At 62.0% G+C, this 114902-nt stretch carries 101 protein-coding genes and 4 pseudogenes (2 of these 105 running past the window's edge); 53 read left to right on the top strand and 52 right to left on the bottom strand.

The features are described from left to right. Positions 1-611: the 3' portion of a class I SAM-dependent methyltransferase gene (locus tag MAFF_RS28300; protein WP_244420640.1), read on the top strand. The gene continues 265 nt to the left of window position 1, outside the view; only the last 611 of its 876 coding nucleotides appear in the window; the start codon falls outside the window, past its left edge; the stop codon is at positions 609-611. Between the two features lie 12 nt (positions 612-623). Then, complete coding sequence (locus MAFF_RS28305) at positions 624-1148, top strand: hypothetical protein (RefSeq protein WP_010914438.1); 525 nt, start codon at positions 624-626, stop codon at positions 1146-1148. 90 nt (positions 1149-1238) lie between these two features. Here MAFF_RS28305 and MAFF_RS28310 read toward each other — a convergent pair whose 3' ends face one another. Next, positions 1239-2147 carry a hydrogen peroxide-inducible genes activator gene (locus tag MAFF_RS28310; protein WP_010914439.1) on the bottom strand — a complete coding sequence of 303 codons (909 nt, stop codon included), beginning with the start codon at positions 2145-2147 and terminating at the stop codon, positions 1239-1241. Positions 2148-2300: 153 nt separating this feature from the next. Here MAFF_RS28310 and katG point away from each other — a divergent pair, with 153 nt between their 5' ends. Further along, positions 2301-4499 (top strand): catalase/peroxidase HPI, encoded by a 2199-nt coding sequence (gene katG / locus MAFF_RS28315; RefSeq protein WP_032929051.1) that lies wholly within the window; start codon positions 2301-2303, stop codon positions 4497-4499. A gap of 70 nt (positions 4500-4569) precedes the next feature. Here katG and MAFF_RS28320 read toward each other — a convergent pair whose 3' ends face one another. Further along, the gene (locus MAFF_RS28320) at positions 4570-5247 is read right to left on the bottom strand and encodes an MIP family channel protein (RefSeq protein WP_010914441.1); all 678 of its coding nucleotides are present in this window, start codon (positions 5245-5247) and stop codon (positions 4570-4572) included. Between the two features lie 302 nt (positions 5248-5549). Here MAFF_RS28320 and MAFF_RS28325 point away from each other — a divergent pair, with 302 nt between their 5' ends. The 3 genes from MAFF_RS28325 to MAFF_RS28335 all read left to right on the top strand — a co-directional run bounded on the left by MAFF_RS28325 (position 5550) and on the right by MAFF_RS28335 (position 8058). Further along, complete coding sequence (locus MAFF_RS28325; RefSeq protein ID WP_010914442.1) at positions 5550-6839, top strand: RsmB/NOP family class I SAM-dependent RNA methyltransferase; 1290 nt, start codon at positions 5550-5552, stop codon at positions 6837-6839. Positions 6840-6964: 125 nt separating this feature from the next. Continuing rightward, positions 6965-7423 carry a PaaI family thioesterase gene (locus MAFF_RS28330; RefSeq protein WP_023686843.1) on the top strand — a complete coding sequence of 153 codons (459 nt, stop codon included), beginning with the start codon at positions 6965-6967 and terminating at the stop codon, positions 7421-7423. After that, positions 7423-8058, top strand: coding sequence for a 5'-methylthioadenosine/S-adenosylhomocysteine nucleosidase (locus MAFF_RS28335; RefSeq protein ID WP_044549491.1), 636 nt, complete (start codon positions 7423-7425; stop codon positions 8056-8058). Before MAFF_RS28330 ends, MAFF_RS28335 begins: the two co-directional genes overlap by 1 nt. On the opposite strand, the gene MAFF_RS28340 is transcribed toward MAFF_RS28335, so the two are convergent. Continuing rightward, positions 8038-8388: a hypothetical protein gene (locus MAFF_RS28340; protein ID WP_010914445.1), complete on the bottom strand. Its 351-nt coding sequence runs from the start codon at positions 8386-8388 to the stop codon at positions 8038-8040. The genes MAFF_RS28335 and MAFF_RS28340 overlap by 21 nt on opposite strands. Positions 8389-8472: 84 nt before the next feature. Between MAFF_RS28340 and MAFF_RS28345 the strand changes: the two genes are divergently transcribed. The 3 genes from MAFF_RS28345 to MAFF_RS28355 all read left to right on the top strand — a co-directional run bounded on the left by MAFF_RS28345 (position 8473) and on the right by MAFF_RS28355 (position 12124). After that, positions 8473-8955, top strand: a complete 483-nt coding sequence (locus tag MAFF_RS28345; RefSeq protein WP_010914446.1) for a MarR family winged helix-turn-helix transcriptional regulator — start codon at positions 8473-8475, stop codon at positions 8953-8955. Between the two features lie 56 nt (positions 8956-9011). After that, positions 9012-10574 carry a glutamine-hydrolyzing GMP synthase gene (gene guaA, locus MAFF_RS28350; protein WP_010914447.1) on the top strand — a complete coding sequence of 521 codons (1563 nt, stop codon included), beginning with the start codon at positions 9012-9014 and terminating at the stop codon, positions 10572-10574. Between the two features lie 293 nt (positions 10575-10867). Next, the gene (locus MAFF_RS28355; protein WP_044551466.1) at positions 10868-12124 is read left to right on the top strand and encodes a tyrosine-type recombinase/integrase; all 1257 of its coding nucleotides are present in this window, start codon (positions 10868-10870) and stop codon (positions 12122-12124) included. Between the two features lie 137 nt (positions 12125-12261). Here the strand turns inward: MAFF_RS28355 and MAFF_RS28360 are convergent, their stop codons facing one another. Further along, the gene (locus MAFF_RS28360) at positions 12262-13524 is read right to left on the bottom strand and encodes a type II toxin-antitoxin system HipA family toxin (RefSeq protein WP_010914449.1); all 1263 of its coding nucleotides are present in this window, start codon (positions 13522-13524) and stop codon (positions 12262-12264) included. Beyond that, on the bottom strand, positions 13502-13771 hold the full coding sequence (locus MAFF_RS28365; RefSeq protein WP_048894816.1) for a helix-turn-helix domain-containing protein: 270 nt from the start codon (positions 13769-13771) through the stop codon (positions 13502-13504). Before MAFF_RS28365 ends, MAFF_RS28360 begins: the two co-directional genes overlap by 23 nt. Positions 13772-13847: 76 nt before the next feature. On the opposite strand from MAFF_RS28365, the pseudogene MAFF_RS28370 reads away from it, so the two are divergent. Beyond that, positions 13848-14321: pseudogene (locus MAFF_RS28370) on the top strand (TrbI/VirB10 family protein); the annotation flags it as partial. A gap of 2 nt (positions 14322-14323) precedes the next feature. After that, positions 14324-14547 (top strand): annotated as a pseudogene (locus MAFF_RS28375) (DUF2274 domain-containing protein). A 213-nt stretch (positions 14548-14760) separates the two neighbouring features. Here the strand turns inward: MAFF_RS28375 and MAFF_RS28380 are convergent. Then, on the bottom strand, positions 14761-15717 hold the full coding sequence (locus MAFF_RS28380; protein ID WP_010914453.1) for an NAD-dependent epimerase/dehydratase family protein: 957 nt from the start codon (positions 15715-15717) through the stop codon (positions 14761-14763). Positions 15718-16284: 567 nt separating this feature from the next. Between MAFF_RS28380 and MAFF_RS38395 the strand changes: the two genes are divergently transcribed. The 10 genes and pseudogenes from MAFF_RS38395 (at position 16285) to MAFF_RS28435 (ending at position 26602) form a co-directional block, all read left to right on the top strand. Then, positions 16285-16872: a substrate binding domain-containing protein gene (locus MAFF_RS38395; RefSeq protein ID WP_244420838.1), complete on the top strand. Its 588-nt coding sequence runs from the start codon at positions 16285-16287 to the stop codon at positions 16870-16872. A 452-nt stretch (positions 16873-17324) separates the two neighbouring features. After that, positions 17325-17663 carry a hypothetical protein gene (locus tag MAFF_RS28390; protein WP_010913642.1) on the top strand — a complete coding sequence of 113 codons (339 nt, stop codon included), beginning with the start codon at positions 17325-17327 and terminating at the stop codon, positions 17661-17663. Between the two features lie 62 nt (positions 17664-17725). Continuing rightward, positions 17726-18492: pseudogene (locus MAFF_RS38400) on the top strand (IS5 family transposase). Between the two features lie 22 nt (positions 18493-18514). Continuing rightward, the gene (locus MAFF_RS28405; protein WP_010914455.1) at positions 18515-19915 is read left to right on the top strand and encodes an aminotransferase; all 1401 of its coding nucleotides are present in this window, start codon (positions 18515-18517) and stop codon (positions 19913-19915) included. A 159-nt stretch (positions 19916-20074) separates the two neighbouring features. Then, positions 20075-21103 carry an extracellular solute-binding protein gene (locus MAFF_RS28410; protein WP_044549494.1) on the top strand — a complete coding sequence of 343 codons (1029 nt, stop codon included), beginning with the start codon at positions 20075-20077 and terminating at the stop codon, positions 21101-21103. A 97-nt stretch (positions 21104-21200) separates the two neighbouring features. Next, the gene (locus MAFF_RS28415; protein WP_044549495.1) at positions 21201-22313 is read left to right on the top strand and encodes an ABC transporter ATP-binding protein; all 1113 of its coding nucleotides are present in this window, start codon (positions 21201-21203) and stop codon (positions 22311-22313) included. 11 nt (positions 22314-22324) lie between these two features. Continuing rightward, positions 22325-23236, top strand: a complete 912-nt coding sequence (locus tag MAFF_RS28420) for an ABC transporter permease (protein WP_044549496.1) — start codon at positions 22325-22327, stop codon at positions 23234-23236. Continuing rightward, complete coding sequence (locus tag MAFF_RS28425) at positions 23229-24035, top strand: ABC transporter permease (RefSeq protein ID WP_162034364.1); 807 nt, start codon at positions 23229-23231, stop codon at positions 24033-24035. The genes MAFF_RS28420 and MAFF_RS28425 overlap by 8 nt, the downstream gene beginning before the upstream one ends. Positions 24036-24087: 52 nt before the next feature. Next, the gene (locus MAFF_RS28430) at positions 24088-25128 is read left to right on the top strand and encodes a histone deacetylase family protein (RefSeq protein ID WP_010914460.1); all 1041 of its coding nucleotides are present in this window, start codon (positions 24088-24090) and stop codon (positions 25126-25128) included. Between the two features lie 40 nt (positions 25129-25168). Beyond that, a complete protein-coding gene (locus MAFF_RS28435) occupies positions 25169-26602 on the top strand; it encodes an aldehyde dehydrogenase family protein (protein ID WP_044549497.1) in 1434 nt (477 codons plus the stop codon). 108 nt (positions 26603-26710) lie between these two features. Here the strand turns inward: MAFF_RS28435 and MAFF_RS28440 are convergent, their stop codons facing one another. Both MAFF_RS28440 and MAFF_RS28445 read right to left on the bottom strand, forming a co-directional pair. Continuing rightward, the gene (locus tag MAFF_RS28440; RefSeq protein ID WP_010914462.1) at positions 26711-27610 is read right to left on the bottom strand and encodes a helix-turn-helix domain-containing protein; all 900 of its coding nucleotides are present in this window, start codon (positions 27608-27610) and stop codon (positions 26711-26713) included. Positions 27611-27952: 342 nt separating this feature from the next. Continuing rightward, the gene (locus MAFF_RS28445) at positions 27953-28864 is read right to left on the bottom strand and encodes a LysR substrate-binding domain-containing protein (protein ID WP_010914463.1); all 912 of its coding nucleotides are present in this window, start codon (positions 28862-28864) and stop codon (positions 27953-27955) included. Positions 28865-28978: 114 nt separating this feature from the next. Between MAFF_RS28445 and MAFF_RS28450 the strand changes: the two genes are divergently transcribed. The 5 genes from MAFF_RS28450 to MAFF_RS28465 are packed head-to-tail and all read left to right on the top strand — an operon-like array spanning position 28979 to position 34333. Continuing rightward, a complete protein-coding gene (locus MAFF_RS28450; RefSeq protein ID WP_010914464.1) occupies positions 28979-29719 on the top strand; it encodes a glycine cleavage system protein T in 741 nt (246 codons plus the stop codon). Then, entirely contained in the window at positions 29703-30080 is a 378-nt protein-coding gene (locus MAFF_RS40400) for a glycine cleavage T C-terminal barrel domain-containing protein (protein WP_010914465.1), read from the top strand. Before MAFF_RS28450 ends, MAFF_RS40400 begins: the two co-directional genes overlap by 17 nt. Before the next feature lie 29 nt (positions 30081-30109). Next, complete coding sequence (locus tag MAFF_RS28455; RefSeq protein ID WP_010914466.1) at positions 30110-31735, top strand: acyl-CoA synthetase; 1626 nt, start codon at positions 30110-30112, stop codon at positions 31733-31735. Continuing rightward, a complete protein-coding gene (locus MAFF_RS28460; protein WP_010914467.1) occupies positions 31732-33483 on the top strand; it encodes an acyl-CoA dehydrogenase in 1752 nt (583 codons plus the stop codon). Before MAFF_RS28455 ends, MAFF_RS28460 begins: the two co-directional genes overlap by 4 nt. A gap of 43 nt (positions 33484-33526) precedes the next feature. Beyond that, complete coding sequence (locus tag MAFF_RS28465; RefSeq protein ID WP_010914468.1) at positions 33527-34333, top strand: crotonase/enoyl-CoA hydratase family protein; 807 nt, start codon at positions 33527-33529, stop codon at positions 34331-34333. A 290-nt stretch (positions 34334-34623) separates the two neighbouring features. Here the strand turns inward: MAFF_RS28465 and MAFF_RS28470 are convergent, their stop codons facing one another. The 4 genes from MAFF_RS28470 to MAFF_RS28485 are packed head-to-tail and all read right to left on the bottom strand — an operon-like array spanning position 34624 to position 38354. Continuing rightward, on the bottom strand, positions 34624-35397 hold the full coding sequence (locus tag MAFF_RS28470; protein ID WP_010914470.1) for an ABC transporter permease: 774 nt from the start codon (positions 35395-35397) through the stop codon (positions 34624-34626). Then, the gene (locus MAFF_RS28475) at positions 35381-36211 is read right to left on the bottom strand and encodes an ABC transporter ATP-binding protein (protein WP_010914471.1); all 831 of its coding nucleotides are present in this window, start codon (positions 36209-36211) and stop codon (positions 35381-35383) included. Before MAFF_RS28475 ends, MAFF_RS28470 begins: the two co-directional genes overlap by 17 nt. 12 nt (positions 36212-36223) lie before the next feature. Beyond that, entirely contained in the window at positions 36224-37225 is a 1002-nt protein-coding gene (locus tag MAFF_RS28480) for an ABC transporter substrate-binding protein (protein WP_044549500.1), read from the bottom strand. Positions 37226-37271: 46 nt separating this feature from the next. Further along, on the bottom strand, positions 37272-38354 hold the full coding sequence (locus MAFF_RS28485) for a 4-oxalomesaconate tautomerase (protein ID WP_044549502.1): 1083 nt from the start codon (positions 38352-38354) through the stop codon (positions 37272-37274). Between the two features lie 114 nt (positions 38355-38468). Between MAFF_RS28485 and MAFF_RS28490 the strand changes: the two genes are divergently transcribed. Continuing rightward, on the top strand, positions 38469-39368 hold the full coding sequence (locus MAFF_RS28490; protein WP_010914474.1) for a LysR family transcriptional regulator: 900 nt from the start codon (positions 38469-38471) through the stop codon (positions 39366-39368). Between the two features lie 134 nt (positions 39369-39502). On the opposite strand, the gene MAFF_RS28495 is transcribed toward MAFF_RS28490, so the two are convergent. From MAFF_RS28495 to MAFF_RS28525, 7 genes are all read right to left on the bottom strand, one after another. Further along, complete coding sequence (locus MAFF_RS28495; RefSeq protein WP_010914475.1) at positions 39503-40483, bottom strand: 2-dehydropantoate 2-reductase; 981 nt, start codon at positions 40481-40483, stop codon at positions 39503-39505. Between the two features lie 2 nt (positions 40484-40485). After that, positions 40486-42006: an acyl--CoA ligase gene (locus MAFF_RS28500; RefSeq protein WP_044549505.1), complete on the bottom strand. Its 1521-nt coding sequence runs from the start codon at positions 42004-42006 to the stop codon at positions 40486-40488. Positions 42007-42114: 108 nt separating this feature from the next. Beyond that, positions 42115-43701 carry a gamma-glutamyltransferase gene (ggt, locus tag MAFF_RS28505; RefSeq protein WP_010914477.1) on the bottom strand — a complete coding sequence of 529 codons (1587 nt, stop codon included), beginning with the start codon at positions 43699-43701 and terminating at the stop codon, positions 42115-42117. Positions 43702-43833: 132 nt separating this feature from the next. After that, a complete protein-coding gene (locus tag MAFF_RS28510; RefSeq protein WP_010914479.1) occupies positions 43834-44526 on the bottom strand; it encodes an ABC transporter permease in 693 nt (230 codons plus the stop codon). Beyond that, complete coding sequence (locus MAFF_RS28515) at positions 44523-45236, bottom strand: ABC transporter permease (protein ID WP_080511963.1); 714 nt, start codon at positions 45234-45236, stop codon at positions 44523-44525. Before MAFF_RS28515 ends, MAFF_RS28510 begins: the two co-directional genes overlap by 4 nt. Before the next feature lie 74 nt (positions 45237-45310). Beyond that, positions 45311-46162 (bottom strand): transporter substrate-binding domain-containing protein, encoded by an 852-nt coding sequence (locus MAFF_RS28520; RefSeq protein ID WP_010914481.1) that lies wholly within the window; start codon positions 46160-46162, stop codon positions 45311-45313. 91 nt (positions 46163-46253) lie between these two features. Further along, entirely contained in the window at positions 46254-46916 is a 663-nt protein-coding gene (locus MAFF_RS28525; RefSeq protein ID WP_010914482.1) for a GntR family transcriptional regulator, read from the bottom strand. Between the two features lie 253 nt (positions 46917-47169). Between MAFF_RS28525 and MAFF_RS28530 the strand changes: the two genes are divergently transcribed. The 4 genes from MAFF_RS28530 (at position 47170) to MAFF_RS28545 (ending at position 53046) form a co-directional block, all read left to right on the top strand. Then, positions 47170-48069, top strand: coding sequence for a LysR family transcriptional regulator (locus MAFF_RS28530; protein WP_010914483.1), 900 nt, complete (start codon positions 47170-47172; stop codon positions 48067-48069). Between the two features lie 174 nt (positions 48070-48243). Then, on the top strand, positions 48244-50619 hold the full coding sequence (locus MAFF_RS36720; protein ID WP_048894817.1) for an aminotransferase class III-fold pyridoxal phosphate-dependent enzyme: 2376 nt from the start codon (positions 48244-48246) through the stop codon (positions 50617-50619). Positions 50620-50759: 140 nt separating this feature from the next. Next, the gene (locus tag MAFF_RS28540) at positions 50760-51857 is read left to right on the top strand and encodes a polyamine ABC transporter substrate-binding protein (protein WP_010914485.1); all 1098 of its coding nucleotides are present in this window, start codon (positions 50760-50762) and stop codon (positions 51855-51857) included. 217 nt (positions 51858-52074) lie between these two features. Next, positions 52075-53046 (top strand): acetylxylan esterase, encoded by a 972-nt coding sequence (locus MAFF_RS28545; protein WP_010914486.1) that lies wholly within the window; start codon positions 52075-52077, stop codon positions 53044-53046. Positions 53047-53185: 139 nt separating this feature from the next. Here the strand turns inward: MAFF_RS28545 and MAFF_RS28550 are convergent, their stop codons facing one another. From MAFF_RS28550 to MAFF_RS41515, 4 genes and pseudogenes are all read right to left on the bottom strand, one after another. After that, positions 53186-53470 carry a DUF982 domain-containing protein gene (locus tag MAFF_RS28550; RefSeq protein WP_010914487.1) on the bottom strand — a complete coding sequence of 95 codons (285 nt, stop codon included), beginning with the start codon at positions 53468-53470 and terminating at the stop codon, positions 53186-53188. A 20-nt stretch (positions 53471-53490) separates the two neighbouring features. Next, positions 53491-53796, bottom strand: a complete 306-nt coding sequence (locus tag MAFF_RS28555) for a DUF982 domain-containing protein (RefSeq protein ID WP_010914488.1) — start codon at positions 53794-53796, stop codon at positions 53491-53493. Between the two features lie 401 nt (positions 53797-54197). Further along, positions 54198-54401 (bottom strand): annotated as a pseudogene (locus MAFF_RS40915) (FAD-binding oxidoreductase); the annotation flags it as partial. A gap of 41 nt (positions 54402-54442) precedes the next feature. Continuing rightward, positions 54443-55264 carry a helix-turn-helix domain-containing protein gene (locus tag MAFF_RS41515; protein WP_010914490.1) on the bottom strand — a complete coding sequence of 274 codons (822 nt, stop codon included), beginning with the start codon at positions 55262-55264 and terminating at the stop codon, positions 54443-54445. Positions 55265-55367: 103 nt separating this feature from the next. Between MAFF_RS41515 and MAFF_RS28570 the strand changes: the two genes are divergently transcribed. The 9 genes from MAFF_RS28570 (at position 55368) to MAFF_RS38415 (ending at position 66122) form a co-directional block, all read left to right on the top strand. Continuing rightward, positions 55368-56930 carry an ABC transporter substrate-binding protein gene (locus MAFF_RS28570; protein WP_010914491.1) on the top strand — a complete coding sequence of 521 codons (1563 nt, stop codon included), beginning with the start codon at positions 55368-55370 and terminating at the stop codon, positions 56928-56930. 75 nt (positions 56931-57005) lie between these two features. Beyond that, positions 57006-58997 carry a CocE/NonD family hydrolase gene (locus MAFF_RS28575; protein WP_010914492.1) on the top strand — a complete coding sequence of 664 codons (1992 nt, stop codon included), beginning with the start codon at positions 57006-57008 and terminating at the stop codon, positions 58995-58997. Positions 58998-59000: 3 nt separating this feature from the next. Continuing rightward, the gene (locus MAFF_RS38410) at positions 59001-59084 is read left to right on the top strand and encodes an AraC family transcriptional regulator (RefSeq protein WP_080512115.1); all 84 of its coding nucleotides are present in this window, start codon (positions 59001-59003) and stop codon (positions 59082-59084) included. Between the two features lie 973 nt (positions 59085-60057). Beyond that, positions 60058-61302 (top strand): ABC transporter substrate-binding protein, encoded by a 1245-nt coding sequence (locus MAFF_RS28585; protein ID WP_010914493.1) that lies wholly within the window; start codon positions 60058-60060, stop codon positions 61300-61302. 124 nt (positions 61303-61426) lie between these two features. Then, positions 61427-62341 carry a carbohydrate ABC transporter permease gene (locus MAFF_RS28590; protein WP_044551470.1) on the top strand — a complete coding sequence of 305 codons (915 nt, stop codon included), beginning with the start codon at positions 61427-61429 and terminating at the stop codon, positions 62339-62341. Beyond that, a complete protein-coding gene (locus tag MAFF_RS28595) occupies positions 62338-63204 on the top strand; it encodes a carbohydrate ABC transporter permease (RefSeq protein ID WP_010914495.1) in 867 nt (288 codons plus the stop codon). The genes MAFF_RS28590 and MAFF_RS28595 overlap by 4 nt, the downstream gene beginning before the upstream one ends. 18 nt (positions 63205-63222) lie before the next feature. After that, positions 63223-64740: a DUF5060 domain-containing protein gene (locus tag MAFF_RS28600; RefSeq protein ID WP_044549518.1), complete on the top strand. Its 1518-nt coding sequence runs from the start codon at positions 63223-63225 to the stop codon at positions 64738-64740. A gap of 16 nt (positions 64741-64756) precedes the next feature. Beyond that, complete coding sequence (locus MAFF_RS28605) at positions 64757-65824, top strand: ABC transporter ATP-binding protein (protein ID WP_044549520.1); 1068 nt, start codon at positions 64757-64759, stop codon at positions 65822-65824. Further along, positions 65748-66122, top strand: coding sequence for an RraA family protein (locus tag MAFF_RS38415; RefSeq protein WP_244420641.1), 375 nt, complete (start codon positions 65748-65750; stop codon positions 66120-66122). Before MAFF_RS28605 ends, MAFF_RS38415 begins: the two co-directional genes overlap by 77 nt. Here MAFF_RS38415 and MAFF_RS28610 read toward each other — a convergent pair. Further along, positions 66086-67414: a four-carbon acid sugar kinase family protein gene (locus MAFF_RS28610; protein WP_044551471.1), complete on the bottom strand. Its 1329-nt coding sequence runs from the start codon at positions 67412-67414 to the stop codon at positions 66086-66088. The two genes, MAFF_RS38415 and MAFF_RS28610, sit on opposite strands and share 37 nt — an antisense overlap. A gap of 8 nt (positions 67415-67422) precedes the next feature. Next, on the bottom strand, positions 67423-68673 hold the full coding sequence (gene oiaX / locus MAFF_RS28615) for a 3-oxo-isoapionate-4-phosphate decarboxylase OiaX (protein ID WP_010914499.1): 1251 nt from the start codon (positions 68671-68673) through the stop codon (positions 67423-67425). Between the two features lie 182 nt (positions 68674-68855). Here oiaX and MAFF_RS28620 point away from each other — a divergent pair, with 182 nt between their 5' ends. Beyond that, on the top strand, positions 68856-69569 hold the full coding sequence (locus tag MAFF_RS28620; RefSeq protein ID WP_010914500.1) for a transcriptional regulator NanR: 714 nt from the start codon (positions 68856-68858) through the stop codon (positions 69567-69569). A 6-nt stretch (positions 69570-69575) separates the two neighbouring features. On the opposite strand, the gene apnL is transcribed toward MAFF_RS28620, so the two are convergent. The 11 genes from apnL to MAFF_RS28675 all read right to left on the bottom strand — a co-directional run bounded on the left by apnL (position 69576) and on the right by MAFF_RS28675 (position 84339). After that, positions 69576-71414: a D-apionate lactonase gene (gene apnL, locus MAFF_RS28625; protein WP_010914501.1), complete on the bottom strand. Its 1839-nt coding sequence runs from the start codon at positions 71412-71414 to the stop codon at positions 69576-69578. Further along, positions 71411-72445 carry a Gfo/Idh/MocA family protein gene (locus MAFF_RS28630; protein WP_010914502.1) on the bottom strand — a complete coding sequence of 345 codons (1035 nt, stop codon included), beginning with the start codon at positions 72443-72445 and terminating at the stop codon, positions 71411-71413. The genes apnL and MAFF_RS28630 overlap by 4 nt, the downstream gene beginning before the upstream one ends. Before the next feature lie 2 nt (positions 72446-72447). Continuing rightward, positions 72448-73512 carry an ABC transporter permease gene (locus MAFF_RS28635; RefSeq protein ID WP_044549524.1) on the bottom strand — a complete coding sequence of 355 codons (1065 nt, stop codon included), beginning with the start codon at positions 73510-73512 and terminating at the stop codon, positions 72448-72450. Then, complete coding sequence (locus MAFF_RS28640) at positions 73505-75076, bottom strand: sugar ABC transporter ATP-binding protein (protein ID WP_010914504.1); 1572 nt, start codon at positions 75074-75076, stop codon at positions 73505-73507. The genes MAFF_RS28635 and MAFF_RS28640 overlap by 8 nt, the downstream gene beginning before the upstream one ends. Continuing rightward, on the bottom strand, positions 75073-75738 hold the full coding sequence (locus MAFF_RS28645) for a DUF2291 family protein (protein WP_010914505.1): 666 nt from the start codon (positions 75736-75738) through the stop codon (positions 75073-75075). The genes MAFF_RS28640 and MAFF_RS28645 overlap by 4 nt, the downstream gene beginning before the upstream one ends. Before the next feature lie 78 nt (positions 75739-75816). Next, positions 75817-76758, bottom strand: coding sequence for a D-ribose ABC transporter substrate-binding protein (locus tag MAFF_RS28650; protein ID WP_010914506.1), 942 nt, complete (start codon positions 76756-76758; stop codon positions 75817-75819). Positions 76759-77058: 300 nt separating this feature from the next. Beyond that, on the bottom strand, positions 77059-77886 hold the full coding sequence (locus tag MAFF_RS28655) for a phosphogluconate dehydrogenase C-terminal domain-containing protein (protein ID WP_044551473.1): 828 nt from the start codon (positions 77884-77886) through the stop codon (positions 77059-77061). A gap of 105 nt (positions 77887-77991) precedes the next feature. Continuing rightward, on the bottom strand, positions 77992-79017 hold the full coding sequence (locus MAFF_RS28660; RefSeq protein ID WP_010914508.1) for an ABC transporter permease: 1026 nt from the start codon (positions 79015-79017) through the stop codon (positions 77992-77994). Further along, the gene (locus MAFF_RS28665) at positions 79014-81497 is read right to left on the bottom strand and encodes an ATP-binding cassette domain-containing protein (protein ID WP_010914509.1); all 2484 of its coding nucleotides are present in this window, start codon (positions 81495-81497) and stop codon (positions 79014-79016) included. Before MAFF_RS28665 ends, MAFF_RS28660 begins: the two co-directional genes overlap by 4 nt. A gap of 67 nt (positions 81498-81564) precedes the next feature. Then, positions 81565-82587 carry an ABC transporter substrate-binding protein gene (locus MAFF_RS28670; protein ID WP_044551478.1) on the bottom strand — a complete coding sequence of 341 codons (1023 nt, stop codon included), beginning with the start codon at positions 82585-82587 and terminating at the stop codon, positions 81565-81567. Between the two features lie 633 nt (positions 82588-83220). Then, positions 83221-84339, bottom strand: coding sequence for an NAD(P)/FAD-dependent oxidoreductase (locus MAFF_RS28675; RefSeq protein WP_010914511.1), 1119 nt, complete (start codon positions 84337-84339; stop codon positions 83221-83223). 113 nt (positions 84340-84452) lie between these two features. Between MAFF_RS28675 and MAFF_RS28680 the strand changes: the two genes are divergently transcribed. From MAFF_RS28680 to MAFF_RS28700, 5 genes are all read left to right on the top strand, one after another. Beyond that, complete coding sequence (locus MAFF_RS28680) at positions 84453-85358, top strand: LysR family transcriptional regulator (protein ID WP_010914512.1); 906 nt, start codon at positions 84453-84455, stop codon at positions 85356-85358. Between the two features lie 89 nt (positions 85359-85447). Then, a complete protein-coding gene (locus MAFF_RS28685) occupies positions 85448-87526 on the top strand; it encodes a hydantoinase/oxoprolinase family protein (RefSeq protein WP_010914513.1) in 2079 nt (692 codons plus the stop codon). A gap of 4 nt (positions 87527-87530) precedes the next feature. Further along, positions 87531-89516 carry a hydantoinase B/oxoprolinase family protein gene (locus MAFF_RS28690; protein WP_010914514.1) on the top strand — a complete coding sequence of 662 codons (1986 nt, stop codon included), beginning with the start codon at positions 87531-87533 and terminating at the stop codon, positions 89514-89516. After that, positions 89513-89815, top strand: coding sequence for a (2Fe-2S)-binding protein (locus MAFF_RS28695; RefSeq protein ID WP_010914515.1), 303 nt, complete (start codon positions 89513-89515; stop codon positions 89813-89815). Before MAFF_RS28690 ends, MAFF_RS28695 begins: the two co-directional genes overlap by 4 nt. Further along, entirely contained in the window at positions 89812-91179 is a 1368-nt protein-coding gene (locus MAFF_RS28700) for an NAD(P)/FAD-dependent oxidoreductase (protein WP_044549526.1), read from the top strand. Before MAFF_RS28695 ends, MAFF_RS28700 begins: the two co-directional genes overlap by 4 nt. 38 nt (positions 91180-91217) lie before the next feature. On the opposite strand, the gene MAFF_RS28705 is transcribed toward MAFF_RS28700, so the two are convergent. Further along, a complete protein-coding gene (locus MAFF_RS28705; RefSeq protein ID WP_010914517.1) occupies positions 91218-92543 on the bottom strand; it encodes an NAD(P)/FAD-dependent oxidoreductase in 1326 nt (441 codons plus the stop codon). 223 nt (positions 92544-92766) lie between these two features. Between MAFF_RS28705 and MAFF_RS28710 the strand changes: the two genes are divergently transcribed. Then, a complete protein-coding gene (locus MAFF_RS28710) occupies positions 92767-93243 on the top strand; it encodes an Lrp/AsnC family transcriptional regulator (RefSeq protein ID WP_032933129.1) in 477 nt (158 codons plus the stop codon). A 15-nt stretch (positions 93244-93258) separates the two neighbouring features. Here the strand turns inward: MAFF_RS28710 and MAFF_RS28715 are convergent, their stop codons facing one another. The 7 genes from MAFF_RS28715 to MAFF_RS28745 form a co-directional block, all read right to left on the bottom strand. Next, a complete protein-coding gene (locus tag MAFF_RS28715) occupies positions 93259-94914 on the bottom strand; it encodes an ABC transporter ATP-binding protein (RefSeq protein WP_010914519.1) in 1656 nt (551 codons plus the stop codon). After that, positions 94911-95762 (bottom strand): ABC transporter permease, encoded by an 852-nt coding sequence (locus MAFF_RS28720; RefSeq protein ID WP_010914520.1) that lies wholly within the window; start codon positions 95760-95762, stop codon positions 94911-94913. Before MAFF_RS28720 ends, MAFF_RS28715 begins: the two co-directional genes overlap by 4 nt. Then, complete coding sequence (locus tag MAFF_RS28725; protein WP_010914521.1) at positions 95759-96709, bottom strand: ABC transporter permease; 951 nt, start codon at positions 96707-96709, stop codon at positions 95759-95761. The genes MAFF_RS28720 and MAFF_RS28725 overlap by 4 nt, the downstream gene beginning before the upstream one ends. A gap of 86 nt (positions 96710-96795) precedes the next feature. Further along, entirely contained in the window at positions 96796-98406 is a 1611-nt protein-coding gene (locus MAFF_RS28730; protein ID WP_044549530.1) for an ABC transporter substrate-binding protein, read from the bottom strand. 64 nt (positions 98407-98470) lie between these two features. Further along, positions 98471-99193: an HAD-IA family hydrolase gene (locus MAFF_RS28735; protein ID WP_032929095.1), complete on the bottom strand. Its 723-nt coding sequence runs from the start codon at positions 99191-99193 to the stop codon at positions 98471-98473. 237 nt (positions 99194-99430) lie between these two features. Continuing rightward, positions 99431-100804, bottom strand: a complete 1374-nt coding sequence (locus MAFF_RS28740) for an aspartate aminotransferase family protein (RefSeq protein WP_010914524.1) — start codon at positions 100802-100804, stop codon at positions 99431-99433. Positions 100805-100818: 14 nt separating this feature from the next. Further along, positions 100819-101658, bottom strand: coding sequence for a GNAT family N-acetyltransferase (locus MAFF_RS28745; RefSeq protein WP_010914525.1), 840 nt, complete (start codon positions 101656-101658; stop codon positions 100819-100821). A gap of 318 nt (positions 101659-101976) precedes the next feature. Between MAFF_RS28745 and MAFF_RS28750 the strand changes: the two genes are divergently transcribed. Beyond that, a complete protein-coding gene (locus MAFF_RS28750; protein ID WP_010914527.1) occupies positions 101977-102645 on the top strand; it encodes a haloacid dehalogenase type II in 669 nt (222 codons plus the stop codon). A 16-nt stretch (positions 102646-102661) separates the two neighbouring features. After that, the gene (locus MAFF_RS28755) at positions 102662-103936 is read left to right on the top strand and encodes an NAD(P)/FAD-dependent oxidoreductase (protein ID WP_044549535.1); all 1275 of its coding nucleotides are present in this window, start codon (positions 102662-102664) and stop codon (positions 103934-103936) included. A 37-nt stretch (positions 103937-103973) separates the two neighbouring features. On the opposite strand, the gene MAFF_RS28760 is transcribed toward MAFF_RS28755, so the two are convergent. The 6 genes from MAFF_RS28760 to argE all read right to left on the bottom strand — a co-directional run bounded on the left by MAFF_RS28760 (position 103974) and on the right by argE (position 110552). Next, positions 103974-105431, bottom strand: coding sequence for an NAD-dependent succinate-semialdehyde dehydrogenase (locus MAFF_RS28760; RefSeq protein WP_010914529.1), 1458 nt, complete (start codon positions 105429-105431; stop codon positions 103974-103976). Between the two features lie 17 nt (positions 105432-105448). Continuing rightward, positions 105449-106492, bottom strand: coding sequence for a tartrate dehydrogenase (locus MAFF_RS28765; protein ID WP_010914530.1), 1044 nt, complete (start codon positions 106490-106492; stop codon positions 105449-105451). Between the two features lie 10 nt (positions 106493-106502). Then, entirely contained in the window at positions 106503-107966 is a 1464-nt protein-coding gene (locus MAFF_RS28770; protein WP_010914531.1) for an aldehyde dehydrogenase family protein, read from the bottom strand. 150 nt (positions 107967-108116) lie between these two features. Continuing rightward, positions 108117-108470, bottom strand: coding sequence for a cupin domain-containing protein (locus MAFF_RS28775; protein WP_044551480.1), 354 nt, complete (start codon positions 108468-108470; stop codon positions 108117-108119). A 23-nt stretch (positions 108471-108493) separates the two neighbouring features. Further along, a complete protein-coding gene (locus MAFF_RS28780) occupies positions 108494-109417 on the bottom strand; it encodes a 2-hydroxyacid dehydrogenase (protein WP_010914533.1) in 924 nt (307 codons plus the stop codon). Positions 109418-109427: 10 nt separating this feature from the next. Next, positions 109428-110552: an acetylornithine deacetylase gene (argE, locus tag MAFF_RS28785; protein WP_010914534.1), complete on the bottom strand. Its 1125-nt coding sequence runs from the start codon at positions 110550-110552 to the stop codon at positions 109428-109430. Between the two features lie 224 nt (positions 110553-110776). Between argE and MAFF_RS28790 the strand changes: the two genes are divergently transcribed. Beyond that, the gene (locus tag MAFF_RS28790; RefSeq protein ID WP_010914535.1) at positions 110777-111676 is read left to right on the top strand and encodes an N-acetyltransferase; all 900 of its coding nucleotides are present in this window, start codon (positions 110777-110779) and stop codon (positions 111674-111676) included. A 201-nt stretch (positions 111677-111877) separates the two neighbouring features. On the opposite strand, the gene MAFF_RS39455 is transcribed toward MAFF_RS28790, so the two are convergent. Further along, positions 111878-112126 (bottom strand): hypothetical protein, encoded by a 249-nt coding sequence (locus MAFF_RS39455; protein ID WP_157866102.1) that lies wholly within the window; start codon positions 112124-112126, stop codon positions 111878-111880. Positions 112127-112216: 90 nt separating this feature from the next. On the opposite strand from MAFF_RS39455, the gene MAFF_RS40140 reads away from it, so the two are divergent. After that, complete coding sequence (locus tag MAFF_RS40140; protein WP_164986987.1) at positions 112217-112378, top strand: hypothetical protein; 162 nt, start codon at positions 112217-112219, stop codon at positions 112376-112378. Positions 112379-112996: 618 nt separating this feature from the next. Beyond that, positions 112997-113221, top strand: a complete 225-nt coding sequence (locus tag MAFF_RS28800; RefSeq protein ID WP_010914537.1) for a hypothetical protein — start codon at positions 112997-112999, stop codon at positions 113219-113221. 248 nt (positions 113222-113469) lie between these two features. Here MAFF_RS28800 and MAFF_RS28805 read toward each other — a convergent pair whose 3' ends face one another. Continuing rightward, a complete protein-coding gene (locus tag MAFF_RS28805; protein WP_010914538.1) occupies positions 113470-114420 on the bottom strand; it encodes a LysR substrate-binding domain-containing protein in 951 nt (316 codons plus the stop codon). A gap of 206 nt (positions 114421-114626) precedes the next feature. On the opposite strand from MAFF_RS28805, the gene MAFF_RS28810 reads away from it, so the two are divergent. After that, positions 114627-114902: the 5' end (the start) of an SDR family NAD(P)-dependent oxidoreductase gene (locus tag MAFF_RS28810; RefSeq protein ID WP_010914539.1), read on the top strand. Its footprint extends 471 nt past the window's final position; only the first 276 of its 747 coding nucleotides appear in the window; its start codon is at positions 114627-114629; its stop codon lies beyond the right edge, outside the window.

The following is a 114902-nucleotide window of genomic DNA, read 5'->3' on the forward strand; positions in this document are numbered from 1 at the left end:
CGGGCGTCGGCGGGCCGGCGCGCTTCCTGGCCGCGACTTATGGCTGCCGGGTTACCGGTGTGGATCTCAGCGAGCCTTTCGTGGATGCCGCGCGCTATCTGACCGAGCGCACGGGGCAGGGCGGGCAATTGTCGTTCCAGACCGTCAGCGCCCTTGAGCTTCCGTTCGAGGACGGCCACTTCGACATTGCGCTGCTGCAGCATGTGGCAATGAACATCTTCGACCGGGGGCGGCTCTATCGCGAGATTCGGCGCGTACTGAAATCAGGCGGCAGGTTTGCCACCTTCGACGTGGTGCTGCGCGACGGCCAGCCGCACTATCCGCTTCCCTGGGCGCGAACGCCGGCGACGAGCTTCCTCCTGACAGTCGACGCGACGCGTGAGGCGATCGAGCCGGCCGGCTTCCGTATGCTGGCATGGCAAGACGACACTGAGACCGCCAAGGCCTGGTTCGCACAGTTGCGGGCGTCGGGTCCGCCGCCTTCGCCAAATCTCGGCGTTGTGATGGGGCCGGACTTCGCCGAGCTTACCGCCAATTTGGGACGAAATCTCATGCAAGGCCGGCTCGGCATCCTGACCGCGGTGTTCGAGGCCGCATCGACCAACAGCTGACAGGAGACCGCAATGTCGACGGAACCCCTTTTTCAGACCCATCTCGTTCTCGGCTATGTCGCGTGGCTGCTTTGCTTCAGTGCGTACATCTGGCCCTGGCTGAGCTCGATGGACGGGGTTGCGGCGCAGCGCGCCATTGCCACCCTGCACAGTTTCCGCTTCTTTGGGCTCGTCTTCATCCTTCCGGGCGTCGTCAGCCCTGACCTGCCCGCCAACTTCGCCGCCTTTGCAGCTTATGGCGACTTCGCAACAGGGGTGCTGGCCATGCTGGCGCTGTTTACCGTGAGGATACGCCCGCTTTTCTGGCTCTTCGTCGTCGCCTTCAATATCGTTGGGACAGTCGACCTCATCGTCGACTATTACCTCGCTATCCAGGCCGACCTTCCTGCCCATGCAGGATTGTTTGGCGCCACCTACGCCATCCCGGTCATCTATGTGCCGCTGCTGATGATCACGCACGCCGCCGCGTTCTATTTTCTGGCACGTCCGCGCCAGAGGGCGCCCCGTGCGATCAAGGACGAGGCCACCGCTTCCTAGGTCATCATCTGGGAGTGTGCGGTGATCGCAAACTCGTAATCGCAGTGGACCTGTCGGTCCCGGACTCTGTGACGCCTGGCTGGTCGCTTCTCACGCGGCCAACACCGCCGCGCCGAGGCTGCGAATGATCTTGGCGAGTTCGACACATTCGCCGTGCCTTGCATTGTTGCGCCGCCAGGCGAGGCAGATCATGCGCTGCGGCATCGGCTCCTGGAACGGTACGATCTTGAGGTCGGGGATGGTGCCGGCGGGGCCGGTCGCCATTTCGGGGATCAGCGTGACCCCGAGCCCGTGCGCCACCATCTGCAACAGCGTGGTCAGGCTGGTGGCGCCATAACTGGCCATCGCTACCGGCCGCACATTGCCGCAGACGGCGAGCGCCTGTTCGCGCAGGCAATGGCCTTCTTCCAGCAGCATAAGCCTTTCCAGCGCCGGGCTTTCGGGCGGGACCGGCGGCGAGGCGAAGGCCGGGTCGCCAGCCGGCACGGCAAGGAAGAACCGGTCCGAAAACAACGCCTCGGCGATCAGGCCTGGATGATCGAGCGGAAGCGCGGCGATAAAGGCGTCGAGCTTGCGCGAGGCTATGTCATCGACCAGCGAGGTAGTGACCGCCTCGCGCAATTCGAGCAGCAGGGCCGGGAAATGCTTTTTCAGTTCGGGCAAAGCGCGTGGCAGGAGATACGGCGCGACGGTCGGAATGATGCCCAGCCGGAAGCGTCCCTCCATCGCTGTGCGGCCGCGCCTGGCCGTCGTTTCGACGTCGCGTATGTCGGCGAGGATGCGTTCGATGCGCGGCAAAAGCGCGATCGCCTCGTCAGTCATGCGCACCGACTTGCCGCCGCGTTCGAAGAGCCGGCAGTTCAGCCGTTGCTCCATCTCCGCGATCTGCGAGGACAGTGCCGGCTGGCTGACGCCGGCCAGTTTTGCCGCACGGCCGAAATGCAGCGTCTGCGCCAGCGCGTCGAAATAATGCATCTGGCGAACTGTCAATCCGATCATAAGAAAATCCTATCGAAATGAACAGGAAAGGCAATTTGTTTTTATCAGCAATGCGGCCTAGTCTGGAATCGTTCCAGATTGGTGCGGTCGCCGGTCGGCCCCAAAATCTTGGCAAAAAATCAAATCAAACCTCGGCAAAATCGGAGCAGTGATATGGACGCGAAAACCGACGACAACAGCGCGGGCAAATGCCCTGTGGCGCATGGATCCGCCGGTCGGACCAACCGTGATTGGTGGCCGAACCAGCTGAACGTCCAGATCCTGCATCAGCAGTCCTCTCTGTCCGACCCGATGGGTGAGGCGTTCGACTATGCCGAGGAATTCAAGAGCCTCGACCTCGACGCCGTCATCAAGGACCTGCACGCGCTGATGACGGATTCGCAGGAGTGGTGGCCGGCCGATTTCGGCCACTACGGCCCGCTGTTCATCCGGATGGCCTGGCACAGCGCAGGCACCTACCGCATTGCCGACGGCCGCGGCGGCGCCGGGGCTGGCCAGCAGCGTTTCGCGCCGCTCAACAGCTGGCCGGACAATGTCAACCTCGACAAGGCCCGCCGGCTTTTGTGGCCGATCAAGCAGAAATATGGCCGCAAGATCTCCTGGGCCGACCTTCTGATCCTCACCGGCAACGTCGCGCTGGAATCGATGGGCTTCAAGACCTTTGGCTTTGCCGGCGGCCGCGCCGACGTCTGGGAGCCTGAGCAGGACGTTTACTGGGGTCCCGAAGGCAAGTGGCTGGCCGACGAGCGCTACAGCGGCGACCGTGACCTGCAGAACCCGCTCGGCGCCGTGCAGATGGGGCTGATCTACGTCAATCCGGAGGGACCGAACGGCAATCCGGATCCGCTGGCCGCGGCGCGCGATATCAGGGACACATTCGCGCGTATGGCGATGAACGACGAGGAAACCGTAGCACTCATCGCCGGCGGCCATACGTTCGGCAAGACCCATGGTGCGGGTGACGCGAGCCTGGTGGGTGTCGAGCCGGAAGGCGCTGATATCGAGCAGCAGGGCCTTGGCTGGGCGAGCAAATTCGGCACCGGCAAGGGCGGTGACGCCATCGGCAGCGGTCTGGAAGTCATTTGGACGACGACGCCGACCAAATGGAGCAACAACTTCTTCGACAATCTGTTCGGCTTCGACTGGGAACTGACCAAGAGCCCGGCAGGCGCGCATCAATGGACGCCGAAGGGTGGCGCCGGTGCCGGCACGGTGCCGGACGCACACAACTCGGCCAAGCGTCACGCACCCTCCATGCTGACCACCGACCTCGCGCTGCGTTTCGATCCGTCCTACGCAACGATCTCGAAGCGCTTCCATGAGAATCCGGATCAGTTCGCCGACGCCTTCGCCCGCGCCTGGTACAAGCTGACCCACCGCGACATGGGCCCGGTCGCCCGTTATCTCGGCCCGTTGGTTCCGAAGGAAGAGCTGCCCTGGCAGGACGTCATCCCGGTGGTCGATCATGTGCTGATCGACGAGCAGGATGCCGAAGCGCTCAAGGCTGAGATTCTGGCCTCCGGCCTGTCCGTGTCGCAGCTGGTTTCGACGGCGTGGGCGTCGGCCTCCACCTTCCGCGGTTCTGACAAGCGTGGCGGTGCCAATGGCGCGCGCATCCGCCTCAGCCCGCAGAAGGACTGGGCCGTCAACCAGCCGGCCGAGCTCGCCAAGGTGCTCGACAAGCTCCAGGCGATCGCCAAGGACTTCAATGCCGCACAGACCGGCAGCAAGAAGGTCTCGCTTGCCGATCTGATCGTTCTCGGCGGCAACGCCGGCATCGAGAAGGCCGCGAAGGCCGCCGGCCACAGCGTCGACGTTCCGTTCTGGCCGGGGCGCATGGACGCCTCGCAGGAGCAGACCGACATTCACTCCTTCGCGCCGCTGGAGCCGACTGTTGACGGCTTCCGCAACTATGTCAGCGGCAAGCAGCGGCTGACCGTCGAAGAGGCGCTGGTCGACCGGGCGCAGTTGCTGACGCTGACCGCGCCTGAGCTGACGGTTCTCGTCGGTGGCCTGCGCGTTCTCGGCGCCAATGCCGGACAGTCGAAGCATGGCGTGTTCACCAAACAGCCGGAAACGCTGAGCAACGACTTCTTCGTCAACCTGCTCGACATGGGCACGGAGTGGAAGGCGACATCGGATGCCAAGGACGTGTTCGAAGGCCGCGACCGCAAGACCGGTGAAGTGAAGTGGACGGGCACCCGCGCCGACCTGATCTTCGGTTCGCACTCGCAGTTGCGCGCGCTTGCCGAAGTCTATGCGACGGCGGACGCCAAGGCGAAGTTCGCCAAGGACTTCGTCGTGGCCTGGACCAAGGTGATGAACGCCGACCGTTTCGACATCGCCGGCTGATCCAGACAAAGCTCTATCCAACAAAAAAGGCGCGGGCCGTGACCCGCGCCTTTTGCATTCAGGCGTTCGATCAATCCTTCTCGAAGATGCGTGCCTTGGCGACGACGCCGGCGATGGCGCCGCCGATCAGCGGGGCGACGATGAACAGCCAGAGCTGGCTGAGCGCGGCACCGCCGGTGAACAGAGCCGGGCCGATGGAGCGGGCCGGATTGACCGAGGTGCCGGTGACCGGGATCATGGCGAAGTGAATGCCGGCCAGCGTCAGGCCGATGACCAGGCCGGCAAACGCCGTCGAGTGCTTTTCAGCGGTAACGCCGAGGATCACCGTGACGAAGGTGAAGGTGCCGATCAGTTCCCACAGGAAGGCCGAGCTCATGCCCCATTTCGTCTCGTCCCAGCCATTGGCGCCGAAACCGCCGGTGTGGCCGCCGGCCTGGCCGGAAACAATGATCCACAGCGCCAGCGAAGCCAGGATGGCGCCAATGATCTGCGCGATCCAGTAGGGGATGACGTCCTTGGCCGGCAGCCGGCCGGCGAGGAAGACGCCGAGTGTCACCGCCGGATTGAGATGTGCGCCCGAAATCGGGCCGATCGCATAGGCCGCGGCGATGAGGCCGATGCCGAATGCCAGACCGATACCTTCCTGGCCGAGCGGCAGCGCGCCGCCGAAGCCGCCCGTCACCACCGACGCCGTGCCGATGAACACCAACAGAAATGTGCCTAGAACTTCAGCCAGATAAGTTTTCATTGCCCTCTCCTCGTAGCGATCCGCCGGTCCGCGTTTTCCGCGCCGCGAATCATGGCGTTAAGAGTATTCCCAACGGAAAAACTTGGAAAGCAGAGCGGTTGCGCCACAAACCGTGCTTGCGGTTGCCAGTCGTGAACATTAGAGACCTTGCATCTATTGATCGATCTGCTGTTGCCGGCCCGCGATATTTATCGATCGGACAGATTTCAGGCGGCCTCTTCGTCGCGTGACGGAGCGGGGTTCAATCCGGACGCGAAAGGCTCTAAGAGCAGGCGATAAATCTCGATTTGATGGAATGATCAATGCGACTGGGCGGACGGCTGGCAGCGGCCATCGAAGTGCTGGAGGACATTGGCCGGCGTCACCGGCCGGTGGCCGATGCGCTGAAGGATTGGGGCCTGTCACACCGCTTCGCCGGCGGCGGTGATCGCGCGGCGATCGGCAACATCGTCTACGACGCGCTGCGCCACAAACGCTCCGCCGGATGGCTGCTCGGCGAAGACACGCCGCGCGCCGTCGGCTTCGGCGCATTGCTGCTCGAATGGGGCCACACGGCGCAGTCGCTCAACGACGCGCTCGACGGCGACAAGTTCGCGCCGCCGCTGCTCAGCGCCACCGAGCTGCAGACGATCGCCGGTCGCGGGCTTGCCGACGCGCCGCTCGCGGTGCGCGCCGATATACCCGATTGGTGTGAACCGCTTTTCGAACGGGCTTTTGGCGAGGCATGGGTCGGGGAGGGCGCGGCGCTGGCGACGCGCCCGCCGCTCGACATAAGGGTCAACACGCTGCAAGCCGATCGCGCCAGGGTGCTCAAGGAACTGGCCGATACAGGGGCGCAAGCCGCGCGGATCGCGCCGCTCGGCATCCGCATTCCGCCCATCGATGGCGACGGCAGACACCCGAACGTGCAAGCCGAGCCCGCCTTCCAGAAGGGCTGGTTCGAGGTCCAGGACGAGGGCTCGCAAATAGCGGCGACACTTGCCGGTGCCGAGGCCGGCATGCAGGTGCTCGACTTTTGCGCCGGCGCCGGCGGCAAGACGCTGGCACTGTCGGCTGCGATGGACAATCGCGGCCAGATATTTGCCCATGATGCCGAAAAGGCGCGGCTGGCGCCAATCTTCGACCGCATCCGCCGCTCGGAAAACCGCAACGTCCAGGTCGTCACCAAGCCGGCCGAACTCGCTCCGCTCTCCAATCACATGGACATCGTGCTGGTCGACGCGCCTTGCACCGGCAGCGGCACCTGGCGGCGCCGTCCCGATGCCAAATGGCGGCTGACGCAAAGGCAGCTCGATGCCCGCAAGGGCGAGCAGTCGGCGATCCTCGATGCGGCACAAGCCTATGTCAAACCCGGCGGCCTGCTGGTCTACATCACCTGCTCGGTATTCTCCGAGGAGAATGGCGAGCAGATCGCCACGTTCCGCGACCGCGACAGCCGTTTTGTTCCAGTCGACCACCGTGCACTGTGGGACAGCCATTTTCCGGGCCACGAGGCGGCCGCGCGGATCGGTTCTGCCGGCGATATCTCGCTGTCGCCATTGCTGAGCGGAACGGACGGGTTTTATTTCTGCGCGCTGCGCCGGGCCAACTGAGCCGGCCGGATCGCCAATGTCTCCACATGGCGGCCGACGGGCGAATTGTTGCAGTGCAGCAATTGCGATTGCCTGCCGCCCATCCCTCTGCAATAAGCTTTGCCAGACAAACGAAGGCAATTGCGATGGCAGCAAAGATCGTACCGGCTCCCGATTATGAGGATCGCGTCAGGGCGTCCTTCGCGCGCCAGCAGGCGATGGCGACGATCGGCGCCGAGCTGACACTGGTGACGCCCGGCATCATCGAGATCGAGATGCCCTATTCGGCGGCGCTCACCCAGCAGCATGGCTTCCTGCATGCCGGCGTCATCTCGACGGCGCTGGACTCGGCCTGCGGCTACGCGGCCTTTTCGCTGATGCCGGAAAATTCCGGCGTGCTGACCATCGAATTCAAGGTCAACCTTCTGGCGCCGGGCAGGGGCGAACGGTTCCTATTCCGAGGCTCGGTGACCAAGCCCGGCCGCACCATCATCGTCGCCGATGGCCAGGCCTACGCCTTCGCCGCCGACGGCGAGGCCAAGCTCATCGCCACCATGACGGGAACGATGATGACGGTGGTTGGGCGGGATGGGATAGCGGGGTGATGGCCAACATTACAAGAATTGGCGGCAAGGACGTCCTCTTCGTCATGGCGGCGCAGGCCGAATATGGCCCGCATCTGCAAAAACTGTTCACGCCGCTGATGACGGGCGTCGGTCCGGTCGAGGCAGCCGTCCGGGTCGGCGCGGAACTGTCCTGGCTGAAGTCGCAGCAGGCGTTGCCGGACCTTGTCGTCTCGCTCGGCTCAGCCGGTAGCCGGACCCTGGAACAGACGGAAATCTATCAGGCCGTCTCCGTCAGCTATCGCGACATCGATGCCTCGCCCTTGGGTTTCGAAAGGGGCGCGACCCCTTTTCTTGACCTGCCGGTCACCGCGCCGCTGCCGTTTCGTATTCCCGAAATCAAGCAGGCCACGCTGTCGACCGGCGGCGCCATCATCACCGGCGCTGCCTATGATGCAATCGCGGCCGACATGGTCGACATGGAAACCTTCGCCTGCCTGCGCGCCTGCCAGCTGTTCGATGTGCCCCTGATCGGTCTGCGCGGCATTTCCGACGGCGCGGCCGATCTCAGGCATGTCGGCGACTGGACCGAATATCTCCATGTTATCGACGAAAAGCTGGCCGACGCCGTCATGCGGCTCGAACAGGCGATCGGCTCAGGCCTGCTCGGCATCTGAGCGCAACCAGGTCAAGCCGCGAAGGCTCTCCGGGTCGCCGAAATCGATGCGCAAGATGCGCCCGCGCACAATGCCGGCCGCATCGACATAGTCGATAGCTCCCGGTGTGTGATCGAGTTTCCAGGAGCCGGTTGGGCCGTCCTGCCATTCGACCTTGTAGCCATCGTCCTGCAGCGTCCAAAGTCCGTGGAAACGGGTGCCGTCCGGCAACAGCAAATGCGCCCGGTCCGTGGTTTCGTAGTGGATGAAGGCGCTCTTGCCGCCCATGTCGACCACATGCGTGGTGCCGATCATGATAATGGCCAGCGTGTCCTTGTTCAGAATTGTCATTATCCCTATCCAAAGGTTTGAGTTCGAAAGCGCTCGACGCGAGCAAGGTCGTCAAGTATCTTGACTATATGGAGTCGCGACAAAGTGGTCAAGGAGCTTGACGAAAAAACCGAAGCGCTTCCCGATCACGTCGGCTGGCGCCTGTGGCAGGCAAGCCGTGCCTGGCAGGCCGAATTCGCTGCCGCGATGCGCACAGCCGGCCACGGCTGGTTCACCGAAGCGCGCGCAGGGCTGCTGGGACATATCCCACGCGGCGGCATTCGTCAGGCGGCGCTGATCGAGCGCTCGGCAATCTCCAAGCAGGCGGTCCAACAATTGCTCGACGGGCTGGAGGCGGAGGGCGTGGTGCAGCGTCTCCCCGACCCGCGGGACGGGCGCGGCAAGCTTGTCGGCTACACGCGCAAAGGTCTGGATGCCTTGCGTGACGGCGACCGCATCAAGCTCCAGATCGAGCATGGCTACATCGAGCGCATCGGCCAGCAGCGGTTCGCGGCGCTGATGGATGCATTGCGGACACTCGATGCCGGGCAGGCGGACGCCGGCGATAAAAAGGCCGGCGTTCAGTGAACAGCGCGGCTTTGTAACCCATTGCGTCGACTCATTTCTTTCTCTAAACGCTCGCCATGAAAACAGCCAATCATCCCGACACCGTCCTGATTGTCGATTTCGGCAGCCAGTTTACGCAGCTCATCGCCCGCCGCATCCGCGAGGCCGGCGTGTTTTCCGAGATCGTGCCGTTCCAATCGGCCGAAGCCGCGTTCAAGCGCATCAATCCCAAAGCCGTCATCCTGTCCGGCGGCCCGGCTTCGACGTCCGATATCGGCAGCCCGCGTGCGCCGCAGATCGTCTTCGATGCCGGGGTGCCGGTGCTTGGCATCTGCTATGGCCAGATGGCCATGTGCGTGCAGATGGGCGGTGTCGCCGAAAGCTCCAACCATCGCGAGTTCGGCCGCGCTTTCGTCGAAATCGAGAAGGACAGCCCGCTGTTCGAGGGCCTGTGGGCCACCGGCCAGCGCCATCAGGTGTGGATGAGCCATGGCGACCGGGTCATCGCCTTGCCTCCGGGTTTTCAGGTTTTCGGCAAGTCGGAAAGCTCGCCCTTCGCCATTTTCGGCAATGTCGAGCGCAAGATGTACGGCATCATGTTCCATCCGGAAGTGGTGCACACGCCCGACGGCGCCCGGCTGCTCAGGAACTTCGTCCACAACATCGCCGGCATCGAGGGCGACTGGACGATGCGCGCCTACCGCGAACACGCGGTCGAGGCGATCCGCAAGCAGGTCGGCAAGGGCAAGGTCATCTGCGCGCTGTCGGGCGGTGTGGATTCCTCGGTCGCGGCGCTTTTGATCCACGAGGCGGTTGGCGACCAGCTCACCTGCATCCTCGTCGACCATGGCCTGATGCGCAAGGACGAGGCGGCGGGCGTGGTGGCGATGTTCCGCCAGCACTACAACCTGCCGCTGATCCTGGTCGATGCTTCGGAAAAATTCATCTCGGCGCTGGAAGGCGAGGTTGACCCCGAGAAGAAGCGCAAGACCATCGGCCGGCTGTTCATCGAAGTGTTCGAGGAGGAAGCCAAAAAGCTCGGCGGCGCCGACTTCCTGGCGCAAGGCACGCTCTATCCCGACGTCATCGAAAGTGTCTCCTTCACCGGCGGCCCGTCGGTGACCATCAAGTCGCACCACAATGTGGGCGGCCTGCCCGAGCGCATGAACATGCAATTGGTCGAGCCGCTGCGCGAACTGTTCAAGGACGAGGTGAGGGCGCTCGGCAAGGAGCTCGGCCTGCCCGAAAGCTTCATCGGTCGCCATCCGTTCCCAGGTCCAGGCCTTGCCATACGCTGCCCGGGCGGCATCACGCGCGAGAAGTTGGAGATTCTGCGCGAGGCCGACGCCATCTATCTCGACGAGATCCGCAAGGCCGGCCTCTACGACGCCATCTGGCAGGCCTTCGCCGTGCTCTTGCCGGTGCAGACCGTCGGCGTGATGGGCGACGGCCGCACCTACGAATTCGTCTGCGCGCTGCGCGCCGTCACCTCGGTCGACGGCATGACGGCGGATTTCTACCACTACGACATGGCCTTCCTGGGTGCCGCCGCCACACGCATCATCAACGAGGTCCGTGGCATCAACCGCGTCGTCTACGACGTCACGTCGAAGCCGCCTGGCACGATCGAGTGGGAATGATTCAGACCCACTCAAACGCCGCCGAAAATACGCCAATCTGCGACGTAACGCACTGAATACAAATATAAATCCTTTCAGGGACAATCAGCGACAATCGGCACGCAGCGATTGCCTTCGACGGACCGCTTGACGGACCTTCCGCATATTGCCCACCCGAATTTTTCAAAGTACCGTCAGAGCCAATGAGGCTCGTGACGGTACTTTTTTGTGCCTTAAGGCATTGAAGAAAAAAGGAATTTCCTGCCACCGGCCCTCGAAATTGTACTGACGGTACTTTTCAGGAGGCAATGGGTATGTTGACGGACGTCGCCCTTAAGGCACTGAAACCGAAAGAAAAAATCTACAAGATCGCTGACCGTGACGGCATATACGTTCGCGTTATGCCCAGTGGCGCGATCTCGTTTCGGCTGGATTACAGGCTCAATGGACGCCGTGAGACGATCTATCTAGGCAGATATGGCAGAGACGGGATCTCGCTCGCTTTGGCCCGAGAGAAGTGCCTCGACGCGAAGCGCGCCATTGGCGAGGGGCGATCGCCGGCGATCGAGAAGCAGCGTGACAAGCGTCGCCTGAAAGAGGCTAAGAGTTTTGGCGAGTTCGGGGAGAAGTGGCTCACCGCGGCGCCGATGGCCGACAGCACGCGCGCCATGCGGCGCGCCATCTTCGAGCGGGAGCTTCTTCCGGTCTGGCGCAATCGCCTGCTGACGGAGATTACGCCGGATGACCTGCGGACCCATTGCGGCGCTATTGTTGAGCGTGGCGCTCCGGCTACCGCCATCCACGTTCGAGACATCCTGAAGCAAATCTACGGCTTCGCGATTTTGCACGGGGAAAAGGTGGCCAATCCGGCTGATGAAGTTGGGCCCGCGTCAATTGCTACTTTCGTGCCGAAGGACCGCTCGCTTTCGCCCTCAGAAATTCGCGTGATGCTGAAGCAACTGGAGCACGTTGCCACAATTCCCACTATCCGTTTGGGAATGCGGCTTTATCTGCTCACCATGGTGCGCAAGAGCGAGCTGCAGGACGCGGTGTGGGACGAGGTCGATTTCGAGAATGCTGTCTGGACGATCCCGAAGGAGCGCATGAAGCGATCAAAGGCGCACAACGTCTACCTGTCACGCCAAGCGCTCGACATCATGATTGCCCTGAAGACCTGTGCGGGAAATTCCAGATACCTTCTACCATCGCGGTACGATGCGGACGCCCCGATGTCGCGCGCCACGTTTAATCGGATCACCTACGCAGTCGTTGAACGGGCGAAGGCGAACGGGCTGCCTCTGGAGCCGTTTACGGTTCATGACCTGCGGCGAACGGGCTCGACCCTGTTGAATGAGCTCGGCTTCAACAGCGATTGGATCGAGAAATGTCTGGCGCACGAGGACGGGCGCTCGTCGCGAGGTGTCTACAATAAGGCTGAGTATGAAGTTCAACGCCGCCACATGATGCAGGAATGGTCGGATATCGTCGACGCCTGGGTCGGTGGCAAGAAACATGTGCCGACACTCATTCCGCCGTCGATGCCGATCCTGGCGCCCGATCCGGCGCTTTAACTGGGCGAGCCCATGCTGGCGGAATGCTAGGAGAATTGGCCTGAGCGAGGGCTGGAAGGCCGCGGTGGGTTATAGAGCAGTCAAAACAGCTCGAATATTGGCTATTATGCTAAATTATCGCTGAAATGGCTGATATTTTAGTCGTTTCTCGCTGATGTTGCGTCTAAAGCCTCCATCAGGTGGATCGTCTTTCCCTCGCTAAGGGAGCCCACTCCAGCCTGCCATTCCCTAAGCATCTTTTCGCCGACCTCAGGGAAGCTGGATTCTTCAAAATAGGCCTTCACCCTTCCCGAAACGTCTGAGAGCGCGTCGCAGGTCTGCTCTACGATCTCCGCTACGCGTCCCGGTCGGAGGTTCGCGCGGGTAACGCCCAAACGGTCAAGCTTCTTTCGGTCGGGCCAGGCGGTGGAGCCGTCGAGGGTGAGCGCCATTGCGTCGTTCTTGATGTAGGCCCTTGTCGTGATGAGATCATACACGGGTGCCAGCCGTACCGGGCTTTCCGCGTCCTTGTAAACGACGCCGAAATTCTTCAGGTGTGCATCGCCATTGCGGATACCGCAATTAATCACAAACAGACGGAAAGCGACTTCCAATGACCCAACGGCATTTTCGGGAGAAACGAACTCTTTGATCCGCTTGAAGAGTTTTGTTTCGTACCCTCCGTTGTACTTGTCCTTGCTGGTTACGCCGTTCAGCGCACAGAAGTCCTCATATCCGGAGTACGAGCCGTCCGTTAGGTCGAATCTCTCGACCACGAGAGCCAGACCATCCTCGGATAGCCGGAAGTCCGGCACCTCGAGACCAACTTGTTGAGCTGCCATAAGGCAGAAGAACTCGTTTGCGGCCAATTCGGGATACTCGTCGGGATCCCACATTTTGACGATGTGGGTAGCGCCGCGCACGCTCAGCGACTGGCGTCCGTCCGACGGATCATCTTCCCTGGCTCGCACCAGGACCTTCGGCTGCACTCCAGCGACCCCTGAATGGACTGCATATGTTTCGAGGAGGTCGTTATAGAGATCACCCGCCCGACGGGCGCGCAGCAGGTCGTCAATGCTTCGGAACGGGACATCCTCCACCAGTTCCTCGTCCATGCCAGTGAAGCGGATACGGCCGATCTGCGACCGGCCGACAACGGCCAGCAGGTCTAGGTCGTCGAAGTGACCTAATGCCTTCGCGAAGGCCGTCCTGATCTTCCCTTCAAGTGCCCCCTCAGGGAGGTTCATGTCGAAAATGGGAAGGAGCCCGAACTCCGAATTCCAGGATTCGGTCCGCTTGGGCATCGTGAGCGACACGGCGTCACGGTCGTCGGCCTTCACATCGTACACGAAAGTCGAACCACGCCTGCCGGATCTGTCCAGGACGCCGACCGGCTTGCTACCGACCCAAACGCGCAGCATCGTCTTCCTCCATGATGTCTTCGAGTGTCGGACGCTTGTTGTTGAAGGTCGTCAGTCGGAAATCGAGCCCTACAATGTTCATGAGCGTGAGCACGCCTTTGAAACCCATGTCGGATACCCTGCCGTTCTCAAGCGCCTCGATCCTCGCCCGACTGAGCCCCGAAAGTTCGGCCAGCTTTTCCCGTGTCAGCTTGCGCTGCTTTCTGGCATTCTTGATCTCATTGCCAAGATCGTTCAGATCGATCATTTTTCGCCTCACAAATTAGCTTTTTCGAGCTTTTGTGAGGAAAATAGCTTATATAGTAGCTGTTTTCAAGGGTGTGATGACCGAAAATGTCTATGACAGTCCCACGGGTCGCTCGCTGCTGATCCCGCAAGGTACGCGTGTCATTGGCCAGTACGACAATGGGGTCGGCTTCGGCCAGCGTCGCGTGCTGCTCGTCTGGAGCAGGCTGGTCTTTCCCAACGGACGCTCCATTGTTCTTGAACGCCAGCCTGGCACTGACGCCCAAGGCTATGCCGGCCTTGAGGACGGCGTGGACTACCATTGGGGTGAACTGTTCAACGCGGCCGCACTCACCACCATCCTCAGCGTTGGCGCGGAGGCCGGCTCGTCCGGCCAGGAAAGTGACATCGTGCGCGCCTTACGCGGCGGCGCCTCCGACAGCCTCAGCCAGGTGGGCCAGCAGATCGTCCAGCGCCAACTCAACATCGCACCGACGCTGACGATACGGCCGGGCGTCAATGTGCGTGTCGTCGTTACGCGCGATCTCATGCTCGAACCCTACGGAGGCTGAAAATGGCCAAGCTGAAACTCGGTCCGATTGCAGACGACAAGCCGGTTAAGGTCACAGTGGAACTGCCGGCGCCGCTGCACCGCGATCTGTCCAGATATGCTGAGATCCTTGCCGCGACGCGGGTCAGCCGCCAACTGATCCTGTGCGCCTGATTGTGCCCATGCTTGAGCGATTTATCGCGACGGATCGGGGCTTCGCCAGAGCCAAGCAGGAGCGGAAGGGTTGAGGGTCACCTCGCCGCAAGGCAGAACGAGCAATGCCAAAAGGCAGCACGGTTCACTGCTTTGGACGGCAGTGATGAGTTTCTTGAGATCCATCAGTTCCTCCCATCAGCCCTCCAAAGTTCAAGTTACGCTTGGCGAGAAAAACCCGCATTCTAATTTGATAGACGCAATGCGGGTTTCGACCTGCGCCGAGGCTGAGAAGTATCTGGGCACTCCTACCGGCTGAGTTTCCCGTTCGCCACCAGCCACTCGACGGACTCATACACTGCCTGGAGCGACGAATACCGCGGGTCGTAGCCCAGGAGGTTCCGCGCCTTGGCGATCGAATGGCTCGGGCTGCGTGCAATGTGCTCCCAGGTGGCGCGCCAATTTTCTTCGGTCTGCTTGCCCTTCCACGTATCGAACGGCTCGTAGCTCAGCCGCGGGGCGTGGCCGAACCAGTTGTACAGGGCCTCGGCGTAGCCGCGCAGATTGATCGCCTGAGGCGAGACGGTGTTGAAGGCCTCGCCCACCGCGTTGCTCCAACTCACAATGGCGCGCATCACCATCTGTGCTACGTCGTCGGCATGCACGTGGTGCACTGTCTCGTTGCCAAGATTGGGCAGCACCAGCGGCTCGCCACGGGCGATCTGGGAGAACACACCGACGTCGAAGTGCCCCGCCGGATTGAGCGGCTCCCAGCCAGGCCCCACGATATGGCCGGGACGAAACACCGTGGCTGGAAAACCGTTCCGCCTGGCTTCGTTGAGCAGCCAGCTCTCGATCTCGGCCTTTTGCGTGCCATAGCTGCCGAACGGATTCTTCGGCTGGTCCTCTGTCGCGGGGATTGCGGTATTGTGCCCATAGACCCAGATGGTGCCGCAATGGAGGAAGTGCTGCACCTCGCCTCGCAGCGCACCAACGATCTGCTTGGTGCTGTCGAGGGTGAAGGAAATCATGTCCACCACGATATCGGCCTTCAGCGCGCGGACCTTCTCGCCGAATGTGCCAGCCTTCTCCTCCGTGTCGCGGTCGATCACTACGGGCTCGACCGATTTCCACGCCGCATTCAGCGTATAGGCTGCGCGCTGGCCGCGGCTGACATTGACCACTTCATATCCGGCCTCGACCAGCCGCGGCACTAGGTACGTGCCGACATGCCCGCTGCCGCCGATGATCACTACGCGTGTCATTTTCGCCTCGCCGATTGCTGGCGGATTGTGCCACTGGGAGTTGGCGAACGCCACTCGATTCCGCCGCGGGTCAACGCCCAGACCTGCCGATGCGCACAGAAGTGATCGACGCCATCGTTCTGAAACCGGGCGCGCGGTCGCCATCGGCACCGGGGAGGTAGCGAGAGACTCGGGGGGCGGTGACACGGCCGCATCTGTCTCTCCAATACGGCTTGCGGATTCGTGGTCCGCATTAGTCGGGCTCCTTCTTCGGTTCGCCAGACCATACGAGAGAATACAAAGGAAACGGCTTGGCGAACCATCCGCTAACATATTGATTTTGTGTAGAAAGCGCTGACCCTCAGCGACTAACATAATCGTTATCCGCCAATGGGTTACGAAGCGGTTCGCCCAAATTGATTCAAGAAGCTGATCCAGCCACCCACTGAGCGCATTTATCTTCTATCGAATGGCGCTTTGCGCCTCAATTCTGCCATCCAGCACAGCGTCTGCCGGTCTCAAAGCTGACGCGTAGCCGGAGCCGAGCTCTCAGGGCGCATCAGGATCACGGCTCCAACCATAATCGGCATAACACGCTTACCGGCCATTCTCGCTGCATTCGACTCCAGGCATCCCGGTGTCATTCTGGAGGTCAACCTTACCAATCGGCGTGTCGATCTCATTGCGGAAGGGTTCGACGCCGCCGTCCGGATTGGCGAACTGCCGGATTCCGGTCTGGTTGCTCGGCGTCTGGGGACCTATGGTTTCGCCTGCTGCGCACCTCCAGACTTTGTCCGACGCTACGGCAAGCTCATCCATCCCAGTCAGCTGTCGCAGGCGCGTTGCTTGCTCAATCTCAATTTTGTGCCGCGCAACCGATGGCCCTTTATTGGGCCAAGTGGGGAAGAACTCACGGTCACTGTAGGGGGCGGGATCGAGGTCGACCTTGATGAAGCTCAGCGCAAGCTCGCCATCGATGGTGCCGGTATTGCTTGTTTGCCGCTAGATCTAGTGAAAGGCGATCTTGCTGAAGGGCGCCTGGTGTCGATGTTTTCAGACTGGACCATGCCAACGATGCCCATACACACCGTTCAGCCCTCCCGCCGCTTTGTTCCCCAAAGGGTAAGGGAGTTTCTGACAGTTTTGGCAGCCAGTTTCAGTGACGATCCCATCTGACATTAAGCGAGCACCTAGGCCAAAGCCAGCAAGCGGAATGTCCCGCTCGCGCAAAGCTCCTGTAGGGTGGCCCCGGCAACTTACGGCGAGAGCAGGGCGCTAAACAAATTTGACCGCGACGGACAATCGTTTGGCATTCGTCTGCGTCGACGTGAAAGTCCGCAATTCAGCGCACGGTGATGCGACGCCGCACGCAATGGTCGCGTCATCTTGGCTACCGGAGGGCCAGGGGAAGGACCTGGTTCGTCATTGGCGGCATGCCAGTCTATCAGTGCTCAATGGCAGTGCCAGGACAATGCCAATCGCCAAGGACAGGTTTGTGCGAGATGATCGCTTGGCAACCAGAAAAAGGCGGATGCCTACTTTATAGGCGTTGTCGCACTGTCCAGTGGCTAGAGCGAAAAGGGGTTCCATGCTTCCTACAGCCTAGGTCGTGAACTCATAAACGCTGGATGATTGAGACGCTGGAAAGCAATCACCCGTCGGCTTACAGTCTGACTATGCCGTTTGCCCGCAAATTAATTCTTCACGTTCCGGTATCGGATGAGACCTTGCTCGATGGCTTTGTTGAGCAATGTCTGAATGACGGTGTATCGCTCGTGGCCGTGGTCGGACCAGGCTGCGCGAGGGTTGAAGACATTATCGACGAGATCGTCGTCGGTGACGGAAGCGACGAGACACGCTTTATATCCACGACTTCTCACCCCGATGAGCCATTTGAGGATGTGTTGAACATGGCTAGGGCGTGGGAATTCGAGCGCGGCGATCCCGTCGAAGAGGTCCGGCTGTAAGAGTCGTTGACCGCCCGCAATTTAGGCTTCCATACCACGCCGTTTTCTGATTCAGGCTCCACATGAGCCGATATGACCTGACTGACTTCGAATGGCGCGCGATCGAGCCGCTGTTGCCCAACAAGCCGCGAGGAGTGCCGCGCGTTGACGACCGCAGGGTGCTGAACGGCATCTTCTGGGTGCTGCGATCGGGTGCGCCATGGCGCGATCTGCCGGAGCGATACGGCCCGCGCACCACCTGCTACAATCGCTTCGTCCGATGGCGGAAAGCAGGTGTGTGGGACCGCCTCATGGATGCCATCACCAAAGCCCATGACGGCACGGTGCAGATGATCGACACCTCCATTGTTCGCGTCCATCAGCAGGGCGCGACGGCAAAAAGGGGGATCGAGATCATTGTCTCGGTCGTTCCCGAGGCGGGCTGACAACCAAAATCCATGCTCTTGTCGACGCCCAAGGCAGGCCGATTAAGCTGACGCTCACGGCAGGCCAGAAGAGCGACATCGCCTCCGCAGCGGACTTGATCAAGGAATTGCCGGAGGGTGCCATGCTACTCGCCGACAAGGGCTATGATGCCAACGCCTTGCGCAATGCTGTCACCGAGCGAAAGGCATGGGCCAACATTCCGCCCAAGGCCAACCGCAAGGACGCGATCTGCTTCAGTCCCTTCCTCTACAAGGCGCGCAACCTCGTCGAACGCTTCTTCAACAAGGCCAAGCAATTCCGTCGTATCGCAACCCGATACGACAAGCTGGCTGAGAACTATCTTGCCGCCCTCAAACTCGTCGCAATCCGCATCTGGCTACGCGGTAATGAGTCTACGTCCTAGTCTTTAGATCGTGAGGATTATTATGGTTGAACCTGCTCTCTCGCTAAATGAAACCGGCGCCCCCACCAATGAGCGGTTTCATCTGATTCAGGCCGCCCCTCTGGCCGGCAGTATCGGTGCGGAAGCTCGCGAACTCATCACATCCTCGGAAGATATTTTCGTCACCGATCAGAGCGGAAGAAAACTGATCGACGGACCGGCAGGCATGTGGTGCATCAACGTGGGACATCGCAACCAAGCGCTGGCCGATACATTGCGCGACCAGGCAATGTCGATGACCTATTCAACGCCGTGGTATACAAGCAATGCTCCCGCGGAGAAGCTTGCGCAGATGCTCGCGGAGCGCGCGCCGGGTGACCTCAACCATGTCTTCTTGACGACTGGCGGTTCATCCGCGGTCGAAACAGCAATACGGCTCGTGCAATTCTACAACAACGTCCGCGGACTGCCGCAGAAGAAGTTGTTGATCTCACGCCAAGGAAGCTACCACGGCTCGACATACCTGACCGCGTCGCTGAACGGCCGCCCGCGTGATCACGACTGGATGGATGGCGCAGGCGATCTCGTCAGAAAGCTGACTTGCCCCAATCCCTTCCACCGACCGGCAAACTTGTCGCTGGAGGCGTTCGAAGATTTCCTCGTCAATGAGTTTCGCGCGCTCATCGAGCACGAGGGCGCCCAGCAGATCGCGGCTTTTATCGCCGAACCGATCCAGGCGAGCGGCGGGGTGTTGATGTCGCCGCCGAACTATCTCAAGCGCATGCGAGCGCTCTGCACGGAAAATGACATTCTGTTTATCACTGACGAGGTCGTCACCGCTTTCGGGCGGCTCGGCCATATCTTCGCATCGCAGGACGTGTTCGGAATTCAGCCGGATATGATCACTTTCGCTAAAGGTGTCACGTCAGGGTATTTTCCCCTTGGTGGCGTCATGGTGTCGGATCGCTTGCTCAGCGAACTTCGCCGTCTGAACCATCCCAAAGCAAACTTCGTGCATGGTCTGACCTATTCCAGTCATCCCATCGGCTGCGCGGTGGCAATCCGCAATATCGAACTGCTGGAAGATGGTCTCCTCCATCACGCGCGTGAAATAGGTCCCTACTTTCAAGAGCAGTTACGGACGCTCGAGGAACTACCCCTCGTAGGCGAGGTGCGCGGGGCCGGACTGATGGCGGGGATTGAATGTGTTGCCGATGCCAAGACGGAGGATCGTCTTGATCTCGACCTGACCGTCGGTAAGCGCATCGATTTTCATTGCCAGGAGAATGGATTGCTTGTCCGGCCCCTGATCAATATGTGCGTGATGTCGCCGCCGCTGACAATCAGCCGTTCGCAAATCGACATGATGACCGATGCTCTTCGCAAGGGGATTGAAGCCACCGCGGATGACCTGATCCGTGAGGGACTTTGGAAGCCGGCATGATCCGGCCGCCTGCCTTCCTTTTAGGCAGGGCAGATGGCTAGACGACAACCAACCAGCCTGAACATTTTTGAAGCCGGGCCTGAAGCTCCATCGGATGCCCTTCAGGTGCTGAAGCGTTGGAACACCGGACTATCGAGCCAGAAACCAAGCGAGAGCCAAATGAAACTCACCGCAACGTCCGCCGCGTTAATTCTGGGCCTGAGCACCACCGTCGCCCTGGCTGAAGGCAATCTCAACATCTACAATTGGGGCGAGTACACCAGCCCCGAATTGATCGACAAATTCTCAAAGACCTACAACATCCATGTGACGCAGACGGATTTCGATTCCAACGACACCGCACTTGCCAAGGTGCGTCAGGGTTCCTCCGGGTTCGACGTCGTGGTTCCCTCGCAGAGCTTCATCCCCACCTATATTCAAGAAGGGCTGCTTGCCGAGACAAATCCGGGGCAGATGGAAAATGCCAAGAACCTCGAAGAGAGGTGGCGGAATCCCGCTTTCGACCCAGGACGAAAATATTCCGTGCCGTGGCTTTGGTATACCAGCGGCGTAAGCGTCAATACGTCCGTCTTCAAAGGCGACATAAATACCTGGAAGGTGATTCTGGATCCGCCGGCTGAATTGAAGGGAAAGATCAATATCGTTCCCGAGATGAACGATATCATGTTCGCCGCGATCAAGTTCGAAGGCGGAACATGGTGCACAAGCGATAAGGCCTTGCTCACCAAGGTCCGCGACCGTCTCCTGGAGGCCAAGAAGAGCTGGCTGTCGATCGACTATTCCGGAACACTGAAAATGGCCTCCGGAGATGTTTCGGCTTCGCTTGACTGGAGTGGTTCCGCGTTGAAGCGCCGTACTCAAAATCACAGCATCGCCTATGGCCTTCCCAAAGAGGGCTTCACCTACGGCTCTGACAATGTGGTGGTTCTGAAGGATGCTCCAAATCTGGAGAACGCCAAGCTTTTTCAAAACTTCATTATGGCGCCCGAAAACGCGGCATTGAATTCGACCTTTGCCAAATATGGCGCGGCTATCATCGGTGCTGAAAAATACTACTCGGACGATATGAAGGGTGCGCCGGAGCTGACCATTCCCGACGATATGAAATCAAAGGGTGAGCTTCTGACGCTTTGCGACCCGAAGATCACGCAGCTCTACAGCCGTATCTGGCAGGACGTCCAGAAGTAGCTGCTTCTATCGGTCCGCTGGCGATGTTTGCGCTGCATTCGACGACAGCGTTTCCTATCGGCGGCATAACTCCTGAGTGATTCATTTTGGGGACACTATGAAAGATGAATCTACGCCGGGCGTAGCCATCCGCTTGAACCAGGTTACCAAGACCTACGGTTCGGGAAACGCCGTCGTCACCGCGGTCAAAAGCACGACGCTGGACATCTTCAACAATGAGTTTTTCACATTGCTTGGGCCATCGGGCTGCGGAAAAACCACTCTATTGCGCCTGATAGGCGGTTTCGAATATCCGACGGCCGGCACCATCCTTCTCGGTGGCGAGGACATTGCATCGGTCCCTCCGTTCCAACGGCCCATCAACACCGTCTTCCAGAACTATGCTCTTTTCCCGCACATGACGGTTGCGCAGAACATCGGCTTTGGGCTGCGGATGCTCAAACGGCCCCGCCACGAAATCGCTGCCCGTGTCGATGAGATGTTGAAACTCGTGCGACTGGAGAATCTGTCCGATCGGCGAACAAGTCAGATATCGGGCGGCCAACAGCAGCGGGTCGCGCTGGCGCGCGCGCTCGCATCCGAGCCGAAGGTCTTGCTTCTCGACGAGTCACTTTCAGCGCTGGACTACAAACTCCGCAAGGAAATGCAGATGGAGCTCAAGTCACTCCAGGCTGCGACGGGGATCACTTTCATTTTCGTGACGCATGACCAGGAGGAGGCTTTGACGATGTCCGATCGCGTCGCTGTGCTGTCTTCAGGCGAGATCATGCAAGTCGGAACCCCGCACGAAGTCTACATCAAGCCTGCAAATCACTTCGTCGCGAACTTCGTCGGTGAGACGAATTTCCTGCACGGGCGGGGGCTCAACTCGGATGACCGCGGGGCTGTGATCGATGTTCGAGGGGTCGGCGCCGTCGCTATCCCGACGAAGGACAGGGTTGCGCCCGGCCAACTGGTGAACATCGTCGTGCGGCCCGAGCATTTGCGAATTCTACCGTTGGCCCAGGAGCCGGCCGGCCAACTTACCGGTTCTGTGAAAGCGGTAAGCTTCTGCGGTGCCGAAACGCAGTACACAGTCGAATTGAGCCGAGGCGCCGCTGTTGTCACGGTCCGTAAGTATAATACGCCGGAGGAAAATCTCCCCATCGTGATCGGCGACGAGGTCTCGGTGAATTTCACACCGAACTCAGCCCAGATCCTGCCCGGTTGAGAGGTGTAGAGATGGCAAGTCTTGAAGCAGTCCGGTCAAAATCAGCAAGCCGAACGCGATGGCTTTTGATCAGCCCCGCGGTTCTGGTCGTCATAATCGGTGCGATCGCACCCCTTCTGGTTATTGTGACGTATTCATTCTTGACCCCTGGTCCGACCGGCGGCGTGAACTACACTCTATCTTTCGATGCTTGGACGCGCGTCCTTTTTGACCGCGATGTCTTCGACGACACGCTGACGCTGTCAGGGACGAACCTCGAGATTTTGCTGCGCTCGCTTCTCCTGTCGCTGGCAACCACGGTTCTGTGCCTGCTCGTGGGATTTCCCACCGCCTATTTCATCGCGACCCGCAATCCGCTCAACCGGGAAGTATGGCTTTTGCTCGTCACCGTTCCGTTCTGGACAAATCTCCTGATCCGCACGTTCGCCATACAGGATCTGATCCGCAACGAAGGGATCATCAATACACTTCTGATCAAGGCTGGTTTTATTTCCGAACCAATACAAATGCTGTTTACGAATTTCGCGATTTGTCTCGGACTTGTCTACGTCTACCTGCCTCTCATGATCCTGCCTGTCTACGCAAGTCTGGAAAGGCAGGACCGAAGCCTGCTCGAGGCGGCGTCCGACCTGTACGCTCGTCCAGTCAATGTGCTTCGCGAAATCATCGTACCACTTGCCAAGCCCGGCATCATCGCCGGCTCCATTCTTGTGTTCATCCCTGCAATCGGAACCTATGTCACTCCTATCCTGCTCGGTGGCGGCAGAAATCTTATGATTGGCAACTACATCGAATTTCAGTTCGGCCAAGGTCGCGATTGGCCCTTCGGCTCCGCGCTTTCGCTGGCCCTGATGGCCATCGTGATGGTGGCGCTTCTCGTCTACATCCGGCATGGCGACAGCCACGGACACGAACATGGCTAAAGCGTTCCCGGTAACCCACCAGCGCGGCTTCGGCACTGTCGCCATCACAACGTTCATTTTCCTCTACGCACCATTGGCAGTCGCGCTCGTTTTTGCGTTCAATGCCGGGACCAGTCCTGCGAAATGGGGAGGATTTTCGCTTCGATGGTTTCAAAGCGCCGCAAACAATCAGCAAGTGATCAGCGCCTCTATTCTGTCGCTGAAACTTGCCGCCATATCGGCCACCTTGTCGACAGCGTTGGCGACGCTGGCCGCATTGGCCATGAGCCGGACCCCAAGGTTTCGAGGGTGGACATTAGCCTATAGTGCAATCTCGGTTCCGCTGATGGTGCCTGAGATCGTTACCGCCGTCGCGCTGCTGATTGTAACCGCTACAATTCGCGGCTGGACCGGCTATTCTGGTCTCGGATACCTGATCCTGGCGCACACGGCGTTCTGCGTGCCGTTCGCCTATCTCCCGATCCGTGCCCGCCTCCAGACGATGGACATAAGCCTGGAACGTGCTGCCGGCGACCTGTACGCATCGCCATGGAACGCGTTTCGCTTCGTCACGATGCCTTTGCTTTTCCCAGGCATTCTGGCGGGCTTCATCCTCGCCTTTGTCACGTCGCTGGACGACGTCGTGATCACCGAATTTGTAAAGACGGCCGGCCAGGACACCCTGCCTACTTATATGCTTGGCCAGGTGCGTCGCACGATTACTCCTGAGGTCAACGCAATAGCGGCCGTTTTCTTGCTGATCTCCGTGGCGCTTGTCATTTGCATCTACGTCGTCAACCAGCGAACGAAGATCAATTGAGTTCTCACTTTCTCACATCCTGTCTTGTTACCTGCAACGTGGGCAATGCTTTATGAAAACGATTTTCTCGCCGATACAGCTGAAACACCAGGGTCAATTTGAATTTTACAATGGCGCTGTTGTCGAGGGTTACGAGAACACATCGCGCGCAACGTTCATAACAAGCCGGATCGAGGAGGTGCGTCTCGGACCCGTTCTTAACCCACGGCCGCAGTCCCTGGATACCGCCAAACGGATTCACTCACCTACCTATCTCGACTTCATAGCGTCAGCGTGGAGGCTTTGGCGGGACGCTGGACGGACGGGTACGGCTCTTCCCTACGCTTGGCCGGCGAGAGGCCGATACAAGGATGTAGCGCCAGACTCTATCGATGCCCAGCTGGGACAATATTCCATCGATGCCAGCACAGGGTTTGTTGAAGGCACCTGGGAAGCCGTCAAGGCTTCGCACGACAGCGCCCTGACCGCGGCAGATTTGATCATCGAGGGCGAACAGGCTTGTTTTGCCCTTTGCCGTCCGCCCGGCCATCATGCCGGAACCGATTTCAATGGCGGATACTGTTTCGTCAACAATGCTGCCGTCGCCGCGCAACGGCTGCTGGACGGTGGCGCTTCGCGCGTGACCATTCTGGACATCGACTATCACCATGGCAACGGCACACAAGAGATATTCTACGCCCGCGGTGACGTTCAGGTTGTCAGCCTGCACGCCGATCCCCGCAATGATTATCCGTTTTTTGCCGGCTATGCGGATGAACGAGGCTCCGGCAGCGGAGAGGGGTTCAACATCAACATACCGCTTCCGCATGGCACCGATTGGGCGCAATGGGAGGGCGCACTTGACTTCGCGCTTGGCAGCGTCCGGCAGTTTGGCCCTGACGTAGTCGTCATCTCCCATGGCGTTGACACCTTCGAGGGCGATCCGATTAGTCGCTTCCGACTTTCCCACGACCATTTTCCGCTTATCGGCGCCCGCCTGGCAGGCCTTCAGACGAAAACCCTGTTCGTTCTGGAAGGCGGCTATGCCGTCGAAGACGTCGGCATCAATGTTGTCGGGGTTCTTTCTGGCTATGAAGATGCCATCCGCCGCTGAGCCAATGGCAAGAACGAACAACAATCTTACTGGAGCAAGCATGCAGTCCGACAACGCGTCGAAATTCTATATCGATGGACAATGGGTCATGCCAGGCGGTGCTGGCCGAATGGACGTGGTCAATCCCGCGACCGAACAATCGTTCATGCAGATTGCGATCGGCACCACCGAAGATGCGGATTTGGCCGTGCAAGCTGCTTTCGAGGCTTTCCCGACTTTTTCACAAACGAGCAGGACCGAGCGAGTGGAACTCCTGCGCAATGTCCTACGATGCTACAATGATCGCTACGACGATATTGCGCGAGCCGTCAGCACGGAACTCGGTGCACCCTTGAAATTTGCCCGGGAGGCCCAAGCATGGGCAGGGCAGATTCATTTGGAATCGACAATCGCCGCTCTCGAAGCATTCAGCTTCGACGAGCTCCACGGAAGCTCGATGATCACCTGGGAGCCTATCGGCGTTTGCGCGCTCATCACGCCGTGGAATTGGCCCCTGAACCAGATTGTCTGCAAGGTCGCGCCGGCTCTTGCCGCGGGCTGTACAGTCGTTCTGAAGCCGTCCGAGTTGGCGCCCCTCAGTGCGATCATCTTCGCGGAAGTGCTCGAAGAAGCCGCAATACCCAAGGGTGTCTTCAACCTGATCAATGGGACAGGACCTGAGGTCGGACAGTATCTCGCAGGTCATCCTCGCGTCGATATGGTGTCCTTCACGGGATCCACGCGCGCGGGCATCATGGTCGCCAAAACTGCCGCTGAAACTGTCAAGCGCGTGGCTCAGGAGTTGGGCGGAAAATCGGCCAATATCGTGCTGGCCGACGCTGACCTGGAGAATGCGGTCGTCAAGGGTGTCGAGGCGTGTTTCAGCAATTCGGGCCAATCTTGCGACGCGCCGACGCGCCTTTTGATCCCGGCCGATCGCCATGCCGAGGCGCTCGACATCGCGAGGCGGGTCGCCGCCGCCACCCGCGTCGGAGATCCTTCAAGTGAAGATACCGATATGGGACCTGTGATCAGCCAGCAGCAATTCGACAAGATCCAGCGGATGATTGGTCTTGGCATCGAGGAAGGCGCCACTTTGGTTGCAGGCGGACCAGGCAAACCTGAGGGTCTCGATGTTGGCTTCTACGTCAAGCCAACGATCTTCGGTGGCGTTACGCCGGAGATGACCATTGCCCGCGAGGAAATTTTTGGTCCGGTCCTTTCGATTATTCCCTACGATACCGAGGCGGACGCCATACGGATCGCGAACGACTCGATCTACGGCCTGGCCGCCTACGTGCAAGGCGGCAGTCTGGAAGGAGCAAGAGCGGTCGCACGCAAACTGCAAGCCGGCTCAGTCTACGTCAACTATGCGCCGTGGGATACGCATGCACCGTTCGGCGGTTACAAACAGTCCGGGAATGGCCGCGAGTACAGCCATTGGGGAATACGCGACTTTATGGAGGTCAAGGGGATTGTAGGTTGGGGGGCGTGACGGTCGTCCCCCGACACCTCAAAACCGCCGCAAGAGGACGTCTGAAGCCAGTGAACGCGGAGGATACGGAGCAACTGCGGTGACGATGCGGGACGCCCCTCGGGAACGCTAACCCTTCAGGGTCTGAGAGGGTGTTTCGCCGAAAAGCGACTTGTAGCGCAGCGCAAAGCGGCTCCAGTGAAAAAAGCCCCAATCCATTGCTATGTCGGATACCTTCCGCGGCGAACAACGAGCGTGCAGCAAGTCGCGGCGGGCGCCGTTCAAGCGAAGCATCATCAGGATTCTGTCGAGAGGGATCTGCGTGAAACTTTGGCAGGATGCCCTGAGGTTGAAGGCCGATACACCAAGATCTCGCGACAGCGACTTCACCGAATGGGGCATATCAGGCGCATCGAAAATTCGATCGCGGATCTTTCTATAGATTTGTTCTGTCTGCGCTATGTGCGGCGTTTGGCGAACGAGGCTTTTCTGGAAAAGCAGCTCGAAACGATCTGTAATGACGTCCGCGAGCACGCCGTCGAATTTTCCCCAGGCGCACGGATGCGATTGTTGGCGAGCGCCTCCAAGCAACGACAGCAGCCAGTCTGCAAGAAAAGCCGCATTCTCTAGAGGGGGTTCGACAAGCTCCGCTATTCTGCTGCGGTCCTCGTCCGCAACAGCATCGCGCCTTAGGACGAGCATCAGCAGGTCGCTATCGGCGTCCATGAACCCGATGCGATTGGTCCAGTTTAAGGCGAAACCTGAAACGCCGGTCGCTTTTTCGCCGCGGACCAATTCACTTCGATCGCGTTTAGGGTAGTAATAGAAAATCATGCTGCCTTCCGGCGCCGAGAACATTTGTTCCGTGCCGACACTGATGGTCTCGCGCAAAATCTCCACGCCTGGGAGCAGGATAGCCATGGTTCGACCGTCATAGCCGCCGGTCGAAACCTGTCGGTATTCCTGCCGCCAACCTGGCAAGGACGCTTCCTGCTCCGTTGCGTCATGGAAGGTGGTCTCAAAAAACACGTCGCGCGCACCTCCTGCACTACTCTGAAGAAATTAGCGCCGAGCCCTGGGTTGGAGAAAATTCAGGACAAGACATCACTCGTTGGCCTGTCTGCTATCCTAGCGCGGGACGTCGCTCGTCGCTACCTTACCACGCTCCGATTTCAGCCTGACCTGCGATCGTACTATCACCGGATCATTGACCTCTATCCTTCCCGTTTCGGGTCAGTGCCCACTTATTGGGCATTTTGTATCGTTTCGGAGTCCATCGCGTCGGATGGCCCTCGCCGTTGGCGGGGGGCCACCACCTGATGCGGCTGCAGAAGCTGATGGTCATCGCCGCGAGCGCTGCCTCATGGACGTTCAGCTTGCGTGCTTGTTGGCGTTTTCCGACTTCTGTACGGCGGACAGCAGCCATTCGACAAACAACGGGGCATCTGGATGGCGGCTGCTGCCTGCTGGTTGGATCAGATGAAACGCTTCATCGATAGGCACCGCGAGAGGAAACGGCGCTATCAATCGGCCGGAGGCCAGGGCATGTCCGGCAAGGGAACTGCGGCCCAGTGCTACGCCTGCACAGTCCGCCGCCAACTCAAACGCCGTCAAGGAGGAGTCGAGATGCAACCCTGAACCGGCATCGACCTGCTGGGCTCCAGCCGCCTTTAGCCAGATGCCCCAGCCTTCATGATAGCCCAGCACGTGCAGCAAACGATGATGACGCAGGTCTTGCGGACTGTTCAGAGGATTGCGGCCAGGCAATTCGGGTGCGCAAAGGGGCGTGATGGTTTCCCACGTCAGGCGATGGCTGTTGAACCCAGGCCAGTGTCCGGTGCCGTATTGGATGTCGAGATCGAAGTCCTGCGCGTCAAAGGCGTCATTCCAGACGCTTGAAAGCAAGCGGATATTCTTGCCCGGATAACGGTCGAGATATTCGGGCAAGCGCTGAGCCAGCCAATTGACGGCGAAGGAAATGGCGCATCGCACAGTCAGCGAACTGGTTCGGCGCTGGCCAAACACCTCACGCGTGCCGATAGCCAGCCGTTCCATCGCATCCTGCACCTTGGGCAGATAGGCGGCGCCAGATTTGGTGAGCTCCAGACCGCGCGGGCGGCGGATGAACAGCACATGATGCAGATGGTGCTCCAACGATTTCACATGTTTGGACACCGCGGCTTGCGTGATGTGCAATTCGGAGGCGGCATGGGTGAAACTGAGCGTACGGGCCGAAGCTTCGAATGCGCGTAGCCATGTCAGAGGCGGGAGGTAACGGTTCATAAGCGCGCTCCAAAACACAGCCATAACTTTTTGTATAGGTATGCCCCCCTAATACGTCCTTTGACGAAACCGCGCCAGCCTGATCATTGGGTGTCGACCATAGGGGAGGGGCCGATGTTTTCAGTTTTCCCAACGGCGCGATTGCGGCCGTCACCGTTTTATGCCTCGGCCGTCGCTGAAGGTATGACCGCGGCCAGCATCTATAACCGGATGATCATGCCCACGTCTTATGGTGATCCCGAGGCGGAATACTGGCGACTGATCAACGGCGTCTCTCAATGGGATGTCGGCGTGGAGCGCCAGGTGCAACTGAAAGGGCCGGATGCGGGCCGCCTGGCGCAGATCCTGTCACCGCGCGATCTGTCCAACTGCAAAGTCGGTCAGGGCAAATATGTGCCGCTATGCAACCATAGAGGCACGATCATCAATGATCCGATTCTGCTGAAGCTGGCGGATGACCTTTATTGGCTATCGATTGCCGATAGCGACATCTGGTTTTGGGCCAGCGCTATTGCTGCCGAACGCGGCATGACCGTCGAGGTCAGCGAGCCTGACGTCTCCCCCATGGCGCTGCAAGGGCCAAAAGCCGAGGATGTCGTGGCCCATGTATTGGGCGATTGGGTTCGACAGCTGAAGTATTTCTGGTTCAAGGAAACCGAAATCGAAGGCATTCCGGTGGCCGTTCAGCGCTCTGGGTGGTCCAAGCAAGGCGGGTTCGAAATCTATCTGAAAGACGGGACTCGCGGCACTCAGCTTTGGAATATTTTCAAGGAGGCGGGCCAGCCCTGGGGCATTGGCCCAGGCGCTCCTGCCACGGCGGAGCGCACCGAAAGCGGCCTTGTCGGTCGGCGGTGATACCGACGACGCGACCAATCCGTTCGAGGTGCGTCTGGGCAAGTACGTTGATCTTCATGTCGCCGATGACGTCGTGGGCATCCAAGCGCTGCGCCGGATCGAGGCGGAAGGTGTGAAACGCCATCAGCTCGGTCTGGTGCTTGAAGGCCATGCCCCTGCTCCCCTAGGCTTTCGCCGCCAAGACATCATCCGCAATGGCCAGCGCATCGGCATGATGACCAATTGCGTCTGGTCACCGCGCCTGAAAGCCAACATCGGCTATGCGCTGATCGACGCAGGCGTGCCCGCGGGCGAAACAGTGCAGGTGATGCGCGATCAAGGGGCGGTTTCCGCCAAACTCGTAGAGCTGCCTTTTCTGTAACGCCGGGACCTTGGCCATAGGATCAGAGCATGAGACAGCACTACGAAGCCGCCCTGCGCGATGACGCCAACTGTGTGGCCCTGTCTCCACTGTCGTTCCTGAAAAGGGCCGAGTTGGTCTACGGCGCGCGCTCTGCGGTGACGTATGGCGACGTAAGGCGCACATGGGCACAGACGGGCGCTCGCTGCCGTTCGGTCGCGGCGGGGCTGGCGGCTTTGGGCGTGGGGCCGGGGGACACGGTTTCGGTGCTGTCGCCAAACATTCCCGAGCTCTTCGAACTGCACTATGCCGTGCCCTTGCTGGGGGCTGTGTTGAACACCATCAACACCCGCCTGGAGCCGGAAACCGTCGCCTATATCCTGGCGCATTCGGACTCGACGCTGGTGATTGCCGATACGGCCTTCGCACCCTTGCTGCGAGAAGCCTTTCGATTGAACGGCAACACGCTCCCGGTTGTCGATGTCGTCGATGCGCAGGCGCAGGCTTCTGCCGAGTTCGGCGAACGCAGCTATGAGGATCTGGCGGCTCATCCTCCCATGGGGTGGGAACTGCCCAAGGATGAGTGGCAGGCGCTGGCGCTGAACTATACTTCCGGCACTTCGGGGCGGCCGAAGGGCGTGATTTATCACCATCGCGGCGCCTATCTGATGGCGATGGGGACGATTGCCGCATGGGCCTTGCCGCAGCACCCGACTTACCTGTCGGTCGTGCCCATGTTCCACTGCAACGGCTGGACCCATCCCTGGTCGATGGCGATCGTCGGAGCCAACATGGTTTTCACCCGCGATGCGTCGCCGGGCAAACTGCTGGAGGCCATGGCGGCGCACCGCGTCACCCATATGGGAGCTGCGCCAATCGTGCTGCAAATGCTCTGCGACGGCCGCGGTGCTTCCGCGCAACCCTTCAATCCCCAGATCAGGGTCATGACCGCTGGTGCGCCGCCCCCGCCCGCGGTTCTTGAAAAGGCCGCGCAAATGGGTCTCGATGTGATGCAAGTGTACGGTCTGACCGAAACCTACGGTCATATTTCCCAATGTCTTTGGCAGGACGAATGGGAAGCCCTGTCTGTTTCTGCAAGAGCTGAAAAACAGGCGATGCAGGGCGTCGCCTTTCCGATGGTCGAGGACATCCGCGTTGTCGACCGCGACACCGGCACGGATGTACCGCGCGATGGGCTGACACAAGGTGAGATCGCCATTCGCGGCAATACGGTGATGAAGGGATATTACAAGGACGCGACCTCCACCGCGGCGGCCTTCGAGTCTGGCTGGTTCTGGTCCGGTGATGCCGCGGTGGTCCATCCTGACGGGTATATTCAGATCCGGGACCGGCTGAAGGATGTGATCATCTCAGGCGGGGAAAACATCTCGTCCGTCGAGGTCGAGTCCGTTCTATACCGACACCCTGCGATCAGCGTTGCGGCCGTGGTGGCCCGCCCGCATCCGAAATGGGGCGAGAGCCCATGCGCCTTTGTCGAACTGCGCGAGGGCGCGAGCGCGACCGAAGCGGAAATCATTGCCTTCTGTCGCGCCAATATCGCGCATTTCAAAGCGCCGAAAACGGTGGTGTTCGGCCCTTTGCCAAAAACCGCGACAGGCAAGATTCAGAAGTTCATTCTGCGGGCGGCAGCCCGTGACCTGGGGCCTCAGGCATGACTTTTGAAGCACCATTAAAGGACTTGATGTTCAATATCACCCACATCGCGCCATGGTCCGGCGATGCGATGGGTGATCTCGAGACGGCCGCAGCTGTCCTGGACGAGTTCGGCCGCTTTTGTGCCGAGGAAATCGCGCCGCTGAATGCCGCGGGCGACCGCATCGGCTCGCACTGGGACGGAGGTCTCGTCCAAACGCCGCCCGGATTCCGTGAGGCCTATGCCAAGTTCATGGACATGGGCTGGCAGGGGTTGCGTCATCCTTCGGAATTTGGCGGGCATGATATGCCCCGCGCTGTCGCCGCTGCGGCGACCGAAATCATCAACGCGGCCAATATGAGTTTTGCGCTATGTCCTCTTTTGACCGATGGCGCGATCGAGGCGCTTCTGCGTTTCGGGTCGCCTGAAATCCAACAGACCTATCTGCACAAGCTGGTTTCCGGCAAATGGACCGGCACGATGAATCTGACCGAGTCGCAGGCGGGCAGCGATCTGGCCCTGATACGGACAAGAGCCGAACGCCAGGCGAATGGCACCTATCAGATCTCCGGAACAAAGATCTTCATCACCTATGGCGAGCATGATCTGGCCGAGAATATCATTCACCTCGTCCTTGCTCGAACGCCTGGCGCGCCCGACGGCGTCAAGGGCATCAGCCTCTTTCTCGTGCCGAAACTTCTGGTGGGCGAAAGTGGCGAACCCGGCGCGCAAAATTCGCTCCGCTGCCAAAGCATCGAACACAAGCTTGGCGTCAGGGCGAGCCCGACCTGCATGCTGGAATTCGAAGGCGCCACCGGCTTTCTGATTGGCCGCGAAAACGCCGGGCTGGAGATCATGTTCACGATGATGAACGCGGCACGCTTCGCCGTGGGCGTTCAAGGGGTTGCGATAGCAGAGCGTGCCTATCAGATGGCTCTATCCTACGCAAAGACCCGTATGCAGGGCCGTCCAGTCGATGGCAGCGCTTTCGAGGCAGTTCCCATTATCCGTCACCCGGATGTCCGCCGCATGCTGGCGCACATGCGCGCCACGACCGAAGGGGGCCGTGCCCTTGCCGCCGCTGCCGCGGGATGGCAGGACCGTGCGCAGTTTGCCGCCACGCCGGAACTGAGAGCGGAGGCCCTGGCGATAGGTGAATTTCTTGTGCCGTTGGTCAAGGGCTTCTGCACCGAGATGAGCCTTCAGACAGCTTCAACTGGGGTCCAGATTTTTGGTGGCATGGGGTTTATCGAAGAAACCGGCGTTGCCCAGTACTACCGTGACGCCCGAATCTTGCCGATCTACGAGGGCACGACGGCCATCCAGGCCAATGATCTGCTGGGGCGCAAGACGCTTCGAGACGGTGGATCAACGGCGAGACGCCTCGCTGCAATGATAACTCAGACAGAAACTGCGCTACGGCAAGGCTCGCCCTTGGCGCAGGAGATCGCGGCGCAGCTGTCCTGCGCGCGGCAAGCATTCGAGACGGTCGTTGCCCATCTGGTTGCGGTCAAGCCAGCGGATTTGAACGCCGCTTATGCAGGCGCCGTGCCCTACCTGATGCTGGCTGGCAACCTTGTCGCGGGCTGGCAGCTGGCACGCTCGGTCCTTATCGCCGAAGCGGGGCTGGAGGACGGCCAAGATCCCGATTTCATGACCGCCAAGATCGCCACGGCACGGTTCTACGCCCAACACATTCTCGGGGAGACCGACCTTCAGCGAGCCCGGGTCATGGACGGCGCCGCAAGCCTGTTGGACATCGAATTCTGAATAGAACAATCAACCCTCTTCAACTCGGGAACAGGACCGTACCATGGCCATCCAAATCGACATCACCCGATACGAGAACCTTGCCGTCGAGGCTCATGACGAGGGGGTTTGGGTCGTAACCCTGAACCGTCCCACCAAACGCAATGCGCTGGATGCAAATACGATCGAAGAACTGGTCGACTTTTTTTCCACCGCTCCTCGCGCGGGTGTCCGCGCGATTGTGTTGGCCGGGTCGGGTGACCATTTTTGCGCCGGACTAGACTTGATTGAGCATCATCAAGCTGACCGCAGCCCGGCGGATTTCATGCATATTTGCCTGCGCTGGCACGAGGCCTTCAACAAGATGGAATATGGCGGCGTGCCGATCATCGCAGCCCTGCAGGGTGCGGTTGTGGGCGGTGGGCTGGAGCTGGCCAGCGCCGCCCATATCCGGGTAATGGACAAGACGACCTATTTTGCGCTGCCTGAAGGCCAACGTGGACTTTTCACGGGCGGCGGCGCCACGATCCGCGTCACCGATCTGGTGGGCAAGTCGCGCACGATCGACATGATGCTGACGGGCCGGGTGTATCAGGGACAAGAAGCGGTCGATCTGGGGCTCGCGCAGTACATCGTCGAAGGATCAAGTTTCGAGAAGGCCCTGGAACTCGCCCACAAAACAGCGCAGAACCTGCCCCTGTCCAACTTTGCGATCTGTTCCGCTGTGAGCCACATGCAGAATATGTCCGCGCTGGATGCCGCTTATGCCGAGGCTGTCGTCGCCGGTGTGGTGAACACTCAGCCCGAGGCCCGGGCTCGACTCGCCGCTTTCGCCGACAAGAGCGCGGCACGGGTGCGGGCCAACTATTGAGACTGATTCCAGAATTTGTCCCTGGCGGAATTGTGATTTGTAGAGTCGGCAGCGACAGCGCCGCCCAACTCCAGCCATTTGCGAAAACCGTCGATGCGGAAGGCGAGCACCTCAGAAGCCTTTTTCAATCCGACGACGGAGATTAGTTCCAGAACCGAGCAGGCGGGCCTTTCTTGGTTCCACCATCGATCCCAGTTTCGGACCCAGCGTGTGCGCAGAATACTGCGCTCTCCCTCCTTGGCTCGGAGGGGAGCGGTTGTGAACAAGCTCTCGGTTGCCGTTGAAGATCCTCACACAGGCCGTTCGGAAGCGCTCGGCCGCCACTTGATGAAGTGCTTCTCGGCGACATCCAGGATGCTGTCGATAATCAGTACAAATATCGCGAGGATCAAGATCCCTGCGAAGACACCGACCGCATCGAAATTGCCTTCCGCCTGAGCGATCAGATAGCCAAGCCCGGCGGAGGAGCCGAGATACTCGCCGATAATCGCCCCCACGACGGCAAACCCGACCGAAGTGCGCAATGAAGACAGGATCCAGCTTGCCGCTGCCGGGAAGTAGACGTGGCGAAGCAGGTCAGACCGCTTGGCCCCCAGGATGCGGGTGTTCGACAGCACGACCGGGTTCACTTCACGCACGCCCTGCATGGCGTTGAAGAAGGTGACGAAGAACACCAGCGTGACGGCGAGCGCCACCTTGGACCAGAGACCGAGGCCGAGCCAGAGTACGAATATCGGCGCAAGCACGACGCGCGGTATCGCGTTCAAACCCTTGATGAAAGGATCCAGAATTCGCGCTGTAGAACGACTGAGGCCGAGCCAGACGCCTGCTGCCACGCCGAGTGCCGTTCCGACAAGATAGCCGAGTACAGTTTCCGTCAAGGTGATGGCCACATGCTTATAGAAGCTGGTGTCCATTACCCAGGACGCCACCTGCTTGAGGATGTCGAGAGGAGCCGGGAAGAAGAACACGTCGATAATGCCCGCCGCGACACCGAGCTGCCAGCCGCCGACAATTGCCACCAGCAGTGCGAGTTGGATGAGGCGTTCAGTCGTGGCGTTCATAGCTTTTCTCCACTTCGCTACGCAGCGATGACCAGATGTTGCGATAAAGATCCATGAAACGTGGATCGAGCTTGATTTCAGCGACATCGCGCGGGCGTTGGAGATCAACGGGGAAGCTGTCGATCACGCGCGAGCGCGGTCCGGCGGCAAGCACCACGACCCGATCCCCGAGAGCAATTGCCTCCTCAAGGTCGTGCGTGATCATCACCACGGCCCGCCGTTCCTCCTGCCAAAGGCGCAACAGCTCGTTCTGCATCAGGTGGCGGGTGTGGATGTCGAGTGCCGAAAAGGGCTCGTCCATCAGGATGACCTTGGGACCAGTAATCAGTGCCTGCGCCATCTGCACGCGCTTGCGCTGTCCGCCGGAAAGCTGATGCGGGTAGCGATGCTCGAAGCCCTTGAGCCCTACTTTCGCCAGCCACCTCATCGACTGCTCGCGACGATCGGCAGCGCCGACACCCTTGAACATGGGACCGAGTTCCACGTTCTCGATCGCTGTCTTCCACGGAAGCAATGCATCCTGCTGGAAGAGATAGCCGATCTCGTTCTGGATCCCGCGCACCGGCTGACCGTCGATCGATACGGTGCCACTCGCTGGTTTCAGCAGGCCGGCAACCGCATTGAGTATGGTGCTCTTGCCGCAGCCGGTTGGGCCAACGATGGCGAGGAACTCGCCATCGGAGACCTTCAGATTCACATCCTGCACCGCCACATAGCCACCGAAGGCCATGGTGACCGCGTCCAGGGAAACCATCGACTTTGCTTGATCAGACTTGCCCGCCGGGAAGGCGGTTTTTACTACGGCCAATGCCATGACCTCCTCCTGTCAGTTGGCGGGGACGTTGGGGACCGCGGCGACAAACTCGTTCGTGTAGGTTTTCGCAAGATCGATTTCAGCCGCGGCGACTTTTTCGTTGAAGCTCTTCAGGACGGCAAGTGGCGTCTTGATGTCGTCCTCGTTGATGCGCCCGTCCTTTGAGAAGATCGCTTTCGCGTTCTCGACCGCCTTGACGTAGGTGTCACGATCGCCGGAAATAAACTCCTTAGGCAGTTTTTCGACGATCTCTTCAGCCGAGTGGCTGTTCATCCATTCAAGCGCTTTGACAGTCGCATTGGTGACTTTCTGGATGGTTTGCGGATTGGCTTCGATAAAGCTCTGCGTGGCGTAGAGGACCGAGGTCGGGTAGATTCCGCCGTAGATCGCTTTGGCGCCCTCGTCGCTGCGCCCGTCGATCAGGATCTTGCCGACACCCTTGGCTTCGATGAACGTCGCCGCCGGATCGTAGTTGACGAGCAGGTCGACCTTTCCTTGTTCGAGCGCCGCAACGGCGGCGGAGCCGGAGCCAACGCCGATCAGCGAAATGTCATCCGCCGACAGTCCGTGGCGCTGCAAATAGTAGCGAACGAAAAAGTCCGAAGACGAGCCCGGTGAAGTGATGCCGATTTTCGCCCCCTTGATCGTTTCAGGATTTGCAGGGTCAAACGTGCTCTTGCTGCCGCCTGCCAGCACGAGACCGGAATTGCGCGCGAGCATCACGAAGGCGACGACAGCCTTCTTCTGGGCCTGCATCTGGATCGTGTGGTCATAGAAGCCGACGGCGATGTCCGTCGAGCCGGCAACAAGCGCCTGAAGTGTCTTCGACCCGCCCGATGCGAAATTTTCGACGGTCACCTCCAGGCCTTCCTTTTCATAAAGGCCGAGCCCCTGGGCAACCGGAAAGGGAAGGTTGTTGAGATTGTAAGAGCCGACGCTGATGCGGACCGGTTCGGCGAATGCGGAACCGGCAAACGCGACGGTTGCCGCGAGGGCGAGCATGAGCTTTCGCATGGGTATTCTCCTCCTGTTGGTGGCGCCCTCCCGGCGGCCACGGTTATTATGCCGCGCAACCCAGTTGCGTGACAGGTTTTGCGAACACATGTCCTTCGAACAGCCGGCGGGCGGTGCGGAGGATTCCGGCGACGACCTTGCCGTCTCTTTCATACAGCTTGACGTCCAGATGGCCGCTTGGGTGCTCGATGGACAGCACGACTGGCGGCGCACGCAGGCCGATCAGCAGCGAAGCAACCGTACCCTGGCTGATACAGGCTGTCGCGATACCCACGGCACCCGTGGTTGCGAGCGAGGGATGACATTGATGAGGCATGAAATACCGAACGCTGATATCGCCTCCAGACGTCGGCCGGGAAATGAGCACCGGCTTCGGCGTTACCTGGTCGCGAACGTCTCCAAGACCCATCCGTTCGCCGGCGGCGATGCGCAGCTTTTCCAGACGTCCCAGTAATTCCTTGTCAGCATTCAGTTCCGCAGCTGATTCGAAACCCGTTGCGCCGACCGAGTCGGCCTCGATCAATATCATCGGCATTGCGCAGTCGATGCAGGTGACAGCCACACCATCGATCGTGTCGACTGGATTGCCGGTGGGAAAAAGCTGTCCGGTACGGGCACCGGCTGCATCCATGAAGGTCAATGCGATCGGAGCCCCGCGGCCGGGCACGCCGTCAATCGCAGCTTCACCGAGATAGGAGACGCTGCCGTTTGGAGTGGGAACTTCGGCCTCGATCAGCTTGCTGGTGTTGACGTTGTGGATCCGCACCAGCGTCGTTTCTCCACGAACCGGCACAAGTCCAGCTTCAATGGCAAACGGGCCGACCGCGGCCAGCATGTTGCCGCAATTCGGGGAGGTGTCGACAATCTGCTGGTCGACCCGCACCTGCGCAAACAGATAATCCACGTCGGCGCCTGGAATGCTGGCAGGGCCGACGATGGCGACCTTGCTCGTGACCGGATTGCCGCCACCGATGCCGTCTATCTGCAACGGATGACCCGAGCCCATGACGGAGAGCAGGATCTTGTCCCGCTCTATAGCGTCCGCGGGAAGATCGTTTGCCAGGAAGAACGGACCTTTTGAGGTGCCGCCCCTCATCAGAACGCAAGGGATCGCCAGGAGGTCATTCATCGCTTGTGCTTGCATCGGAATTATGTCACCGCCGTATCAATTGGCGCTGTTTGATCCAATTATCGGAAGAAGCTTTTATTTGTGAAATGCTAAGAATCGGGGGATTGATGCAAGATGAGCATTAATTGCGAAATCCTTGACCTTCGAGCCTTCCTAAGCGTCGTAGAGTTGGAGAGCTTTCATCGCGCGGCCGAAGCCCTGCATCTGTCACAACCCGCGTTGAGCCGCCGCATTCAAAAATTGGAGCAGGCTATCGGAGCTCCCATTTTGGAACGGACAACCCGGCACGTATCCGCGACGGCTCTCGGCATAGAACTCGTGCCGCTCGTGCGACGCATGCTGGAGGAGTTCGACGGCTCTCTGTTTGCCGTGCGTGACGTTGGAACCAACCGAGGTGGATTGGTAACGATCGCGTGCCTCCCCACCGCGGCATTCTACTTCCTGCCGACCGTCATCCGACAGTTCAATGAGGAGTATCCGAACATCCGCTTTCGCATCCTCGACTTGCCGGCGACCGACGGTCTTCAAGCCGTGGCGCGCGGTGAGGTGGAGTTCGGCATAAACATCATGGGCACGTCGGATCCGGACCTGACTTTTGATCGGCTCGCGGAAGACCCGTTTGTGCTTGCAGCGCGGAGGGATCACCCTCTGGCTGCCAAACCATCGGTCGGCTGGGCGGACCTAGAGCCCTATCATCTGATCACGGTTCATCGATCAAGCGGCAACAGAACGCTGCTCGACGCGGCGCTGGCAAAATCGAACATAAAGCTTCGTTGGTTCTACGAGGTAACCCATCTGTCCACCTCCCTCGGTTTGGTGGAGGCAGGCCTCGGGATTTCCGTCCTGCCACGAATGGCGACGCCGGGAGGAGACCATCCGTTTCTGATCACCCGACCCATCCGTGATCCCGAAATATCACGCACGATTGGCGTGGTTCGCCGTCGCGGCGGCACCTTGTCGCCTGCAGCGGAGCGATTCCTTAAGATGCTGATAGGTGTCTGGGCAAGTGATTGAAAAGCAGTCAGAAAATCGACAGGCGTAGAACCAGAAGCCGTAGCCGGCCGCTTGTCGAAAAACCAGTCATTAAAGCGGAGATGGTGGAGCGTTGAATTCATCGCTGCCTTTATGCTGAGATGACGCTTGCCGTCTCAGGAATAGCAGCCTCGCTCCACCGCGAGCCGCCGCACCAGCGCCAGCACCGCATCTATGGTCGGCGTCGGCTTGTCCACCAGCCGGCCAAGCTCCTGCACCGCGCTCACCAGCGCGTCGATCTCCATCGGCCGGCCGCGTTCCAGGTCCTGCAGCATCGAGGTCTTGTGCTCGCCGACATCGCCGGCGCCCTTGATGCGGCGGTCGACCCCGATCGGAAAGCGCACGCCGAGGCTTTCGCCGATCGCTTGCGCCTCGAGCATCATCGTGCGGGCGAGCGCGCGGGTGCCTTCGTCGGCGACGATGGCGGCCAGCGTCGAGCCGGTCAGCGCCGAGATCGGGTTGAAGGAAAGGTTGCCCCACAGCTTCACCCAGATTTCGCTGCGGATGTCATCGCGCACCGGCGCCTGCAGGCCGGCCTTGACCATCTCCTCCGCCAGAAGCGTGACCCGTTCGCTGCGCTCGCCCGAGGGCTCGCCGAGCGAGAAGCGCTTGCCCTCGACATGGCGGATGAGGCCGGGCGCGTCGACCTCGACGGCGGGATAGACCACCGAGCCGATGACGCGCTGCGGCCCGATCCGCTGCCAGATCGCGCCACCGGGATCGACCGCGTTCAGCCTTGTGCCTTCGAGCGGCCCGCCCACTCCATGGAAATACCACCACGGCACGCCGTTCTGCATGGTGACGACGGATGTGTGGTCCCCGAGCAGCGGCGCGATCTGGTCAAGTGCGGGGGTCAGCGAATGGGCCTTCAGCGCCAGCACCACATAATCCTGGGCGCCAAGTTCCTCGGCCTTGGCGGCGGCCCGGACGGGCGCCATCGATTCCTCGCCGTCCTCGATCAGGCGCAGGCCGTTTGCCTGGATCGCTTCCAGATGCGCGCCGCGCGCGACGATCGACAGGTCGGTGCGGCCGGCGATCGCCAGCTTGGCGGCGAGATAGCCGCCGATCGCGCCGGCGCCGAAAATGGTGATCTTCATCGTCAAAGCCCGAGTTTGGCGGCGAGCCCGATGCGCTGCAGCTTGCCGGTCGCGCCCTTGGGGATCTCGTCCAGGATCAGGATCTTGCGCGGCACCTTGAAGTCGGCGAGCCGCGTCGCGGCATGGCTGCGGATGTCGCTTTCGGTGGCGATCATGCCTTCGCGCAGCACCACGGCGGCCGCCACCTCCTCGCCGAGCTTGTCATGCGGCATCGCGAAGGTGACGACCTGCGCCACCGCCGGATGGTCCATCAGCACGTCGTCGACCTCGAGCGGCGAGATCTTTTCGCCACCGCGGTTGATGATCTCCTTGAGCCGGCCGGTGACGCGCAGATAGCCGTCCTCGTCAAGCACGCCCTGGTCGCCGGTGTGGAACCAGCCATGCGCGAAGGCCGTGGCGTTGGCGTCTGGGTTCTTCTCATAACCCGCCGTGACATTGGGTCCGCGAATGACGATCTCGCCGGTCTCGCCGGTCGTGAGCAGCCGCCCGTCGGGCGCCATCACCGCCACCTCCGGTCCGGCGCCGGCACCGACGCTGCCCGGCTTACGCAGGCCCGGCGGCAGCCGGTTCGACGCCATCTGGTGGGCGGCCTCGGTCATCCCGTAGGATTCGATCACCGGGCATCCGAAGGTCGCTTCCAGTTCCCCCATCACTTGCGCCGGCAGCGATGCCGAGGACGAGCGGATGAAGCGCAGGCGTGCCGCCGCTAGAATCTCTTCGTTGCGCGCCGCCCGCGGCAGGATCGCCTGGTGCATGGTCGGCACCGCCGTGTACCAACTTGGCTTGGCATCGCCCAGCCACTGGAAGAAGCGCAAAGCGTTGAAGCCCGGCGTGCAGTAGATGCTGCCGCCCGCCGCCAGCGACGACAGCACCGCCGCGATCAACCCATGGATGTGGAACAGCGGCATGATGTTGAGGCAGCGGTCGTCGGCGCTCAGGCCGAGCGTGGCGCCGATATGGGCTGCCGAGGCGGCGATATTGGCATGGCTGAGCGGAACGAGTTTTGGCCGCGATGTCGTGCCCGACGTGTGCAGCAAAAGCGCGATGTCGCCATCCCCTGCCATGTCGGGCGCAGCCTGCGGGCCGATCGCCACGCCCTCGATGGTGAAGGAGCCGGCAGGCGTGTCCGGTTGCACGACAAGCCGCAGCACGCCGATACCGAGCCGTTCGGCCACTGCCACCGCCGGACCGGTCTCGTTCTCCGCGACCAGGATCGCCTTGGCGCCGATATCGGTGAGGTAGAAATCGAGTTCGTCGGCGCGATAGGCGGGATTGAGAGGCGCCGTCGACGCGGCGGCCGCCACCGCGACGAAGGCGGTGGCCATCTCCGGCCCGTTAGGCAGCACGATCGCCACCCGGTCGCCCCGGCCGATGCCGAGCGCGTGCAGCCGCTCCGCCGTGGCCGCGATCAGGCGGCGCAGCCCGCCATGGGTCAGCGTCGCCCTGTCGGGCGCCAGGATCGCCGGAGCGTCGTCCGCGCCGGCGGCGAGACGGCGGGAAAGGTCTTTTGAATTCGTGCTCATGGTCACCGACTATGTTTTAAACGGCTGCTTCTAGAAAGCCCTGGGAATGGTTCCGACCCCGGACAATTGTCCACAACCGGAAGCCGGTTCTCCAATCCCCGAATCACCTCAATACCCCAGCGCCATCCCATCTTTGCGCGGGTCGGAGGCGCCGGTGAGCGTGCCTTTCTCCCAGTCGATCAGCACCGCCTGCCCGCCGCCAAGCGGATGCTGCGGCTCGACGACGCGATGGCCGCGCTTGCGCAGGCCTTCGATCGCCTCGGCGGGAACGTTGCGCTCGGCCTCCACGGTATCGTCATTGTAGAACACGCGCGGCGCATCCAGCGCCAGCTGCGGATCCATGCCGAAGTCGATCATGTTGGTCAGGAGATGGACATGGCCGAAAGGCTGGTAGCCGCCGCCCATGACGCCGAACGGCATCACCACGCGGCCGTTTTTCGTCGCCATGCCGGGCATGATCGTGTGCATCGGCCGCTTGCCGGGAGCGATCGCGTTCGGGTGCGCCGGGTCGAGGCGGAAGCTCGATCCGCGATTCTGCAGCACGACGCCGCTCTTCGGGCCGACGACGCCGCTGCCGAAGGAATAATAGGTCGAGTTGATGAAGGAGACCGCGTTGCGGTCGCGGTCGACGATCGAGATATAGACCGTGTCGCTGCCGGGCAGCTCCAGGCGCGGCAGATGCATCATGGCGCGGTCGCGGTGGATCTCGGCGCGCAGCCTGTCGGCATAGGCGCCGGACAGAAGCTGTTTTATCGGCACATGAACCTGGTCCTGGTCGCCGACGTAGCGGTCGCGATCCTGATAGGCCAGGCGTCCGGCCTCGATCTCCAGGTGCAGGCGCTCGGCGCCATTGGGGTCGAGGCCGCCGAGCTTGAAGCCTGAAAGAACGTTCAGCATCAGCAACGCCGTCAGCCCCTGATTGTTCGGCGGCATCTGGTGGATGTCATAGCCGCCATAGGTGGTGCTGACCGGCGCCACATAGTCGCCTTTGGTCGCGGCGAAATCCTCTTGGCTATGCAGCCCGCCCAGTTCATTGAGCCGGCGCACCATGTCGTCGGCAACGGCGCCTTCGTAAAAACCGGCGCGGCCATGCTTTGCGATTATCCGCAAGGTGGCGGCGAGTTCCGGCTGGCGGTGGATGTCGCCGGCCTTCGGCGCCTGGCCGGCCGGCAGGAAGATGCGCGCGGCATGTTCGTCGGCCGACAGGTCGATCTCCGGGTCCGCCCAGTCGAAGGCGACGCGGTCATGCACGACATAGCCGTTCTCGGCGTAGTGGATGGCCGGCGCCAGAACCTCGGCAAGGTCCTTGCTGCCATGGTCCTGAAGCAGCCGGCACCATGCGTCGATGGCGCCCGGCACGGTCACCGCGTGCGGCCCCTGTTTCGGAAGCTCGCTGAAACCCCTGTCCAGATACCAGTCCACGGTCGCTGCCGCCGGCGCTCGGCCCGAGCCGTTGAAGGCCAGCACGTCGCCTTGTCCCTTCGGGCAGTAGAGGACAAAGCAATCGCCACCAATGCCGGTCGACTGCGGCTCGACGACGCCCTGCACGGCGGCGGCGCAGACGGCGGCGTCCATGGCGTTGCCGCCGGCACGCAGCATCTCGATCGCCGCCAGCGTCGACAGCGGGTGCGATGTCGCCGCGACCGCTTGCGTGGCACGAACCGGCGAGCGGCCGGGAAACTGGAAATCACGCATTCTGTTTTTCAATCCCTTGGTCTGCTGGATGCGACGTTACCGCCATCGCTTGACACGACACGGCAGCGCGTCGCTCGGCTTTTCGACAGCGGCGCATGCCGCCAGATCTCCTCGTCATGACACCGGCACTTTTCATGCGCGGACCCGGTAGGGCGTCAGCCGAGTTTCCAGCGCGTTCAGCGCCGAGATGATTGCGAAGTTGAGGGTCAGATAGATCGCACCGGCAGCCACGAAAACCTCCACGGCGCGATAGGTCTGCGAAATGAGCCCTTGCGCGATACCGGTGATCTCCATGAGGGTAATGATGGATGCAAGCGACGTGCCCTTGACCATCAGGATGATCTCGTTGGTGTAATTCGGGATCGCATTGCGAAGGGCCAGCGGCAGCACGATTAGCCGCAGCGTGAGCAGCTTCGACATGCCGGAGGCTGTAGCGGCCTCGGTCAATCCTCGCGGCACGGCCTTGATTGCGCCGCGCAGGATTTCGCTTCCATAAGCTGCTTCATTGAGACTGAGCGCCACGATGGCGCACCAGTACGGCTCCCGGAAGAGCCACCAGATTCCGATCGCCTGGAGCGACGGGCGAAACTGGCCGAGACCATAGTAGATGAGGAAGATCTGTACCAGCAGGGGGGTGCCGCGAAAGACTGCAACGAAGGCACGGATGGGCCATATCACGATGCGGCGATTTCCCTGTTGGGCGAGCGCCAGCAGCAATGCCAAAAAGAAGCCGATGACCATCGAGGCTGTTGTAAGCAGCAGTGTCAATGGCAGGCCAGCAAGCAGGACGGGAATGATCTCGAGAAAGAAGGCGAAGTCGATCACGCGTGAACCATGCCTCTCCAGGCCCGTGCCTCACTAAAACGGAAGACGGAAGCGGTCACGACGGCGATGACGAAGTAGAGCGCGGCAGCGGCAACATAGAAGATGAAAGGTTCTCGTGTCGAACCCGCTCCGATCTGCGCCTGGCGCATCAGTTCGACGAGGCCAATGACGGAGATCAGCGCCGAGTCCTTCAGCACCAACTGCCAGACATTGCCGAGGCCCGGCAGCGCGTGGCGCATCAGTTGCGGCACGATGACAAGGCGCAACGATTGATATCGAGACAGGCCAAGCGCCTTGCAAGCCTCGAACTGGCCGCGATCCACGGCCTGGTAGGCGCCGCGATAGACTTCCCCCTGATAAGCCCCCGATATGATGCCGATCGCCAGGACACCGGTTGCAAACGTCGGCAGCCCGACGAAGCCATCGCTGCCAAACAATGTGCCGATCTGCGTCAGGGCGATGCTGCCGCCATAGTAGAGGAGGTAGATCGTCAGCAAGTCTGGCACACCGCGAAATACAGTGCCGTAGACATGGGCGAGCCAGGCAGGGACGCGGCGGGAAGACAGGCGACCGGCCGCGGCCGTGGCGCCGAGGGCCGCACCGAGGATAAAGCCGAGAACGGACAGTGCAAGCGTAACACTGGATGCGGCGAGCAGAGCTGCTCCCCAGCCGCCCTGCTGAAAACCCAAAATATGCATAATATTGGTCATGTAAGTCATAGCCTTTCAGCGCGCTGCCCGACGCGGACGGCTCGCTCCGCCGCGCCGGGCAGGTTCGCCCGCACCTACTTCATCGGCGTCACATCGGTTTTCACCCATTTCTCCGAGATACGCTTGATGGTGCCGTCGGCTATAGCTCCGTCGATTGCCGCATTCAGCATCTCCTTGAGCTTAGTGTCTTCCTTGCGCAGCCCCGCACCGGTTCCACGACCGAAAAGGCCGCCCACAAAGCCCGGTCCGGCAAGGGTGTAATGGGCAAATTCAGGTTTTGAGAGTGTCGCGGCGAGCGCCGTCCGCTGCGCGAAAAGAGCGTCGACGCGGCCGGCGGCGAGGTCGAGATCATGTTGTTCGGTGGTCTTGTACTCGCGGATTTCCACCGTGTCGCCGAAGTACTTCTTGACGAAATCGAGCATCATCGTGGCCGCCTGGACGCCGACCACCTTGCCTTTCAGCAGCGGCTTCAATTTCTCGATCGCGGCCTTGGAAGCAGCCTCGTCGTCCAGATTGAACTTCTCCGCGGAAACACCGAGCTTGCCAAGCTCGCTGTCCTTGGCAACGGCGAATCCACCTGGATCGACCGCATAAGGCTGGGTGAAATCTATGGTTTCGAGCCGCTTCGGAGTGATGAACATGCCGGCCATGATCACATCGAACTTGCCGACCTTCAGCGACGGAATAAGACCGTCCCAGTCCTGAGCGATGATGGTGCATTTGACCTTCATCCGTTCGCAAAGATTGTTAGCGAGCTCGATCTCCAGTCCGTCGAGCTTGCCGTCCGCGTTGGTGAAGTTCCACGGAGCGTAGGCGCCCTCAGTGGCGATGGTTATGGACTTGGGCGCATCTTCGGCAAACGCTGTGTGCATGAAGCCGAACATGCTGAGTGCGGCCGCGGCTACGGCCAAACGATTGAATTTCATTTGGTTCCCCTTTTTTTGATAGGCTGATTGAACTCTTCCCGCGCCCGGCCGCATTGCCGGTTCGAGGCCACTCCTGCCCGGCCGGCTTTCGTCACCGGCTGGGACTCACGAACTCGGCCAGCAGCGGCGCCGTGCCGAGAACATGTTCCTGCATCACCTGTTCCGCGTGATGTGCGTCGCCCGAGCGCAAGGCAGCGATTACGGCGGCATGCTCCTCGCGCGCGGAAAGCGGTTTGTTACAATCGTCGAACCAGATGCGCATGTAAGGCTCGATGACCACATGCAGCGCCGATATCTGGTGGATCAGCTTGGGCCTCTGGCTCAACGCACAGATGCGGCCATGGAATTCCTGGTGGCGGACGACCCAGTCGCCGCCGCCGCTCTGGCCCGCACGCTCCATGCGCTCGAGCAGGCGGTCGAGCTCCTCGAACTCCTCGTCGTCGATCCGGGGCACCGCCAGCCTGACGGCGAGTCCCTCCAGAACCGAGCGAATCTCGAAAATCTCGAAAAGCTCATCGACAGTGAGGCCCGCGACCACGCATCCCCGATTAGGACGAAGGACCACCAGCCCGTCGGAGGCCAGGCGCCGAAAGGCTTCCCGCACCGGCATGCGGCTCATGCCGATCTCGGCGGCAATTTCCTCGGGAATGAGCCTGTCGCCCGGTTTGTAGCGGCCGAGGCGAAGGGCTCTCTGAACGTGATTGTACGCCTCTACTTCCGCAGTGGCGGACATCTCTGGAAAGTTCGTCGGCATGGGACCTCAAAAAGTATTTTTGTATCCACGTATCATCAAAGCCGCATTTTGATGCATCGTCAATACCCCGTGACGCACCGCAGCGGCCCGGAGATCCGATGGGCTGGTTCGGACGTGAGGAAGGAACTGCAAGAACCCGGGCGACGTCTCGATCGGTCGCTTCCGGCTTCCGGAATCAAGGCCGTCCTCAATACGGGAAGCCACAGTATGTCTGCCGAATTGCCTTCCCACTCGTTTGGTGCAATCTGCCTTCATGAAGATATCGGGGTCCGATCTCCATCTGTTTCGCGTCTTTGAAAGCGTGGTCCGCAATGGCGGCATGACCGCAGCTCAGATGGAGCTGTCGCTTAGCCAACCTACGGTCTCCAACCATCTGACCGCGCTTGAACAGCGGCTCGGCGTGAAGTTGTGCGAACGGGGGCGTCGCGGGTTTTCGCTGACGGAGGAAGGGCGGCGGGTTTACGAAATAAGTATGGAAATCACCGGGATGCTGGACGCCGGTTCGGCCCGGCTTTCGCGTGTCAGAAGCGCTTTGGCGGGAAAGGTCGGCGTCGGCATTGTCGACTGCCTGGCGACCGACCCAAGTTTCCGGCTTGCCGACGCAATTGCCGAGCTTTCCAAAGCTGCACCGGAAATCGAGCTAGATCTCAAGATCATGCGCCCCAACGACATAACGAAGGCGGTGGCGGAAAACGAAATAGACATTGGGATAGGTGGCTCCGACATCAAGGTCGCAAGCGTGCAATACCAGATCCTCTACCACGAGGAGCACGCGGTATTTTGCGGTTCGTCGCATCCCTTGTTTCGCCGAAATGACGAGACGATTACGAGTGCGGAATGCTACGGCCATCCATGGGTAGAGAGAGGCTATTGGTATGGTATTCGGCGTCACCGGTTCGACACCGCAGCCTCGAACCGGGTAACCTTCGATATTGAGGCGCAGCTTCTGATGGTCCTGTCGGGCGCCTACCTCGGGGTCCTGCCGATACACTTTGCCCGCGTGTTCGAACAGCAGGGGCGTCTTCGCCGACTTCCCCTAGCCGACGAGGCTTATTCCGCTGACATCGATGTCGCCACGCGAACAGGCGAGCAGGCCGCCAACGTCGCCTATGTCCGCGACGCGATCATCAGGGCGCATCGGATGCATTTGTAAAAACCAATATATCGGTTCTCTGAATGATATTCTTGCTACGCCGATGGAGGTCTAGCCTCTGGCACGGCTGGCGAACCGCTGCGCAAAAATGCGCACCTGCGGACTTCTCTGCCAAACGTGCAACTTCGAATTGGTTGCCACGTCGGGTGTCGATATTTGGCCTTAAGGTATGGAATGAGCACGGACGCTCTGCTGTTTCGCAACCTTCCTAGTTTTTCGCCGGAAGCGGTCAGGCGCCTCGTGGCCACCCGGTACGGGATCGACGGGACGTACAGGCAACTGGCTTCCGAGCGCGATCTGTCGTGGCGGATCGACGGCACCGATGGCCGCGACGTCGTCGTCAAGATATCCAACATAGGCGAACCTGAAGGCGTCGTGGATATGCAGGTCAAAGCCCTGAACCATATTTTCGAGCGCGATCCGTCTCTGCCGGTGCCTCGCGTCGTTCCCTCCCTCGCCGGCGCGCCATATGAGTGGATCGAGGACGAGCGCGGCTCCCGGCACATGTTGCGTGTGCTTACCTTCCTTCCGGGAAAGGTCATGGAGCAGGTTGAGGAAGCCTTTTCCACCGCCACTCGGTTCAACATAGGAGCGATGGTAGGACGGCTGGCCTATGCGCTGCGCGATTTTTTTCATCCGTACGCCGGCAGCAATGCGCACCTCTGGGACATTTCACGTGCCCTGGCCTTGCGCCCGCAGACAGCAAAGGTCTCCGACCGCAGGCTTCGGCAATTGTGCGAGGAAATCTTCGAGCGCGCCGAGCGCTTTACCCTTCCGCAATTGTCGAAGACACGTCGCCAAGTCGTGCATCAGGATTCGCATGGCGGCAATGTCCTGGTCGATCCCAAGGACAGTACATCGCCGGTGGGCATCATCGATTTTGGCGATATGGGCCACAATTCCATTGTCGCGGACATTGTGACCGCTTCCGAGACTTTCGCGGACTTCGATGACGATCCGATCGTCTACCTTTGCGACGTGACATCTGGTTTCGATTCGACATACCCGCTTGAAGAGAACGAGGTCAATCTCCTTTTCGATGCGCTGCTTCTGCGCCTCGCCATGGCTACCGTGATTGTCGAGGCGAGGGAGGCCACCAGTGAATCCGGCATCCCGCATATCGAAAACGCCGGCCAATATCCTCGAATGATGGAGTTGCTGAACCGGCAAGGCCGCGCAGAGGCGGTGCGCCGGCTTCGCCAGGCATGCCGGTTTCCGGTGTACGGCGCCTTGAGCAAGGATGGCGAGCATCTCACATATGACTATGACGTGCTCAGGCACGAGCGCGAAGCTCACCTGGGACCAATATGGCATTTCTACGCCAAGCCATTGCACATTACCCGCGCCCGCGGAGCCTGGATGTATGCCGCCGATGGCACTGCCTATCTGGATGTCTACAACAACGTCCCCCAGATCGGTCATTGTCATCCGCATGTGGCGAAGGCGATCTACCGCCAGGCCAGCGCGCTGAACACCAATACCCGGTATATGTGCGACGTAGCCGTCGAGTACGCGGCGCGCCTGACCGCCGACCTGCCTGATCACCTCGACACCTGCATCTTCGTCAATTCGGGCAGCGAAGCCAACGACCTGGCGATGCAGATAGCCATGTCACTTAGCAGGCAGGATGGGGGTCTGATAATTGACCAAGCTTACCATGGATGCACGGAGCTGACGACGGCCCTGTCCAATGAAAGCTGGCGTCATCTTCCCGCTGACGAGCACCCCAAACGCATTGAGACCCTGACGGCCCCGGATATGTATAGGGGCCCTTTTTCCCGCGACCGCCAAGCAGCAGCCAAATATGCTGCCGACGCCGACAGGGCGATAGCCGCCTTGCGCGAAAGAGGCCACAGGCCGGCAGCATTCATGGTCGACACTGCCCTATGTTCGAGCGGGGTGCTGCGGGCGCCTGAAAACTACTTCAATCTTGTCGCGGAAAAGGTCCGGGCGACGGGCGGATTCGTCATCGCGGACGAGGTGCAGGCAGGTTGTGGCCGCATGGGAGCTTTTTGGGGTTTCCGGGCAAACGGGCTCAAGGACGAAAACATCGATTTCATAACAATGGGCAAGCCGGTTGGAAACGGCCACCCCCTTGGCGTCGTCATTCTCAGCTCGGAACTGATGAAGCGGTTCCTCAATGGCACCTACCCGCTGTTGTTCAGCACATTCGGCGGCAACACCGTCGCGTGCGCGGCCGGGATGGCTGTGCTGGACGTCCTTGAGCGAGAGGACCTGATCAAGCGGGGCGCCGCCATCGGGGAGTATCTACGCCAGGAGCTTGGGCGCCTGGCCGAACAGCACCCCGCGATCGGCGACGTACGCGGGCTTGGAATGATGGCTGGCGTGGAATTGGTGACGGATCGCCTGACGAAGGAGCCGGCCATCACACTGACCGAGCGACTCATTGCCGACATGCTTGCCCGCAACATCCTCATCGGGAAAGGCACGCCCAACACGCTCAAGCTACGCCCCCCGCTGATTTGGTCGCGCGACGAAGTCGACATCTTCGTCGACGCTTTCGATGACAGCTTGAGAAAGCACCAATGAGGCCGCCAATGCCTTTGCTGGAGAATGGGTGACAGTCTCGCAGACAATCGGGAGGGAAGGGCAACGCCACTCTCCTTGCCTTCGAGAATGGAGCAACGGCCTGCCACCAGAATGGCGGGCGCCACAACAGGAGAATCTTCATGAAGAAGGAGCTACTCGGACTGGCTGTCACGATGACGGCCGTCCTGTTTTCCGCAGGCGTCTCGTTGGCGCAGGACAAGGTCGTCAACGTCTACAACTGGTCTGATTATATCGACAGTTCCATCCTTGATGATTTCACCAAGGAGACCGGCATCAAGGTCGTCTATGATACGTTCGATTCAAACGAAATTCTTGAAACCAAGTTGCTTGCCGGCGGCTCCGGCTATGACGTGGTTGTCACGACCGGACCGTTCCTGGCCCGCCAGATTCAGGCCGGCGTGTTCCAGAAGCTCGACAAGTCCAAGCTGCCGAACCTCAAGAACATGTGGCCCGACGTGATGGCTCGCCTGGCCAAGTATGACCCGGGCAACGAATATGCCGTCAACTATATGTGGGGCACCACCGGCATCGGCTATAATGTCGACAAGGTGAAGGCAGCGCTCGGCGACGTGCAGATCGACAGCTGGGACGTGCTCTTCAAGCCAGAGAATGCGGCCAAACTAAAGGACTGCGGTATCAATATCGTCGATGCTCCGGAGGAGACCGTGGCCGTTGCCATGAACTATCTCGGCAAGGACGGCGACAGCAAGAAGAAAGAGGACCTCGAAGCCGGCGGTGACATCTACACGAAAATCCGGTCCTACGTCCGCACCTTCAACTCTTCTTCCTACATCAACGATCTGGCGAATGGCGATAAATGCATCAGCATCGGCTGGTCGGGCGACGTGCTGCAGGCCAAGAACCGCGCCAAGGAAGCCAAGAACGGGGTCAACGTCGAATACCTGATCCCCAGGGAAGGCACCTATATGTGGTTCGATAACCTGGCGATCCCCGCCGACGCCAAGCATGTCGATGAGGCACACGCCTTCATCAACTACCTGATGCGGCCGGAAGTCATTGCCAAGTCAACCAACTATGTCCAGACGGCCAACGGCAATCTCGCCTCGCAGAAATTCATCGACGAAGCGGTGTTGAAGAACCCGTCGGTTTATCCGCCGCAGGAAACGCTGAAGAAGCTCTTCACGATTTCTCCGTACGGATCCAAGGAGCAGCGCGTCCTCACCCGCCTCTGGACGCAGATCAAGACGGGCAGCTAAACGGGCTATGGATGGGGCGGTCGCCGCCCCATTTTCCAGCGGCGCCCCCGAGGTGCGGGTCTGTCGCCACACTGATAGGCATGCGCAGAAGAATGGCGGGGACATGCCGGAATCTCTTGGCGGGTAACGCGCAGATTGACACCCGCGGGCGGATCCGAATGCGGAGCCATCCATATCAAATCGCCGACTTTGCTTCGAATTAAAATTGGGAGGAACAATGCCGTTCCCGGATCTGATCCAGCCCGAACTGGGCGCTTATGTCAGCAGTGTCGGCATGCCGGACGACTTTGCCCAATTCTGGACGTCGACCATCGCCGAGGCTCGCCAGGCCGGCGGTGAGGTCAGTATCGTGCAGGCGCAGACGACACTGAAGGCGGTCCAGTCCTTCGATGTCACGTTTCCAGGATACGGCGGTCATCCAATCAAAGGATGGCTGATCTTGCCGACGCACCACAAGGGGCGGCTTCCCCTCGTCGTGCAGTATATCGGCTATGGCGGCGGCCGCGGCTTGGCGCATGAGCAACTGCATTGGGCGGCGTCAGGCTTTGCCTATTTCCGAATGGATACACGCGGGCAGGGAAGCGACTGGAGCGTCGGTGAGACCGCCGATCCCGTCGGCTCGACCTCGTCCATTCCCGGCTTTATGACGCGTGGCGTGCTGGACAAGAATGACTACTATTACCGGCGCCTGTTCACCGATGCCGTGAGGGCGATAGATGCTCTGCTCGGACTGGACTTCGTCGATCCCGAACGCATCGCGGTTTGCGGTGACAGTCAGGGAGGCGGTATTTCGCTCGCCGTTGGCGGCATCGACCCGCGCGTCAAGGCCGTAATGCCCGACGTTCCATTTCTGTGCGACTTTCCGCGCGCTGTGCAGACTGCCGTGCGCGATCCCTATTTGGAAATCGTTCGCTTTCTGGCCCAGCATCGCGAAAAGAAGGCGGCAGTCTTTGAAACGCTCAACTATTTCGACTGCGTCAACTTCGCCCGGCGGTCCAAGGCGCCGGCGCTGTTTTCGGTGGCCCTGATGGACGAAGTCTGCCCGCCCTCTACCGTGTATGGCGCATTCAATGCCTATGCAGGCGAAAAGACCATCACAGAGTACGAATTCAACAATCATGAAGGCGGGCAAGGCTATCAAGAGCGCCAACAGATGACGTGGCTCAGCAGGCTGTTCGGTGTCGGCTGATGTTGGCTGCCCAGCACGTTTCGCGGCATCGCAGGCTCGCGCCGGCCATTTGTATTGAGCGGCGTTGACGTCAGGTGGGTCGTGCCGCTTAAGGAGGCTATGCGGACGAGGCGGCGTAGAACGCCGCCTCTGCCCCTGATCAGACATGCCTTGGTGAAGCTCTGCCGCTCCCGAAAGGCATTGGTTCATCCTCCACAAGGATGTCCTTCTTGCGGGCAAAGGCGACGAAAATGCCTCTTGCCGTTTCACTATCGACATCACCCGCCAAGGCGGCCTTGCAAGCGCGAATTGCTGCTTTCTGTTCCGGGCTGTTGCCGCACCAATCGACGGCGAACTGGTAGGCGTCGGCGACAGTGTTCAGTTGACGGGGAAAGCCCAGTCCGACCCAGACGCGGACCGGCTTTTCGAAGGAGCTGGACAGCATGGCGACCTCCCTCAGGCAACTTAAGCAACCACTCCGCCACCTTGGCCGCGATTGCCGCGGACCATCCAAGGCAAGGCAGTGGTCACTTCCTCATGGATATTGGCCGAATTTGCGAAGCCACAGAAGGCCTCCCTGGCGGTCGTCAGCGGATAGTCGCTGTCGAAGGTTCGCTGGCAGGCGCGCAGCGCGGTTTCATAAATGGTGCCGCGTCTGCTTTTGGGCCACTCGTAGAGAAATTCCAGGGCGTCCTCGATACAAGCGATTTCCTGGACGAGACGGTTCCCATTCTTCACGAAAACCGAGCTGTCGAATATCCGATCGTTCATAGGATCCTCCAAGTCGAACGAACAACTGAATTTTTAATGGGCCGGGACCGACAGCGGCCCGCCCGGCGAGCGATATGGGTTTGTGGATTTTGATCGTCAAGGGCTCAGACGGGGTCTCCAACAGAATGGCCCGCCCGTACGAGCGAACCCGAGTCGCGAAGCCGTGTTGGGTATGTGGCTTTTTATACGTGCACGAACGCTGGCCGGGCGCCGAACTGTCCTCAGCTTCACGCTGGACAGACACCGAGGTGAGGACCAGCCTTCCGGCACAGGTCAGCGCAACTCAGAAACTCCGCGCGCGTCGTGCCGGTTTGTATAGGAAGCGTGCTCGCAGATCGCCAGTACTGGTGACTTGCCTGCCCGCCGCTCGATCGCGCGAGTGGAACATTAGATGATCGTACTCACTTCGCGCATCCTTCTTTAAACGTATTGTCCAGGAACCGCGGACGGTTGGCGACGACCTTACCCGGGTTCATGATCCCGTGAGGATCAAGTGCTGTCTTGATCGCCCTCATGACTTTCATCTTCCCGGGATCGCCATAGCGGTCTAACAGGTCCAGCTTAGAGCGCCCGATACCGTATTCCGCGCTGAACGTTCCCCCCAATGCGCGAAGCACCTCCGCGATGAGCCGCACCCTGTCGCGGCTCAGGGAGGCGCTCGGCGATCCGGTCTTGGTGCCTGCACAGGCGCGGCGGCAACCGGCTGGGCCTCGGTCAGGAAAGACAGCACGGCCGGGGGTAGTGTTGCGGAATTGGGCGCATAGATGCCGCAACGCGATATAAGACTCCTCTTGTTGACGCGTTTCCCCAGATAGTGCCAGACGGTGCGGGTGGCGTAGGGCAGATTGTTGGCTCGCCACGATATGCCCATAGTAATGCCCCGCAGGTAACGCCGCTGGTACGTTTCGAACGGCATGAGGATCGTCTGTCCAAAGGTAGGGGCCTCGCCGCGCGTCAGTTCCGTCAGGAAGATGCGCTCGTGGCGATACGCCGCGAGCCCGACGTACCGTGAACGCTGCACGATGCCGTTTTCGGTATCTTCGATGCGCTCAAGCGTGGAAACCAGAACTTGTCCGCCATTTTCGCGCAAGTGAGCGCAGGCGCAGACGATCCGGTCAGGCCAAGACAGCGATGTGTGCCACGCCTGGTAGAATCCGAGATAGGGTTCGAGTGCATGCAGGTCGCCCGGAAAGGCATCCGCTAGCGGGCCTGTAAGGTCGGCGTGTCGGCGCCGCTCGCCCAATTTGCTGCGGAACACGCCCGGAGGAAGGTCGAAATCGACTGGTTCGAGGCCGAAGGCTGCCGCGATCGTCAGGAGATTATGGGCGGAAGGAAGGGTTCCTCCATTGAGATAGCGGTTGAACTGCTGCCGGTTGATACCGATGGTGCGGCATAGATCGGATACCGATCTGTGGGTGCTGCAGGCAAGCCTCAGGTTGTTGCTGAAATTGGCCCATGGCTTGCTCATGGAGCCAGTATAAACTCGCTTAAAAACGCTTCAAGCGACGAAATTGCGCTGACCCGGGCTCGGCCTAGTATCGGCCACAAGGCTTCACTCCAAGGGGAACCCAATGAGCGCTTCCAGCATGTTATCGAGTCTCTCACGCCGTGATCTTCTTCAAGCGGGTGTGGCTCTAGGCCTTGTCGCAGCCGCAGGCCCGCTGGCGTCACCGGCCGCGGCGCAAACGCCAGTGCGCGGCGGACAGTTGCGGCTGGGGCTCGATGGCGGCGCTTCCGCCGACACGCTCGACCCGGCCCTGGCGTCCGCCAGCGTCAATTTTGTGATCGCGCATTGCTGGGGCGATACGCTGGTTGAATCCGATCCCAAAACGGGCGCGGCGGTTCCCTCGCTGGCCGAATCCTGGTCTCCATCGGCCGACGCCAAGGAATGGACCTTCAAGATACGCAAAGACATTCGTTTCCACGATGGCAAGGCATTAACTGTTAGCGATGCAGTCGAGACCTTGCGCCGCCACGCGGGAAAGAAATCGCAATCGGGCGCACTCGGCCTGCTGTCCGGGATAGACCGCATCGAGGAACGCTCGGGCGACATGGTGGTGACGCTGAAGGAAGCCAATGCTGACCTGCCGCTGATATTTACGGATTATCATCTTCAGATACAGCCGGGCGGCGGCGTGGAAAAACCTGCGGCAGCGATCGGCACCGGTCCCTACAAGCTGGCTGCATTCGAGCCGGGCATTCGCGCCGCTTTCGAAAAAAACGAGGACGACTGGCGCCAGGACCGGGGCTACGTCGACAGCGTACTTATTACCGTGATGAACGACCTGACCGCGCGGACCAGCGCCTTGCGGTCCGGTCAGGTCGATTTCATCAGCACCGTCGAACCCAAGGTCGTGCCGCTGCTGAAGCGGGTTCCGGGCGTCGAGATCCTGCGCACCTCCGGCAAGGGGTTCTATTCCTTCCTGATGCATTGCGACACCGCGCCCTTCGACAACAATGATCTGCGTCTGGCGCTCAAATATGCGATAGACCGCGAGGCTATCCTCAAGGGGGTTCTGGGCGGGTTCGGCACCATTGGCAATGATTACCCGATCAACGCCAACTATGCGCTCGCGCCTGCCGACATAGAGCAGCGCAATTACGATCCCGACAAGGCTGCATTCCACTTCAAGAAGTCCGGCCTTCAAGATCCAATCCTGCTGCGCACCTCGGAAGCGGCGTTCCCCGGCGCAGTCGATGCGGCCCAGCTTTTCCAATTGAGCGCGGAAAAGGCCGGTATCAAGATCAATGTGCAGCGCGAGCCGAGTGACGGCTACTGGTCGGAAGTCTGGAACGTCAAGCCGTTCTGCACCTCCTTTTGGGGTGGTCGTCCGACGCAGGATGCGCGCTATTCCACGTCCTACGTTTCCAACGCGGAGTGGAACGACACCCGCTTCAAGCGGCCCGACTTCGACAAGATGGTGGTTCAGGCGCGCGGTGAACTGGATGAGACCAAGCGGCGCGTACTCTACCGTGACATGGCGCTGATGGTGCGAGATGAGGGCGGCCTGATACTGCCGGTGTTCAACGACTTCATCAACGCCTGCACGAGCCATCTCAAGGGTTTTGTTCCCGATATTGGCAATGACTTTTCCAATGGCCGCATCGCCAGCCGGGTCTGGCTGGAGGCTTGAACCGGGAAATGATCGTGCCTTTCCGGCGGCGGGATAGTGTGCTTGCCACCGCGTGGAGGTTTTGTGGTTGATCGCATGACGAACAGGAATGTCCGTGTCATTGAAAATGAGTGGATCGTCCTGAAAGACGGCACCCGGCTCGCCGCGCGCATCTGGATGCCCGAAACGGGTCCTGGCGGGGTGCCGGCTGTGCTCGAATTCCTGCCTTATCGCAAACGCAACGGCACCGCCGCGCGTGACGAGTCCACCTATCCGGTCTTCGCCGCGGCCGGCATCGCGGGCGTGCGTGTCGACATTCGCGGTTGCGGAGAATCCGACGGCGTGATCGATGGCGAATATACCGCGCGCGAGCTAGCCGACGCCGTCGAGGTTATCGAATGGATCGCTGCGCAGGACTGGTCGAACGGCAATGTCGGCATGATGGGAATTTCCTGGGGCGGGTTCAACGCGCTTCAGGTCGCGGCTCTCAAACCACCTGCTCTCAAGGCCGTGATTTCACTGTCGTCCACCGTCGACCGCTACAATGACGACATCCACTACAAGAATGGCGCGCACCTGTCGGCGCAACTGTCATGGGCGGCGACGATGACTGCGTTGCAGTCGCGGTCCCCCGATCCCGATCTCGTCGGAGAACGCTGGCGCGACATGTGGCTCGAGCGCCTGGAAGGCGAGCCGTTCTTCATGGAGGAGTGGCTGTCCCACCAACGCCGCGACGACTTCTGGCGTCACGGTTCGATCTGCGAGGACTTTGACGGTTTTTCCGTTCCCGCACTGGTGATTGCCGGATGGGCCGACGGCTACCGTAACACGCCCTTGAAGGCGGTCGCCGGGATGCCGGAAATGGCCTGGGGCCTGATCGGTCCATGGGTTCACAAATATCCGCATTTTGCTGATCCGAAGCCCCGCGTCGATTTTCATGCCGAGGCAATTTCATGGTGGCGGCATTGGCTGTGCGCAGAAGACAACAAGGTGGAGCATGCGCCGAGGCTGCGTGCCTATATCCTGGACGGGCCGCGACCCGGCCGCCGGCGCGAGACCGACCCGGGCTATTGGGTTGCCATGGACAGATGGGACGTCCCCGACACACTCGCCTTTACCTTGGACGCTTCGGGCAGGCTCGCCCGGAGCACTTCATCGCATGCTGAAGGGAAAGCTCTCCTGCACTCTCCTCAGGATACGGGCACCGCTGCGGGAGAGTTCTTCCCGCGCAGGCCGGATTCCGAAACGGCCGGCGACCAGCGTGTCGACGATGCTGGCTCGCTCACCTTCGACAGCGCCGTCCTTGCCGAGGAATGCGTCGTGTTTGGCCAGCCGCTCGCAAAACTGTCGCTTTCCAGTGATGCCAACTTCGCCAACCTCGCCGTCAGGCTCGTCGACGTCCATCCCGACGGTGCGGCGACGCGCGTCAGCTACGGTGTGCTCAACCTGGCGCATCGAAACGGCAATGCCGAACCACAGCCTCTGAAGCCGGGCGAGACGGTCGAAATCGAGTTGGTGCTCGATGCGTGCGGCTACCGTTTTGCGCCCGGCCACCGTCTGCGTCTGTCCTTGTCGAGCGCCTATTGGCCGACGATCCTGCCCCAGCCCTGCGACGCGACGTTGACGATCGATCTTGCCACGCTCCGATTGGAACTGCCGCTGCTTGGCGAGCATCGCAGGGTCGAAATCCCGCAGCCATCCAATCCCGATCCTCTGCCCCGTTACGAAGTCCTGACAGACGGATCGTCGGACCGCTCTGTTGAACGCGATCTGCAAAATGGCGTGACGCGCTATCGGGTGCATGAGGACACAGGTCTTAGCCGCCATCCGGGCAACGGCTTGTGCACGCGCGACATCCGGCAGGAGGTATGGTCGATAGCGCCCGATAACCCGCTATCGCTGACGGCAGAGATCCGCTGGACGTGCTGTGCCGAGCGGGAAGGCTGGCGAACGCAGAGCCATTGCACCATGCATCTCTCCTGCACGGCGACCGAATGGGTGGTTACGGAGCGGGTTGAAGCACTGGAGGCCGGCCGCAAGGTGTTTGAGCGCGAGCGCAATTCCCGCATACCGCGTGACCTCATGTAATAGATCGCCTATCGCTGCGGCTGCGGCAATGCCGGGCATTTCAGCCGGGTGTTTCGCCGGCACACCGGCATCACCCCAACCGAGTAAGGCATCCGAATCGATGCGCAAGCGGCTCTACCAACGCGTGAACTAATGGTGACGTGAGTTCGTAATCGGATGGAGCTGCTCCAACTCCGATTTCTGCTCGATACTCCCGAAATCCGAGATGCCGCTATATCCCCAAGCCCGGAATTAATCTCGTTCATCGTCCTTAGGTTCGCTAGCCCATACGAGAGAATACGAGGGGTTGGCGAACCATCCGCTACGTATTGACTTCTTGTCGAAAACGATGACCCTCCGGGCCCACCATAACCATTTATCTTGCAGCGAAAAAATGTCACTATCTGAAGCAGGATGACGGTACTTTTCGAGGCGACGAACACACCTCGTCGAAAGCCGAAAAGTGCAAAAATCGCCCGAATGGTCTCGATTGTTGGTGAAACCTCAGAATATTTTATGCAGCGATTTTCGCTTTAAAATCAACAGCGTGATTTTGTGACGGTTCTGGTGTCGGACTTGCACACTGCTAAAGGTCATTTGACAGTAATTTCAACGAGTTATACGCTGTTTGAACAATTGAGTGGGAGTGATTCAGACCCACTCAACGCCACCGAAAACACGCAAATCTGCGACGTAACATCCTGAAATAGATCCTTCCAGGAACAATCAGCGACAATCGGTACGCAGAGATTGGCTTTGACGGAGCTCTTGACGGACTTTCCGCCTATTGCCCGCCGCAAAGCCGCATACCCACTGGTCGGGATCGTGTTCGGGTTCGAGACGGCGGAGATGTGCGGAAAGCTCACGGCCGATAAAGTATCGTTGAGTCTGGCAAGGTCCCTGTCGAGTTCTCCACAAGGCGCCGCAGCCATCTATCAAGATCCGTTCCTAAACTGGAACGCTCGGATTTCGTCGATGCCCTGGCCAAACATCCTGCTCTTCATCTCATCATACCAGTTGACATGATGATGGTTCCCGCTAAGGTTCGGCGGATGCGGATACACGGTCAAGGGAGGAGACTATGCAAACATCGAGGAAACTTCGGCGCGTAGCGCTTTTGGGCGCCATCGCCACGGTGGTCGCTGGCGCGGCGTCGGCGCAAGAGGTCAAGGTCTGGACCCTGACCTTCGCCAATGATTCCGCCAACAAGGCATGGGCTGACATCGTCAAGGAATTCGAGGCTGCCAATCCTGGTGTCACCATCAAGGTGGAAGGCCGCGGCACCGATGAACACAAGTCGGCGCTACGGGTCGCCTCGGGTTCCGACCAGGGACCGGACATCTATTTCATGTGGGGCGGCCTTGGCCTTGGCGGCGAATTCGTCAAGGCGGGACTCAGCCTGCCGCTCGACAAATACTACGCCGAATACAAATGGGACGATGAACTGCTCTCACCGGCGCTTTCCTTCTCTAAGCAGTATGAGGGTGGCAGGCACGGCGTGCCCTACACATTCCACGGCGAGGCGCTCTATTACAACAAGGCGCTGTTCGAGAAGGCCGGTATTACCACGGCCCCCGCGACCTATGATGAACTTGTCGCGGACGCCGAGAAGCTGAAGGCCGCCGGCATCCCGGCAATCACCTTTGGCGGAACCGTCAACTGGCACGTCATGCGTCTCATGGACATGATCCTGGAAACCAAATGCGGGGTCGACAAGCATGACCGTCTGATGAGCATGAAAGTGAGCTGGGCCGAGGAGGCCTGCGCCACGGCCTCCTTCGAGGAGTTCCACAAATGGACATCGAATTACACGCTGAAGCCGTTCATGGGGATCGATCAGGCGCAATCGTTCAATCTCTTCCTAGGCAATCGAGCCGCCATGATGCTTGAAGGCGACTGGCTGGTGGGGCAGCTCAAGGGTGAAAACCGCACCGCGGATTTCGGCCTTTTCCCGTTCCCGACCGGTACTGACCGCCTCTACGGCTTCGCCGAGTACAACTACATTTCGAGCAAGAGCAAAGTTCCCGACATCGCCGCCAAATTCCTGAACTATCTCGAATCCACCGACGTGCAGCAAAAGCACCTTGGCGATTTCGGTTCGATCTCGGTCAACAAGAACGTCAAGTACACGAGCACCGAACCGCTCGACCAGAAATGGATCGAGATCTTCGGCAAATTCCCGTCGACGTTCGTCAATGGCGACCAGGCCTTCCCGCTCGACGTCACCACCGAATACTTCCGGGTGATCAACGAGGTCGCCAGCGACAATCTCGATCCCAAGGCTGCGGCGGCCGAGCTGCAGAAATTCATCGGCAATCGCAGCTGATATTGAACCTCGTGATGGCCGGCCCCGACAAGCCACAGGCCGGGGCCGGCCAGCCGATTCTCTTGCACCGCTCCTGGGATGATACATGGCTGTGAACATTTCCGCCGCCGATCGCCATGCGCGAATGCCAGCCCGGTCAGGCCAGCTTGGCCGGAAACTGCAGGATCCGACCCTGCAGGGACTGATGCTGTTGGCGCCCGCGGTGCTGGCCTACGCAGTCTTTGCCTTCTATCCGATGATCGACGTCATCCAGCTCAGCTTCATGAAATGGAATGGACTGAACGCCGACAAGCATTGGGTGGGGCTCGACAACTATCGCTACGTGCTGCACGACGATCCGGTGTTCTGGGTCGCCTTGAAGAACACGCTGATCTGGACGTTCCTGTCGGTCATCTTCCCGCCGCTGATCGGCTTTGGGTTGGCGCTCGGCCTGAACCAGAACATCCCTGGCCGCTCGCCGCTGCGCGCCCTGTTCTACATGCCTGTGATCATCGCCCCGATCGCGGTGGCAACCATGTGGCGCTGGATGTTCGACCCTTTCTTCGGGTTGTTCAACAGTTTGCTCTCCGCAGCCGGATGGCCCAACCTGATCCAGGATTGGCTGGGCGACCGCAACGTCGCGCTCTATTCGGTCTTCATAGCCTATGTCTGGGAGGTCGCGGGCTTCTCGATGGTGTTGTTCCTGGCCGGGCTGCAAGGGGTTTCGCAGACGCTGGTCGAAGCCGCCCGCATCGATGGCGCAGGACGCCTCCAGCTGTTCCGCTACGTGACGCTGCCGGCGCTGAGGCCCACCATAACCATCGTCCTGATCCTGTCGCTGATCAACTCGCTGAAAGCCTTCGACATCGTCTACGGGATGACCGGCGGCGGGCCGGCGCAATCGACGCAGATGCTCGCCATGTGGGCCTATACGCAAGCCATGCAACTCGGTGACTTCGGCCGTGGCAGCGCCATCTCCGTCGTGCTCTTGCTCATCACCGTTGCCATCGTCATCCCCTATTTGCGCTGGACGCTCAAGCGGCAGGAGGCCTATCAATGAGCGGCGTGGCCAGCCCCTTTCGCCAGGCCGGCGCGGAGCGGGTGGATCCGCTGCTGGTGGCATTGTGGATCGCGCTGATCATCGTCGCCGTGGTCTGGATCGCTCCGTTCATCTTCATCATCTTCACGTCGCTGAAATCGAACGCCACGGTGATGGGGACCGGCGCATTCTCGCCGCCCACCAGCCTCGCCTGGGAGAATTTCACCAATGCCTGGCGGCGCGGCGATTTCGGCACAACGGTCGTCAACAGCACCATCATCACCATCATCAAGGTGCCGCTCGGGCTGATGATATCGGCCATGGCCGCCTATTCGCTGAGCCGCATCCAGATCTGGGGACACAAGGTGGTCTTCCTTGCCATCGTGTTTGGCACGATGATCCCGTTCCAGGTGATGCTGGCGCCGATCTTCAAGCAGGTGAACAGCTTCGGGCTGATCAACACCTATGTCGGCATCATCCTGCCCTATCTCGCCTTCGGCGTCCCTTACCAGGTCTTCATCCTGCATGGCTTCTTCAAGGAAGTGCCTAAGGAGCTCAGCGAGGCGGCGCTTATCGACGGTGCGTCGCATTTCACCGTGTTCCGGCGCATTTTCCTGCCGGTGTCGCTGCCGGTGCTTGCGGCGCTGCTGATCCTCGACTTCGTCGCCACCTGGAACGAGTTCGCCATGGCGCTGGTCATCTTGCAGGATCCGGACCGCTGGACGTTGCCGCTCGGCCTGATGTCGTTCCAGAGCCAGTTCGCCCGCGACTACGGCCAACTCAACGCGGCGATCGTCATGACGGTGCTGCCGGCGGCGATCGTCTACCTCATCTTCCAGCGCTACTTCGTCTCGGGGCTGACTTCAGGCGCGGTCAAGGAATAGCAACGCAAGGAACCACGCATGGCCGACGGCACGACAGTCGAGAAATGGGACATATTCGAGATCGCACTGAAGGGGCCCGCGGACGGCAATCCCTTCGTCGAGATCGAGTTGTCCGCCAGCTTTTCGCAAGCGAACCGCAGCGTCGCGGTTTCAGGCTTTTACGATGGCGACGGCACCTACCGAATCCGTTTCATGCCAGACAATGAAGGCAGCTGGAGCTATGTCACGCACTCCAACATCCCGTCGCTGGCGGGCAAGAGCGGTGCCTTCGAGGCGACGGCACCATCGGCGGGCAACCACGGTCCGGTGCGCGTGCGCAACAAGTTCCATTTCGCCTACGCCGACGGCACGCCCTACTTCCCATTCGGCACCACTTGCTATGCCTGGACGCACCAGCCGCTCGACATGCAGGCCGAGACGCTGGCGACCTTGAAGAAAGCGCGCTTCAACAAGCTGCGCATGGGTGTCTTCCCCAAGGACTATCCCTTCAACACCAATGCGGCGCTGCACGCGATCTTCGAGACAGGGGCGGACGGCAAGGAAGATTTCGACCGGCCGAACCCCGTCGCGTTCCGCCATTTCGAGGCGCAGGTCGGCGCGTTGCGTGATCTCGGCATCGAAGCCGACATCATCATCTTCCATCCCTATGACCGTTGGGGCTACGCCAACATGAGCGCGGCCCAGGATTTCCGCTATGTCGCCTACCTCGCCGCACGGCTTGCCGCCTACCGCAACGTCTGGTGGTCGCTGGCCAACGAGTACGATTTCCTGCTCGACACCAAGCCGATGGCGCAGTGGGACCGCTACTTCCATATCCTCGAGGAAAACGACCCCTACCAACATCTGAAATCGATCCACAATGGCGAGCAGTCGATGAATTTCGACCACCGCAAGCCATGGGTCAGCCATGTCTGCATCCAGAACTGGGATGTGAAACGCACGCCCGAATGGCGCGACGCCTACGGCAAGCCGGTCGTCAACGATGAACCCGAATATGAAGGCAACATCGTCTTCCCATGGGGCAACATCAGCGCCGAAGAACTGGTGCACCGCTTCTGGCTCACCGTCATGCGCGGCGGCTATGCCGGGCATGGCGAAACCTACATGCACCCCCAGGATCTGATCTGGTGGGCCAAGGGCGGCCGGCTTCACGGCGAGGCGTGGAAGCGGATCGGCTTCCTGCGCGACCTCATCGAAGAGGACGTCAGCAATGGGTTGGAGCCGATGGGCCACAACAGTGCCTGGCCGTGGAGCCGGGTCTCCGGCGCCAGCGATGGCGATCTTCGCTACATCTATCTCGGCGAGCATCAGCCGGTCATCTGGTCTACCGGCCTACCGCTCGAAGATGGCGACTACGACGTCGATGTGATCGATGCCTGGAAGATGACCGTGACGCCCGCCACGAAAGTGGCGGCGCCAATTCCGCATCCAACACGCCATGGCTCGGTCGTGCGCGGGGGCAAGGCGGACGCTGCTTTCGGGGTCGAGTTACCCGGCAAGCCCTACCAAGCCATCCGCGTCAGGCCACGGCGCTAGTAAACGGGGTTACAAGATGTCTTCTGTCCAGATTGTCGACGTGAAGAAGTCCTATGGTGCGACCCCCGTGATCCATGGGGTCAGCGTCGACATCGAGGACGGTGAATTTGTCATTCTGGTCGGCCCTTCGGGCTGTGGAAAATCGACGCTGCTGCGCATGATCGCCGGGCTCGAAACCATCTCGGGCGGAGAGATCTCGATCGGCGAGCGGGTGGTCAACCATCTCCAGCCAAAGGAACGGGACATCGCCATGGTGTTCCAGAACTATGCGCTCTATCCGCAGATGACCGTCGCGCAGAATATGGGTTTCGCCCTCGAGCTCGCCGGCGCCAAGAAGGCCGAGATCAAGGAAAAGGTAGATACGGCGGCATCGATCCTGGGGCTGCAGCCGCTGCTCGCGCGTTATCCGCGCCAGTTGTCCGGCGGCCAGCGCCAACGGGTCGCCATGGGCCGCGCCATCGTGCGCGATCCCAAGGTGTTCCTGTTCGACGAACCGCTGTCCAACCTCGACGCCAAGCTGCGCGTGCAGATGCGCACCGAGATCAAGGCGCTGCACCAGCGGCTCAAATCTACCATCGTGTATGTCACCCACGACCAGATCGAGGCGATGACGATGGCCGACAAGATCGTGGTGCTCAACGGCGGCAGGATCGAGCAGGTTGGAAGCCCGCTCCAACTCTATGACCGGCCGGTCAACATGTTCGTCGCCGGCTTCCTTGGATCGCCGGCGATGAATTTCATCGAAGGAACAGTGCGCGACGATCCGCATCCCGGCCTCGAACTGGACAACGGATCAATCATCCCGCTGTCAGCCATTCCCGCCGGCGCCGCAGGGCGGCGCCTCGTGCTGGGCGTGCGTCCGGAGGACATTCATATCGACAGCGAAACCGGCGCCGCGGCGAAGGTGATCGTCGTCGAGCCGACGGGCGCCGAGACGCATCTTTCGGTCGAAATGGCGGGCCATGAACTCGTCTGCGTGCTGCGCGAACGCGTCACTTTGAAGCCGGATGAGACTGTCATGCTTTCCGTACGAAAGTCGGCAGTGCATTTCTTCGATCCGGCGTCGGGAAGCCGTATCGGATGATGTTTGCGATGGGCCCGTCCGGGATGTTCGAGGCGTGGTTTTGCCAGCCACGCGGCAGCGTGTTCATCGTCGCGACCGGGGGTTCGTCGCGGGCTGCTGGGATGAGGTGCTGACAGTTGCCGTCGAGGTCGCCGGCGTTGCCGGGCTAGTGATCAACCGCGGCGTGCGCGACATCGCGGCGCTGACCACACGGCGTTTTCCCGTCTTTTGCCCCGGAACGGCGCGAGCCGCAGTGGCGTTATTTGCCGCTAGGCAATCCCGTCAATCTCCGAGGCCGTCGCGAATGGCGCCAAAATAGCGATCGGTTCCGACCTGGCCGCCCTTCAGCGCGATTTCGAGGCCGTCGACCTCGCCGCCGCCATGGGCAAGGCAGAGCGGCGAACCCGGTGATTGCGGCAGTGGCATGCGCACGGTCAGTGCGTCGATGGACAATTGTCCCAGCGCATGGCTGGAGGTGTCTCCGCCGGCGATGACCGCGCGCCGGAGTTTCTGGTCGACGACCAGCCGGCGCAGAATGTCGCCGAGCGCCCGGCCGAGCCGGTTTCGCGCACCTTCAATATGCTCGATCTCGGCACTGCGATCGGCCTGGGGACCAAGGGCGGTGTAGAGGATGACGCTGCGCCCTGCCGTGAGACTCGCCAGGCCGCTCGCTACGGCACGTTCGATTGCCTCGCCGGCGCTGTCCGAAACCAGCTGCATGGTATCGATCTGGACGCCGTCGAACCCATGGGCGAGCGCGAAGCGGATCTGCTTCTCGGTGGTCGGCGACACACTGCCCGAGACCACCGCGAGCCGGTCCACCGGACCGGGCGGCGCGAAGGACGCGTGCCCCGCGGCGATGCCTTTGCCGGCCCATTCGGCGAGCAGCGCATATTCGACGCCCGAGGATCCGACGACGAAACCATTGCCTTGTTCGCAAATCCGCCAGATCTGTTCGCCGACGCGCCTCTGCGTCTGGTGGCTTTCGACGTCGAACAGGACGATTTCCTTGTCCTGCAAGGCCTGGTCGACCGTCTGGGAAAGGTCATTCGCCTGCAGCGCTGCCAGGTCGACAAGGCCAGAACCGAGATCGGTCTGGCGATGGAGGTGGATGAGGAGATCAGCCTCCTTCATAGGTGTCACCGGATGCCGGCTCATGACCGGATGCCGGTCGATACGGAAATAGGTGCCGCGAAACGCCGCGAAGAGGTTGCCAAATGCCGTGTAGCGTTTGAGCTGAGGCGCCCCGACAACCACCGGCACGCTCTTCTGGTCGAAGACGCGCCGGCCGATCTCGATGGCGCGGCCAATGCTGCCGATTGCCGGGCTGGAATCGAAGGTCGAGCAGATCTTGTAATGGCAAACCGTCGCTTTGAGGCTTCTTAGCCATCTAAAGGCAGGCGCCAGATTTTCGTCCATCCATTGCGGCGTCTCGCTGCGGCTCGTGCCAGCCAGTCCCACGGCGCGGCAATGCGCAAACCGCGCTAGCAGCTGCTGGTCGGGTTGACGCATGAACAGCACGGTCGGCACGCCGCCAAGCTCGAGCGCTTCCATGACGTCGGTCGAGCCAGTGAGGTCGTCGCCATAGTAGCTAAGCATCAGGTTCTGCATCACTTCGCTCACGCCGCCTTGCCGTCGCCGAACTTTTCGATCGAGCGCGCGAGCTCGGCATGGCTGCGGGCATATTTCGCCAGCGGGATGCCATCGACCGCCGCTTGCCAGGCTTGCCGCACGGCGCGCACGCCGGCGCCTGGCCCGTCCGGATGGCTGACGATGCCACCGCCGCAGAGATAAAGCAGATCCACCGTGCGGCCGGTTCGTTGGTAGGTCTCGGGCGCCTGCCCGCCCCACTGGCCGGAACCTGCGACCGGCAGCGCGCAATCGTCAGGCGAAAAGATCGGCGTCGTCACTGCCTTGAAGGATTCGATGAAGGATGCATCCGGCTCCCAATATTTTGAGGCGATGCCGTTGATCTGGAACTGGTCGACGCCGAGCAATCGCCAGAACTGTTGCCAGACCTTGAAATCCATGCCGAGGCCGGGGTGGCGGGTGAGGATGTCCCAGCCGTTGCGATGGGCGTGCAGCACCAGGCCCGATCGCTTCCGAAGGTAAGCCATGCCGCCGAAGCCGATGGAGTTGATGTTGATGACCGCGCAATTGCCGCCGGCCTTGAGCACCAGATCATGGTTGCGCATCATCTCGTCCGGGTCGGCATGCGAGATGCCGAAGGCATACATCACCTTCTTGCCGGTCTTCTGCTCGTGGTCGCGGACCAGCGGCATGATCGCCTTCACCCGCTCGGCCAGCGGCGAATAGGCCGGGCTCATCAACTTCTCGTCGTCCTTGATGAAATCGACTCCGGCGGCGATCAATTCGCCGACCATCTCGGCTGTCTCGTACGGCCGCAGCCCCAGTGCCGGCTTGACGATGGTGCCGATGATCGGGCGGCCCTCGACGCCGGTCAGTTTGCGGCTGCCGGCAACGCCGAACTGCGGGCCGGGATGGGCGCCGCGATAGTCATCAGGAAGCTTCATGTCGACGATGCGGATGCCCGACAGGCCCTTGATCGAATAGGTGCCGCCGATGGCGATGGTCATCAGCGCTGACAGGTCTGTGCCGATAGCGTCGAAGGGAAAGGCGATGTCGACATCGGCGCGCTTGAACGGGCCATTACTGGCTTCCGGAATGGAGGGCTGCACGGCGTCGGGTAGATGCCGGATCGCCAGGACGCGCGCCGCCACCCGGGCCTTCAGTTCCTCGGTTTCGCCAGGCAGCGCGACGAAGGTGCCAGTCGACTGGTCGCTGGCGATCTTGGCCGCCAGGGCCTCGATGCTTTCAGACGTTTCGATGCGATAGGTGAGGGTGATCATGGTCTGCTATCTCAAGCCCAGGCGTTCGAAAAAGTTTCACCGGCGTCCGAAATCTGGTATAATGAGTACATAAGTATTGCAAGACATATCCCGCTGGAAGTTTTGCGAGGTCGAAGCCCGCATTTCCGCGAATTGTGGCGGCGGTGTTAGATAGGGCCGGGTCAAGGGAGTGATTCGCGACGATGAACCGTTCGGAACCAATTGTCCGGCGCAAGCTTTCCGACGAGGTCTTCTTGCGGCTGAAGCGCCTGATCACCAGCGGCGAGTTGCAGCCGGGCGACGACATGCCGTCAGAGCGCGAATTGATGGAGCGCTTCGAGGTTGGCCGGCCGGCCATCCGCGAGGCGATGCAGGCGCTGAGCAATATGGGCCTCGTCGCCATCTCGCATGGCGAGCGGGCCAAGGTGCTGCAGCTCACCGCCAAGTCGATCATCAAACAGGTCGATGGCGCGGCCAAGATCATCCTGTCGTCGTCGAAGGACACGCTCGAGCACCTCAAGACCGCGCGCATCTTCTTCGAGCGTGGCATGGTCAGGGAAGCCGCCGAGAAGGCCACCGTCGAGGATGTGCAGCGGCTCAAGGCAACCGTCGCCGAGCAGCGTGCCGCGCGAGGTGATTCCGAAGCTTTCATTTCCGCCGACATGAAATTCCACACCCAGATCGCGGCGATATCGGGCAACCCGATCTATGTCGCCGTCAGCGAGGCGATGCTGGGCTGGCTGAAGGAGTATCATACTGAAATGCTGATCTGGACCGGCAAGGAACAGTTCACGCTGACCGAGCACGAAGAGATCATCGGCCGCATCGAGAAGAAAGATGCCGATGGCGCCGAGAAGGCGATGATCAAGCATCTGGAGCGCTCGCGCGCCCTCTATGTGATGAATTCTGAAAAGTAATCTGATTCAGCCGATCCGCGCGATCGCGTAGGGTGCCATAACAAGATGGCCTCGGCCAAACTCCGAAAGGTCGACCGCCACGTCGCTTGCCGTCAGGTTCGTCAGCCACACGACCGTCTCGCCCGAGGATGAGCGACCGGCCAACGCCAATACCCGGGTCTCATCGCTCGTTTTGGCCGTGACATGTTTAAGGCCAGCCAGTTCGCAAAGCCCCTTGATAGTCTGGAAGACCGGCCGGAATGAGCCTTCCGCAACGGGTTCCCCGGATGCAGCCAGCACGCCGAATTGCCCGGTGAAGCCGGACAGCGTCAGCATCTCCAGGCCGGCCGGCGCGACACGCGCGGCATAGCCGATGGTCCAGGCGGCGGCGAACTGGCCATTCTGGCGCGGGTCGCGGTTCGCCATGGCGATGCGCTCTCCCCGCGGATTGTCCTTGGTGGCACCGCCATAAGGGTTCTGCCGCATGGCAATGGTCGAAGGTCCGATCCGGTAGGGCTTGTCGCCGAAGATCGTCCGCGCCGACCGCGTGATGAACGGCAACGCCTCGAGCGACTGCATGACGCTGAGATCGTCGGCGGCGTGTACGATCGGGCAGGTGCAATGCGTGATGAAATCGAGCGGCCCGGCCGGAACGCGCTTGCGGTTGAGCTCGGTGAAATAACTGAACATGCCGCCGCCGAGACGGATGTCGGGAAAGGCGCGGCGTGCCGCGGCATAGACATCTTCCAGCGGCGGGCAGGGCGGCCAGGCACTCCCCGGCGGTGTCGACTGCCGGTCAACCGAAGGCGAAACCGCGATGGCGTCGAGCCGCAGATTTGCCCGGCGCACCATGTCGGCGACCTCTGCGAGTTCAGCATCGAGATCGCCGCGGCAGGCGACCACGCATTCGAGCGTTGTGCGGGCGGGATAAGCGGCGGCGAGCCGGGCGAAAGCGCGCAAGGCATCGAGCCCATGGCCGCCCGTCGGATCGTAATGAAGCAGCAGTTGCTGCGGGCCGAGCGCCGACAGTGTTGGGAGGTTCGCCAGCGCCGTCTCGACATCGTCGGGATAGATGATCACGCCGACATCCGGCAGCGCCGGACCGGGCTCGCCGAGCGTCACACGGATCGCGCCGGATGCCTCGGTGGAGGCCGGTGTGTTGTCGTCACTGGCAATGCGCAGGCTGATCGTCTGGCGGTTGGTCTCGCCGGCCGGCAGCACATAGGGCCACGGCAGCGCCAACGGCCGCACATAGGTCTTGTAGGAGGCGTCGGACCAGTTGCGCTGGTCTTCCATTTCGAAAACGTCGCCTTCCATGCGGCACTCGGCGGTGACGCCGGGCCGCACTTCATGCGTGATGGCGCGCAAATCCCTAAAAGGCTGCCACGGGTCGATCAGGTCAGGCAGTGTCGTCGCCACCACGCTGCCATCGGTGTGCTCCACCGTCACCTGGCTGCCGGCGAGGCCGGCAATCGGATGCAGGATGCAGAAGCCGCAGCGGTTGGTCTCGAAATCACTTTCGGGCAGCGCGTTGACGTCGAACACCAGCTGCCCATCAGAGGAGCCTTTGATGGTGGCGTGGAAGGCGAGCCGGCTTCCGCCCGGCCCGGCGCAGCTTGCCGCATAGCTGACGGAGAAAGCATCGGCACCCTGATCGATGGTCAGGTTCGTCAGCGCGGGTTCGTAGGTGCCCCAGTCGCGGTCGCGCACGATATAGGCGATGGCGCGCAGCACCTCGGTGCCGCCATGGCGGATTGTGCGCAGATTGCCGTTGACGAATTCGGCGCTGAGCGGGCCGGCGATCAACCGGACCGGTTCGGTCTCCGCCGCGTGCGTGCCGCAAAGGAGGAAGCGATCCGTGGTCATTTCAGCAGGTCGTCGATCTGCACCGGTTGCCGGCTTGCGGCGCCGATATAGGCAGCCTCGACCAGCGCGAATGTCTTGAGGTTGTCGGCGCCGGACGTCGCCGGCTCCTTGCCTGATGCAAGGCAGTCGACCCAGTGCCGCTGGATCGCCAGCACGCTTTCCTGGATGTTGTGCCATGGCCGTGAGGCCCAGGGCAGTAGCGGCGGTGAGATATCCCTGACCGTTGTGCCGCTCTTGCCGGTGACGGTCAGCTGGTATCCCTGCGCCAGCCGGAGTGTGCCGTCGCTGCCGTCGATCTCGATCAACGTTTCGGGAAACGGCTCGACGGCAAGCCTGGTCGCATAGCTGCAATCGACCACCGAAGTGGCGCCGCTCTTGTGATCCATCAGCATGGTAGCGACATCCTCGCCGGCGATGGCCGGGTTGACCCGCGCGGTGCGGGCGGTGAGGCTCGATACGTCACCCAGCAGGAAACGCGCGATGTCGAGGATGTGGATGCCGAGATCCTCGATGATGAAGCGTTTGCCCGTCGCCAGATAGGGCTGGCCGGAAAACACGTCATAGGCGGAGCGAAAGGAGATACGCCCGAAGAAAGGCGTGCCGATCTCGCCGCTGTCGAGCACCGCGCGCACCCCCTGGATCGGCGACTGCCAGCGAAAGTTCTCATGCACCATCAGCGGCACGCCGGCTTTGGCGCAGGCCGCGACCATCACCTTTGCGTCGGCGAGCGTCGGCGCGAAGGGTTTCTGGCAGATCACCGGGATACGATGGGCGGCGGCCATTTCGACCAGCGGCCGATGGCTGGCCACGGTGGTGGCGATGTCGACGAAGTCGAGTGTCTCGGGCGCGAACAGCGCCGCTGCGTCGGTGTAGCGCTTCGCCACGCCGAACTGGTCGCCGACGATCCTGAGCCGCTCCGGATCGCGGTCGCAGATGGCGACGATCGAGGCGCCCGCTATGTCGCGCCAGGCATGCATCTGGTTGACGGCGAAGAAGCCGCAGCCGATTAGCGCTCCGTTCAAATTCGCCATGATCAACCCGCCTTTGCCATCTGCATCAGGGTGACACGCTGCTGAAGCCGGCGCTGTGCCTGGTCGACGACGACGGCGACGATGATGACGAGGCCTTTGATCACCATCTGCCAGAAGGAGCTCACGCCCATCATCACCAGCCCATCCGACAGGATGCCGATGACGAAGGCGCCGACGATGGTGCCGCCGATCGTGCCGCGGCCGCCCGACATCGAGGTGCCTCCAAGCACCGCCGCAGCGATGGCATTCAGTTCGAAGCTCTCGCCTGTTGCAGGATGCGAGGCCATCAGCTCCGACGAGATGATCAGGCCGACGATCGCCGCGCAGAAGCCGGAGAACATGTAGACGAACATCTTGACCATGTTGACGCGTACGCCCGAAATGCGCGCCGCGCGCTCGTTTCCACCGACGGCGAAGATGTGGCGGCCGAGCGGCGTGTACCGGGCGAGATACGCCGCGCCCAGCGCCACCACGATCAGGATCCAGATCGAGACGGGCAAGCCGACGAGCCGGCCTGCGCCGAGGAAGCCGAAGCCGGTGGTGCCGAGTTCCGGCTTGCCGACCAGATTGGGGAAGGTGCGGCCGTCAGACGACAGCAGCGCCAGGCCGCGCGCCACATAGAGGACGCCGAGCGTGGCGATGAAGGGTGCGACGTTGAGCCGGGTGATCAGCAGTCCGTTGACGGCGCCGATCAAAATGCCGACCGCCAGGGTGATCAATGCGATCTCCACCACGTTGAAGTAGATGGTGTAGCCGAATTGCAGGTCGATGCCGTTGAGCACGAGATAGCCGGCCACCATGCCGCACAGGCCGACGATCGAGCCGACCGAAAGGTCGATGCCGCCGGTGATGATGACGAAGGTCATGCCCATGGCGAGGAAGGCGTTGAGCGCCACATGCTTGGCCATCAGGATCAGATTGGCGGCGGACAGGAAGTTCGGGGCGGCGATGGAGAAGAACACCAGCACGGCAATCAGCGCGATGAAGGTCCTGAGCTTCATCAGCGTCAGCAACGCCGAGCCGCTGGAGGCCGATGCGTGAGCCGCCCTGGCCGGAATGTCAGTCATCAGCGTTGCTCTCCAAATTCTGGGGCAAGATGTGCGGGGCGGGTCCATGGCCGAGCGCCGATGCGGCGACAATCGCGGCTTCGCTCGCCTCGGCGCGATCGAACATGCCGGTCAGTTTGCCATTGCTCATGACCGCGATGCGGTCAGATAGCGCCATCACCTCGTCGAGATCGGAAGTGGCGAAGAGGATGCCGAGCCCATCGCGCGACAACTTGCGCATGGTGCGGAAGACATCCGCCTTGGCGCCGACATCGATCCCGCGGCTCGGCTCGTCCATCAACAGCACCTTCGGCCCGGTGAGGAGCGCCTTGCCGATTACCACCTTCTGCTGGTTGCCGCCGGAAAGCGACGAGACTTCCTGCGTCGGATCCGCGACCTTGATCGAAAGCTCCCGCACCATCTGCGTGACCGCCTGACGCTCTGCGCCGCCACGGATATGGAAGACGCGCACGAAACGCGACAGGCTGGCCAGCGTCAGGTTGCTGGCGACCGAGAGGATCGACACCAGGCCCTCGCGTTGGCGGTCTTCCGGAATCAGCGCCAGCCCGCGCCGTATGCGCCGCGTCGTATCGCGTTCCCTGATATGCTTTCCGTCGATGAAGATCTTGCCGCTGGCATGGCCGTGGCGGCCCATGATGCAGTCGAACAGCTCGCTGCGGCCGGCGCCCATCAGTCCGTAGATGCCCAGAATCTCGCCGGCGCGCAGCGACAGCGAGACATGGTCGACCGCCAGTCCGCCGGTGACGCGCGGCAGGCAGATGTCTTCGGCGCGGAAGATCTCCTCGCCGGGAACATGGCCGTCGGCCTTGGCGAAATCCTTGGCGTCCGAGCCGATCATCTGCCGCACGATCCACTGCGTGTCGACGTTCTTCACCTCCTCCTGGCCGGTGATGCGGCCGTCGCGCAGCACGGTGATGTAGTCGCCGATGCGGATCAGTTCCTCCAGCCGGTGCGAGATGTAGACGATCGCCACGCCGCGCGCCTTGAGGTCGGCGATCACCTTGAACAGGATCTCGACTTCCGCCGCACTGAGCGCCGAGGTCGGCTCATCCATGATCAGGATGCGCGCGTCGAGCGAGACAGCCTTGGCGATCTCGACCAGTTGCTGCTGGCCGATGCGCAGGTCCTCGACCAGCATGTCCGGCCGGATGCCGGCTTCGAGCCGATCGAGGAATTCACCGGCCCGCCGCTCCTGCTTCTTGCGGTCGATCTTGCGAAACCGGTTGGTGATCTCGCGCGTGGCAAAAATATTCTCGGCAACGGTCATGTTGCCGAACAGGTTTAGCTCCTGGAACACCATACCGATGCCGCGGGTCACCGCATCACCTGAGGAGGAGAAGGAAACCTCGTTGCCGTCGAGCAGGATGCGCCCGGCCGTCGGCTGCTCGACGCCGGCGATGATCTTCATCAGCGTCGATTTGCCGGCGCCGTTTTCGCCAACGAGCACATTGACCGCACCCTTGCGCACCTCGAAATTGGCCTGCTTGACCGCGACGGTGCCGGCATAGACTTTGGAGACGTCTTCCAGCTTCAGGATGACGTCATGATCAAGCGCCGTGGTCATGGCTTTGGCCCGATCTCGGCCTCCGCCGGGGTCACCAATGGCAGGTCCTGGCCGCCTTCAATCGTGTAGGCGCCAAGCACCTTGGCGGTGCGGCCCTCCAGCGCCTCGCGCGGCAGCTTGGACAGCACGGTCTTGTCGGCGAAGGCGTTGAACGCCTTGCCGAACTGGGCGAAGTCGATCTGGTTGGTGAAATCGTTGAATTGCACGAAATCGAGGCTGTCTCGCAGTGCGGTTCCGCGCATTGCCGGGCCGATCTGGATGCGGGCATCCGCCTTGCCGTCGCCGTCGACGTCGATATCCATCGTCCCCGCGCGCGACTGCGTGTTGGCGGCGACGATCTTGCCCTCGACGCGGACCGCGAAAGTCCATGGCGAATTCGCCTGCTTCTTGGGGTTGCCGTATTTGGCGCCGGCCGCCGCCTGATCGGTCTTCGCCAGCGCCTGGACTTCGGCGAACGGCCCGGCCCTTTCTTGCAGATACGGGATGACCTTCGCAGCCCATATATCCTCAACCATCTTGTCCGGGTTGAAACCGGACGCGTTGCCTGCGCCGCCTTGCGCCGATGGCGTCGGTAGGATCTTGCAGGCGCTGAGGCCGATGCCGGCGGCCAGCGCAAGGATCGGCCAAGTCGCCTTAATCGGCCAGATCGGCTTGTTGAGCATGAAGGTCAAAGTATCCTGGTGAAATGGAGGCGAGGGACGAACCCCTGGTTCGCCCCCCGCTGTTCGAGTTTCGCCGGTTCAGTTCTTCAGCGCGAAGGTTTCCAGCTTGGCGGCATTGCCGCCATTGACGAGCACGCAGTCCATCAGCTGCTTTTCCTTCTCTGGCGATTTCTTGTTCTTGATGAAGTTGTTGGCCTGCTCGACCGCCATCTGCGCCTGGGCGTAGGCGGGCTGCAGCACCGTCGCCTTGATGCCGCCTGATGTGATGGAATCGCGCACGTCGTTGGAGCCGTCGAAGCCGACGACGATGACATCCTTGCGGTTCGCCGCGGCGAGCGCCGCATAGGCGCCCATCGCCATCGTGTCGTTGCCGGAGATCACGCCCTTGATGTCGGGGTTGGCCTGAAGAATCGATTCCATCTTGGAATAGGCCTCGGTCTGGCTCCAGTTGGCCGACTGCTGCGCCACCTTCTTCAGGTCTGGATAGTCGTCGATTACGTCGTGATAGCCCTTGGAGCGGATGCCGGCATTGGTGTCGGATTCCTTGCCGACCAACTCGACATAATTGCCCTTCTCGCCCATCAGCTTGACGAATTCCTGCGCGCCGAGCTGGGCGCCCTGGTAGTTGTTGGAGACGATTTGCGCCACGGCGACGCCGGTGGCGTTTATCTCGCGGTCGATCAGGAAGGAGGGGATGCCGGCGTCCTTGGCCTTCTGCACCGCAGCGACGGTGGCGTCGGCGCCGGCATTGTCGAGGATGATGGCCTTGGCGCCGCGGCCGATCGCGGTGTCGATCAGTTGCGACTGCTTGTTGGCGTCGTCGTCATGCACCAGCACCAGCGCCTCGTAGCCGAGCTCCTTGGCCTTTGCCTCGGCGCCGACGGCTTCCGCCTTGAAGAACGGATTGTCGTGTGAGGGGGTGATGATCGCGATCAGGTCGGCCGCGAAGGCCGGCGCCGCCGTGCCGAGTGCCAATACGCTGGCGAAAGCCGCAAGCGTCATTCTGCGAGTAAGTTTCATGAAGTCCTCCCATTGAAAAATCTCGTGCCTCGACCAGCCGAGGCCGCTGTCTCCATTTGAATTCGTTAGGCAGTGCGGCGGCGCGCCGCTCCGATCAGCAAAGCCGCTTGCCGGCTTTTCGACCGAACCGATTTTCGCGCCCGTCCCCGCCATCCTCCGCTCGTCCGATACCTTCTCCCAGCGGAGAATGATCAATCCAAGTGCGTGAATAGCTTAGCTAACTGGTATGATGAGTCAATCACTAATTCAGATGATCTGTATCTAACCGTGCACCTTTGTGCAGCAGAAGGAAGGCGCGCCTCATGTGATGCGCTGGATGCTGGCGGCGATTTCTTCCGGCTCGAAGACGCGCTTCCAGTCGTCGCGCATCAGCACCGGCTTGCCGAATTCGATGGCCTTGTTGCAGGCATCGGAAAACACGCCCTTGGTCTCGCCGAAGATAACGGCGCCGAGCACGTTCATGTGACCGAGCAGGAAATCGAGTGCGGCCTGCCGGTCGACGCCGCGCGCCACGACCTCATCGAGCGCTTCCTTCATGACGACGAGCAGCGAAGCGCACACCGTCTCCGAAAGGCCAGGCTCCAGCAGCGCCATGTGCTCGACCGTGACGCGGTGCGAGCGCATCACCGGTGCCCAGATGATCTGGGCGATCTTCTCACCCTTGGCGTAGTCTTCCTCCGGCCCTTGCATCAGGGCGCTAACGAAGTGCTGTCTGGCCTTAACCCCGCCGAAGAAGTCCTTCTTGGCGGCCATGTCGGTCTCGTCGTTGAAGATCGGCGGATGGCAGGGATGGGTCACGAAGTAGGTAAGGTCCGGACGATTGGGCAGATGGCCGGCGAAGGGTGCCGCCGCATCGAGCACGATCACCATCGTGCCGGACACAAGCTTGCTTTCGATGCTGGCGGCGACCTTGCCGATATGAGTATCCGGCACCGCCAGGATCACGACTTCGGCGTCCTTGAGCGCCTCATCGACGCCGACCGCATCAAAGCCGAGTCCGGTTTTCAGCCGCTCCTTGCCGGCCTCGCTGATCTCGACATGGCGGATCGTGTAGTCCGATCCGCGAAAATTGGTCGACAGGCGGTAGCCCATTTTCCCGCCCGCACCAAAAAGCGCAATCGTTGTCATCTGGCTTTGCTCCTTGAACCCTAGGCGATCGTCGGCGATCGTCATCTTATATACTGGTATGATCACTCTACCATAATTTGGCAAGTGGAATTGTCGGCCTGGCTGTCACTCCGGCAACGACGCGGCCGCCTTTGCCTTCGGCGTCGCTCCATCTGCGGGCTCGGCAGTGGTGCGCCGCGCCAATACCTGTCGACCGGCAAGCGCCAGGACAAAGATGACGACGATGCCCTGGACGATGTCCTGGGCGCCTGGCGGCAGCCCGATAATCTGCATGGTCGTCACGATCAGGATGAGCAGGATGCTGGCGAACAGGGTGCCGAGCGCGGTCGCCGAGCCGCCGAAGATCAGCGTGCCGCCGAGCACCACGGCGGCGATCGACTGCAACAGATAGGGCTGGCCCATTTCGAGGAAGGCGCCGCCGATATAGGCGCCGAGCAGCAGGCCATCGATCGAGGCCAGCACCGACGAGATGATGAAGGCCGCCGCGATCACCCGGCCATTCCTGATGGCGGCGAGCCGGGCGGCCGCGCGGTTCTGGCCGACCGCCGACAGGAGCTGCCCGAACACGGTGTAGCGCAGCACAAAGGAAGCCGCCGCTACGCCGAGGATGGCGATGATGGCCATGATCGGAACGCCCGAGATGCGGCCCGTCGCCAGATCCTTGAGCGCCGGGCTGACGGCAAAGCCGGGGATTGCCTTGTTCGACAGCAGCGTCGCGGTCGCCAGCACATAGCCGGTGGCGAGCGTCGCGATAATCGCCGGAATGCCGAGGCCGACGACAAGCAGCGAATTGAGCAGCCCGACCGCGAGACCGAGCAGGACGGCAGCCGTGACGCCAATGGCAAGATTGGCATCCTGGCCCTTGATGGTGAGCAGCGCGACGAAGGCGCTGAGCGTGATCACCGAGGCGACGGAAAGATCGATGTTGCCGCGCCCTGTGGTGACGACGAACATCTGACCGATGCCGACGACGGTCAGGAACGAGGCCGACAGCACGATGCCTGACAGGCTGGACAGGCTGAACCGGTTGGTGACCACGGAGAGCACGAGCCAGAGCAGGAGCACGCCGATCGATGCCCAGACCCAGCGGTTGTTCTGGGCCCAAAGAGTGAAGGCGGACAACGCGTTCATTGTTCGCTCTCGCGGTCCGCGGTCAGGCCGCGCAACGTCAGGAGCGCGATCAGGATCAGCCCTTGCGTCGCGGCGTTGAAGTCGCTGCTGACATTGAGCGTGCCAAGCAGTGCGCCGATCAGTGACAGCGTCACCGCGCCGGCGATGGCGCCGACCGGCGAGACGATACCGCCAAGCAGCGAGCAGCCGCCCATCACCACGGCGGCGACGCTGAGCAGCGTGAACGAATTGCCCGAGTTGATGTCGCTCGCCGTGTTGATCGCCGTCAGTGACAGGCCGGCGGCCGCGGCGAACAGCCCGGCGATGAGATAGCGCACCAGCGCGTAGCGTGTTGGCGACCAGCCCGAGCGGACCATTGCCGTCGGATTGTTGCCGAAGCCGCGCAGCACCACGCCAAGTGGCAACCGGTCGATCGTCAAGACCACCAGGGCGACCGCCGCGATGAGGATGATAGATGTCGGCAAGAAGTCGAGCGACCAGCCGAATAGCGCCATAAGCCATTCAGGGCTGGCGCCGCCTGGCGTCGGCTGCAGCGCATAGCCCAGCCCCACCCAGATGAAGGAGGCGCCGAGCGTGACGACGATCGCCGGGATCTTTCGTGCCTGGATTAGCCCGCCGAGACCAGCATAGGCGGCCACCGCCACAAAAAGCGCTAGCGCGCCGAGCCATGGCTGATCGTAGAGCAGCGTGGCGCTGAGCACGCTGATCAGCCCGGCGAACGCGCCGACGCCGAGATCGATTTCGCTGCCGCCGACGATGAACATCTGCGCCGCCGTTACCAGCACCAGTGACAGCGCCGGCATCAAGAGCAGGTCGAGGCCGAAGACCGAGGCGACCGCCGGATTGGCCGAGACCATCACCGCCAGCACGGCGGCGAGGCCGATGAAGGGGGCTGCGTTCACCAGCCCGCGGACAAGCCCGGCCGCGCCGGCCTTGCCGTGCGCGGCGTCGATGCGCTTGTCCGTCGGCTGGACGAAAGACGCCCCGACGATCGCCGCTTCGGTGATCGCCTCGCCGGTCAGTTCCTTGACGATCCGGCCGCCGGCAAAGACCAGCACGCGGTCGCAAGCCAGCAATTCGGCGTCCTCGGTCGTATGCCAGACGAGTGTCCGCCCGCTGCGTGCGATGTCGTTGCAGAGCCGGTAGAAATCCTGCTTGGTGGCGATGTCGACGCCGCGCGTCGGATCGTCGAGCAGGATGATCGGCGTATCGGCGACCAGCGCACGGGCAACCAGCGCCTTTTGCTGGTTGCCGCCGCTCAGCTCCAGAATGTTGGACCCGAAGCGGTTTTCGTCGAGCCGCAGCCGGCCGGCGGCGTCGGCCGCGGCCTCGCGATTGACCCGGTTCGAGACCAGGCCCAGCGACGGGCGGCGCGCAAGGCTGCCGATGGAGATGTTGCCCAGCACGCTCCACAGCGGGAATACGCCTTCCTTTTGGCGGTCGCCTGCAATGAAGCCGGCTTCGCCGGACCGGGTGACGGCGGCATCCTTCGCCGGATTGGGCTTGAAGATGGCGTGCAGCAGCTCCTTCTGGCCGCTGCCCTCGAGCCCCGCCAGTCCGACGATCTCACCGCGCGCGATCTCGATGTCGCGGCCGAGTTCGGATGTCAGCGCCCCGGACAGCCGCACCAATGCGCCTCCGGTGCTGGCGACGGTGGCGCCATGCTGGTGGATCGAGTTTGCGTCGCCGCCCATGAGCTGCACCAGCTTGCTTATCGAGGTGTCCGCCACGTCGCCGCGCCAGGCGATGCGTCCGTTGCGCAGCACGACAACCTGCGCGGCGATGTCGATGATTTCCTGCAGCTTGTGGCTGATGAAGATGAAGGCGAGCCCGGCCTCGGCCCGCTCGCGGATGAAGGCCCGCAACTGCTTGGAGCGATCGAGATCGAGCGACGAGGTCGGCTCATCGAGAACGATCAGCCTGACGCCGGGTGTGGCGGCGGCACGCGCGATCTCGACCATCTGCCGCTCGGCGATGGACAGCTGGCCGACTTCCGCATTCACATCGATGCCGTTGCCGGGAAAGACGGCATCAAGCGCCGAGCGCGCGCGGCCTCTGAAAAGCATCCGCCAGCCGGGCCGGCTGGCCGCGTCCTGCGGCGTCTCCAGAAAGAAGTTCTCTGCCACGGACAGATTGGCGCACAGCGACAGTTCCTGATGCACCATGCGGATGCCGCGCCGTTGCGCTTCCATCGTGTTGTAGTCGGCGAAGCTGAGCATCTGGCCCGCGAACGAGATCGAGCCGAGGGTCGGCCACATCGTGCCGCAAAGAATGCGCATCAGCGTCGATTTGCCGGCGCCGTTGCCGCCGACGAGTCCGATGATCTCGCCGGCCGAAACGGCGAGGTCGATCTCGGCGTTCGCCAGCGTCGGCCCGAAGCTCTTGGTGATCTGTGAAAGCGAGACGATTTCCTGCCGGATCGAAAAGGCGGGCGCCCTGGCGGCTGCACCCTTCTGATCGGCAACGGCAAGGTGGGACATTCGTCCTCCGTTCTTCACGGTCAGGGATCGGGCGCTTTCGGCGGTCCGATCCCTTGTGCTTGTCGCGTTACTTGCTCAGCAAATTCTGCTTGACCCAGTCGAGCGAATAGCTTGGGCTGATGATCTGGCCGCCCGGCAGCTTGGCGTATTCCTTGAGGTTGCTGGCATCGACTGTTGCGACCGGCATGATCATCATCTTGGGCGCCTTGGCGCCTTTGAGCAGGGACAGGCCGAGCCAGAAAGCAGCGCCGCCAATGCCCGGCGTCGTGTTCATGGAGACGGTCTGGTAGCTGTTCTTGGCGTTCTCGTCGGCCCACCATTTGACGAAGTCGGTACCGCCGCCGCCCTCGATGATCGGCATCTTGTCCTTGTACTCGCCGCCATACTGGACGAAGGCTTGGGCAATGCCGACATCGTCGCTGCCGCCCTGGCCGAGCACCGCATCGACATGCGGCAGCGAGGGCAGGACATTGGCGATGGCCGCCTGCGCCACCGAGGCGGTCGCCTGGCCATAGACGGTGGCGACAACCTTGATGTCGGGATATTTCGCCAGCACCGATTGCTGCGCGTTGAACATGTCGTTGTCCGGGGCCGAGCCCTTGACGCCGCGCACCTGGATGACGTTGCCCTTGCCGCCGAGCATCTTGAACACAGCTTCCGCCTGGGTCGCCTTGTAGCCCTTGAAGTCGAAATTGAGCTGGTAGTTGCAGGACGCAGACGCGACAGAATCGAAGGAGACGACGATGATGCCGGCCTTGCAGGCTTTCTCGATGATGCCGTTGACCGCGGTTTCCGAGGCGGCGTCGACGGCGAGCACGTCGACCTTCTTGAGGATCAGTTCGGCGATCTGGCTGTTCTGCTGCGCCACCGAACCATCGCCATTCATGACGATGTAATCGGCGATCTGCCCAGCCGCCTTCGCTTCCTTGGCCGACGCTTCGAAAGCCTCCACCATCTGATGCCGCCAGGTGTTGCCGTAATAGGCGTTAGTGAGCGCGATGACCGGCGCGTCCGAAGATGCCATTGCCGGCATCACAGCAACGCCCATCATCGCAGCGCTGGCGAGCGCCGCCACGATTGTAAATTTCATGGTATTTCCTCCCAAAAACACGATCGGCTTGGCTTGCCACATGGGCACAGCGGAACCCTTGGGGACACGCTATGTCAGGTACATATTATACCAGCATACCAAATAGACAAGGGCTTTGCTGCCTGCGCGGGGTCGCTGGGTGAAAAGCGCCGGCCAAGCAATCAAGCAATCCCGTTGAATTGGCATGTCGTCTGGTCAGACAAGCCCGGATCCCGAGGGTCAGGTCGAGCCTTCCTTAACGAAACGCCCCCAATGCGGTCATTCCAGAATGGTTCGGAACGGGCCGCTCTTGTTGCGAAGGCGGCATTGAAGGCCAGCTAAGGTCACCTGTGCACACAAGAGTTGCGGTACGATACGGGATGACGCGAAAGAACTCTGATGTTGGACCGAAAGACCCTGCAACGATGCGTGCGGTAATCGGCGGCAATGGCGTACGACTAGGTCGGCTCTGATTTCGGCCGCGCACGTCTCCGGTGCCAGGGTTGGTGGCTAAGGTCGTTAAGGAAATTTTCGTCCCTTACAGCGTCACCTCTTCGCCTGAGATCGTCATGCCCTAAGGCGCATGCGAGAGTAACCATCCCGCCTTTCGCGGCCAAGAGAACCATCGTGGCGCGGATGTCGTCAGTTGCTCGATCAGGCTGCGCGGCCGAAGCGATCAACCCTGAAATCGTCGAGCGGTGTTTCGCAACGGCCGGTCATGATGAGTTCGGCCATGGCGTCGCCCACGCCCGGACCAAGCTGGAAGCCATGTCCGCTGAAGCCGAAGGCGTGGAACAGGCCCGGCGTTGTCGCCGAGCGTCCCATGACCGGCAGCATGTCGCGCACATAACCCTCGCAGCCGGACCAGGTGCGGATGACCGCGACCTGCGCGATTGCCGGCAGCAGTCGCGCGACCGCGCGCAATTGCAGCGGAAGGCGCGTGGGATCGGCGACCGCATGACCTGGATCGAGGTCCACCGGTACCCTTTCGGCCGCGCCGCCGAAGACGATGTTGCCCCGCTCGACCTGACGCAGATAGGCGCCATGGTCCTTGTCGCGCGTCCAGATGCCCACCACCGGCAGAATCCGATGCGGCAGTGGCTCGGTCACGCCCATCTGCGGACCGCAGGCGTCGAGCGGAACCTCTTCGCCGAACTGCGCGGCGATGCGCGCGCCCCAGGCTCCGACGGTATTGAGCAGACACTCGGCGGCGAATGTACCTTTGGAACATACGACAACGAACCCGGACCCCGAGCGCCTGATCGTGTCGATTTCGGCATCCTCGACGATCGCCACGCCGAGCTTGCGGGCGGCTTCGGCGAAGGCCGGCGCGATCAGTCGGGGATTACCGCTGCCGTCATGCGGCGAGAACGACGCGGCGATCGCGTCGGGGCCGAGGCCGGGAAAGCGGGAGGAGATTTCGCGCTGTCCGAGTTCCTCCAGTTCAAGCCCCCAAGGTCGCGCCGCCTCGGCATAAGCCCGCATGTCGGCAAGACTACCTTCATCAAAGATCAGCCGGATATGACCGGTGGCGCGGAATTCCACGTCACGGCCCAGCATCCGATCGGCCTCTCGCCACAGCTCAAGCGAGCGGTGGGCCAGCGGAAGCTGGGACAGATGACGCCCCGTGCGCCGGATGTTGCCGAAGGAAGCGACGGTCGCTCCGGTGCCGACCCGGCTGCGCTCGATCAGCGTCACGCGCGCACCGCGCCGGGCGAGGAAATAGGCCGAAGCCGTTCCCATCAATCCACCGCCCAGCACGATCACATCCATGGTTGTTCCTGCGCGGAGCGAATGATCCTGAAGTCGCCGATCTTGTCGGCTCCGCAGGATTGCGTCAAAGATGGGTTTGGACAACAGCCATAAGCTTGACCTATGGAGTGGCAATGCGGGCCCGTCAGCTCGAAGTGTTCATCGCCGTCATGCGCGCGGGTACCGTGACCGCCGCGGCGCGGATGCTGAACATCTCCCAACCCGCACTCAGCCAGATCCTGCTCCACACCGAGGACGAACTCGGCTTCACGTTGTTCGAGCGCATCAAGGGCCGGCTGCGGCCAACCCCGGAGGCGCTCGAGATATTCGCCGATGCCGAGCGTCTATCGGCGGGGTTGGAGGGCTTGCGCCGCAAGACCACTGATCTGCGTCTGGGTCGGACGGGGCTGGTCCGGGTCGCGGCCTCGCCGCCGCCAGCCCTGGCGATCTTGCCGCGCGCTTTCACCAGCTTCCGGGCGCGGCATCCCGATATTTTGCTGCGCTCCCACATGGCGCCGATCGCAGCGATCGTCGACATGCTGCGCGCCGGCGATGCCAGCCTTGGCGTGGCCTTGGACGACCGCCTGCCTCCCGACATCGAGGCGGAGGTGCTCGGTAGCGTCGGCTTCGCCTGCCTGCTGCCCACCGGGCATGCGTTGGCCGTGAAAACCGAGCTCACGCTCGCCGATCTCGCCGGCGAGGAATTGATATCCTATCGCGGAAACACCCGCCCCGCCGACGAACTGGCCCATGCCGCGCGCGCGCAAGGTGTGGCGCTTTCGCCGTCGCTCGAGATCGATGTCTCCATCTCGGCGGTCGGCTTCGTCCAGGCCGGTCTGGGTATCGCCCTCGTCGATGCGCTGCTGCCCTGGCACCAGTTTGCCGGGCTTGCCGTCCGGCCTCTCGCGAATGGGCCGGAATTCCCGATCGCGCTGCTCACCTCGCGCACACGGGCTCTTTCGCGGGCCGATGAAATGATGCGCGACCAGATCCGCGCGGCCTGTTCAGTCGTGCTGGGCAGTGACGGGACAGGGGCATAAGCAAGACTTATATTGTTCCTCGTCATACGTCTTGGACCCCGGCCATCCTGTCGTGTCAGCTTTGGTTGGCAGACAGGAAGGGACGTATCATGGATGGTGCCATCGCGGCGGACGAGGCGCGGAACCAAGCTGACTGGAAGGTCGGCGTTGATATCGGCGGCACATTCATCGATTTCTGTGCGCTCGAAGCAAATTCCGGGCGCGTTGCCTCGCTGAAAGTGCTGACGACGCCGGAGGATCCGGGCGCCGAGCTGATGACGGGCCTCAGGCTGCTTGCTGAGCGCGAAGGCTTTGACCCCACCCGCATGACGCGCTTCGTGCACGGAACGACCGTCGGCATCAACACCATCATCCAGCGCAAGGGCGCGCCGCTGGCGCTGTTCACCAATGCCGGCTTCGAGGACGTGATCGAACTTGCGCGGCTGCGCATGCCGGATATGTATTCGCTGTTCTGCTCGCGGCCGGACCCGCTGATCTCGCGCGACATGGTGTTCGGCATCCCGACCCGCATGCGTGCCGATGGGAGCGAATCCCAGGCGCCTGATATGGTGGCGGTGGAGAAGGCGGTGGCCGCGGCGAAAGCGAACGGCGCCCTAGGCATCATCGTCTGTTTTCTCCATGCCTGGCGCAACGCCGCGCAGGAAGCCTCGGTCAAAGCGGCCATCGCTCGTCTTGCGCCTGATCTCTTCGTCTTCTCTTCGGCCGAGGTGTGGCCGGTCATCCGCGAATATGAGCGCAGTTCGACCGCCATCCTCAACGGCTATGTCCATCCGCGCGTCTCATCCTACCTGACGGCGCTGGAAGCGCGGCTGAAGGACCGCGGCGTGCCTGCCCGCCCGATGCTGACCAAGTCGAATGGCGGGCTGATGAACGCGGCCGAAGGCAAGCGCGCCTGCGTGAACATGCTTTTGTCGGGAACGGCCTCCGGCGTCATCGGCGCCTCGTGGCTGGCGCGCCAGGCTGGTGAAAACAGGATCCTTACCCTGGACATTGGAGGGACCTCGGCCGACTTCGCGCTCATCATCGACGGCGAGCCGCAGTTCGGGACAGGTGAGCTTATCGGCGAATTCCCGCTCCATATCCCGTCCGTGTCGGTCAGCTCGATCGGTGTCGGCGGCGGCTCGATCGCCAGCGTCGATGCTCAAACGGTGCTGCGGGTCGGGCCGGAGTCGGCCGGTTCGACACCTGGGCCAGCCTGCTATGGCCGTGGCGGCGAACGTGCGACGGTGACGGACGCCATGGTGGTGTGCGGATGGCTCGGCCACAGCGAGATGGCCTATGGCCAGCTCAGGATCGATACCCAACTGGCGCATCGCGCGGTTGGCGACCTTGCCGCCCGGCTCGGCCGCACGGTCGAGCAGACGGCGCAGGCGATCCTCGATATCGCGGTGTCGGAAATGTTCGTCGAGGTCGAGAAGCTCGCTTCGCGCGCCGGCGTCGACTTGCGCGATTTCACGCTGATGCCCTTTGGTGGCGGCGGCCCGATGCTCGGCGCCTTTCTTGCCCGCGAGCTCGGGATGAAGCGCGTCATGGCGCCCCGCCGCCCCGGCGTGGTGTCGGCGCTGGGCGGGCTGGTGGCGAATCTGCGAAGCGACTTCATCCGCACCGTCTTCACCCCGCTGTCGGGCGCTACGCTCCCGGCAATTCGCGAGGCCTTCGAGGCGCTCGCGCATGAGGGGCGCGGCTGGCTTGCGGCGCAGGGGCACGACGCGGCGGCGGAACTCACTCTGTCCTGCGACATGCGCTACTTCGGCCAAAGCTATGAGATCGAGGTCGTCCTTTCGCCGGAATGGCTGACGGACGACGACGTAGCGCCTATCGAGCAGGCCTTCCATCTTACCCATCAGAGGCTTTACGATTTCCACGACCCGGATGGCGAGGTCGAGCTTGTGGATATCAGGCTGTCCGCCATAGGCGCCGGGCCGAAACTCTCCCTCCCGGAGACCGAAGAAGTGGACGTTGCTGCCATCCCGGCGCGCCGGCTCCCTGTCTATACGGGCCTCCGCGTCGAAACCGTCGACCTCCACGACCGGCAGGCCCTCGTCCCGGGCAGCACGTTCCACGGGCCTGCCGTGGTCGTTCAGGAAGACACCACCTTCGCCATTCCCGCCGGAGCGCAGGCACGGGTAGACCGCCATCTCAACCTTCTGCTGACCTTCGCGGAGTGACGCCATGTTTGACCGCACAAACCTCCAGGTTCTGGCCAACCATGCCCGCGCGGCCGCCGAGAACATGGCCCATACGCTGCATCGCACCGCGCACTCCGCCTTCGTCAAGGAGACGCAGGATTTTACGGTGATGCTGATGGATCGGTCGGGAGCGACCTTCGCCGTGCCGATGGAGCTTGGCGCCACCTGGTATCCGGGGCTTTCCTATCACCGCGCTATCGCGATGGTCGGCGACTACCGGCCAGGCGACGTTGCCTTCACCAACGATCCTTATTCCGGCCACGTCGCCACGCACGCGCCCGACACGCACCTGTGGAAGCCGGTCTTCGTCGACGGCGAGATCGTCGCCTGGGCCGGAGGGCATATCCACAACACCGACATGGGCGGGGCGGTGCCGGCTTCGCTCAGCCGGGCGCTCACCGAAATCCATCAGGAAGGCATCCGCTTTCCGCCGATGAAGCTGGTGCGGGAAGGTGTCTTCGATGAGTCGATCCTGCGGATCATGAGTACCAATGTGCGCAAGCCCGACCTCAACATCGGCGACATCAAGGCGCTGGTTGGGGCGCTCAACACCGGCGAGCGCAAGATTCAGGCGATGGTGCGGAAGTTCGGCAAGGCCGGTTTCATCGAAGGCGTTTCGGCGCTTCTCGACCACGCGGAGGCGCAAGCGCGCGACGTGCTGCGCGCCATGCCCGACGGCACCTGGGAATTCGCCGACTACGCCGACGAGGATTCGGTCGAGGCCAATCCATGCCGGCTGAAGCTGAGGCTGACGATCAGGGGCGACGAGGCGATGCTCGACTTCACCGGCTCCGATCCGCAACTCGGTTCCTCGCTCAACGTGCCTTCGGGCGGCGATCCGCGCCACACCATGCTTTTGGTGGGCGTCTACTACGTGCTCTATACGCTGAACCCGAAGATCCTGCTCAACACAGGCCTCACCCGGCCGTTCACCTGCATCGCACCCACGGGGTCGGTGCTGAATCCGGTCCATCCCGCCGCGGTCGGCATGCGCTCGCTCACCTGCGCCCGGCTGCGGTCGGTCATCTTCGGCGCCTTCTCGCAAGCGGTGCCGGAGCGCCTGCCCGCGGCTCCGGCTGGCAACAACTGCATCGTCAACGTCATGACCACGGACGAGCGCACCAGCCGGACCGTCATCGCGGCGGTGAATCCGGTCGTGGGCGGCGGCGGCGCGATGCCGCATCGCGACGGGACCAACGGCTCTGGCGCGGATGCCGCCTATCTCAAGAACACGCCGATCGAGATCACCGAGACCGAGACCCCCGTCGAATTCGTGAGATACGGGCTCGCCAGGGACAGTGGTGGCGCGGGCCGCTGGCGCGGCGGGCTGGCGACCGAGATGGCCTTTCGCGTCTTTGCCCCCGACTCCAGGATCACGGCGCGCAACCGCGACCGCAGTTTCTTCCGTCCTTGGGGTGTGCTGGGCGGCAAGGCCGCCGGCCTCTCGGACATGGTCGTCAATCCGGGGACCGGGCACGAGCGGCGGCTGGGCAATATCGACACCGCGGTCCTGCAGCCCGGCGACGTGCTCGAGATCCGCTCCGCCGGAGGCGGTGGGCGCGGCGATCCATATGAACGCGAGCCCTGGCGGGTCGCGCAGGATGTGCGGCGCGGCTATCTTTCGCCGGGTGCGGCCGAACGCGACTATGGCGTCGTAGTCCGTGGCGACGAGGTTGACGAGCAGGCAACGGGGCAATTGCGCGCGCATCACGAGCCGGCCAGCAGCCATTTCCATTTCGGTCCGGAGCGCGAAGGCTACGAGGCGCAGTGGACGCCGGCAGCCTATGACCGGCTCACCGCCATACTGGGGGACTTGCCGATCCACTGGCGGTTCTTCGCCAAGACGGAGATCTTCCGCCGCATGAAGGGACGCTCCGGGGCGGAGGGTGTCCAGGCGGCTTTCGATGCCGTCTGCGAACGCTTCCCCGAACTGCCGCGTCCCCACCCCGTGCGCGAGGCCGCGGAATGATCACGGCCGGCCGTATCGTCCGGCTGGCCGAGCGCGACCGGGCGGGGGTGCATTTCTTTTTCGACGGGCAGATCCGTAGGGCGCTCGAGGGCGACACTGTGCTGACGGCGATGCTGGCGTCAGGGCATGCCTTGCGAATGTCCGAGTTCGGACCTGAGCCGCGCGCCGGCTTCTGCCTGATGGGGGCCTGCCAGGACTGCTGGTTGTGGCAGGAGGAGGGACCGCGCCTGCGGGCGTGCACAACCCTGATCGCCGAAGGCATGCGGTTGCGCACCACGCCGCCGGAGAATTGGCCGTGAGTGAGGCTCCGTCGCCGCGGGTCGTGATCGTCGGCGCTGGTCCCGCCGGCATAAGGGCGGCGGCGGCGCTGGCCGATGCGGGGCTCCATCCGGTTGTGATCGACGAAGGCAATCGCGCCGGCGGCCAGATCTATCGTCGCCCGCCTGACGGGTTCGTCCGCACGCCGGGGCAGCTCTACGGGTCGGAGGCGGCGAAAGCGCGCGCACTGCATGCGGTCTTCGACCGGTTGACGGCCGACGGGCGACTCACCCATTGCGCGGGAAGCTCGGTCATCGCCGTGCAAACGGGGCGGCTGCACGTGCTGGGCGAGGGCGGCGTGCAGGTGATCTTCTATGACCGTCTGATCCTTGCGACCGGCGCGTCCGATCGTGTCGCTCCAGTCCCGGGCTGGCAGAGTGCCGGTGTCTATAGCCTTGGCGCGGCGCAGATCGCGCTCAAGGCGCAGGGCGTGGCGCTCGGGCGGCGGATCGTCCTGATGGGGTCGGGGCCTTTGCTGACGCTGGTCGGTGCCCAACTCATCAAGGCTGGAGCGGATGTGGCGGCGGTGCTCGACACCTCTCCCTGGCGTCAGCAGATGCGGGGGCTCTGGAAGCTAGCGGCCCGGCCGCTCGTCGCACTGCGCGGCCTCGCCCTGCGGGCAAGGCTCGGCGGTCGCTATCACGCAGGCGTCAGCCTCGAAAAGATCGAGGCCGACGGGCAAGGTGTCACGGCGATGCGCTGGCGCGACGCCGGCGGAAGGCAGCGCCTCACTCCATGTGACACGATAGGAATGGGCTGGCACCTGCGGGCGGAGACGCATCTGGCCGACCTGGCAGGATGCGCCTTCACCTATGATGAGCAGTGGCGGCAATGGCTGCCAAAGACCGACCGGATGGGTCGCGCCGGCAACGGAGTCTATCTTGCGGGCGATGGGGTTCGTCTTCTGGGAGCGGACGGCGCGGAGATCGCTGGGCGTCTTGCGGCGGCGGCATGCCTTGCCGATCTTGGATTTCCAGCGCCCACCAACGCGGCCGATCTGCGTGAGCTTACGCGGCTAGAGCGCTTTGCCCACGGCCTGGTCTGCGCTTTTCCCTGGCCGGCAGCGATGGTGCGGGCGCTCCCCGACGCCGCGATCGTCTGCCGCTGCGAGAACGTAACTGCCGGAGCCGTACGCGACAGTGTCGATTTGGGCGGTGGCGAGGCCAACAGGGTAAAATCGTTGTCACGCCTTGGCATGGGGCGATGCCAAGGGAGGTATTGTCACTTGGCCGCCGTTGAACTCGCAGCGGCGCAATCCGGCTGCACGCCCGACGCCGTCGGCCGGTTTCGCGGGCAGGCCCCTGCGCGGCCTGCGCCTATCGGCGCCTTTCTCCCGGAAGGCTGATGCCATTGCGAAAACCGCGCCTCGGTATCGGTCACCTCTTAGAAATCGGCGACCCGCCCCCAGGCCGAAGCATCGAAGCGCCGTGGATCGTAGGATTTCGGATCGACGATCGGCTGCGACCCGGCCACCAGATCGGCAACAAGATGACCGGCGCCGGGTCCGATGCCGAAGCCGTGTCCCGAAAATCCGGCAGCCAGGAAGAAACCCGGAACGCTTTGGATCTCGCCGATGGCGGGCACACCGTCCGGCGTGCTGTCGATATAGCCGGCCCAGGCCGCGCTGATCGAGGTCTTTCGAAGGCCGGGCAGAAGTTCGAGCGCCCGGGCATGGGTCAGGCGGATGGTTGCCTGGTCCGGGATCGGATCGAGAATGCGCATCCGCTCCATCGGCGTCTGCTGGTCGAGCCGCCAGTGCCGGAGCGTCTCGTGACCCGAGCGTACGCCCTGCAGCCCGCCGGGCGCGAGGCTGCGCCACCGCTTCAGGAACATGGGCAGGAACTGCGAGGAGAAGCGCAATTGCTGCGGCGTCACGTCCACGCGGCCGCGTCCACTTATGGCGAGCGTATAGCCGCCGTCGCCGCGTCGCGTGGCCGAGATCCTTGCCGTGTGCAGCGCATCCGGCAGACCCTCCGCGCCAGGCGAGACGGACAGGATGGAGGAGCGGATCGACGCTTGTGGAAAGCGGAAGCCAAACTGCCGGCAAAAGGACGAGGCCCAGGCGCCGCCGGCCAGCACCGCCACCTTCGTCCTGATCGTTCCGCTTTCGGTGACCACCCCGCTCAGGCGCCCGCCTTCGGTCTCGATACCGCGCGCGGCGCAATTCTGATGCACGGTGCTCCCGAGCTTGAGGATGGCCCGGGCGACCGAGGGTGCTGCTCGCGACGGGTCGGCGGTGCCGTCGGTCGGTGAGAAGACACCGCCCTTCCAGGCCCGGCCCGTGGCGCGGCCCCGCTCGCTGGCCTCGGCGCCGTCGAGCATATGCGTGGTGACGCCGGCCGTTTTGGCGAAGTCACGCCAGCGTGCCCAGCCGGCCAGTTCCGCCTCGTCATTGCTGAGATAAAGCAGGCCGCAGCGGCGAAAGCCGGTGTCTTCGCCGGTTTCCGTCGCAAAGCTATCCCACAAATCGAGGCTGCGGGTCGCCATCGGCAACTCGCGCGCGTCGCGATTCTGCTGGCGGCACCACCCCCAGTTCCTGGAGGACTGCTCGGCGCCGATGCGCCCTTTTTCGACAAGCGCGACCCGCATGCCACGCCTGGCCAGATAATAGGCCGCGAAGACACCGACGATGCCGCCGCCGATCACCACCGCGTCCGCGGATCGCGGCAGTTCGCCAGATGTCTCGATTTGCTGTAGCGGCGCGCGCATGGTCTCTCTGCCTTGACGCGCCAATCTACCGTGTTGCGCAGGCAGCCGCTGCCGCAGTTGAGGCCGAAGCAGAATTTTATTCCGGCAGCCCGGTCGAAATCGGGAGCCTCTGCGTTTCAAAGCGCGGTCCGCTTGGATGGACAGGCCAAAGGGCTGTGGTAGTGTTTATGTCCATGGGCAAGGCAGCATTTTGTGCTGTGGCATGCGTTCTGCGGAGACGACCGTGAAACTGGATCGGATCGACATCAAGATTCTGTACGAATTGCAGAAGAACGGCCGCATCACCAATGTGGAACTGGCTGAACTGGTGCATCTGTCGCCGAGCCCGTGCCTTATGCGGGTCAAGAGACTGCAATCGGAGGGCTACATCGAGGGCTATTCCGCGCAGATCAACATCGGCAAGCTTGGCCAGACGCTGACCGTGTTCACCGAAATCACCTTGAAGAACCATCGCCAGGTCGACTTCGCCCGCTTTCTCGCCGTCGTCGAGAAGATCGACCAGGTCATCGAATGCCACCTCGTGTCGGGCGGCTACGACTATTTGATGAAATTCGTGACCGCCGGCATAGCCGAGTACCAGACGATCATGGAGCGGCTGACCGACATGGATATCGGCATCGACAAGTATTTCAGCTTCGTGGTGCTGAAGTCGCCAATCGTCAAGGCGCACATGCCGCTGCCCAGCCTGTTTCCGAGGTGAGCCTCTGCCGTTTTGTCAGCGATGGCCGTACTGGCTGACCAACTCGGGATCGCGGACGAGGCCGTCGAGCCACGTCGGGTCAAGCTTCGGGACGGAGGAGAACAGAAGCTTGGAATAAGGGTGGGTGGGCGCCTTCAGTTTGTCGGGCGTGATCTGCTCGACCCGCTCGCCATTGTACATGACCATGATCTCGTCGCAGATCGCTTCGACGACTGAAAGGTCGTGGCTGATGAAAATGTAGGAAAGGCCCAGCTCGCGCTGCAGCTCCTTGAGCAGTTCGATCACGGCGGCCGCCACCACCGTGTCGAGCGCCGAGGTGATTTCGTCGCAGATGATGAGCTTAGGGCCGGCCGCCAGGGCGCGTGCGAAGTTCACGCGCTGCTTCTGGCCGCCCGAGAGCTCCGACGGGCGACGGTAGCGCAGCGTCCTGGGCAGGCGAACCATGTCGAGCAGTTCGTCGACGCGCTTCGAGCGCGCCTGCCTGTCGAGCCCGTGATAGAAGGCCAGTGGCCGGGAGATGATATCCTCCACCGGCTTGGCCGGATTGAGCGCGGTATCGGCATACTGGAACACGATCTGCATCTCGCGCAGCTGGTCCTGGCTGCGCCTCCCTGCGGCTCGCTGCAGTTCTTTGCCATCGAATATGATGTCGCCGGCCGCCGCCGGATGGATGCCGGCGATGACGCGCGCCAGTGTCGATTTTCCGCAGCCGGATTCGCCGATAATGCCGAGATTTCGTCCCTTCTCGACGACCAGGCTGACGGAATCGACGGCCCGGATGAGTGGCAGCCCGTTATCTCGCACCGCGCCATAGCCGGCGGTCACATTGTCGATACGCAGCAACGGCTTCGCGCCGGCATCCGCGTCGGCATGCGCCTGCCGCGGCTTCGGCTCGAAGGCAGCAAGCAGTTCGCGCGTATAGGGGTGCCGGGCGGCCGAAAGAATCTCAGCCGTGGTGCCGGTCTCCTGCACTTCGCCGCCTTTCAGCACCACGATGCAGTCGGCGATCTGGGCGACGACGGCGAGGTCGTGCGAAACATAGACCCCCGCTATCCCGCCAGCCCGCATGACCGACTTGAATGCCTTCAGCACGTCGATCTGTGTCGTTACGTCGAGTGCCGTGGTCGGCTCGTCGAAGATCATCAGCTTGGGATCGCCGATCAGCGCCATGGCCGCCGACAGCCGCTGCAATTGCCCGCCCGAAACCTGGTGCGGATAACGCGCGCCAATTCCTTCCGGGTCCGGCAGCGACAAGGCCCTGAACAGCTCGACCGCGCGCTTTCGCGCCTGCTCGGGCGGCATCAGCCCGTGGATTCGCGTAACCTCGATCACCTGCTCCATGATGGTGGACGAGGGGTTGAACGAGGCGGCGGCACTTTGCGGAACATAGGCAATGTCGGTGCCGCGCAATTTGGCGCGCTGCTTTTCGGACAGTGCGGCCATGTTCTTGCCGTTTACATTGATCTCGCCGCCGATGATCCGGCAGCCGGGCCGCGCATAGCCCATGAGCGAGAGCGCCACCGTCGTCTTGCCGGAGCCGCTCTCGCCGATCAGGGCGACGATCTCGCCGTCGGCGATGTCGAGGCTGACGCCCTTGATGATTTCAACGACACGTCCGGCGTCGGTCGTCGCCTCGATCCTCAGATTCCTGACCTCGACGAGATTGGTCATGCGTCGCGGTCCCTGATCTTCTGCGGCAAATTGTCGATCAGCAGGTTGACGCTGATGGTGAGGCTGGCGATCGCCAGCGAGGGAATGATGACGGCGGGCGCCGCAAAGGGCAGGCCCCCTATGTTCTCGCGCACCAGCGCGCCCCAGTCGGCGAGCGGCGGCTGCAGGCCGAGCCCGAGGAAGGACAGGCCGGAGAGCAAGAGCACGATGAAGACGAAGCGCAGACCGAAATCGGCCAGCACCGGGCGGATGATGTTGGGCAGGATTTCGGATCCGATGAGATAGGCGGTGCTTTCGCCGCGGACCCGAGCGACGGTCATGAAGTCCATGCTGTTGATGTTGACGGCGAGCGCCCGCGCGAAGCGGTAGGCGCCCGGTATATAGATGACGGCAAGCGTCAGGATCAGCGCTGGTATCGACGAGCCGACCGCGGCGACGACCACAAGGCCGAACAGCTTGCTGGGGATGGAATTCATGGCATCCAGGAAGCGGCTGAGGCAGGTGTCTACCCAGCCGCCGATGACGGCCGCGGTCATCCCCAGCACCACGCCCGAGAAGCAGGCGATGGCGACGGCGGCGAGCGATATGCCGACCGTGTAGCGCGCGCCCATCAGCACCCGCGAGAGCATGTCGCGCCCCAGATAATCCGAGCCGAGCCATAGTCCCTGACGCATCGGGCCGAAATAATCGTCGTCGACGATGTCGCCGATGGAATGGGGAATGATGGTGGGCGCGAAGATGGCGATCAGCGTCCACGCCAGGATGACCAGCGAGGCCACGATGCCCACGAGATTGTAGCTATGGCCAAGGAAGGACCGTCCGGAAGCTGCCACGCGCGCCATCGTCATCTGATCCTCGGGTTGGACATGATGGCGATGATGTCGGCGACCGTGATGAGCAAGAGGTAGCCGAGGCAGAAGATCATCGCGCAACTCTGGATCAGCGGCAGGTCGCGGGTCGCTACCGCATCGACCATCAGCTTGGCGATGCCGGGATAGTTGAAGATCGTCTCCACGATGATAACGCCGCCGACCAGATAGGACAAAGATAGGGCGACCGCGTTGACAATCGGCCCGAGCGCATTGGGAAGCGCGTGCTTGAGCACCATGCGGCTGCGTGAGGCGCCTTTGAGAAGCGCCATCTCGACATAAGGCGTGGAGAGCGTTTCGATCACCGCGGCACGGGTCATGCGGATCATCTGTGCGGAGATGACGAAGGTGAGCGTGATCACGGGCATTGCATAGATGCGCGCGAGATCGGTCAGCGTGTGCGCTTCATTGACCGAGGATAGTGCCGGCAACCATTTGAGGTAAACGGCGAAAAGCAGCACCGCGAGGGTCGCGACCATGAATTCCGGCACCGAGATCACGCCGATCGAAAGGATGGTGACGGTTCGGTCGTAGAGGGAGCCGCGCAGCATGGCGGCGGTGATGCCCAGCGTCAGCGCGAGGGGCACCGAGAGCAGCGTGGTGATGCCGGCGAGTTCCATGGTGTTCACGAAGCGTCCGCCGATCAGCGCCGCGACCGGCATCTCATTGGCATAGGAGGTGCCGAGATCGCCGTGGAGAAGGCCGAAAAGCCAGCGCAGGAAGCGAAGGATTGCCGGATCGTTGAGATGCATGGCTTCGCGCAGGCCCGCGACGGCTTCCGGAGTCGCCGCCTGGCCGAGCAGAATCGACGCGGTATCGCCAGGCAGCATGCTGGTGGCGAAAAACACCGCGAATAGAACGATCATAAGCGTGACGACCGCGATCGCGAGTCGCTTCAGCACGAGGTTTAGAACCCCAGACGTCATGGAAGCGCTCCTGCGGTTGCGTTCGGCCAAGCCATATTGCGCAATAGGTGCCAGGGGCCGGCTGCCCGGTCCCTGGCAGGCGCCTCTCAGGCTTCGAGCCAGAGATATTCCGCCATTGCGTAGCCCATCATGCCACCGAGCGGGTTCGCCTCCAAACCCTTCACCTTGCTGGAGAGGGCATCCACGTTGGAAATGTAGGCCGGGATGATGGTTCCGGCCTCCTCGGAGACCATGACCTGCATCTGGTTGTAGATTTCCTTGCGCTTGGCCTGATCGAGCGAGCCGCGCGCCTCGATAAGCAGCTTGTCGAACTTCTCGGACTTGTACTGGCTTTCGTTCCACGGCGCGTTGGAAGCGTAGAGGAGCGAGAACAGGATATCCGGCGTCGGGCGTGGATTGATGTTGCCGAAATGGATTGGCGCCTTGAGCCAGTAATTGTCCCAATAGCCGTCGGACGGGACACGCTGGACGTCCAGCTTCATGCCGATATCGGCGCCCGCGGCCTGGATGATCACCGCCATGTCGATCGAGGAGGTCGCGGCATCGGATGCGATCACCGGAATGGACTGGCCGAGCAAGCCTGACTTCTGGAAGTGGAACTTCGCCTTGTCCGGGTCGAAAGCCTTCGGCTTGATGTCGGGATTGTGGAAGATGTTTGCCGGGGAGACAGGCTGGTCGTTGCCAATCTCGCCAAGTCCGCGCAACGCCGATTTGACGATCTGCTCGCGGTTGACGAGATATTTCATGCCAGCCACGAAGTCGGCCTTGTTGCCCGGATCCATGTCGAGCCGGATGTTGAGGTCGGTGTAGTTGCCCGAGGTCGTCTTTGACAACTCGAAGCCCTGCTGCCCGCCGATGAGCTTCATGGCGCGCGGATTGATCGAAGCCGCAAAATTGATGTCGCCGGAAAGCAGGGCGTTGACGCGGGCGCTGTCGTCGCTGATGGCGATGAACTCGAAGGAGTCGAGATAGGGCTTGCCCGATTTCCAGTAGTTCTTGTTCTTGGTGACGACTGACCGCACGCCCGGCTCGAACGTTTGCAGCACGAAGGCGCCGGTGCCGTTGCCCTTGGAGAAGTCCGTGGTGCCGTCCTGGACGATCATGAAATGGTGCAGCGCCAGGATGGTCGGAAGGTCGGCATTAGGGTCGGCGAGCGTAATCTCCACGGTCGACTTGTCGACCGCCTTGAAGCCGGTCATCTGCGCAGCGATCTTGGCGACCTTGGAACCAACCGATTTGTCGAGATGGCGCTTCAGCGAGTAGACGACGTCGTCGGCGGTGAGGTCCTTGCCGTCGTGGAAGGTGACGCCCTTGCGTAGCTTCACGGTCCAGGTCTTGGCGTCCTTGCTGTCGAAGCTTTCAGCCAGTTCCATCTGCGTGACGCCATCCTTGTCTAGGAAAGTCAGGCGGTTGTAGAGCGAGCAGCAGCGGACATAGTCGGTCGACAGCGACGCCTTTGCCGGATCGAGCGTGTCGGCGGTCGAGGACGACCAGCCGGCGGCCTTGAACGTTCCGCCGGAAACCGGCGTGGCGGCGACGGCATTGGTGGCACGGCCAAGCACTATGCTGCCCGCCGCAACCGCAGCGCCGCCCGCCAGCAGCATCTTGAGGAGTTCGCGGCGGCTCGCGCCCCGCCGGATGGCATTTTCGACCATGGCATCGTCTGCGCTGGTCCAGTTCGTGATCTTGTCGGTCATATCATTCCCCTTTCTGTTTGTTTCTCCGGGATGCTCGTCTTGCTGCGGCTTTCCGGGCTTGGGCTCAGGTTCGTTCCTTCAGGCTTTCCCGCACGGCCGCCGCCAATGCGGCCATTGAGGTGAAGTGGTAGTCCGGCACGGTGAAACGCTCGGGCTCGATCGTGCCGCCATAGCCCTTCTGGGCGTGCCGGCGCTCGATCCAGCAATTGGTCATGCCAAGTGCCCGGGATATGCCGATGTCGTGGTACTGGCTTTGCGCGACATGCAGGATGTCGTCCTTGCTGTCGCCTCGGGAGGCCACGAAGTCGAAGACCTTCTGAAAGAAGGCCGGGTCCGGTTTCTCGGTGTCGGTATCGTCGACGGTGAAGGTGGCGAAAAAGGGCGATCCGAGCTGCTTTTCGAAATGATCGAGCGCCCAGCGCCGGGCATTGGTCATGGCGATCAGCCTGTGGGATTTCGCAAGCTCGGCCAGTGCCGCCGCGCTGTCGGGGAAGCCTCGCCAGAGGCTGGCCGAATCCCGCAGGCGGACGCCGTATTTTTCCTCAGCCGGCAGGCCGAGCCGCGGCGCGATGACTGTGTAGACACGCACAAGATCGTCGGGGAACAGGCCGGCATCGGGCATGTAGCGGGCCTGCCGGTAGAGGCTCAGCGCTTCTTCGCCATCGATCGAAACGCCGGCCTCCGCGGCAATTTCCGCCAGGCAGGTCGTGATGCCATCTTCGAAGTCGATCAGCGTGCCGACGACATCGAAGGTCAAGTATTTGAATTCACTAAAGCCCCTGGCCAAGACTGGCTCTCCTCTGCGCGCGGCCGATTTGCATGTGTTGAACAGAACAAAATTCCGTGCTGTCCGGGGCGTCGGCCCTTTTCGAAGGCCCGGAAATCCGGGCCTTCTGGCCTTGTCTTAACTGCAGTCTGGCACTTCCCCCGCGCTGGATTCGCCGAAAAGGCGTGAGGAGGCGGCACAAAATTGCGAAATCGTCCGCCCCGGCGATATTTCGAGACACGACATATTTCGCCGCCGTCATGCCAGAGCCTGGCGGACATCGGGATCCGCCAGCGTCTGGTCGAGCGTCCGGCGTGTGCGCTCGATGATCGCATCGATGTCGGCGTCGGTGCAGCAGAGCGGGGGAGCATAACCAAGAACCCCATTGGCAAAAGCGCGGATGATCAGGCCGTTGTCCCACGCCCGGTCGAAGATGCGCCGTGCCGGCATCGCCGACGCCGGAAGCGGCGTCTTCTTCTCCTTGTCGACCACGAGCTCGATGGCGGCTAGCATGCCGCGGCCGCGCACGTCCCCGACCAGCGGATGATCGCTCAGGCCGGACAACCCTGCCATCAGGCGGGCGCCGGCCTTGATGCCATTCTCCAACAGGCCGTCTTCGTAGAGCTTCAACACCTCGAGCGCGACGGCAGCGCTGACGGGGTGCGCGGAATAGGTGTAGCCGTGGCCGACGGACGAAGCGCCCGCGCCATCGGCAATGACGTCGTAGACATGATCGGCCATGAACACGGCGCCCATGGGAACATAGCCCGAGGTCAGCCCTTTCGCGGTCGTCATGAAATCGGGAACGATCTCCTCGTCCGTGCAGGCGAACAGCGGCCCCGTGCGACCGAAGCCAGTGATCACCTCGTCGGCGATGAACAGGATGCCGTACTCCCGGCAGAGTTCGCGCATGGCCTTGATCCAGCCTTTCGGCGGGACGATGACGCCGCCCGAGCCCTGGATCGGCTCGGCATAGAAGGCGGCGACCCGCTCCGGTCCGAGCTCTTCGATCTTGGCCTTCAGCGCGGCGAGCGATGCGGCAATGATCGCGTTGGCGTCCTCGCCGACCGGGTTGCGATAGGGGTAGGGGGACGGGATCTTGTGCTGCCATTCGAAAGGAATGCCGAAACCGGCGTGAAAGGCGGGCAGGGCAGTCAGGCCCGCGCCGACCACCGACGACCCATGATAGCCCTGTTCGATGGAAATGAACTGGTCGCGTTTCGGCGCGCCCCTGGCATTCCAGTAGTAGCGAACGAAACGGACCGTGCTGTCGACCGCGTCGGATCCGCCAAGCGTGAAAAAGACATGATTGAGATCCCCGGGCGCGCGCTCGGCCAGCTCCGAAGCGAGCCGGATGGCCGGCTCCGCGCCGAGGTCGAAATAGGCGGTGGCGTAGGGAAGCTCGCGCATCTGCCGGGCGGCCGCCTCGACGATGCTGTCGTGGCCGTAACCGGCGTTGACGCACCACAGTCCCGCGAAGCCGTCGACGAGTTGCCGGCCGGACGCTTCGGTCACGGTCGCGCCCTTGGCCGATTTCAGCACACGCACGCCGAGCGCCTCATGGCCGCGATATGAGGAGACCGGATGAATGAGATGGGCGCGGTCGAGTTCGATCAGGGAATTGGCGAGCATTGTTATCCTCCGGACTAGCCGAGCGCCTGGTTGGCGAGTGCGTAAACTTTCGGCCTGGCCTGTTCCGCGCTCTTCCCGGGCGGACGGTCCATGGTCACGCCGCCGCCGACATGGACGAGGCCGATTTCCTCGAGCCAGCCGGCGATACCCGTTCTGCTGTCGGTATCCACCCGCAGGAAAGCGCCGGGGCGCGAACCGGCGAAGAAACGGATCAGGGTCCTGGCATCCTCGGCATTTCCGGCGATGACGGGGCCGATCACCTCGCCGCGTCCGAACGGACGGATCGCGGCATAGGCCTGGAGGGCACCGTTGCGGCGGATGACGGCGAACTGGCCCCGCTCCGCCAGCGCATCGATCAGGGCCTCCCGGTCGGCGCCATAGGCATCGCGGTCCAGCGCCTTGATTTCGGGCAGATTGCGGGTGTCTGCGGCTTCCACGCCGCCGGGTGCGTCAAGCGCCGCAACCTGGCCTTGATGCTGCAGGATCGTACCGGAGGGGACAAAGCCAAGTTTCTCATAGAGAGGCATCCCGTCCAGCGTCGCGACAAGCCGCAACGGACGGTTTCCAGCCAAGGCGAAGGCCCGATCCATAAGCCGGCGCCCAAGCCCCTTGCCGCGCGCGTTCCTGTCGACGATCACCATGTTGATCATTGCGCAATCCATGCCGTAGGGCGTGACCAGGATGGTTCCGGCGACGCGCCCCTGGTCGTCGAGCGCGACCGAGCCGCTCGAAAGCTGCAGCGCCATCTGCCAGTCCTGTGGGCGATGCGGCCAGTTCTCCTGGCGGGAAAGCACAACCGCTCCCTCGATATGGTCAGGTTCGAAGGCCCGAAGTTCTATCTCGTCCTGCTGCATGAGGCATCCTTCCGTCTGCCATAAGTCTCGACCATCGGCGCGCCGCAGATCGTCTGAAGGCGCCGGTCTGGGCGGTATCTTTCGCCGTAGCGCGACAGCCGCGCCGCATCTTGTGCTGGCATTGGCAGCGGCGGATGCGTTTCAGGTCGCGGAAGGCGCCCTCATTGGCCACCCGGATGCTACAGCGTGCCAAACCGTATGGCGGATACGGAACTTTCTGCTTTCCGGAGGGCGATTTCGGTCAGGTGGGTCGCTGCCTGCCGTCCTATGATGAAATACATCCCAATGCGGATGTGCTTCCACCGGAGATCGACGGACATGGCTTCCTTCAGGCCCAAATACATCACCTTCGACTGCTACGGCACGTTGACCCATTTCCAGATGGCGGAAGCGGCGCGCGACCTCTACGGCAGCCGGCTCGACGAACCGCGCATGCAGGAGTTCATCAAGAACTTCGCGGCCTATCGGCTTGACGAGATCATGGGCGACTGGAAGCCCTATGCCGACGTCGTCCACAACGCACTCGAGCGCTCCTGCAAGCGCAACGGCGTCGCCTTCAGCGCCGACGACGCCAGGATGGTCTATGAGCGCGTCCCGACCTGGGGGCCTCACGCGGACGTTCCGGCCGGCCTGGCGAAGGTGGCCAAGGAGATTCCGCTGGTCATCCTGTCCAACGCCATGAACGCGCAGATCATGTCCAATGTCGAGAAACTCGGCGCGCCGTTCCATGCCGTCTACACGGCCGAGCAGGCGCAGGCCTACAAGCCCCGCTTCCAGGCTTTCGAATACATGTTCGATAGGCTGGGCTGCGGTCCCGAAGATATTCTTCACTGCTCGTCTTCGTTCCGCTACGACCTGATGTCGGCGCACGATCTCGGCATCAAGAACAAGGTCTGGGTCAATCGCGGGCACGAACCGGCCAATCCGTATTACGGCTATGTCGAGATCGCTGATATTTCCGGTCTCGCGGGCGTGGTTGGACTCTGAAACAGGCGGATTGCCGATGAAGCTGGTCTCCTACTGGCACGACACCGCCCCGGCGTTTTCCGGCGGGGCGCAAGGCCCGGTCGAGGGGCACTACGATGCCGCCATCATCGGTGGCGGCTTCACCGGTCTCGCCGCCGCGCGTCAGCTGGCGAAGGCCGGTGCCAAGGTGGCGGTGCTGGAGGCGCAGCGTGTGGGCTGGGGCGCATCCGGCCGCAATGGCGGCCACCTCAACAACGGCCTCGCCCACAGCTACCTCTCGGCCAAGTCCGAGCTCGGCAAGGACCGCGCAATCGCGCTTTACCGGGCGCTCGACAGTTCCGTCGATACCATCGAGGCGCTGGTCGCCGAAGAAGGCATCGATTGCGATTTCCGCCGCGCCGGCAAGCTGAAGCTCGCCTCCAAGCCTCGGCATTTCGAAGCGATCGCCCGCAACTTCGAAGCCGTCCACGCAGAGGTGGATCCGGACACGGCGCTGTTGTCGGCGGCCGACCTCCAATCCGAGATCGGCTCGCCCTTCTATGGCGCGATGTTGTCGAAGAAGAGCGCCATGATGCATATGGGCCGTTATGTGGCGGGTCTCGCCACCGCCGCCACCCGTCATGGCGCCGTCATCCATGAGAACACGGTGGTAACGGAACGCAAGCAGGTCGGCGGCAGGCATGAGCTGACCACTTCGCGCGGCCGCGTCAGCGCCGACAATGTGCTGGTGGCGACCGGCGCCTACACCACGCCGAATTTCGATTATTTCCGCCGGAGGATCATCGCCGTCGGCAGCTTCATCATCGCCACGCGGCCGCTGAGCGACACCGAGGTCGCAGCGACCATGCCCGGCAACCGGACATGCGTGACCTCGATGAACATCGGCAATTACTTCCGGCTGTCGCCTGATAACCGGCTGATTTTCGGCGGCCGCGCACGCTTCTCGGCGACATCGGACCAGCGCTCCGACGCCAGGAGCGGGCAGATCTTGCGGGCAGGCCTCGCGGCGATCTTCCCGCAACTCGCCAAGGTCGGGATCGACTATTGCTGGGGCGGGCTGGTCGACATGACCAAGGACCGCTTTCCGCGCGCCGGTTACCATGAGGGTGTCTGGTACGCGATGGGCTATTCCGGCCACGGCGCGCAGCTTTCCACCCATCTCGGCATGATCCTGGCCGACGCCATGCTAGGCCGCGAGGATCGCAATCCGCTGAAGGGGCTCGAGTGGCCCGCTATTCCCGGCTATTCCGGCAAGCCCTGGTTCCTGCCGATGGTCGGGCTCTACTACAAGGCGCTCGACCGGATTCAGTGATCTCCGATCCGGCGCGGGAGGGCTTCGGCCAACCGCTTCAGCCCAGCCCACCGATATGGAAGCTCTTCATCTCGAGATATTCCTCGATGCCGGCCTGCGCGCCCTCGCGACCTAGGCCGGACTGTTTGATGCCGCCGAAAGGGGCCACTTCCATCGAGACCGAGCCGGTGTTCAAACCCACCATGCCGAACTCCAATGCCTCGCCGACGCGCCAGGCACGTTTCAAATTCTCGGTGTAGAAGTAGGAAGCAAGCCCGTAGGGCGTGCCATTGGCCAGCGCGATCGCCTCCTCTTCCGTCTCGAACCGGAAAAGCGGCGCCACCGGGCCGAACGTCTCTTCACCGGCGAGCTGCATGTCCTTGGTGGCGCCGCTCAGCACCAGCGGCGCGACATATTGAGGACCCTCCGGCAACGCCGGCTTCTCGGTGATGATTGCAGCACCCTTGGCCAGCGCGTCCTCGACATGGCGGTTGATCTTCTCGACCGCCGCCATGTTGATCATCGGACCGATGGCGACGCCGGGCTGCGTGCCCGGCCCCACCGTCATGGCGTTGACGCGGGCCGAAAGCTTCGCAGCGAAGGCTTCGTAGACTCCCGCCTGGACGAGGATGCGGTTGGCGCAGACGCAGGTCTGGCCGCCATTGCGGAACTTCGAGACCAGCGCGCCCTCGACGGCAAGGTCGAGGTCGGCGTCGTCGAAGACGATGAAGGGCGCGTTGCCGCCGAGTTCGAGGCTGAGCCGTTTCACGCTGTCGGCCGCACCGCGCATCAGCAGCGAGCCGACGCGCGTCGAACCGGTAAAGGAAATCTTGCGGACGGTCTCGTTCGCCATGATCTCGTTGCCGATCTCGGCCGGCATGCCGGTGACGATGTTGATGACGCCGGCCGGGATGCCCGCCCGTTCGGCAAGCACGCCGAGCGCCAGCGCCGAATAGGGCGTGAATTCGGACGGCTTGATCACCACAGTGCAGCCGGCGGCCAACGCCGGCGCGACCTTGCGGGTGATCATCGCATTGGGAAAATTCCACGGCGTGATGATGCCGCAAACGCCTACCGGTTCTTTCAGCACGATGATGCGGCGGTCTTGCGTCGGCGAGGGGATGGTGTGGCCGTTGATGCGGCGTGCTTCCTCGGCGAACCATTTGACGAAGGACGCGCCATAGCGGATCTCGCCTTTGGCTTCGTCCAGCGGCTTGCCCTGTTCAGTCGTCAGGATCAGCGCGAGATCGTCCAGATGCGCCAGCATCAGGCCGTGCCAGGCTTCGAGGAGGTCGGCGCGCTCGGCGTTGGTTTTCTTCTTCCAGTCGCCATAGGCGGACGCCGCGGCGTCTATGGCCGCGCGGGTGTCGGAGCCAGCCATGTCCGGTACGGTGCCGATGGCAGCCTGCGTCGCCGGATCGATGACATCGACGGTCTTGCCGGAGCCGGCAGCGACCCACTCACCGCCGATCAGGCCGGCTTCGCGGAAGAGATTTTTGTCTTTCAGGGTTTTCATCGAAAATGACCTTGCAATTAGGTGAGCGCCGCGACGACGGCGGCGGTGATGGCCTCTGTGCGATCCTTGGCGGGAATGGTGCCTATGCCTCTGGCGGTTGCGACCTCGACCGCCTTCATGACGCGGTCGGCAGCAGGCTTTTCGCCGAGATGATCGAGCATCATGGCGCCGGACCAGATGGTGGCGATCGGATTGGCGATGCCCAGATGTGCGATGTCGGGTGCCGAGCCGTGCACCGGCTCGAACATGGACGGCGCCGAGTGGTCGGGATTGATGTTGGCTGAGGCAGCGTAGCCGAGCCCGCCCTGGATTGCCGCGCCGATGTCGGTGAGGATATCGCCGAACAGGTTGGAGGCGACGACCACGTCGAGGCTCTCCGGCGCCATGATCATGCGCGCGGCGAGCGCATCGACATGATAGCTGGTCACAGCGACGTCGGAATACTCCGCGGCCAGCTTGCGGGTGATCTCGTCCCAGAACACCATCGAGTATTTCTGCGCGTTGGACTTGGTGACGGAAGCCAGCTTGCCGTTCCGTGTCCGCGCCTGCTCGAAGCCGAAGCGCAGGATGCGCTCGACGCCGGCACGGGTGAAGATCGAGGTCTCAACCGCAACCTCGTCCAGCGTGCCCTGATGCACGCGACCGCCGGCGCCCGAATATTCGCCTTCGGTGTTCTCGCGGATGCACAATATGTCGAAACCTTCCGCCCGCAGCGGCCCTGTCACGCCCGGCAGCAGGCGGTGCGGCCGGATGTTGGCGTACTGCACGAATGCCTTGCGGATCGGCAGCAGCAGGCCGTGCAGCGAAACGGAATCCGGCACCTCCGCCGGCCAGCCGACTGCGCCGAGAAGGATGGCGTCGAAGCCGCGCAAGGTCTCTATGCCGTCCTCGGGCATCATGCGGCCGGTATCCTTGTAGAATTTGCAGGACCAGGGGAACTCGGTTCCGGTCAAGGCAAAGCCCGCGTGTTTTGCCGCGGCCTCCAGCACCGTCCATGCGGCGGCGGTCACGTCCCGGCCAATGCCGTCACCGGGGATCATAGCGATCGAATAAGACTTCATCGGCATCTCTCTAGAGGCTGATCAGGACGCTCTTGCTCCTGCGGTTGGCGAGATAGGCCTCGCGGCCGAGGTCCTTGCCGATGCCGGAGCGCTTGTAGCCGCCGGTCGGCAGGATATGGTCGCGCGAGCGGCTGTAGCGGTTGACCCAGACGGTGCCCGCTTCGAGCTTGCGCGCGAAGCGGATGGTGCGGGACAGGTCGGCGGTGAACAGGCCGGAAGCCAGTCCGTAGGTTGGATGGGTGGACAACGCCAGCGCCTCCTCCTCGGTCTCGAAGGTCTGGACGGTCAGGACCGGGCCGAAGATTTCTTCGACGATCGCCGGATTGGCTTGGTCGACATCGGTGATCAGCGTCGGCTCGTAGAAATAGCCTGGGCCGTCCATGGTGTGGCCACCGGTCAGGCATTCGCCGCCGGCTTCGACCGCGGCCCGCACGATGCCGTCGACACGCGCCCGCTGCCGCTCCGAGATGATTGGCGAATATTGGGTCGCGTCGTCCCAGGTCGGGCCGGGCCGCGCCGCCTTCATCTTCTCCAGGATCGTGGCCGTCAGCCTGTCGGCCACGCTCTTCTCGGCGATCAGGCGCGTGCCGGCCACACAGGCCTGGCCGGCATTGAAGGTGACGCTACCGGCGATCGCCGTCGCTGCCTTGTCCAGGTCGGCATCGGCAAAGACGATCTGCGGGCTCTTGCCGCCGAGTTCCAGCGTCATCGGCTTGACGCCGGTGCGAGCGACGTTTTCCATGATGGCCGAACCGGCGCGGGTTGAGCCGGTGAAGCTGACCTTGGCGATCTCGGAATGGCCGGTCAGCGCCGTTCCAGTCGTCGGGCCGTCTCCCAGGACCACGTTTACAAGCCCTGCCGGCAAGCCTGCCCTCAAGGCGAGTTGTGCCATGTAGACTGCGGAAAAGGGGGTCATTTCCGACGGCTTCAGCACGACCGCATTGCCCGCGGCCAGTGCCGGTCCGAGCTTCCAGCCAGCCATCGAGATAGGGAAGTTCCACGGCGTGATCGCACCGACCACGCCATAAGGCTCGCTCATGATCATGCCGAGACTGGAGTCGTCGGTCGGCACCAGCTCGCTGCCTTCCTTGTCGGCGAATTCGGCAAAGAAGCGGATTTGCTCCGCGGTTATGGCGATGTCGCCGGCTACGAGCTGGCCAACGGGCCGGGTGGAGCACAGCGCCTCGATTTTTGCCAGCGCTTCGGCTTCCGCCTCGATCAGGTCGGCCCAGGCCTGGAGTGCCTTGGTGCGCTCGCGCGGCCGAACGCCCCCCCAGTTGCTGGCCTTCAGCGCCGCCTTGGCGCTTGCCACGGCGCGGTCGACCATATCAACGTCCGCCACCGGGCTGGCGGCGTATGCCTTGCCATCCGACGGTCGGCGCATCTCGATCGCACCCTCGGCCGCGATGAGCTCTCCGCCAATGAAATGGCCGACGGGAAGGGAGACAGTATCCGGGTCGAAGCTCAGGCCCATGGGCGCCTACTTTCAGCTATTCTGGACGAACCTAGCGCGGCCAGGAGCGCAGCATGCGCCGTTCGCCGATCGGTCGCGGATGATTGTTGCGTGCTGGCAATCGGGGACGGCAAAATCTGTTGCGGAGGCCAGCGCCTCGAGCGGAGCCTCTTATCCTACCGTGACGTAGATCTTGCGCACCGTTTCGATGGTTTTCCAGACACCGGTGAAGCCGGGCTTCATCACGAAACTGTCGCCGGCGCGGTAGGTCACCGCCTCGCCGCCATCGGGCGTGATCTCGATCACGCCGGTGAGGATATGGCAGAACTCGAAAGTCTCCCCCTTGATCGAGCGCGTCTCGCCGGGCGTCGCTTCCCAGACGCCGGTATGGACGAGATCGCCCTTGGCCGTGTCCTGCGCCCAGGTCTTGAAGGCGGGGTTGCCGGCAATCAGCCGTTCGGGCAGCGCCTGGGATTCACGCGGCGGGAAGGCGGGGCTGGTGTCGACGGTCTTGAGCAGGGACAAAGGATGGCCTTTCAGGTTGGATTTCAATAGCCGCGCGACCGGTCAACGAGCCCGATGGGGTCGAGGCCGGCGCGGTGGCGGCGGATGTTTTCGATGACGGCCCGCGCGGCTGTCACGGGCTGGGTGACGCTGGCGACATGCGGGGTCAGGATGATCTTCGGATGCCGCCAGAAAGGATGACTGGTCGGCAGCGGTTCGGGATCGGTCACGTCGATCATCGCCGCCGAAAGGTGGCCGTGGTCGAGAGCCGCGACAAGCGCCTCGTGATCGAGCTGCGGCCCCCGGCCCGTGTGGACGAGGGCGGCGCCCCTGGGTAGCTTCGCAAACAGGCCGGCATTGAGGAAACCGCGCGTATCCTCGGTCAATGGCAGCAGGCAGATCACGATGTCGCTGACCGCGAGCATCCCCTCCAACCCTGGCTCGCCATGATGGCAGGTCACGCCTTCGATCCGCCGCGGCGATCTGCTCCATCCTGCGAGCGGGAAGCCGAAGGGCTTCAGCCGGCCGAGGACGGCCTGGCCGAGCTGCCCGAGGCCGAGCACGCCGATCCGGCGCGACCCGGCCTGCAACTGCGGGATATCGCGCCATTCGCCTGCGCGCTGCTGCGCCAGATAGGCCGGCAGGTTGCGATGCAGCGCGAGCACGGCAAGCGCCGCATATTCCTGCATCATGCGCACGATGCCTTCCTCGATCGTACGCACAATCTTCACCCGCTCCGGTACGCCATCGAGGCGGAACTGGTCGACGCCGGCGCCAATGGAAAACAGGATCTCCAGGTTCCTGTAGCGCGCGAGGTTATCTGGTGCGGTCCAGGTAATGAGATACCGCACGGCGTCGGGGTCGACCTTTGCGGCATCCATCGTGAAGGGGACCTCCGGCAGTTCTCTCGCGAACGCCTCGGCGAAGATCGCCCCGCGGCGCGCATCGGAATTGAACAGGAATGTCATTCCGCTCCCTTCAAGCCGCGCAACGGGCGCCCAGCAACTCGATCAAGCGCTGGCAGGCGGTGAGTTCGCTGGCAAGGATGTATTCGTTCGGCTTGTGGGCGCGATCGATGTCGCCGGGGCCGCAAATGATCGCATCGAGCCCGGCGGCCTGGTAGAGCCCGGCCTCCGTGCCGTAGCTGACGGCGGCGAGCGACGCTTCACCGGTCAGTTCGGTCAACAGTGCCGCCAGTGCCGCATCGCGCCGCAGCGACAGCGCCGGATAGGCGCTCATCGGCGTCCACTCGACACGAAAGCCGTCGTCCGCAAGAGCCTCGGCCCGAGCCTTGACCGGCGCGAGCAGGCCTGCCGGGTCGACACCGGGTATGGCGCGCGCCTCGAGGTCCAGAGTGCAGGTTTCGGGAATGATGTTGACCTGATGTCCGCCGGCCACGACGCCTGCTTGCAGCGAGGAATAGGGTGGCTCGAAGGCAGCATCGAATGGACCGTGCGTCAGCCGTGCGGCTTCGCTTACCGCCGCGCTGAGCGCACCAGACATAGCGTGGATCGCGTTGAGCCCGAGATCGGGTCGCGAGGAATGGCCGGAGCGCCCGTTGATCGTCACGCGGGCGGCTGCCTTGCCCTTATGGCCGCGCACGGCGCGCATGCCGCTCGGCTCGCCGACGATCACGCCGAGCGGCTTCGCGCAAAGGTCGGGAAGGCGGGCGATCAAATGCGGCACGCCGCGACATCCCACCTCCTCGTCATAGGAAAAGGCGAGATGGATCGGCCTGGCGAGGGGCAGTCCCGCCAATGTGGGCACGGCCGCAAGCACCGCGGCAAGAAACCCCTTCATGTCCGTGGTGCCGCGTCCGTAGAGCTGCTCGCCCTCCCGGCGCAGCGCGAAAGGGGCCGAACTCCATTGCGGCTCCCCAGCGGGGACGACGTCCGTGTGACCGGATAGGATGTAGCCCGGAATATCGGCAGGCCCGATTGTGGCGAAAAGATTGGAACGGTCGCCTTCTGGCCCTGGAAGCACTCTGACCTGAGTTCCGTGTTCCGCGAGATAGGCCGCGATCCAGCCGGCGATATCGCCATTCGGCTTGCCGGCCACCGATGGAAAGGCGACGAGACGGTCGAGGATGTCGAAGACGTCCATTCCAGCCCTCAAGGCAGTTGGGGATTTGGCATTCCGGGTTCGCCGGACCGGTAACGTCGAGGATGGAGGCGTTCATTCGCGATTGCGTGCCGAAAGCGGAAATGTTTCAGTTGAATCTTGCGTTGGCGCGCTGCATTCGAACAGATCATCTTGCTGTGACTGTTTAGCGTCGGCAGGGCCAGGGGGCCTTGGGTGTCCCTCCGCCACGGAAATCGTTCAGGGGCATGAAATTGAAGCAGTCCGAAAGCTTTAAAATGGATGCCTTCTCGATGCGGGTAGGCGACATTGAAGGCGTCGAGCTGGACCGGTTGCACGCGCTCTCCCTGTCGGTGGGTTGGCCGCATCGAGCCGAAGATTGGCAATTCCTACGCAACGTGGGACGAGGCGTCGTGGTGCTCGACGAGATTGGACGGGTTCAAGGTTCGGCAATGTGGTTTGAGCATGGCGCCGATTTCGCGACCGTGGGGATGGTCATCACCTCGCCGCGCCTGCAGACGCTGGGGGCGGCGCAATGGCTGATGAAGCGGATATTCGATAAGGTTGGCGGGCGCGATCTGCGCCTCAATGCAACCCGGGCGGCAAGGCGGCTCTATCTTTCGCTGGATTTTCTGCCCGAGAAAACCGTCTATCAATGCCAGGGCATTGCCCGCCTGGAGACGACAGGTGGCCCGACAGACTTGCGCGATGTAAGGGCCTTGGACCCAAGTGATATTCCCGCAGCGATCGCGCTCGACGCGGCAGGATTTGGCGTGAGGCGGGCGGCACTCGTCGAAAAGCTATTCGTGCACTCGGCCGGATACGGTCTCTTCAAGCATGACAAGCTGAACGCGTTCGCGCTCTGTCGGCCATTCGGGCGGGGCCACGTCGTGGGCCCGGTCGTGGCGGAAAGCGACGCCGATGCCGTCGCTGTCGTCCGGCCGCACGTGGCCGACAATTCGGGGTCATTCCTTAGGATCGACACCCATATGGCCAATGGCGATTTTGCAGCGTTTCTGTCGCACAGCGGAATGACTGTTTTCGACACGGTGCTCACCATGTCGATGGGCAAACGCCTCGCCGATTTTGCCGTCAACGGCACAGTTGCACCGGTGACCTATGCCCTCGCCAGTCAAACTCTCGGGTAATTGAGTCCAGGTCGCGGCAGGCTCCGGTCCATGCCTCGCCGGCACCCTTGCGGCGCCATCTCGGAGAACCCACAAACGGTGCAAGCCGAGAGATCTCGCCGTCTTGGGATCAGCCCACGGCCTGCAGCTTGTTGCGAGAGGGGACTGGCAACGGTGGCCGCTGGGCCTAGCCGACTTGGGGCTTCCTGCGGGGCAAGCCAGCTATTGCTTTCGTCGGCCCACGCTCATCGTCTGGGGCGGCGTCGGCTCCACAGGGGAGTAGGGTGCTGATCGGCCGTGTTGCATGGCATCACGTTTTAAACCCTGCGCGGCTTTGATCACGGCCTTGCGGCTGTTGCCGTGTTTTAGGATTAACTCCCAGACCAGGTCCGCAGTCAAACCGTTCTCCGAAGCGAAACATTCGACCTGATGGTCGTGAATAGCATCATGCCGAGGCTTGTAGCTGCCCATTTGGGCCTCCGCTCTAGGCGCCGCATGGCAAAGATATGCGCTTTTGCGAATATAGCGAAGCATGCGAACGAAGGACGTAAGGCTCTTGCGATGTCTGATAAGCCCCTCACGACGTACATCGGCAGCGTCTTCGACAAGCCGCACTGGCGCACCATCCTGAGCACAAACGATGAAGGTGAACCCCAGGCGATGCTTCAGGATGGCGACAAGGTGCGGGTTTACGAGATCACGCCGAAGCCGAAGAAGCGGTAGGCGAGCCGAGAAGACGGCCGGCGCCCTCGCGGGAGGTTGCCTGAACGGCGCCGGCCAGACGGTCCTCTTCAGGTCCGCCGCGCCTCAGACATAGCTGAGTCTTGAGGTGGCGTCATGCGGTAGGCGAGCGCTGCTGGTGATGGCGGCATTCGCACAAAACTGACTTGCCTGGACAGCTGACGTCGCCCAGCACGGCCAGTAAAACACGATGCCTCTGCCGTGACAGTGCGGGCAGTCACTGGCCGCATATTCGGCCGCCTTCTTTGCGTGGTACTCAGCTATCGCCGCAGCTTCTTTGGATTGTCGGTGCCCTGGATCTAGCTCGATCACATTCTCCCCAGCGGCCCGACAGTCGGGAATGGCGTCCAAAAGCTCGCGTTGGCGAGGGTCGCTCCGTTCCTTCCGACCCTAGGTGTCATATTAGCAACAGGTAATGTTAATCTGCAATCCGGTCTTGCGTCCTTGGCAGAGGTGTTCCGTAATGGGTCACTGTGTCTGGCAGCGCTATTGCACTGTCAGCAATGCCGGGCACATCTCTTACCCAGCAATCGGGGGGCAGATGGGGGGCCCCGCCGCTTCGCAAATGGAGCGGCGGGCAATCGTTAACGGGGGGCAACCATGTATTTTCCGCAATTTTTGGTGGGAATGTTCACCACGTCGGCCATAGTGGCGATCTGGGCCGACATAGAAACCGGATCTGTCGGCAAGGCGCTCGCTTGGACCGTCCTCACGCTGACGATTCTGCAAAGCGGATATCTCCTGCTGGCTTTCGGGCATTTCTATAAGCGCTCGACGAAAAGCACCGACGCAAACCCGGATCCTGCTCATCAGCCCATTCGATAATGTGGGCGCGCTGCGCGATGCTTGCCTGGTCGTGAAGGCCTGATTTGGACCGGACGGCGGTTCTCCGCGTGCGAATGGCAGCAATGCGTCTCTTTTCGGCCATGGTGTCGGCTGTGCTGCTGCCTGAAACCAGACATCGTCGGGCACCCACAATGCCGTTCGCGTTCGCGCTCTTAACCGCTCAGAAGCAACGGGCGACAAACATCAGCTGACCATAGGCCTAAATGCTGAAGCAGGACGTGCCGTGCTCAAACACGCGGAGTCAGGTTCTCTGACCGTCCTATTCCTTGGAAGTCACGGTCATAGTTTTTCGCTACGCGACCGATCAGATCGTCTATCCTCGAAAGGAACAGTTTTAGCGTCGGTGATGCATTGGCTTTATTGTAGCCGATCACCAGATCAATCGTCGGCGTATCGCCACTTATGGGACGGCTGATCACGGACCAGGGCATGAAGCTCTTTGCGTAGGCTGGCAAGAAGGCTACGCCTCGCGTCGAGGCGACCAGAGACATTGCCATTGCGAGATTGTCGACCTCGTGATCTGGCCGGATACCAAGATTGGACCGTTCGAGATACTCCTCAATGACAACCCGTAGTGTGGGCGCGGTATTCGAGACGCTGATAAACGTTTCGCCCACAATGTCTTGCGGGTCTATGGAATCGCGCTCAGCAAGTCGGTGATCGCTCGGCAAAACGGCGACAAGCGGCTCCTTCGTGATCAGTCTGTAGGTTAGATCAGCACTTTGCGCCTCCGGTCGCATGAAGGCGACGTCGAGTTTTCCCCTCGTGAGTGCGTTGGCGAGTTGCGGTGAAAACTGGCTGGAGACGATGACCTCCAAATTGGGAAGTTCATCGTGAAGAATGCGCATAGCCTCGGGCAGCCAGTCAATCTCCTGTCCAGTCAGAAAGCCAAGGGCGAAGGAAAGCTTGCCTGGTTCCGCGGCACGGCGGGCCGCTTCACCGGCAGCCTCGACCTGAGCGAGCACTAATCTGGCATGATCGAGGAAGATCCGGCCGGCGGGGGTCAGCTCGATACCCCGCGCGCTGCGGACCATGAGCTGGGCACCCACTTGGTGCTCTAGATCCCGGATCTGACGGCTGAGCGAAGGTTGCGCAGTGTGCAGACGGCGCTCGGCCGCGACTGTCACGCTCCCCTCCTCGGCGACAGCGATGAAATATCGAAGGTGTCTCAGCTCCATGCGTCGCTCATGCCTGTGAGGTATGACTTCAAGCCTACAAAGTCTTTTCCTGCAATGCCAGAAGAACCTACGTTGCTTCCAAGGCAAGCGTCCTGGTTCGTCTTTTCCCACCTGGAGATCTACCAGACCCATTTCTCGTTCACGGAGCTCCGAGGGATTTGGCCCTTGAGCTGTCGTGGGCGGTCATACTTTCGAGGACTACAATCATGAGCACTCCCGTTGTTTTGATTACCGGCGCGTTGACCGGCATCGGCCGCGAGACAGCAATCGCCTTCGCAAAAGAAGGCTCTCGCCTCGTCATCGCGGGTCGCCACGAAGAGGCTGGACGGAAACTCGCAACCGAGCTGCAATCGTTTGGCGCGGAGGTGGAATTCATCCGGGCTGATGTCCGGCACGACGACGAGGTGCGCGATCTCATCGATCGGGCGGTTGCCCGCTTCGGGCGCCTCGACGTCGCCGTTAACAATGCCGGCACTGAAGGC

The sequence above is a fragment of the Mesorhizobium japonicum MAFF 303099 genome (genome assembly GCF_000009625.1).
GTDB lineage: Bacteria > Pseudomonadota > Alphaproteobacteria > Rhizobiales > Rhizobiaceae > Mesorhizobium > Mesorhizobium japonicum.

Coding starts and splice junctions, on each gene's coding strand:
- MAFF_RS28420 (WP_044549496.1), top strand. CDS start 22,325: ATGGCAAGTCTTGAAGCAGTCCGGTCAAAATCAGCAAGCCGAACGCGA.
- MAFF_RS40140 (WP_164986987.1), top strand. CDS start 112,217: ATGTCTGATAAGCCCCTCACGACGTACATCGGCAGCGTCTTCGACAAG.
- MAFF_RS28790 (WP_010914535.1), top strand. CDS start 110,777: ATGAAATTGAAGCAGTCCGAAAGCTTTAAAATGGATGCCTTCTCGATG.
- MAFF_RS28435 (WP_044549497.1), top strand. CDS start 25,169: ATGCAGTCCGACAACGCGTCGAAATTCTATATCGATGGACAATGGGTC.
- MAFF_RS28320 (WP_010914441.1), bottom strand. CDS start 5,247: ATGAAAACTTATCTGGCTGAAGTTCTAGGCACATTTCTGTTGGTGTTC.
- MAFF_RS28410 (WP_044549494.1), top strand. CDS start 20,075: ATGAAACTCACCGCAACGTCCGCCGCGTTAATTCTGGGCCTGAGCACC.
- MAFF_RS28430 (WP_010914460.1), top strand. CDS start 24,088: ATGAAAACGATTTTCTCGCCGATACAGCTGAAACACCAGGGTCAATTT.
- MAFF_RS28655 (WP_044551473.1), bottom strand. CDS start 77,886: ATGACAACGATTGCGCTTTTTGGTGCGGGCGGGAAAATGGGCTACCGC.
- MAFF_RS28725 (WP_010914521.1), bottom strand. CDS start 96,709: ATGACGTCTGGGGTTCTAAACCTCGTGCTGAAGCGACTCGCGATCGCG.
- oiaX (WP_010914499.1), bottom strand. CDS start 68,673: ATGATCACCCTCACCTATCGCATCGAAACGTCTGAAAGCATCGAGGCC.
- MAFF_RS28530 (WP_010914483.1), top strand. CDS start 47,170: ATGAAGATATCGGGGTCCGATCTCCATCTGTTTCGCGTCTTTGAAAGC.
- MAFF_RS28470 (WP_010914470.1), bottom strand. CDS start 35,397: ATGAACGCCACGACTGAACGCCTCATCCAACTCGCACTGCTGGTGGCA.
- MAFF_RS28630 (WP_010914502.1), bottom strand. CDS start 72,445: ATGGCGAATTTGAACGGAGCGCTAATCGGCTGCGGCTTCTTCGCCGTC.
- MAFF_RS39455 (WP_157866102.1), bottom strand. CDS start 112,126: ATGGGCAGCTACAAGCCTCGGCATGATGCTATTCACGACCATCAGGTC.
- MAFF_RS28695 (WP_010914515.1), top strand. CDS start 89,513: ATGATCACGGCCGGCCGTATCGTCCGGCTGGCCGAGCGCGACCGGGCG.
- MAFF_RS28355 (WP_044551466.1), top strand. CDS start 10,868: ATGTTGACGGACGTCGCCCTTAAGGCACTGAAACCGAAAGAAAAAATC.
- MAFF_RS28755 (WP_044549535.1), top strand. CDS start 102,662: ATGAAGCTGGTCTCCTACTGGCACGACACCGCCCCGGCGTTTTCCGGC.
- MAFF_RS28365 (WP_048894816.1), bottom strand. CDS start 13,771: ATGATCGATCTGAACGATCTTGGCAATGAGATCAAGAATGCCAGAAAG.
- MAFF_RS28335 (WP_044549491.1), top strand. CDS start 7,423: ATGGCCAACATTACAAGAATTGGCGGCAAGGACGTCCTCTTCGTCATG.
- MAFF_RS28305 (WP_010914438.1), top strand. CDS start 624: ATGTCGACGGAACCCCTTTTTCAGACCCATCTCGTTCTCGGCTATGTC.
- MAFF_RS28675 (WP_010914511.1), bottom strand. CDS start 84,339: ATGGATGTGATCGTGCTGGGCGGTGGATTGATGGGAACGGCTTCGGCC.
- MAFF_RS28445 (WP_010914463.1), bottom strand. CDS start 28,864: ATGAACCGTTACCTCCCGCCTCTGACATGGCTACGCGCATTCGAAGCT.
- guaA (WP_010914447.1), top strand. CDS start 9,012: ATGAAAACAGCCAATCATCCCGACACCGTCCTGATTGTCGATTTCGGC.
- MAFF_RS28575 (WP_010914492.1), top strand. CDS start 57,006: ATGACGAACAGGAATGTCCGTGTCATTGAAAATGAGTGGATCGTCCTG.
- MAFF_RS28690 (WP_010914514.1), top strand. CDS start 87,531: ATGTTTGACCGCACAAACCTCCAGGTTCTGGCCAACCATGCCCGCGCG.
- MAFF_RS28475 (WP_010914471.1), bottom strand. CDS start 36,211: ATGGCATTGGCCGTAGTAAAAACCGCCTTCCCGGCGGGCAAGTCTGAT.
- MAFF_RS38415 (WP_244420641.1), top strand. CDS start 65,748: ATGAGACTGTCATGCTTTCCGTACGAAAGTCGGCAGTGCATTTCTTCG.
- MAFF_RS28750 (WP_010914527.1), top strand. CDS start 101,977: ATGGCTTCCTTCAGGCCCAAATACATCACCTTCGACTGCTACGGCACG.
- MAFF_RS28645 (WP_010914505.1), bottom strand. CDS start 75,738: ATGCTCAACAAGCCGATCTGGCCGATTAAGGCGACTTGGCCGATCCTT.
- MAFF_RS28635 (WP_044549524.1), bottom strand. CDS start 73,512: ATGACTGACATTCCGGCCAGGGCGGCTCACGCATCGGCCTCCAGCGGC.
- MAFF_RS28310 (WP_010914439.1), bottom strand. CDS start 2,147: ATGATCGGATTGACAGTTCGCCAGATGCATTATTTCGACGCGCTGGCG.
- MAFF_RS28800 (WP_010914537.1), top strand. CDS start 112,997: ATGTATTTTCCGCAATTTTTGGTGGGAATGTTCACCACGTCGGCCATA.
- MAFF_RS28545 (WP_010914486.1), top strand. CDS start 52,075: ATGCCGTTCCCGGATCTGATCCAGCCCGAACTGGGCGCTTATGTCAGC.
- MAFF_RS28525 (WP_010914482.1), bottom strand. CDS start 46,916: ATGCCGACGAACTTTCCAGAGATGTCCGCCACTGCGGAAGTAGAGGCG.
- MAFF_RS28620 (WP_010914500.1), top strand. CDS start 68,856: ATGAACCGTTCGGAACCAATTGTCCGGCGCAAGCTTTCCGACGAGGTC.
- MAFF_RS41515 (WP_010914490.1), bottom strand. CDS start 55,264: ATGAGCAAGCCATGGGCCAATTTCAGCAACAACCTGAGGCTTGCCTGC.
- MAFF_RS28415 (WP_044549495.1), top strand. CDS start 21,201: ATGAAAGATGAATCTACGCCGGGCGTAGCCATCCGCTTGAACCAGGTT.
- MAFF_RS28495 (WP_010914475.1), bottom strand. CDS start 40,483: ATGAAGATCACCATTTTCGGCGCCGGCGCGATCGGCGGCTATCTCGCC.
- MAFF_RS28715 (WP_010914519.1), bottom strand. CDS start 94,914: ATGACCAATCTCGTCGAGGTCAGGAATCTGAGGATCGAGGCGACGACC.
- ggt (WP_010914477.1), bottom strand. CDS start 43,701: ATGCGTGATTTCCAGTTTCCCGGCCGCTCGCCGGTTCGTGCCACGCAA.
- MAFF_RS28460 (WP_010914467.1), top strand. CDS start 31,732: ATGACTTTTGAAGCACCATTAAAGGACTTGATGTTCAATATCACCCAC.
- MAFF_RS28765 (WP_010914530.1), bottom strand. CDS start 106,492: ATGAAGTCTTATTCGATCGCTATGATCCCCGGTGACGGCATTGGCCGG.
- MAFF_RS28325 (WP_010914442.1), top strand. CDS start 5,550: ATGCGACTGGGCGGACGGCTGGCAGCGGCCATCGAAGTGCTGGAGGAC.
- MAFF_RS28740 (WP_010914524.1), bottom strand. CDS start 100,804: ATGCTCGCCAATTCCCTGATCGAACTCGACCGCGCCCATCTCATTCAT.
- MAFF_RS28550 (WP_010914487.1), bottom strand. CDS start 53,470: ATGCTGTCCAGCTCCTTCGAAAAGCCGGTCCGCGTCTGGGTCGGACTG.
- MAFF_RS28760 (WP_010914529.1), bottom strand. CDS start 105,431: ATGAAAACCCTGAAAGACAAAAATCTCTTCCGCGAAGCCGGCCTGATC.
- MAFF_RS28650 (WP_010914506.1), bottom strand. CDS start 76,758: ATGAAACTTACTCGCAGAATGACGCTTGCGGCTTTCGCCAGCGTATTG.
- MAFF_RS28390 (WP_010913642.1), top strand. CDS start 17,325: ATGATTGAGACGCTGGAAAGCAATCACCCGTCGGCTTACAGTCTGACT.
- MAFF_RS28555 (WP_010914488.1), bottom strand. CDS start 53,796: ATGAACGATCGGATATTCGACAGCTCGGTTTTCGTGAAGAATGGGAAC.
- MAFF_RS28805 (WP_010914538.1), bottom strand. CDS start 114,420: ATGGAGCTGAGACACCTTCGATATTTCATCGCTGTCGCCGAGGAGGGG.
- MAFF_RS28360 (WP_010914449.1), bottom strand. CDS start 13,524: ATGCTGCGCGTTTGGGTCGGTAGCAAGCCGGTCGGCGTCCTGGACAGA.
- MAFF_RS28670 (WP_044551478.1), bottom strand. CDS start 82,587: ATGAAATTTACAATCGTGGCGGCGCTCGCCAGCGCTGCGATGATGGGC.
- MAFF_RS28685 (WP_010914513.1), top strand. CDS start 85,448: ATGGATGGTGCCATCGCGGCGGACGAGGCGCGGAACCAAGCTGACTGG.
- MAFF_RS28590 (WP_044551470.1), top strand. CDS start 61,427: ATGCCAGCCCGGTCAGGCCAGCTTGGCCGGAAACTGCAGGATCCGACC.
- apnL (WP_010914501.1), bottom strand. CDS start 71,414: ATGACCACGGATCGCTTCCTCCTTTGCGGCACGCACGCGGCGGAGACC.
- MAFF_RS28540 (WP_010914485.1), top strand. CDS start 50,760: ATGAAGAAGGAGCTACTCGGACTGGCTGTCACGATGACGGCCGTCCTG.
- MAFF_RS28730 (WP_044549530.1), bottom strand. CDS start 98,406: ATGACCGACAAGATCACGAACTGGACCAGCGCAGACGATGCCATGGTC.
- MAFF_RS28405 (WP_010914455.1), top strand. CDS start 18,515: ATGGTTGAACCTGCTCTCTCGCTAAATGAAACCGGCGCCCCCACCAAT.
- MAFF_RS28425 (WP_162034364.1), top strand. CDS start 23,229: ATGGCTAAAGCGTTCCCGGTAACCCACCAGCGCGGCTTCGGCACTGTC.
- MAFF_RS28380 (WP_010914453.1), bottom strand. CDS start 15,717: ATGACACGCGTAGTGATCATCGGCGGCAGCGGGCATGTCGGCACGTAC.
- MAFF_RS28340 (WP_010914445.1), bottom strand. CDS start 8,388: ATGACAATTCTGAACAAGGACACGCTGGCCATTATCATGATCGGCACC.
- MAFF_RS28770 (WP_010914531.1), bottom strand. CDS start 107,966: ATGGGCCTGAGCTTCGACCCGGATACTGTCTCCCTTCCCGTCGGCCAT.
- MAFF_RS28680 (WP_010914512.1), top strand. CDS start 84,453: ATGCGGGCCCGTCAGCTCGAAGTGTTCATCGCCGTCATGCGCGCGGGT.
- MAFF_RS28660 (WP_010914508.1), bottom strand. CDS start 79,017: ATGAACGCGTTGTCCGCCTTCACTCTTTGGGCCCAGAACAACCGCTGG.
- MAFF_RS28780 (WP_010914533.1), bottom strand. CDS start 109,417: ATGACATTCCTGTTCAATTCCGATGCGCGCCGCGGGGCGATCTTCGCC.
- MAFF_RS28520 (WP_010914481.1), bottom strand. CDS start 46,162: ATGAAATTCAATCGTTTGGCCGTAGCCGCGGCCGCACTCAGCATGTTC.
- MAFF_RS28585 (WP_010914493.1), top strand. CDS start 60,058: ATGCAAACATCGAGGAAACTTCGGCGCGTAGCGCTTTTGGGCGCCATC.
- MAFF_RS28490 (WP_010914474.1), top strand. CDS start 38,469: ATGAGCATTAATTGCGAAATCCTTGACCTTCGAGCCTTCCTAAGCGTC.
- MAFF_RS28745 (WP_010914525.1), bottom strand. CDS start 101,658: ATGCAGCAGGACGAGATAGAACTTCGGGCCTTCGAACCTGACCATATC.
- MAFF_RS28605 (WP_044549520.1), top strand. CDS start 64,757: ATGTCTTCTGTCCAGATTGTCGACGTGAAGAAGTCCTATGGTGCGACC.
- MAFF_RS28720 (WP_010914520.1), bottom strand. CDS start 95,762: ATGACGATGGCGCGCGTGGCAGCTTCCGGACGGTCCTTCCTTGGCCAT.
- argE (WP_010914534.1), bottom strand. CDS start 110,552: ATGGACGTCTTCGACATCCTCGACCGTCTCGTCGCCTTTCCATCGGTG.
- MAFF_RS28480 (WP_044549500.1), bottom strand. CDS start 37,225: ATGCGAAAGCTCATGCTCGCCCTCGCGGCAACCGTCGCGTTTGCCGGT.
- MAFF_RS28500 (WP_044549505.1), bottom strand. CDS start 42,006: ATGAGCACGAATTCAAAAGACCTTTCCCGCCGTCTCGCCGCCGGCGCG.
- katG (WP_032929051.1), top strand. CDS start 2,301: ATGGACGCGAAAACCGACGACAACAGCGCGGGCAAATGCCCTGTGGCG.
- MAFF_RS28665 (WP_010914509.1), bottom strand. CDS start 81,497: ATGTCCCACCTTGCCGTTGCCGATCAGAAGGGTGCAGCCGCCAGGGCG.
- MAFF_RS28330 (WP_023686843.1), top strand. CDS start 6,965: ATGGCAGCAAAGATCGTACCGGCTCCCGATTATGAGGATCGCGTCAGG.
- MAFF_RS28600 (WP_044549518.1), top strand. CDS start 63,223: ATGGCCGACGGCACGACAGTCGAGAAATGGGACATATTCGAGATCGCA.
- MAFF_RS28570 (WP_010914491.1), top strand. CDS start 55,368: ATGAGCGCTTCCAGCATGTTATCGAGTCTCTCACGCCGTGATCTTCTT.
- MAFF_RS28640 (WP_010914504.1), bottom strand. CDS start 75,076: ATGACCACGGCGCTTGATCATGACGTCATCCTGAAGCTGGAAGACGTC.
- MAFF_RS28465 (WP_010914468.1), top strand. CDS start 33,527: ATGGCCATCCAAATCGACATCACCCGATACGAGAACCTTGCCGTCGAG.
- MAFF_RS28595 (WP_010914495.1), top strand. CDS start 62,338: ATGAGCGGCGTGGCCAGCCCCTTTCGCCAGGCCGGCGCGGAGCGGGTG.
- MAFF_RS28485 (WP_044549502.1), bottom strand. CDS start 38,354: ATGAATGACCTCCTGGCGATCCCTTGCGTTCTGATGAGGGGCGGCACC.
- MAFF_RS28705 (WP_010914517.1), bottom strand. CDS start 92,543: ATGCGCGCGCCGCTACAGCAAATCGAGACATCTGGCGAACTGCCGCGA.
- MAFF_RS28610 (WP_044551471.1), bottom strand. CDS start 67,414: ATGCAGAACCTGATGCTTAGCTACTATGGCGACGACCTCACTGGCTCG.
- MAFF_RS28455 (WP_010914466.1), top strand. CDS start 30,110: ATGAGACAGCACTACGAAGCCGCCCTGCGCGATGACGCCAACTGTGTG.
- MAFF_RS36720 (WP_048894817.1), top strand. CDS start 48,244: ATGAGCACGGACGCTCTGCTGTTTCGCAACCTTCCTAGTTTTTCGCCG.
- MAFF_RS28450 (WP_010914464.1), top strand. CDS start 28,979: ATGTTTTCAGTTTTCCCAACGGCGCGATTGCGGCCGTCACCGTTTTAT.
- MAFF_RS28515 (WP_080511963.1), bottom strand. CDS start 45,236: ATGACCAATATTATGCATATTTTGGGTTTTCAGCAGGGCGGCTGGGGA.